The sequence below is a fragment of the Streptomyces sp. NPDC046308 genome, from assembly GCF_055588065.1.
Genome location: NZ_JBVJFB010000002.1, coordinates 920,509 through 1,032,102, shown reverse-complemented (window position 1 = coordinate 1,032,102; position 111,594 = coordinate 920,509). Strand labels below are relative to the sequence as shown.

Sequence of the window (111,594 nt, the reverse complement as noted above, 5' to 3'; positions counted from 1 at the left end):
GAGGTGAGCAGCAGGAAGGCCGCACCGCCGCCCAGCAGGAGCGCGTACAGCGCCGGGTCGCGCAGGTCCCAGGGCGAGTCGATCAGCCGCACCGCGACCTCGACCACCCCGAAGCCCGTCCCCGCGGCCAGACCCAGGACCAGTGCCCGCGGCCCGTCCGGGAGCCGCCCCGCCACCGCGCCGACCACCAGCACCAGCCCCGCCACCGCCAGCAGCCCCAGCTCCAGCGCGAGCGACCCCGTTCCCGAGCCCTCCTCCCCGGCGGCGAGTCCGAGCATCAGCAGCCCCGCGCACACCACCCACACCGCACCCCACTCCGTCCGGGACAGCCGTACCCGCAGCAGCCGCGCCGCGACCACCGCCGTCACCGCCAGGCTGGCGGCCAGCGCGGCCCCCACCGCGTAGATCGGGACGTGGCGCAGCGCGATGATCTGGAGGACGAAGCCGACCGCGTCGAGGCCGAGACCCAGCAGGTACCGCCACTGCCGTACGGCGCGCAGGAACAGCGCCGCGTCCACCCCGGACCCCGACCCCGGCTCCGCCGCCCGCGCCGCGATCGCCTGCAGAACGGACGCCGTACCGAAGCAGACCGCGGCACCGAGTGCGCAAACCATCCCAATGAGCACGAACTGACTCTAGGTCACGGATCTCACGGCGGCCGGATTCCATCGGCCCGGGCCACCGCTCTACTCTGTCGGCAGCACGCCAGGCCCCAGGGGGAGCAGCAGACATGGACAGCAGCAGCACCAACCAGCGCCGTATGCGCTCCGGCGCGGTCGCCCTCGGCGGCATGGGCCTGCTCGCGGCCACCCTCGTGGCCTGCGGCAGCAGCGACGAGCCCGACAAGCGCTGCGCGTCCCGCTCCACGCTGGAGCACCTGAACAACAAGGAGTGCAAGAGCGGCGGCCGCGGCGCGTACTACTACGGCGGCTACGTCAGCAGCGGCAAGGTCTCCGGCGGCAGCTTCGACAAGTCCGCCGTCACCCGCGGCGGCATCGGCGGCCACAGCAGCTCCGGCTCCAGCGGCGGCTGAGGAAACCGGAACCCATGCAGCGGCACACCATCGAGCCCCGCCCCGGCTGGCAGAAGACCGTCGAGGAGCAGGGGCTCATCTATCCCCTCACCCGCTACCCCGACGACACCCTGCGCCCCTACTGGGACGAGAGCGCGTACTACTCCTTCTCCCTCCCCGAGGTCGAGGCCCTGGAGAACGTCGTCGAGGAGCTGCACGCCATGTGCCTGGCGGCCGCCGCGCACATCGTCGAGCACGACCGCTTCGCCGACCTCGGCATCACCGATCCCGGGCTCGCCGCGCTGATCGCCGAGTCCTGGCGCCGGCGCGCCGAACAGCCCTCCCTCTACGGCCGTTTCGACCTGCGCTACGACGGCACCGGCAGCCCGGCCAAGATGCTGGAGTACAACGCCGACACCCCCACCTCCCTCGTGGAGGCGGCCGGCCCGCAGTGGTTCTGGATGGAGGAACGCTTCCCCGGCGCCGACCAGTGGAACAGCCTCCACGAGCGCCTCGTCGATGCCTGGCGCCGCCAGGCCGAGCTGCTGCCGGCCGGCCCGCTGCACTTCGCGCACTCCGAGACCGACGAGCTCGGCGAGGACCTGATGACGGTCGCCTACCTCCAGGAGACCGCCGAGCAGGCCGGCCTCGACACCCACGCGCTCTCCGTCGAGCAGATCGGCTGGGACAGCCTGTCCGGCCGGTTCGTGGACGAGAAGCTCCGCTTCATCCGCAGCTGTTTCAAGCTCTACCCGTGGGAGTGGCTGGCCACGGACGAGTTCGGCCCGCACGTCCTCGGCACGTACGACCACGGCGGCGGCACCGGCACCACCTGCTGGATCGAGCCCCTGTGGAAGATGCTGCTCTCCAACAAGGCGCTGCTGGCGATCCTGTGGGAGCTCTTCCCCGAGCACCCGAACCTGCTGCCCGCCTACCTCGACGGACCGCGCGAGCTGGCCGAGGCCGGATCCGCCGGCTACGTGGCCAAGCCGCTCCTCGGCCGCGAGGGCGCGGGCGTCACCCTGCACGAACCGGGCGGGGGCGGCGAGCCCTTCGTACCGGAGGAGGGCGAGCGGTACTGCTTCCAGGGCCTGGCCCCGCTGCCCGACTTCGACGGCAACCGGGTGGTGCTCGGCGCGTGGGTCGTCGAGGACGAGGCGGCGGGGCTCGGCATCCGCGAATCGGCGGGGCCGGTCACGGACGAGTACGCCCGCTTCCTGCCCCACGTGATCCTCTGATCCCTCTGATCCCTCTGGGTCCCTGCCCGGGCTCAGGCCAGGACCGCCCGGAGCTGGTCCAGCCCCCAGTCCAGGTCCTCCTTGCTGATCACCAGCGGCGGGGCGAGCCGGATCGTCGATCCGTGGGTGTCCTTCACCAGCACCCCCCGCTCCATCAGCTTCTCGGAGACCTCGCGGCCCGTGCCGTGGCCCGGGGCGATGTCCACGCCCGCCCACAGTCCGCGGCCCCGTACGGCGGTCACGGCGCCCGCGCCGACCAGCAGGCCCAGCTCGTGGTGCAGGTGGTCGCCCAGCTCGGTGGCGCGCTGCTGGAACTCGCCGGTCCGCAGCATCGCGATTACCTCCAGGGCGACGGCGCACGCGAGCGGGTTCCCGCCGAAGGTGGACCCGTGCTGCCCGGGCCGGAACACCCCGAGCACGTCCTCGTCGGCGACGACGGCCGACACCGGGACCACGCCGCCGCCGAGCGCTTTGCCGAGGACGTAGACGTCGGGGACGACCCCCTCGTGCTCGCAGGCGAAGGTCCTGCCGGTCCGCCCCAGCCCCGACTGGATCTCGTCCGCCATGAAGAGGACGTTCCGCTCGCGGGTCAGCTCCCGTACGCCGCTCAGGTAGCCGGCCGGCGGCACCAGCACCCCCGCCTCGCCCTGGATCGGCTCCAGCAGCACGGCCACGGTGTTCTCGGTGACGGCGTGGGACAGCGCGGTGAGGTCCCCGTACGGGACGATCTCGAAGCCCGGCGTGTACGGACCGAAGTGGTCGCGGGCGTCGTGGTCCGTCGAGAAGGAGACGACGGTCGTGGTCCGGCCGTGGAAGTTGTCGGCGGCGACCACGATCTTGGCGTGCCCGTCCGGGACGCCCTTGACCTCGTAGCCCCACTTGCGGGCGGTCTTCACCGCCGTCTCCACGGCCTCCGCGCCCGTGTTCATCGGCAGCACCATCTCCTTGCCGCACAGCGCGGCGAGTTCGGTACAGAAGTCGGCGAACCGGTCGTGGTGGAAGGCGCGCGAGGTGAGCGTGACCCGCTCCAGCTGGGCCCGGGCGGCGTCGATCAGACGCCGGTTGCCGTGCCCGAAGTTGAGGGCGGAGTACCCGGCGAGCATGTCGAGGTATCTGCGGCCCTCCACGTCGGTCATCCACGCGCCGTCAGCGGACGCGACGACGACGGGCAGCGGATGGTAGGTGTGCGCGCTGTGCGCGTCGGCGGAGCGGATCACATCAGCAGTTGTCGACACGGGGTCTCCGATCGTCCGTCTTGCCCGGTGCGGGTGGTGACGAGGGTGGCGTCACCCTTCTTATCGTCGTCTCCTTATCGTCGCTCCGATGCCGGATGCAGAAACCTTCCGCGTCGCGCGGCGGCTAAGGTGGGCGGTACGCACGGCGACTGGCGCACGGAGAACGGACTCCGGGGGAGCCGTGCGCGTCCGACCGCATTCAGGGCCGCTCGCCTGGGCCTCGCGGGGTACCGATCACATCGACCCCGGAGGAGCCCGCCATGTCCGCGAGCCGCCATCCCGCCCTTTCCGCCACCGACCCCGAACTGGCGTCGTTCGTCGCAGCGGAGGAAGTCCTCCAGGCGCAGACCCTGCGCCTGATCCCCAGTGAGAACTACGTGTCCGCGGCCGTCCTGGAGGCCTCCGGCACCGTGCTGCAGAACAAGTACAGCGAGGGCTACCCCGGCCGCCGCTACTACGAGGGCCAGCAGAACATCGACCGCGTGGAGGCCCTGGCGGTCGAGCGGGCGAAGGGCCTGTTCGGCGTGGACCACGCGAACGTGCAGCCGTACTCCGGCTCGCCGGCCAACCTGGCCGTGTACCTGGCCTTCGCGAAGCCGGGCGACACCGTGATGGGTATGGCCCTGCCGATGGGCGGCCACCTGACGCACGGCTGGGGCGTCTCGGCGACCGGCTCGTGGTTCCGGGGCGTGCAGTACGGCGTCCGGGCCGACACCGGGCTCATCGACTACGACGCCGTGCGCGACCTGGCGCTCGCCGAGCGGCCCAAGCTGATCTTCTGCGGCGGCACCGCCCTGCCCCGCACCATCGACTTCGCGGCCTTCGCCTCCATCGCCGAGGAGGCGGGCTCGGTCCTGGTCGCGGACGTGGCCCACATCGCGGGCCTGATCGCGGGCGGCGCGCACCCGTCCCCGGCGGGCCACGTGGACGTCATCTCCACCACGACGCACAAGACCCTGCGCGGTCCGCGGGGCGCGATGCTCATGTGCCGCGAGGAGCACGCGAAGGCCATCGACAAGGCGGTCTTCCCGGGCCTTCAGGGCGGCCCGCACAACCAGACGACGGCCGGCATCGCGGTGGCCCTGCACGAGGCCGCCCAGCCGTCCTTCACCGCGTACGCGCACGCGGTCGTCGCCAACGCGAAGGCGCTGGCGGCGGCGCTGCTGGAGCGGGGCTTCGACCTGGTCTCGGGCGGCACCGACAACCACCTGATCCTGATCGACCTGACGGGCAAGGACGTGCCGGGCAAGGTCGCGGCGAAGGCCCTGGACCGGGCGGGGATCGTGGTGAACTACAACACGGTCCCGTTCGACCCGCGCAAGCCGTTCGATCCCTCGGGGGTGCGGATCGGTACGCCGTCGCTGACGTCCCGCGGGCTGTCGGCGGAGCACATGCCGGTCGTCGCCGACTGGATCTCGCGCGCGGTCGGCGCCGCCGCGAAGTCGGACGAGGCCGCGCTCGGGGTGATCCGCGCCGAGGTCGCCGACCTCATGGCGGCTTTCCCGGCCCCGGGCCTCCCTCTGTCCTGACCTGCCGCGCCGTTGCCGGGGCTCCGCCCCGGATCCCGCGCCTCAAACGCCGGCGGGGCTGGGTTTCCGGCGATTGGGGCGCGGGTGGGGGCGGCGCCCGTGGAGCCCCGCGCAGCGGTGTCGGCCCGCGCCGGCAGGGGGCGCAAAGCGGTCGCTCGGCCGGGGCTGGATCCGGACGGGCCGCTACCGCCCGGTACCCCACCACCGCACCGGCACCCGCGGCGCCACCCGGAAGGATCAGGCCGGCGGCGGGCCCGAGCCCGCCCCCGCACCTGAGAGAATGGGGCCATGGCTTCTGATCGTCCTCGCGCGCTCTCCGGCATCCAGCCCACCTCCGGTTCGTTCCACCTCGGGAACTACCTCGGAGCCATTCGCCAGTACGTCGCCCTCCAGGAGACGCACGACGCGTTCTACATGGTCGTCGACCTGCACGCGATCACCATGCCGCAGGATCCGAAGGATCTCCGCGCGAACACCCGCCTCTCCGCCGCGCAGCTGCTCGCCGCCGGTCTGGACCCCGAGCGCTGCACGCTCTTCATCCAGAGCCACGTGCCCGAGCACGCCCAGCTCGGCTGGGTCATGAACTGCATCACCGGTTTCGGCGAGGCCAGCCGGATGACCCAGTTCAAGGACAAGTCCGCGAAGGGCGGCGTCAACAGCGCCAGCGTCGGCCTGTTCACGTACCCGATCCTGCAGGTCGCCGACATCCTGCTGTACCAGGCGAACGCCGTCCCCGTCGGCGAGGACCAGCGCCAGCACATCGAGCTGACCCGCGACCTCGCCGAGCGCTTCAACCAGCGCTACGGCCGGACCTTCACCCTGCCCGCCGCGCACATCGTCAAGGAGGTCGCGAAGATCTACGACCTCCAGGACCCGGCGATCAAGATGTCGAAGTCCGCGTCGTCCCCCAAGGGCCTGATCAACCTCCTCGACGAGCCCAAGGTCACCGAGAAGAAGATCAAGAGCGCGGTCACCGACACCGAGGCCGAGATCCGCTTCGACGCGGAGAAGAAGCCCGGCGTCAGCAACCTGCTCACGATCTACGCCACCCTCACGGGCGAGACGATCGCCGAGCTGGAGGCGAAGTACGAGGGCAAGGGCTACGGCGCGCTGAAGACCGACCTGGCCGGTGTGATGGTCGATTTCGTCACACCGTTCAAGCAGCGCACCCAGGAGTACCTCGACGACCCGGAGACCCTGGACTCCATCCTGGCCAAGGGCGCGGAGAAGGCCCGTGCGGTCGCCGCCGAGACCCTCGCGCAGGCGTACGACCGCCTCGGTCTGGTGCCCGCCAAGCACTGACGAACGCAACTACGGACAGAGGGCCCTGGCAAGAACGGGGGTGCTGCCGCCACACTGGGGCGGCAGCAGTCCACAGCGACAACCGGAGGAGAGATACGTGGGGACCGTAACGCTCGGCGTTTCGATCGCGGTCCCGGAGCCGTACGGCAGCCAGCTCCAGCAGCGGCGCGCCGGCTTCGGGGACGCCGCCGCGCACGGCATCCCCACGCACGTCACCCTCGTGCCGCCGACCGAGGTGGAGGCGGACCGGCTCCCGGCGATCCGGGCCCACCTCGCGAAGGTCGCGGCCGCCTCCTGCGCCTTCCGGATGCGGCTGGCCGGGACGGGAACCTTCCGTCCCCTCTCGCCGGTCGTCTTCGTCCGGGTCGTCGAGGGCGCCGAGGGCTGCACCCGCCTCCAGGGCGAGGTCCGCGACCCCCACGGGCCGCTCAACCGTGAGCTGGCCTTCCCGTACCACCCGCACGTCACCGTCGCCCACGGGATCTCCGAGGAGGCGATGGACCTGGCGTTCTCGGCCCTCTCCGACTACGCCGCCGAGTGGCTGTGCGAGGGCTTCGCGCTCTACGAGCAGGGCTCGGACGGGGTCTGGCGCAAGCTGCGCGAGTACCCCTTCGGGACCGGTGCGATCGGCGTACCGCCGCAGCCGGGCCGCCCCGCGGGCGAGGCGGCGGGAGCCACCGGGGCCACCGCGCTGCCCTCCTGACGGAGCGGGCTCAGGGTCAGCCGGGCGGTGCGCCGGGCGCGGAATCTCAGCCTTCGCAGGACCAGCGTGTGGAACGGGCGCCCGTCGGGGCGCGCATCGGAAAAAGTCACAGTCGACGACCGTAGTACCCAAAACCGACAATCCCGGCTATTGGCGGCGGCTCATTTACGGTGACCCCATGGACTGGCTGAGGAAACTCCCGGTGATCGGGCCGCTCGTGGCCCGGCTCATGCGGACCCACGCGTGGCTCTCGTACGAGCGCCTCGACCGCGTGCACTGGACGCGGCTCGCCGCCGCCATCACCTTCATCAGCTTCCTCGCGCTCTTCCCGCTGATCACGGTGGCCGCCGCGGTGGGCGCGGCGCTGCTCAGCGAGAAGCAGCTGGACCAGCTGGAGAAGAACCTCGCCGAGCAGGTCCCGGGGATCTCCGAGCAGCTGAACATCGAGGGGCTCGTCGCGAACGCGGCCACCGTCGGGCTCGTCGCCGGCGCCCTCCTGCTGTTCACCGGCATCGGGTGGGTGGGCGCGATGCGCGACTGTCTGCGCGCCGTGTGGGACAAGGACGACGAGGACGACGGGAACCCCATCGTCCGCAAGGGCAAGGACGGGCTCGTCCTCCTCGGCCTCGGCGGGGTGGGCCTGGCCTCGGCCGCCGCATCGATCTTCGGCGCCTCGGCGGTCGGGAAGTCCGCCGACTGGCTGGGCATCCCGAAGGAGGGGGCGGGCGGCGTGGGGCTGCGCGTGGCCGCCTTCCTCGTCGGCGTCGTCGCCGCCTTCCTGGTGCTGCTCTACCTCCTGACGCTGCTCCCCGGGGTGGACCCGCCGCGCCGCCGCCTGATCGAGGCGGCGCTGCTCGGCGCGGCGGGCTTCGAGCTGCTGAAGCTGCTGCTCAGCGGCTATATGCGGGAGGTGGCCGCGAAGAGCATGTACGGGGCCTTCGGCGTGCCGATCGCCCTGCTGCTCTGGATCAACTTCACGGCGAAGCTGCTGCTGTTCGTCGCGTCCTGGACGGCCACCGGCGGCGCGGACGAAAGTTCGGAACCCCGGCTGAGGGCCGAGGCGGACTCGTCCGGGTGAATCCCGGTCCGGGCTCGCACGGGCCCGGACCGGAGCCGGTCACACCAGGTCCTCGCCCCGCCCGCGGCGGCCACGGGGCCAGCGGCGGTTGACCACGAAGGCGCCTCCCGCCAGTACGGCCAGCACGCCGCCCGCGATGCCCAGCGCGGTCCCCACGCCGCCCGCGCCCTTCCCGGCCGCCGACGGGTTGTTCTCGTGCGACTGGGCCGGAGATCCGTGCGAGGAGGTGTCCGCACTCTTCGGCGGCACCAGCTCACCCACCGGCCTGACCTTCCCGGCGGCCGCGAAACCCCAGTCGAACAGCGCCGCGGTCTCCTCGTAGACCGAGTTCGCACCGCCGGCGCCCGGGTTCATCACCGTGACCAGCAGCTTCCTGGAGCCCTGCTGGGCGGCGCCGGTGAAGGTGGCGCCGGCCATGGTGGTGTTGCCGTTCTTCACCCCGGCGATGCCCTTGTAGGGGGAGAGCCCGCCCGCGCCCGTCATCAGCCGGTTGGTGTTCTGGATCTCGAAGTACTCGCGCGGCTTCCCAGCCTCCTGCCGGCCGGGGAACTTCGCCTCGGCCGTGCCGCAGTACTCGCGGAAGTCGTGCTTCTGCAGGCCGGAGCGGGCGATGAGCGTCAGGTCGTACGCGCTCGACACCTGGTCGGGGGCGTCGTACCCGTCGGGGGACACGACGTGGGTGTCCAGCGCCTGGAGCTCCTCGGCGTGCGCCTGCATGTCCTTGACGGTCTTGTCGATGCCGCCGTTCATGGCCGAAAGCACGTGCACGGCGTCGTTGCCCGACCGCAGGAACACCCCGAGCCACAGGTCGTGGACCGAGTACTCCAGGTCCTCCTTGACGCCGACCAGGCTGCTGCCCGGGCCCACGCCCTCCATGTCCTCCTCGGTGACCTTGTGGACCTGCTCCTTGGGCAGGCTCGGCAGCACGGTGTCCGCGAAGAGCATCTTCATGGTGGAGGCCGGGGGAAGCCGCCAGTGCGCGTTGTACGCCGCCAGGACCTCGCCCGACTCGGCGTCCGCCACGATCCAGGACCGCCCGGTGAGGTTCGTCGGCAGGGCGGGAGCACCGGGCAGCAGGTTCACCTGGGTCCCCGGCTGACCGAGCAGGGATCCGCCGACCGTGGACATCGAGGCGGGCGGCGCGGGCGCCTGCGGCGCCTTGGCGGGCCCGCCCTTCCCGTCGGCCGGCGGGGTCGGCGCGGCGTGGGCGGGGGCCACCAGGAGGGAAGGCACCAGCAACGCGGCGGAAAGGACCGTCAGCGCGGTCGTCTTGGCGGACACGCAGGTGAAAGTACCTCCCGATGAGCTGTCCGGCGTCGCGGACCGGCCCTTTCGGTGCAACCACCCCCGGGACAGCCCACCCCGGCGCGTCCGTCCTGGGGACGAAACCGATACTGAAGGCATGAAACTCAGCCGTGCCGCCTCCTGGTTCCTGCTCGCCTTCGGAGTGTGGAGCTGGTTCATCTGGGTGTCTTTCGTCCGGAACCTGTGGAAGAACGGCAGTGGCCTGGCCTTCGATGCGGCGGGCGATCCCACGTCCTACTTCTGGGTGCACCTGACGCTCGCGGTGACGTCCTTTCTCTTGGGGACGGCGGTCGGAGTGATCGGGTTGCGCGGGGTCCGGGCCCTGCGGCGTGAAGCACGCACGGGCGCGGGCCCGGGCGCGGGCACGGCCGCCGGAAGAGGTGACCAGGCGTGACGATCCTCGTCTTCGCCCTCGTCGCGCTCGCGGTCTGCGCCCTGCTGGTGCTGGTGCACCGCTGGCTGTGGATCCGGCTGGTCCGCGACACCACGGCGCCCGGCGCCCGCACCCGGCGCATCGGCACGGCTCTGACCATCGCGCTGCCCCTCCTCTCTGTGGCCGCCCTGACCACGGGTCGTGCCGGAGCCCCCTTCTGGCTGCAGCAGACGGTGGCCTGGCCGGGATACCTCTGGCTCGCGGTGCTCCTGTACCTGACCCTGACGATGCTGGTCGCGGAGCCGATCCGCGCGCTGTTGCTCCGCCGTCTGGCCCACCGGGTCCCCTCCGGGGCGGTCGCCGGGCCTCCCGCGCCGCAGACCGTTCCCCGGGCCGCCGCCCCCGCGCCCACCCCCGTGCCCGCCACCGACCCGGCACCGGCGCCGCTCGCGGCCGCCACCGACGAGTCCGCCCCCGAGCCCGCCGTCGTGGGCCTGGAGCTGACCCGTCGCCGGTTCGTCGCGCGGGCGGTCGGCGGGGCGGCCGCGGCCGTGGCCGTCGGCACCGTCGCCACCGGCACCCACGGGGTCCTGCGCGGCCCGAGCGTGCGGCGGGTCCAGGTCCCCCTCGCGAAACTGCCGCGCGCGGCGCACGGTTTCCGCATCGCCGTCGTCAGCGACGTCCACCTCGGCCCGGTGCTCGGCCGCGCCCACACCCAGCGCATCGTCGACACCGTCAACCGCACCCAGCCCGACCTCATCGCGATCGTCGGCGACCTCGTCGACGGCAGCGTCCCCGACCTCGGGCCCGCAGCGGAGCCGCTGCGCCGGCTCAGCGCCCGCCACGGCTCGTACTTCGTGACCGGGAACCACGAGTACTTCTCCGGGGCCCAGCAGTGGATCGAACACGTGCGCGAACTCGGGCTGACCCCGCTGGAGAACGCCCGCCGCGCCCTGCCCCACTTCGACCTCGCCGGCGTCAACGACATCCAGGGGGAGACGGAGGGCAAGGGCCCCGACTTCCAGGCGGCCCTCGGTGACCGCGACCGGTCGCGGGCGGCCGTACTCCTCGCCCACCAGCCCGTGGTCATCCACGACGCCGTCCGCCACGGCGTCGACCTCCAGCTCTCCGGCCACACCCACGGCGGCCAGCTCTGGCCCGGCAACTACCTCGCCGAGCTCGCCAACCCCACCGTCGCCGGGCTGGAGCGCTACGGGGACACCCAGCTCTACGTGTCCCGCGGGGCCGGCGCCTGGGGACCCCCGGTCCGGGTGGGCGCGCCGTCCGACATCACGGTCGTGGAACTCGCCTCTTTTCAGGCCTGACCCGCTCCAACCGCCCCTGAACTCCCGGGAATCGGCCTTCCGGCGGCTGATATTCCGTGATGGGATGACCGTTAATCGGACAGTGCGGCGCTGTCAGCGGGACAAGGGGTGGGGATCACGGGATGCGGTCTGTCCGCTGGAAGATCATCGCGGCGGGGCTGGTCCTCGGCGTGGCCGGCGTGGGCGCCTGGCAGCTGCTGCCCGAGGACGGCAGCGGCCACGGCGCCATCCGGGTCGGGACGACCGACGTGGTCTCCTCCCTCGACCCCGCCGGGGCGTACGACGTCGGCTCCTGGGCCCTGTTCAGCAACGTCTACCAGTCGCTGCTGACCGTCAAGCCCGGCTCCGACGCCCCCGTGCCGGACGCCGCCGCCTCTTGCGGGTTCGTCGGCCAGAAGCTCACCACCTACCAGTGCGAGCTGCGCCCCGACGTGAGGTTCGCCGGCGGCCGCGCGATCACCGCCGAGGACGTCAAGCACTCCTTCGACCGCATCAAGGCGATCAACTCCGACCAGGGCCCGGCCCCGCTGTTCAACACCCTGGAGTCGGTCAAGGCGGAGGGCCGGACGGTCACCTTCAACCTCTCCGCCGGCGACGCGACCTTCCCCTTCAAGATCGCGACGGGTGCCGCCTCGATCGTCGACAAGGACAAGTACCCGGCGAAGTCCCTGCGCGAGGACGGCAAGGTCGACGGCTCCGGCCCGTACACCCTGGGCGCGTACAAGGCCGGTACGAGCGCCGAGCTCAAGCCCAGCACCTCGTACAAGGGGCAGGGCAAGCCCGCCCGCACTCCCGTCACGGTGAAGTACTACAAGGACTCCGCGGACCTCGACCAGGCCTGGAACGCCCGCCGGGTCGAGGTCGCCCACCGGGAGATGCCGCCGGCCGTGCTCGCCGGCCTCAACCCGGGCATGAAGGACGTCCGCTACCAGGCCGCCGGTGGCAGCGAGACCCGCTCGATGGTCTTCAACGTCCGCCCCGGCTCCGCCGCCGCGCCGCTCGCCGTCCGCCAGGCCGTCGCCGCCGTCCTCGATCGTTCCAAGGTGGCGAGCGACGTCTACCTGGGCACCGTCACCCCGCTGTACTCCCTGGTCCCGGCGGGCATCGCCGGTCACAGCACGCCCTTCTTCGACGCCTATCCGACGCCCAACGGGGCCACCGCGAAGAAGCTCCTCAAGGACGCCGGGATCAACGCCACCGTCCCGCTCACCCTGGGGGTGAACGTGCGCGGCGCGAACGTCACCGAGGCCGAGGAACTGAAGCGGCAGCTGGAGGGCACCGGGCTCTTCCAGGTGACGGTCAAGCCGGTCGAGAAGTGGGCCGACTACCAGAAGGGTTACGCGGCCGGCGAGTTCGACGTCTACACGATCGGGTGGGTCGCCGACTTCCCGGACGCGGACAACTTCCTCTCCCCGCTCGTCGGCGCCGACTCGTCCATGAACAACGGCTTCTCCGACAAGCACGTCGACGAGCTGATCACCCGGACCCAGTCCCACTCGGAGCGGGCCGACGCGGCCGCCGAGTTCCGCGACCTCCAGAAGGCGGTCGCCCAGCAGGTCCCGCTGGTGCCGATCTGGCAGAAGAAGGACTACGTGATGTCCCGCGACGCCGTCACCGGCGGCCAGTACCTCTCGGACGGCACCGGGGTCTGGCGCCTGTGGGAGCTCGACTGGCTCTGAGCCCGGCGTCCCGGGCCTACGCGGGGTCCCGCTTCGGGTCCGGCTCCGGCTCCGGGTCCGACGCCTTGCGCCGGGCCCCGGCCGTGGCCGTCTGCGCCATGCCGGGCAGGAAGTCCGCGAAGAGTTCGTGGACTTCCCGCACCAGCGGCCGCAGCACCCGGAACCGGGCCAGGACGATGCCCCGCGTCGTCAGCTGCGCGCCGCGCTCGGCGAGCCGCCGCGTCTTCTCGCTGTTCGGGGAGCGGTCGAAGACCCAGTACAGGACCAGGCCCATCTGCGAGAGCCACATGAGCTCGGGCAGTACGTCGGCCAGCTCGGCCGGCACCTTGGTCTTCGCGCCCGCCAGCACCTCGCGGTGGATGTCGATCGCCGCCTGCCGCGCCGTCTCGGATTCCGGCGAGAACGGGCTGAGCGGACTTTCCGGGTCGGCCGCGTTCTTGAAGAACTGCGAGGCGAACTCGTGGTACGGGGCCGCGATGTCCATCCAGCTGGTCAGTACGCCCGCGAGCCGCTTCTGGAGATCGGTCTCGTTGTCCAGGATGGGCCGGACCGCCGCCTGGTGTGCCGCGCCGATCCGGTCGTAGAACCCCTGGACCAGGTGTTCCTTCGATTCGAAGTAGTAGTAGGCGTTGCCGACCGAGACACCGGCCTCCTTCGCGATACCCCGCATCGTCGTCTTGTCGAAGCCGCGCTCCTGGAAGAGACGGAGCGCGGTTTCGAGGATGAGCGTGCGGGTCTGCTCGCTCTTGGGAGCCTTCTGATCAGTCACGGTGGATGAGCCTATCGGGGGACGGAACAGCGGTCGTCACAGGCCGGTCCCTCCACCCCTTCGGGCGCTCCCCCGGTCCGTACCGCCTGCCGCCAGGCGGAGGCGGTGTACATGGCCGCCCGGGCGAAGGGCCGGCCGGCCGCGGTGGCCAGCCAGTTGGCCTTCGGCCGGTGTTCGGCCAGCGCCCACAGGCACACGATGAAGGCGTCGGTCCCGGTCCACACCTGCCCCGAGTCCCCGATCACGGTGATCTCCCTCAGCGTCGACGCGTGGTCGAGCCGCGGGTACCGGCGGCGCGCCTCCCACGAGGCCGCGGGGACCAGGGCGAGCGGGACCAGCCAGTGCTGCGCGAGCAGCCAGTGCCGGATGTGGACGCAGAGCGGGCAGTTCGCGTCGTACAGGACGGTCAGCTTCCGTACCGCTGGGGTGGGGGCCACGGCTCAGGCCCCGGTCGGCGCGGTCCACCCCTGCGGGGCGACGGGCGGGGTCTGCTGGCGCTCCATGACGCCCCGGCGCCGCATCTTGTTCAGCGCGAACACGTTTCCGAGGTGCATGACCCCGAGGACCAGCAGGACGACGCCGAGCTTGACCGAGAGGGCCTCGAAGAGGCCGCGGGCGGTGTCGATCTCCTCGCTCGACCTCAGGTAGAGCGTCACGAAACCGATGTTCACCAGGTAGAAGCCGACGACGAGGAGTTGGTTGACCGCGTCCGCCAGCTTCTCGTTGCCCTGGAGGACGTCGCCGATGAAGACCCGGCCGTTGCGGCTGAGCGTCCGGGCCACCCAGACGGTGAGACCGATGCTGATCAGCAGGTAGATGACGTACGTGACCACGGTGAGGTCCATGGACCCAGCCCCCTTGAACGTGTTCAAATGCTTACGTCGTTGACTGTAGGGCCTTTTTTGAACAAGTTCAAGCGAACGGTCGGAGGCTCTTGGGGCTGGGCCGGACGGCCCCATCGCCTCACCCGGTCGTGGCGACGCCCGGCGACAGCCGCAACCACGATGCGTTACACATAGCCACCGCGAGTAACCGTCACCTGCATTCGAAAGTGAGGCGGCCATGTCGGTCGAGACAGCCCCCGGCACCCGGACCGGAACGGCGCAGCGGCAGGAACAGGAACAGCTCAGCCTGAGTACGGCGGCGGCGCGGAACCTCGCGACGACGACCAAGTCCGAACCGCAGATGCAGGGCATCAGCTCCCGCTGGCTCCTGAGGAAACTGCCCTGGGTGCACACGCCCGGCGGTGTCTACCGGGTCAACCGGAGGCTCTCGTACACGCTCGGCGACGGCCGCGTGAGCTTCGTCAAGAACGGCTCCAAGGTCCACGTCATCCCGGCGGAGCTGACCGAGCTGCCCCTGCTGCGCGGCTTCGACGACCCGCTCGCGCTCGGCGCGCTGGCCGAGAAGTTCGTGCAGAAGGAATACCAGCCCGGCCAGGTCATCGTGCAGTCGGGGAAGAAGGCCGACCACGTCTTCCTCATCGCCCACGGCAAGGTCGAGAAGATCTGCGCGGGCAAGTACGGGGACGAGAACGTCATCGGCCGCCTCGGCGACGGCGACACCTTCGGCGGCCACACCCTGGCCCGCGCCAAGGGCACCACCTGGGAGTTCACCGCCCGTGCGGCGACCGCCGTCACGATCCTCGCGCTCCCGGAGCCGGCGTACCGGGCGGTCGCCGACCAGTACGCCCACCTGCGCGCGCACGTCGCGGGCCTGAACGGCGGCCGCAACGGCTTCCGGACCAACCGGGCCGGCGAGAAGGCCATCGAACTGAGCGCCGGCCACCGCGGAGAGCACCCGCTGCCCGGCGCCTTCGCCGACTACGAGCTCGAGCCGCGCGAGTACGAGCTGAGCGTGGCCCAGACCGTGCTGAGGGTGCACACCCGCGTCGCCGACCTCTACAACCAGCCGATGAACCAGACCGAGCAGCAGCTGCGGCTCACCGTCCAGGAGCTGCGCGAGCGGCAGGAGCACGAGCTCGTCAACAACCCGGAGTTCGGGCTCCTGCACAACGCCGACTTCGACCAGCGCATCCAGACGCACTGCGGCCCGCCGACCCCGGACGACCTCGACGACCTGCTCTCCATGCGGCGCGGCACCCAATACCTGTTCGCCCACCCGAAGGCCATCGCCGCCTTCGGCAAGGAGTGCAACAAGCGCGGCATCGGTCTCGGCAGCGTGGAGGTCGACGGCCACCACATCCCCGCCTGGCGGGGGGTGCCGATCCTGCCCTGCGGGAAGATCCCGCTCACCGAGCAGCACACCTCCTCGATCATCGCGGTGCGCACCGGCGAGGACAACGAGGGCGTGATCGGCCTCTACCAGACCGGCCTGCCGGACGAGTACGAGCCGGGGCTCAACGTCCGTTTCATGGGCATCGACGAGCGGGCGGTCATCTCGTACCTCGTCACCGCCTACTACTCGGCGGCCGTCCTGGTACCGGACGCCGTCGGCGTCCTGGAGAACGTCGAGGTCCGACCGCGCGCGTGAGGGCGGGGGCGCCCGCCGGCCGGGGGCCCCGCCCCGCTCCGCCCCGTCAGAAGCTCAGAGAGCGGGCGTAGTTCACCTGGGACATCACCCACTGGTAGGAGCCCGCGTTCGTCGCCGGGATCATCGTGGAGTGGTGGCGGCCGCCGCTGGTCACCGTGACCTGGATGTAACCGGTGGTGGTCTTCTCCTTCATCAGGAGGAAGAGCAGGCCGAGCAGGCAGAAGATGAAGAAGACGATCGCGAGCACGACCGCGTGGGCCGGGATCTTCTCCTCGGTGCGCGAGAAGTCGGTCGCGTTCCACATCGCGCCCTTGAGCGGCATCGTGCCCGACGGGGTGATGATCTGGTCCCCGGCGATGGTGATGTCACCGAGGGACAGGCCGGCGCCGCCGGCCGGGGCGGCGGGGTAGCCGGGGGCCGGCAGGCCCGCGCCGCCGATGGTCGGCTGGTAGGCCGGGGCCGCCGGATAGGGCTGCGGGTATCCGTAACTGGCCTCGCCCGGACCCCACTTGTAGTCGCCCTGGCCGGGGGTGCCGGGTTGGCCGCCCTGGCCGGTGGGGTCGTTCGCGTACGGATTCGGCTGCTGCTCACTCATACGGCCGATCTTTCCACAACGAGGTGAGGCCCGTACCCCGAGAAGGGGTACGGGCCTCACGGCGGGCGCCGGACTCAGCCGGCGCTCGAAAGGATCAGAAGCGGCGCGTGATCAGGGCGCGCTTGACTTCCTGGATCGCCTTCGTGACCTCGATGCCGCGCGGGCACGCGTCGGTGCAGTTGAAGGTCGTGCGGCAGCGCCACACGCCGTCCTTGTCGTTCAGGATCTCCAGCCGCTGCTCGCCGGCCTCGTCACGCGAGTCGAAGATGAAGCGGTGCGCGTTGACGATCGCCGCCGGGCCGAAGTACTGGCCGTCGTTCCAGAACACCGGGCACGAGGACGTGCACGCGGCGCACAGGATGCACTTGGTGGTGTCGTCGAAGCGCTCGCGGTCCTCGGCGGACTGCAGGCGCTCGCGCGTCGGCTCGTTGCCCTTGGTGACCAGGAACGGCATGACGTCGCGGTACGCCTGGAAGAAGGGCTCCATGTCGACGACGAGGTCCTTCATCACCGTGAGGCCCTTGATGGCCTCGACGGTGATCGGCTTCTCCGGGTTGATGTCCTTGATCAGCGTCTTGCAGGCGAGCCTGTTCTTGCCGTTGATCCGCATCGCGTCGGAGCCGCAGATGCCGTGCGCGCACGAGCGGCGGAAGGTCAGCGTGCCGTCGAGGTCCCACTTGATCTTGTGGAGACCGTCGAGCACGCGCTCCTTCGGGTCGATCTCGACCTGGAAGTCCTGCCAGGTCGACTCCTCCGAGATCTCCGGGTTGAAGCGGCGGATCCGGAAGGTGACCGTGATGAACGGCGAGGCGGCGGCCGCCGCCTCCATCTTGTCCGTCTCGGACATGGTCGGGGTGGCCATCAGTACTTACGCTCCATCGGCTGGTAGCGGGTGACGACGACGGGCTTGTAGTCCAGCCGGACGGAGTCCTTGCCGTTGTCGCCGACCTCGCGGTACGCCATGGTGTGGCGCATGAAGTTGACGTCGTCGCGGTTCGGGTAGTCCTCGCGGTAGTGACCGCCGCGGGATTCCTTGCGCGCCAGCGCGGACACGGCCATGACCTCGGCCAGGTCGAGCAGGTTGCCCAGCTCGATGGCCTCCAGCAGGTCCGTGTTGAAGCGCTTGCCCTTGTCCTGGACGGACACGTTCTTGTAGCGCTCGCGCAGCTCCGCGATCTTCTCGACCGCGGTCTTGATGGTCTGCTCCGTGCGGAACACCATCACGTTCGCGTCCATCGTCTCCTGGAGCTCCAGACGCAGGTCGGCGACCCGCTCGTTGCCCGTGGAGTTGCGCAGGCGCTCGACGAGGTCGACGACCTGCTGCGCCGGGTTCTCGGGGAGCTCGACGTAGTCGTTCTCCTGCGAGTACCTGGCGGCGGCGATGCCGGAGCGCTTGCCGAAGACGTTGATGTCCAGCAGCGAGTTGGTGCCCAGGCGGTTCGCGCCGTGCACCGACACGCACGCGACCTCGCCGGCCGCGTACAGGCCCGGGACGACGGTGGTGTTGTCCGCCAGGACCTCACCCTCGACGTTGGTCGGGATGCCGCCCATGGCGTAGTGCGCGGTGGGCTGGATCGGGATCGGGTCCGTGTACGGCTCGATGCCCAGGTAGGTGCGCGCGAACTCGGTGATGTCCGGGAGCTTCGCGTCGAGCTGCTCCGGCGGGAGGTGCGTCAGGTCCAGGTACACGTGGTCACCGGCCGGACCGCAGCCGCGGCCCTCACGGATCTCGGTGTAGATGGAGCGCGAGACGACGTCACGGGACGCGAGGTCCTTCATGACCGGCGCGTACTTCTCCATGAAGCGCTCGCCGTCCTTGTTGCGGAGGATGCCGCCCTCACCGCGGGCGCCCTCCGTCAGCAGGATGCCCATGCGCCAGATGCCCGTCGGGTGGAACTGGAAGAACTCCATGTCCTCCAGCGGCAGGCCGCGGCGGTAGCAGGCCGCCTGGCCGTCACCCGTGAGGGTGTGCGCGTTGGAGGTCACCTTGAAGAACTTGCCGGTGCCGCCGGAGGCGTAGATGACGGCCTTGGCCTGGAACACGTGGATCTCGCCGGTGGCGAGCTCGTACGCGACCACACCGGCCGACTTCTTGACGCCGTCCTCCTCGACCAGGAGCTGGTCCAGGACGTAGAACTCGTTGAAGAACTCCACGCCCTCCTTGACGCAGTTCTGGTACAGCGTCTGGAGGATCATGTGACCGGTGCGGTCCGCGGCGTAGCAGGACCGGCGGACCGGGGCCTCGCCGTGGTTGCGCGAGTGGCCGCCGAAGCGGCGCTGGTCGATGGTGCCGTCCGGGGTGCGGTTGAACGGCAGGCCCATCTTCTCCAGGTCGAGGACCGCGTCGATGGCCTCCTTCGCCAGGATCTCGGCGGCGTCCTGGTCGACCAGGTAGTCACCACCCTTGACCGTGTCGAAGGTGTGCCACTCCCAGTTGTCCTCTTCCACGTTGGCCAGCGCGGCGGCCATGCCGCCCTGCGCGGCGCCCGTGTGGGAGCGGGTGGGGTAGAGCTTCGTCAGCACCGCGGTGCGGCTGCGCTTCGTCGACTCGATGGCGGCGCGCATGCCCGCGCCACCTGCGCCGACGATGACGGTGTCGTACTTGTGGATCTTCATTGGTTTCGCCTCAGCCCCGTTGCCTAGCGGATGTTCGGGTCGAAGGTGAAGATCACCAGCGTGCCCAGAAGGATGGTGAACACCGTGGCGGTGTAGAGCAGGCCCTTCAGCCACAGCCGCGTGTTGGCGCGCTCCGCGTAGTCGTTGATGACGGTACGCAGACCATTGGCGCCGTGCAGCATCGCCAGCCACAGCATCAGCAGGTCCCAGACCTGCCAGAACGGGGAAGCCCACCGGCCGGCCACGAAGGCGAAGCCGATCTTGGAGACGCCGCCGTCGAGCACCAGCTGGATCAGCAGGTGGCCGATGACGAGGACGACGAGCACGATGCCCGAGAGGCGCATGAAGAGCCACGCGACCATCTCGAAGTTGCCGCGGGTCGAGCGCGGGGTCTTGCCCGTGCGCTTGCGCGGGGCCTCGATGTACGGCGCCGGGTTGTCGACGTCGTAGAGCGAGACGCCGGTCACGGAGCCGCCGTCGCCGGCGCCCTTGGTCATGTCTACGGAAGAAGTGTCAGAGGACATGCGTGTCACTTCCCGAACAGTTCAAGGTAGGCGTGGCCCAGGACGGGGTACAGGGCCCCGACCATCAGCACGATCCAGATGCCCACGACGGTCCAGAGCATCTGCTTCTGGTAGCGGGGGCCCTTGGACCAGAAGTCCACGGCGATGACGCGGAGACCGTTGAGCGCGTGGAACAGGATGGCGGCGACGAGGCCGTACTCCAGCAGCGCGACGATCGGAGTCTTGTAGGTAGCCACCACGTCGTCGTACGCCTCGGGGGAGACGCGGACGAGTGCGGTGTCGAGGACGTGTACGAACAGGAAGAAGAAAATGAGGACGCCGGTGACTCGATGAGCCACCCAGGACCACATTCCTTCCCGGCCGCGGTACAACGTTCCAGCCGGCACGGAAAACCCTCCGGAAGCGGGGCGGGGGCCAGCCGGCTTCTTTGTCGGTCGGGCCCGGCCGGGTACGGTCCTCCGGCCCCGGACATCGTAGCGACGCTTTGTCGGTTCCCTTGCGCGGGGGCCATCGGTGTGATCAAACAGGCACGTACGGACTATCCCACAGGGGCGAATAGCCCGATTTCCGTGGCAGTCGGCCCATCCGTCGAGGTCAGCCAGCGTGTCAGATCCCAGAGCCGGTCCTGGGCGACACGGCGCAGCTCGTCCGCGGAGATCGAGCGCTCCTCGTCCACCTCGTGCGTCATCCTGCGGCGGATCGCCCCCAGCAGCTGGTCCGCCTGCTCCTCCGGCGGATGCCCGGCGAGGCTGATCACGAAGGCGTGGCCGAACTTCCGTTCGTACTCCGCGTGCGCCGCGTCGAGGGCCAGGAGGGCGGCGTACGGCGCGCCGTGGTCCAGCTCCGCGGAGGACTCCGCGGCCAGCGCCTCGGTCAGGTCCGCCTGCGAGAGGTCGTACGAGGCCTCGTCCGCGGCGGCGAGCAGGGCGTCCGGATTCGGGTAGGGGCGGTGGGTGGCCATCCGGTGCGCCCAGCGCCGGCTCCCGCAGCACTGCAGCAGGACGGCGTGGGCGGCTTCGGGGGACAGGGCGTTGAACCGCGCCAGTCCTGAGCCGTGAGAAGGGTCGGGGCAGCCGCGGGCCTGTGCCGGAAGGTGGCTGGACAGCGAGGGCTCCTCGGGGCGCGGCGCGGGTGTACCGCCACGCTAGCGACGGGAGGCAGGGTGTGTCGTACCCATCTGGGGATTTCACCCGGAAGTGAGCCGAAAGGATGACGTGAGCGCCACAGCCAGGCCCGGGAGGTCGTCCGGGAGGGGGAGGGCGACCGAGGCCGCCACCCCCCACAGGAGAGGCCCCGGCCGCCATCCGTCACGGACTCGTGCGACAAGCCCGTACCCCTGTCAGCGCCCCGGGTGCGTTTTGTGTCACACCTCGCTCCGCACAGGGTTGGTTGCACGTTGTATCACTCGTGGACGGGAGGTGCTTGAAAGCCGTAACGTGCTGATTTGCGCCACACGTACAGGACAGTGAACGGGTTGGGGACTTTGCTGGGGGACGACGCGGAGCTGACCGCCGCGGTGCTCGCGGCACAGGACGGCGACGAGAACGCGTTCCGTGCTGTGTACCGCGCCGTGCACCCACGCCTGCTCGGATACGTACGCACGCTCGTCGGAGACGGCGACGCGGAGGACGTGACCTCCGAGGCCTGGCTGCAGATCGCCCGCGACCTCGACTCCTTCACCGGCGACGCCGACCGCTTCCGCGGCTGGGCCGCCCGCATCGCGCGCAACCGGGCCCTCGACCACATCCGCATGCGCGGGCGCCGTCCCGCCATCGGCGGCGACGACACCGAGCTGACGGCGTGGGCCGCCGACTGCGACACCGCGGGCGCGGCGATGGAGTCCCTCTCCACCGGCCGGACCATGGCGCTCATCGCCCGGCTCCCGCAGGACCAGGCCGAGGCCGTCGTCCTGCGGGTCGTGGTCGGGCTCGACGCCAAGAGCGCGGCCGAGACCCTCGGCAAGCGCCCCGGCGCCGTACGCACCGCAGCGCACCGGGGCCTGAAGAAGCTGGCCGAGCTGCTCGGCGAGGAGGGCTCGGACGGCGGCTTCGGGCCGGACCCGGGCACCGGCGCGGAGCCGGACGCGGCGGTCGGCCATAATGCCGGTGGCCAGCCGTGGGACGGCGGGGGCGGGAGGGATCTCGACGCCGTGCCCGCGCAACGCGGCCGAGGTGGGGGCTTCGTAGAACAAACCGGTGTGACGCATTCACGTTGGCGGACGCAGAAGGACATGTGATGGCCGACGAGCGCAACAGGTGGCTGGACCAGGCCGCGGCGGACAGACTCCTGCGCGGCGAACCGGCGGAACCTGTGGGGCCGGCCGGCGCGGAACCGCGTGCCCGCGTCGAGGCCGCGCGACTGCGCGCCGCGCTGGACGCCCTGGAAGCCCTGGGCGCGGGCGGCGAGCTGCCGCCCGCGGGCACCGAACTGCCCGGCGAGGCCGCGGCCGTGGCCGCCTTCCGCACGGCGCGCGCCGCCGGCCCCTCCGTACAGCGGTCGGACCGCACCGCGACGGCGGGATCCGTCGAGACCGTGGTCGATCTCGGCCGTCTCGTCCCCTCCTTCGCCCCCGCGCCCCGGCGCGCCCGGACCGTGAGCTTCGCTCTGGCGGCCGCTCTGGCGAGCGTCGCCGTCGGCGGCCTCGCCGCCGCGGCGGGCGCCGGGCTGCTGGACCGCGGCCGGCACGACACGGCGGGTCCCGGGCCGGCGATGTCCGTCAGCGCCGGCGAGAACGCGGAGCCGGGCATCGGCAGCGGAGCCCCGACGCTCACCCCGAAGCTGTTGCCCACCCCGCCGCCGAACGGCTCGAATTCGACGCTCACCCCGGGTCCCACCCAGTCCCCGGGCCCGGACGGACGCACGGTGCCGGGCACCGTGGCCGGCGCCGACGCCTCGTCGGGCGCCTCGGGCACCGGCGGCGCGGGCAAGGACACCGGCGGCGACCGGAGCGCCGCGGGCGCCGCGGGCGGCAAGGACCAGGACCGGGACACCTTCGGTGGCGGGGAGACCGTCAAGGACCGCGAGCGGCGCGAGCGGGAGACCCTGCTCAAGGCGCTCGACCTCTGCCAGGACTACCGCTCGGGACGCCTCGACGACGACCGCCGCGAACGGCTCTCCCGCCTGGCCGACGGGCTCACCCGGATCCCGGACTACTGCAAGTCGGTGCTGGACGGGCCCGGCGGCAAGCGCCGCGACACCCCGCTCGGGGACGGGACGCTCAAGGCCCCGACCCTGGCCCCGGCGCTTCCGCAGGGGTCGACGGGCCTGCGCACCGGCCTCTGACACATGTGCTGACCCGCCTGTAACACTTTCCGAACCGGCGGCGCAGTACATATCGAGCCGACTGGTCATCGGCCGCGCATGAGCCGGGGTTCCCCCCGTACCCCTGGGCTCTGCGCAACCGGCGCGGGCGGGGCACGTTCCCCCGGCCCTGCCCGCGCCCTTTACCTCGACCCCGGCGGCTAGGCCGCGAAACGACAAGGCCTTCGACCGGATCCCGGTCGAAGGCCTTCTGCGTGGGCTCGTGGGGCCGCGCGCGTCACCAGTAGACGACGACCTTGTCGCCCACGTTCACCTGGCCGAAGAGCGACGACAGCTTGCCCTTGTCGCGGACGTTCACGCAGCCGTGCGAGGCGCCGGCGTAGCCGCGGGCCGCGAAGTCGGCCGAGTAGTGCACGGCCTGGCCGCCGCTGAAGAACATCGAGTACGGCATGGACGTGTGGTAGAGCGTGGACGTCCACTCCTTCTCCTTGCGGTCCACCTTGAAGACGCCCTCACGGGTCGGGGTGTTCTCCGAACCGAAGCGCACGTCCATGGTGGAGATGACCTTGCCGTCGATCATCCAGGCGAGGGTGCGGCTCTCCTTGCTGATGCACATGACCCGGCCCTCCATGCAGCGCGGGTCCGGCGCGTCGACCTCGTTGACGGTCGGCGGGCGCAGTTCGTCGGCGGTGGGCTTCTTGCTGGCGCTCTGGATCTTCTTCCAGGTGGCCTCGTCGACGGAACCGGTCGCGGTCAGACCGTTCTTCGACTGGAAGGACTTGACGGCGGCCGTGGTCTTCGAGCCGTAGAAACCGGTCGGCGCCACCGACATCAGCTTCAGCTGCCGCAGGCGGGCCTGGAGCTCGCGCACCTGGTCGGTGTCGTCCCCGTTGGCCATGATCTGCTTCACCGTGGGCGAAGGAGAGGCCGACGGGGAGGCCGACGCGGAGGCCGACGGCGACGGCGAGGCCTCGGCGGGCTTGTTGTCGGTGGTCGGGGAGGCTTCGGGAGTGGCGCCCGCCGTGGGCGAGGACGGAGCCGAAGGAGTGGAGCCGGCGGACTCCGACTTCTGCGGCCCGCAGGCGGTCGCGGCGAGCGCGACGGCGGCGGCCACCCCGATCGTGCGGATTATGAATCTCTGGCGCTGCATTGCAGTCCCCCGGTTTCTACGTCGTGTATCTAGGTGATGCCTGGCGCGCGCGGAGAGTTGCACCGGGCCACGGGATGTTGCGCCATTGTGACCAGCAGCCGTCCGCGGCCTTACGAAGCGATGTGCGGGCAAGGTTGTACCAGCCCCGGGCCCGGTAGCTCTACGGAGGTCTTCGTCACATGGCACGCACCGAGAGCGGACTCCCGATCGAACCCGTCTACGGACCCGGCGACCTGACGGGGTGGGACCCCGCGGCCGCCCTGGGCGAACCGGGTGAATTCCCCTACACCAGGGGGATTTATCCGAACATGTACACCGGACGCCCGTGGACGATGCGGCAGTACGCCGGCTTCGGCACGGCCGCCGAGTCCAACGCCCGCTACCGGCAGCTCATCGCGGGCGGCGGCACCGGACTGTCCGTGGCCTTCGACCTGCCGACCCAGATGGGGCACGACTCCGACGCCCCGCTCGCGCACGGCGAGGTCGGCAAGGTCGGGGTCGCCGTCGACTCGCTCGACGACATGCGGACCCTGTTCGACGGGATCCCGCTCGACCGGGTCTCCACCTCCATGACCATCAACGCACCCGCCGCGCTGCTCCTGCTGCTCTACCAACTGGTCGCGGAGGAACAGGGCATTCCGGGCGGGCAGCTGACGGGCACGGTCCAGAACGACGTCCTGAAGGAGTACATCGCGCGGGGCACCTACATCTTCCCGCCCGAGCCCTCGCTGCGGCTGACGGCCGACACCTTCCGCTACTGCCGGGCCGAGATCCCCAAGTGGAACACCATCTCCATCTCCGGCTACCACATGGCCGAAGCCGGGGCCTCGCCCGCGCAGGAGGTGGCCTTCACCCTCGCCGACGGCATCGCCTACGTCCGTACGGCCCTGGCCGCCGGCATGGCGGTCGACGAGTTCGCGCCCCGGCTCTCCTTCTTCTTCGTCTCCCGCACCACCCTCCTGGAGGAGGTCGCGAAGTTCCGCGCCGCCCGGCGGATCTGGGCCCGCGTCATGCGCGAGGAGTTCGGGGCGCGCGATCCGAAGTCGCTGATGCTGCGCTTCCACACCCAGACGGCCGGGGTCCAGCTGACCGCGCAGCAGCCCGAACTGAACCTCGTACGGGTGGCCGTGCAGGCGCTCGCCGCCGTCATGGGCGGCACCCAGTCCCTGCACACCAACTCCTTCGACGAGGCCATCGCGCTGCCGACCGAGAAGTCCGCCCGCCTCGCGCTGCGCACCCAGCAGGTCCTGGCGTACGAGACGGACGTGCCGCACACCGTGGACCCCTTCGCCGGGTCGTACGCGGTGGAGCGGATGACCGACGAGCTGGAGGCGGCCGCGCTCGCGCTGATGCGGCGGGTCGAGGAGCAGGGCGGGGCGGTGGCCGCGATCGAGAACGGCTTCCAGAAGGGCGAGATCGAGCGCAACGCCTACCGCATCGCGCAGGAGACCGAGAGCGGGGAGCGGGTGGTGGTCGGCGTCAACCGGTTCGCGCTGGACCGGGAGGAGCCGTACGAGCCGCTGCGCGTGGACCCGGCCATCGAGGCGCGGCAGTGCGCGGCGCTGGTGCGGCTGCGGGCGGAGCGGGACGCGGCGGCGGTGACGGCGGCGCTCGGAGCGCTGCGGGAGGCGGCCGCGGGAACGGCGAACGTGCTGTACCCGATGAAGGAGGCGCTGCGGGCGCGGGCCACGGTGGGGGAGGTGTGCGGGGCGCTGAGGGAGGTGTGGGGGACGTACGAGCCGACGGATTCCACATGGTGACCCTGCGCATGTGGAGAGGGCTCTGGACTGTCAGGGGTGTCCCCATGGGACACTCCTGCACATGCTGGGTGTCACCGATCTGCCGACGTACCTCGCCGGCCTCGTACTGATCATTCTCCTGCCGGGTCCGAACTCGCTGTACGTGCTCTCCGTCGCCGCCCGGCGCGGGGTGCGCACCGGATACAAGGCCGCCGCCGGCGTGTTCACCGGCGACGCCGTGCTGATGCTGCTGACCGCCGTGGGCGCCGGAGCGCTGCTGCGGGCCAGCCCCGTCGTGTTCACCGTGGTGAAGTTCCTCGGCGCCGGGTACCTGGCCTGGCTGGCCGTGGGGATGATGCGCGGTGCCTGGGCGCTGTGGCGCACGCGCCGGGAGCGGGACGAGGCGCGGGCCGCCGCGCCCGCCGAGGCGGGCGAGAACGAGCGGCCCTACCGGCGGGCGCTGCTGATCAGCCTCCTCAACCCGAAGGCCATCCTCTTCCTGATGTCCTTCTTCGTGCAGTTCGTAGACCCGTCCTACGCCTACCCGGCCCTGTCGTTCCTGGTCCTCGGCGGCCTGCTGCAGACCGGCAGCTTCGTCTACCTGACGCTGCTGATCTTCGGCGGCACCCGGCTCTCGGAGGCCTTCCGCCGGCGCAAGCGGCTGTCGGCCGGGGCCACCTCGGCGGCGGGCGTGCTCTTCCTCGGCTTCGCGGCCAAGCTCGCGGTCAGCTGAGGGCGCGGCGCACCCGGCCGAGCCGCCGGACGGCCCGGCGCACCGCGCGGCTGCGCGGCAGGAACGAGAGCTGCGCCGGGATGCCGCCCGGCAGGCCCAGCGAGGTCAGCCGGCGCCGGGTGAAGTACCGCCGGGTGCGCGCGTCCAGGTGCTGGGCCAGGTAGGCCTCGGCCGCCGGCCGGCGCGCGGCCAGGATCTGCGGCTGCATGGTGAACCCGACGGCCGTCAGCAGCGCGGCCGGCTCCGCCCGGACCTGCTCCGGCGTCGGGGGCGTCCAGGCGCGCACGGCCTCCGCGTCGGCGAGGTCCGGGAGCAGGGCGTCCACCAGGGCCAGCGGCACCCGGTTGCTGTTCGGGTACGGGGTCAGGCGGGCCAGGACCGCATCCGTGCCGGTCCGCGCCACCGGGAGCCCGTACAGGGTCGCGGCGGTGAGCAGGCCGGTGGAGAAGCAGCCGACGACCAGCGCCGGACGCAGCCGCTGGTACACGGTCTCGGCCAGCACCGGCGCGGCGATCACGGTCAGCCGCGCGCCCAGCCGCTCGGCCTCCTCCTCGGCCCGGCGGGAGTACGCGGCCGGGGCGCCGGGGTGCGGTTTGAAGACCAGTTCGCGGTGGCCCAGGGCGTGCGCGCCCCGGACCATCGACACGTGGAGCTCCTCCTCCTCGGCCGGGGTCATCAGGTCGAGCGCCGACAGGTACTGGCCCAGGAGCAGCGCGGGGGGCTGCGCCCCGGGGGCCTCGGTGGACCCGGGCGCCTCGGGGGTCTCGGTCGCATCGGGGGTCTCGGTCGCATCGGCGAGCTCGGCGAGGACCTTGCGGAAGGACTCGGTGGCCACCAGCTCCTCCCGCGCCCCGAACTCCGTCAGCAGCAGCGGCTTCAGCCCCGGGACCAGGTCCAGGTGCAGGACCCGACGCACCCGCATCCCGAGCTGCGGGTCGAGCCGGAAGCGGGTGGGCCCGTAGCTCATCAGCCCGTCGGCGTAGACGTCGACCGCCGCGCCCGGGAAGAGCCGGCACAGGGTCTGGGCCGGCGGCACCTGCAGGGACTCCACGACCAGCTCGACGCGGTCCTCGCCGAGGCCCCACAGGGAGCGCAGCTGCCGTTCCCAGATGGGGACGTCCTCCGCGCGCGGGGCCCAGGTGCTCGGGTGCTGCGGCTCGATGACCCGGTTCCAGTCGAGCACCTCGTCGAAGCGGGGGCGCAGGGCGGTGAAGCCGGGCATGTCCGCGACCCCGGGGGTGACCTCGGCGGTGACGGCGTGGTTGCTGGTCAGCAGGATCCGGCGGCCGGCGGGCGGGAAGGCGCCCGCGTCGATGCCCGCCGCGAGCGTGGCCGCGCCGTAGAGGGTGGAGGCCAGAAAGATCTGGGTGGGCATCAGGCGGCCGCTCCCGACGGGGTGCGGCGGCTGCCGCGCACGCGCCGCAGCAGGGTGGAGCGTTCGATGTCCATCGAGTCCAGGACCCGGTCCAATACGTCCTGGGGCATGCGGCCGAGCGCGGCCGCGCTCATCCAACGGAGTTTCTTGGCCACGGCCGGTTCGAACCTTTCGATGGATCCGAAATGGTGCGCGATAACAGCGCAATACGTTCGGACGGCTTTCGGGAGCAGTAGCCCGGATTCCCGGTCCGCGATGACATCCGCCAGTACTTGATCAAATGCGCGGATGAAATCGAGCTGCCGTTCGTCCCCGATCTGCGTCAGGGACGTGGAAACCCCGCGCCGGTAGAAGATCCCGGGCAGGCCCACCACGGCGAAGGACTCCGCCTCCCGGTGCAGCCGCCAGATCCACGGCCGGTCCTCGGCCGTCCGCAGCCCGTCGGTGAAGTGCAGCACCCCGCGCTCCAGGAGCCGCCGGTGGTACATGCCGGCCCAGGCGTACGGATAGTCCACCGAGGTGGCCCGGTCGGCGGGCAGGATGGCGGTCCGCGGATCGGCGACGACCGACTGCGGGCCGTGGGGGACGCGCTGCACGCTCCGCGTCCTGCCCGTGCACCGCACATGGTCGGTGCGGACGAAATCGCAGCTCAGGGCCTCTATGGCGGCCAGCGTCCGGGCCAGGTGGCCGGGGGCCAGCCAGTCGTCCCCGTCCAGGAAGGTGACGTACTCGCCGCGGGCCGCGTCCAGGCCGGTGTTCCGTGCGGTGGCCAGACCGCCGTTCCGCTCGTGTCCGAGGTGCACCGCCCCGGGCAGCTCGCGCGCCGCCCGCTCCAGCAGGCCGGGCGTCCCGTCCGTCGAGCAGTCGTCGACGAGCAGGAACTCGAAATCCTCCCGGGCGTTGAGTTCGAGACTCTTCAGGGCATCCGGTGCGTACGTCTGCACGTTGTAGAACGGCACGACAACAGAGAGCTTGGGCACCCGCGAGACATTAGGGCGCCCCCCGGCATTCACCGTGGCCCGGATGCGGATTCCATGTGAACGGCGCGGGGCGGGCGAGTTAACCCGTGCGCTTTCGCATTTCGTCGACGCGTTGTTAACCCGCTGTTGTGCGTTCGTTGGGCCGATCACCGAAATTGCGCAATAGCTTCTGCCGCGTGCCAGAACGCAAACGCGTCGCCGTACTCGCCGATTCCGATACGCGATGGAAATGGGGCGCACTCACCGCCCGCCGTCTCGTCCCCGACCACCAGCTCACCGGATACCTGCTGCGCGGCCGCGCCACCCCCACCGCGCGCCAGCTCGGTGAGGTGGGGGTGCGGGCCGACCGGCTGTCCGAGGTGACCTGCGCGCAGTTCCTCGCCGAGATCGAGCGGGAGCACTACGACGTGGTCGTCCTCGCCCTCGTCGGCGGAGCCGTCCAGGCCGTCCTGCACGGGGCCCGCGCCCTGTGGCCGAAGGCCGCGAAGCGGCCCGTCCTCGTCACCGGATACGTGGGCGTCGTGTACGAGAAGCTGGCCGACGGGCTGCTGCTGCGGCACGGGGCCGACCTCGTCCTCGCCAACTCCCGCCACGACGCGGAGCGTTTCCGCGCCGTATACGAGGGGGTCGGCGCGGATGCAGGAGCCGTCACCGAGACCGCGCTGCCCTTCCTGGGCGGGGCGCCGTACGAGCCGGCCGGGAGCAGGGCCCACACGGTGGTCTTCGCCGTCCAGCCCTCCGTGCCCGACAGCCGCGCCGACCGCACCTACCTGCTGGAACGGGCCGCCGCGCACGCCCGGCTGCACCCCGACCGGGAGGTGCTGATCAAGCTGCGCAGCAAGCCCGGGGAGCACACCACGCACCTGGAGGAGCAGCCGTACCAGCGGCTCGCGGAAAAGGTCCCGGGCGGACTGCCCGCCAACTGCCGCCTCGTGTACGGGAACATGGGCGAGGTGCTGGACGGCGCCGACCTGCTGGTCACCGTCTCCTCCACCGCCGCCCTGGAGTCCCTGCACCGGTCCATCCCGACGGCGATCCTCACCGACCTCGGCATCCGCGAGGCCCTAGGCAACCACCACTTCCTGGGCTCCGGCTGCCTGGCCTCCTGGGACCAGCTCGACTCCGGGCTCCTCCCGGAGGCCGACCCGCTCTGGCTCGCGGCCCAGGGCGTACTCCCGGACCCGGCCGAACCGGCCGCCGCCGCGGGCCCGTCGGCCGATCCGGCCGGGGCCGCGCGCCCGTCGGCCGAGTCGGTCGGGGCCGCGCGTTCGCCCGCCGAGCCCGCCGCAGGCGGCCCGCACGACGCCTACGCCGTCGCCCGGGCGAAGGTCGCCGGGCTGGTGGCCGCGACCCGGCTGCCCGCCCCCGCCCCGTACTACACGCTCACCACCGCCCCCCGGTACCTGCCCGGGATCCTCGCCCGGCACCACCTCGCCCCCGACGGCACCCCGCTGCCCGGCGCGGCGAGCCCGGCGGCGGGGGAGTCCCGGCTGCGCCGCCGGCTCCGCGCCCACCTGCGCGAGGCCGCCCGCGGCGCGTACCGGCACGGCGTGCAGCGCGTCGCCCCCGTGATCCGCAGGCTGGGGGAGCTGTGAGCCCCCGCGTCCTCGCCGTGATCCCCGCCCGCGGCGGCTCCAAGGGAGTCCCGGGCAAGAACCTCGCCGAGGTGGCCGGCATCCCGCTCGTCGCGCGCGCCGTCCGGGCCTGCCGCTCCGCGCCGACCGTCACCGACGTGGTGGTCTCCACGGACTCCGACGCCATCGCCGCGGCCGCCCGCGCCGCCGGGGCCGCCGTGATCGCCCGCCCCACCGCGATCTCCGGCGACACCGCGAGCAGCGAGGCCGCCCTCATGCACGCGCTCGCCGCCTTCGAGGAACTCCACTCCGTCAGCGTGGACGTGGTCCTCCTCGTCCAGTGCACGAGCCCGTTCCTCACCACCTCCGACGTCGAGTCGGTCGCCGTCGCCGTCGCCTCCGGCGCGGCCGACTCGGCCCTGACCGTGGCCCCCTTCCACGGCTTCCTCTGGCGCTGCCGGGCCGACGGCTCCGGCGCCGGGGTCAACCACGACCAGGCGTACCGCCCCCGGCGCCAGGACCGGCCGCAGGACCTGCTGGAGACCGGCGCCGCCTACGCGATGCACGCCGACGGCTTCCGCGCCGCCCGCCACCGCTTCTTCGGCCGCACCCTCCCCGTCGCCACCGACCCCTCCCGGGTCCTGGAGATCGACGACCCGCACGACCTGGAACGCGCCCGCCTGCTCGCGCCCCTGCTCGACCCGCACCCCGCACCGCATCCACCCCCCGAGCCACACCCCGACCCGCAGCCCCCACCCCGTACGCCCCCGCACCGAAGGACTTCCCCTGCCATGACCTCCACCCCGGACCCCCGCCTGCGCACCCTCGGAGCGCGCACCGCGGGCCCCGGCCGCCCCGTCTACGTCGTCGGCGAGATCGGCATCAACCACAACGGCGACCTCGGCAACGCCTTCGCCCTCATCGACGCCGCCGCCGAAGCCGGCTGCGACGCCGTGAAGTTCCAGAAGCGCACCCCGGAGATCTGCACCCCGCGCGACCAGTGGGACATCGAACGCGACACCCCCTGGGGCCGGATGACCTACATCGACTACCGCCACAAGGTCGAGTTCGGCGAGGACGAGTACCGCGCCATCGACGAGCACTGCGCCAAGCGCGGCATCGACTGGTTCGCCTCCCCGTGGGACACCGAGGCCGTCGCCTTCCTGGAGAAGTTCGACGTCCCCGCCCACAAGGTGGCCTCCGCCTCCCTCACCGACGACGAGCTGCTGCGCTCCCTGCGCGCCACCGGCCGCACCGTCGTGCTGTCCACCGGCATGTCCACCCCGCACCAGATCCGCCACGCGGTGGAGGTGCTCGGCAGCGCCAACATCCTGCTCTGCCATGCCACTTCCACCTACCCGGCCAAGCCCGAGGAGCTCAACCTGCGGGTCATCAACACCCTGCGGGACGAGTACCCCAACGTCCCGATCGGCTACTCCGGCCACGAGACGGGCCTGCAGACCACCCTCGCCGCCGTCGCCCTCGGCGCCACCTTCGTCGAGCGCCACATCACCCTCGACCGCGCGATGTGGGGCTCCGACCAGGCCGCCTCCGTCGAGCCCGGCGGCCTGGCCCGCCTGATCCGCGACATCCGCACCATCGAGACCGCCCTCGGCGACGGCGTCAAGCGGGTCTACCAGTCCGAGCTCGGCCCCATGAAGAAGCTCCGCCGCGTACGGGGCGAGCTGGCAGCCGTCTGACCTCCGGTCCTCCGGCGCGTACGCGTTCCGCCCCCCGACAAGGAGCACGTGGTGACCCCCTCCGCCTCCACCCTGGCGTTCGTCGAGAGCCCGGTCCAACTCCTCAACGTCCTGGAGTGGGCGTACGCGCGCAGCGCCCCGGCGGGCCCCGGCCCGCAGCAACCGCAGCCGGACGGCGTCCCGCGCCAGCGCGGGCCCCGCTCCGGCGGGGCGGAACCCGGCCCGGACCGGGCCCGGGCGCAGGGGGACGGCGGGGCCGGGCCGGCCGCCGCACCCGCTCCGGCGGGCGCGGGGTCCCCCCTGAGGATCGTCGTCCTGCCGCCCACCGACCCCATGTCCCGGGGCCAGCTGCGCCGGATGGCCGCGCTGGCGCGGGACGAGGGGTACGAGGTGTGCTGGCAGGAGGCGCGCGGCAGCCGGTTCGCGCCGCTGAAGGCGCTCGCCGCGCTGGCGCGCGACGTCCGCGCGGCACGCACGGTCGTCATCGGCGACCCCTTCTCGCGCTACGTGCAGCTGCTGCTCACCCTCGTGCGCGGCGAAGAGCTCGTCGTGGTCGACGACGGCACCGCCACCATGGAGTTCGTCGCCCAGACCGCCCGCGGCGAACGCCTCGTACGCTGGCACCGGGTCGGCGGCGGCGGACTGCCCGGCCGGGTCCGCGAGCTGGCGTACGCACCGGTCTCGGCCACCGCGCGCCGCCGCTTCACCCCCGTCCGGGGGCGCGGGCACCGCGTCGAGGTGTTCAGCTCGATGCCCGTCACCGCCCACGGCGCCATGACCCTGCGGGTCAACGACTTCGCCTGGACCCGCGCCCGCTTCGGCCCGCCCCGCCTGACCAAGGGCACCGATCTGGTCGGCACCTCGCTGGTGGAGACGGGTGTGGTGGACCCGGCCCGCTACCTGGAGGCGGTGCGCGCCCTCACCCTGGAGCACGGAGCCACCCGCTACTTCGCGCACCGCCGCGAGTCCCCCGAGAAGCTGCGCGCGCTGAGCCGGGCGACCGGGCTGGAGATCGTGCGCCCGGACCTGCCGCTGGAGCTGATCGCGCGGCGCGGTCCCGTCGGCCGGACGATCGTCAGCTTTCCGTCCACCGTCGTCCACACGCTGCCGTACGCCCTGACCGGTACCGGTGTGACCGTCGCCGTATGCGATGTGGACCCGGCCTGGCTCACCGGCTCCGCGTCCCCGCGCGCCCGCAGCTTCCTCGCCGGGGTCACCGACACCGCCCGTGATGTGCGCAGACTCCCTGCCCAGGCGGCTCCTACGGCCGGATGAGCGCGCGAGTTTACCCCCAGGGGCACCCGGTCATGCGCCAGAGGCCGTGTTTCTTTCCCCTAACGGCATGAACTTTTGTGGATCCCCGGCCAGTTGACCCGTCCGTGCGCCTACCCTTCAACGGGTGAACCAGTTGATGTCCCGCGAGTCCCAGACCGCCCAGCCCGCCGCGTCCGACCGGCCCGAGCTGCCCGGCACACTTCCGGACCACCTGCGTACCGAACTGATTGCCTTCCGCCGGGACTTGCACATGCACCCGGAGCTCGGACACCAGGAATTCCGTACCACCGCGGCGATCAAGGCCCGGCTGGAGAAAGCCGGCCTGCGACCACGGGTGCTGAAGTCCGGCACGGGCCTGATCTGTGACGTCGGCACCTGGGACGGCGGCCGGCCGATGCTGGCCCTGCGCGCGGACATCGACGCCCTGCCCATCCCGGACGCCAAGACGCACGTCTCGTACCGCTCGACCGTCCCGGACCGCGCCCACGCCTGCGGCCACGACGTGCACACCGCCGTGGTCCTCGGCGCCGGCCTGGTGCTCGCCGAGCTCGACCGGCAGGGGCTGCTGCCCCGCCCCGTACGGCTGCTCTTCCAGCCGGCCGAGGAGGTGCTGCCGGGCGGGGCCACCGACGCCATCGACTCCGGGGTGCTGGACGGTGTGGGCCGGATCGTCGCCGTGCACTGCGACCCCCGGGTCGACGCGGGGCGGATCGGGCTGCGGGCCGGGCCCATCACGTCGGCCTGCGACCGGCTGGAAGTCACCCTGTCCGGCTCCGGCGGGCACACCGCGCGGCCGCACCTGACCACCGACCTGGTCACGGCCGCCGCCCGGGTGGCCGTGGACGCCCCGGCCCTGCTGGCCCGCCGGATGGACGCCCGCTCGGGGATGTCGGTCACCTGGGGCCGGATCGAGGCGGGGCACGCCTGCAACGTCATCCCGATGCACGCCGAGCTGTCCGGAACCGTCCGGTGCCTGGACCTGAACGCCTGGCACGAGGCGCCGGACATGCTCTACGCGGCGATCGACGAGATCGCGACCATGCACGGGGCCAAGTTCGAGATCAACCACGTGCGCGGGGTGCCGCCGGTGGTCAACGATCCGGTGATCACCGAGTTGCTGCGCGAGGCGATGGCGGCCCGCTGCGGCGCCGAGTCGGTCGAGGACACCGAGCAGAGTCTGGGCGGGGAGGACTTCTCCTGGTACCTGGAGCACGTCCCGGGCGCCATGGCCCGCCTGGGGGTCCGTGCTCCCGGGGACACCGCCAAGCACGATCTGCACCGCGGTGACTTCGACGTGGACGAGGACGCGATCGCGGTCGGCGTGGAGTTCTTCACGGCCGCCGCCCTGCTCGACGGGCGTCGCGCGGTCTCCGCCCGGTAGCGGCGGGTACCGGCCGGAGCGAAGTTCCTTACAACATCGGCGATTCTCCTGCCGGGCGTGTCCAGCCCTTGGTACACAAGGGCTGGACAGGTAAGGAGTCACCAATCGGTCACTGTCCGGTTCACGACGATCCGATAACGACTCATGAACGGGCCTTTAACTGACATCTACGCGCGTTACGATCGCCGCGAAACCAGCGCCGGTCGTGGCGCTTCGGTCAGGTTTTGAAGGAGCCTCCCCTTGCGCCGGATCACCAGGATCGCCACCGTGGGCATCGCGTCCGCGGCGCTGGCCCTCTCGGCCACCGCCTGTGGCGGTAAGAAGTCCTCTGACGCCTCCTCCTCCCCCTCGGAGTCGGGTCAGAAGTCCGCTGCCATCGCGTACGACATCGGCGGCCGCGGCGACCAGTCGTTCAACGACGCCGCCTACGCCGGCCTGAAGAAGGCCGAAACCGATCTCAAGATCAAGGGCGCCGAGGCGGAGCCCACCGACGGCGAGGGCGAGGCCGACAAGGTCCAGCGCCTCACCGAGCTCGCCCGCAAGGGCAACAACCCGGTCATCGGTGTCGGTTTCGCCTACGCCCCGGCCATCAAGAAGGTCGCGGCGAAGTTCCCGGACACCACGTTCGCGATCATCGACGACACCTCGGTGACCGGCCCGAACATCGCCAACCTCGTCTTCAACGAGGAGCAGGGCTCCTACCTGGCCGGCGTCGCCGCCGCCAAGGTGTCGAAGACCGGCACGGTCGGCTTCATCGGCGGTGTCGAGGTTCCGCTGATCAAGAAGTTCGAGGCGGGCTTCACCCAGGGCGTCAAGGACACCAACCCGAACGCCAAGGTGCTCTCCCAGTACCTGACCCAGCCGCCGAACTTCGACGGTTTCGCCAAGCCCGACCTCGGCAAGGCCGCCGCGCAGGGTCAGATCGACGCGGGCGCGGACGTCGTCTACGCCGCCGCCGGTCTCGCGGGTTCCGGTGCCATCGAGGCCGCTTCGGCCAAGGGCAAGTGGGCCATCGGCGTCGACTCCGACCAGTACAACCAGGCCGGTCTGGCGAAGTACAAGGACTCGATCCTGACCTCGGTCACCAAGGACGTCGAGGACTCCGTCTTCAACGTGATCAAGTCGGTCCAGGACGGCAAGCCGACCACCGGTGAGATCCGCTACGGCCTGGACAAGGACGGCGTCGGCCTGGCCGACTCCAACCCGAAGTACAAGGCGATGGCCGACGTCATCGCCGCGGTGGAGAAGGCCAAGGCCGACATCATCGCCAAGAAGATCGAAGTCAAGACCCAGCCGTAAGGCCGTCGCTGACATCCAGTCCTGGTCTCCGGGGTCCGGGAAGCGGTCTCGATCGCTCCCGGGCCCCGAGCCACGTTCTGTGATCACTAGTCTGTGACCAAGTGGCCCCATGGCCGCGAGTTTTCACTTCCGACAGTGCTACGCGCGTAGAAGCATCGTGGACGCGATACTTTCACTCCCCGCCCTGTCCCCCCTGCCTTCCGCTCCTTCCGCGCCAAGGAGAGTGCGTCATCAACGCGTCCAGCCCGCCCCCCGCCGTAGAACTGCACGGCATCACCAAGCGCTTCCCCGGCGTCGTCGCCAACAAGGACATCGCGATCACCGTCCGCAAGGGCACGGTCCATGCCTTGATCGGCGAGAACGGCGCCGGCAAGTCGACCCTGATGAAGATCCTCTACGGCATGCAGAAGCCGGACGAGGGCACCATCGCCATCGACGGGGAGCAGGTCTCCTTCAGCACCCCCGGCGACGCCATCGCCCGCGGCATCGGCATGGTGCACCAGCACTTCATGCTCGCCGACAACCTCACCGTCCTGGAGAACGTGGTTCTCGGCGGCGAGAAGCTCCACGGCATCGGCGCCAAGGCCCGCAAGAAGATCAAGGAGATCTCGGACGCGTACGGCCTCGGCGTACGCCCCGACGCCCTGGTCGAGGACCTCGGTGTCGCCGACCGTCAGCGCGTGGAGATCCTCAAGGTCCTCTACCGCGGCGCGCAGATCCTCATCCTCGACGAGCCGACCGCAGTGCTCGTGCCGCAGGAGGTGGACGCCCTCTTCGACAACCTGCGCGAGCTCAAGGCCGAAGGCCTGACCGTCATCTTCATCTCGCACAAGCTGGGCGAGGTGCTGAAGGTCGCCGACGACATCACCGTCATCCGGCGCGGCACCACGGTCGGCACCGCCGACCCGAAGACCGCCACCACCAAGCAGCTCGCCGAGCTGATGGTCGGTGCCGAGCTGCCCTCGCCGGAGACCCGCGAGTCGACGGTGACCGACATCCCGATGCTCCAGGTGGAGAACCTGACCCTGGCCGCGTCCGACGCCGTCGTCGCCGAGCCCGAGGTCCTGATGCCCGCGGCCCCCGCGGACTCCGCGACCGTGGAGAAGGCCGAGGCCGGCCGCCTCCTGCTGGACGACGTCAGCTTCACCATCCACAAGGGCGAGATCCTCGGCATCGCCGGTGTCGAGGGCAACGGCCAGACCGAGCTGATCGAAGCCCTCATGGGCATGGCCTCCGCCGACGCGGGCGTGATCACGCTGGACGGCAAGGACATCACCAAGGCCCCGGTGCGCAAGCGCCGCGAGGGCGGCATCGGTTACATCCCCGAGGACCGGCACCGGCACGGCCTGCTGCTGGAGTCCCCGCTGTGGGAGAACCGCATCCTCGGTCACGTCACCGAGGCGCCCAACTCCAAGCGCGGCATCCTCGACCCGAAGGCGGTCCGCAAGGACACCGAGCGGATCGTGCGCGAGTACGACGTCCGCACGCCCGGCATCGAGGTCACCGCGGCGTCGCTCTCCGGCGGCAACCAGCAGAAGCTGATCGTCGGCCGCGAGATGAGCCACAACCCGAAGTTCCTCATCGCCGCCCACCCCACCCGCGGCGTGGACGTCGGCGCGCAGGCGCAGATCTGGGACGCGATCCGCGACGCCCGCCGCGAGGGCCTGGCCGTCCTGCTCATCTCCGCGGACCTGGACGAGCTCATCGGCCTGTCCGACACCCTGCGGGTGATCTACCGCGGCCGCCTGGTCGCGGACGCCGACCCCGCGACCGTCACCCCGGAGGAGCTCGGCACCGCCATGACGGGCGCCGCCTCCGGGCACCTGGAAGCCACCGACAACCACTCCGCCGCTGCCGACGGTGACACGACGGAGGATGAGGCCCGATGAAGAAATTCGACAAGGACCGGCTGCTCCTCGGCTTCGCCGGGCCCGTGCTGGCCCTGGTCAGCGCCTTCCTGCTGACCATGATCGTGCTGGCGGCGACGGGCATCGACCCGATCGAGCCGCTGCGCCTCATGGTGGAGAACGCCGGCTACGAGGACGTCCAGGTCCTCATCGTCAACCAGGCCGGTACGTACTACCTGGCGGCCCTGGCCGTGGCCATCGGCTTCCGGATGAACCTCTTCAACATCGGCGTCGACGGCCAGTACCGCCTCGCGGCGATGCTCTCCGCCGTGGTCGGTGCGGCCGTGGCCCTGCCGGGCCCGCTGCACCTGCTGCTGATCGTCCTCGTGGCGATGTTCGTCGGTGCCTTCTGGTCCGGCATCGCCGGTGTCCTCAAGGCCAAGCGCGGGGTGAGCGAGGTCGTCTCCACGATCATGCTGAACGCCATCGCGACCAGCCTGATCGCCTGGCTGATGCTGACGAAGAACCTCGGTGTCCAGATCGCGGGCTCCAACGACCTGACGACAGGCGACATCGCCGAGTCGGGCTGGTTCCCGGCCGTGTCCCTCGGCGACGGGCTGGAGCTGTACGGCTTCACCTTCGTGGCCTTCGCCCTCGGCATCGTCTACTGGTTCGCGCTCAACCGGACCCGCTTCGGCTTCGACCTGCGCGCCACCGGCGCCAGCGAGTCGGCCGCCCAGGCCTCCGGCGTCGACGCCAAGAAGATGATCATCACCTCGATGCTCATCTCCGGAGCGGTCGCGGGTCTCGCCGGCATGCCGCAGCTGCTGGGCGAGACGCACACCTACAACCTGGCCTTCCCGGTCGGTGTCGGCTTCACCGGCATCACCATCGCGCTGCTCGGCCGCAACAGCCCCGTCGGCATGCTCTTCGCCGCGTTCCTGATGGCCTTCATCGACAAGGCCTCGGCCTCGCTCGACCAGGCCGGGTACGCGAAGGAGATCGGCACGATCATGAAGGGCCTGATCGTGATCGCGGTCGTCGTCTCGTACGAACTCGTCGGCCGCTACGGCGTCCGGCGCCAGCAGCAGAAGGTCGGCGAGGAGCTCGCCGCCGGGCACGCCATCAAGACCGACAAGGAGGTCGCGGCGTGAGCACCAGCACTGTCTCCGCGACGGCTGCCGCCCCCAAGAAGTCCGGCGGTCGCAAGAAGCTCACCCTGCCCTGGATCATGCTGATCACCGCGGGCGGCCTCGCGCTGGTCTCGCTGGTCCGCCTGATCAGCGGCGCGAACGACCTGACCTCCGTCGGCCAGGTCTCCGGCGCGCTCTCGCTCGCCGTGCCGATCGGTCTCGCCGGCCTCGGCGGCCTGTGGGCCGAGCGCGCGGGCGTCGTCAACATCGGCCTCGAGGGCATGATGATCCTCGGCACCTGGTTCGGTGCCTGGGCCGGCTACCAGTGGGGCCCGTGGACCGGCGTCATGGCCGGCATCATCGGCGGCGCGATCGGCGGCCTGCTGCACGCGATCATCACGATCACCTTCAACGTCAACCACATCGTCTCCGGTGTGGCCGTCAACATCCTGGCGCTGGGCTTCACCCAGTACCTGTCGAACTTCACCTTCGCGGACGCGCCCGGCGGCTCCTCCAAGCAGTCGCCGCAGGTCGAACCGATCTACAAGATCACCGTGCCAGGGCTGTCCGACTGGATGTCCGACCTCCAGGCCAAGCACTGGTTCTTCGTCTCGGACCTCGCCGGCGTCATCGGCGGCCTGGTCACCGAGCTGTCGCTGCTGACCATCGTCGCCCTGCTGCTGATCCCGGCCACCTGGTGGGTGCTGTGGCGGACCACCTTCGGCCTGCGGCTGCGCTCCTGCGGTGAGAACCCGATCGCCGCCGAGTCGCTGGGCGTCAACGTCTACAAGTACAAGTACATCGCCGTGATCGTCTCGGGCGGCCTGGCCGGCCTCGGCGGCGCGTTCCTGTCGATCGTCGCCAGCCCCATCTACCAGGAGGGCCAGACCGGCGGCCGCGGTTACATCGGTCTCGCCGCGATGATCTTCGGCAACTGGATGCCGGGCGGCATGGCGCTGGGTGCGGGCCTGTTCGGCTTCATCGACAGCCTCAAGCTGCGCGGTGGCGCCACGAACGTCCACGCGATGCTGCTGCTGATCGCCATCGTCCTGGTGCTCGTCTGCGCCTGGCAGCTGTACAAGAAGAAGTACCTCCAGGCCGGCATCTCGGCGGCCTGCGCAGCACTGCTGTTCGTCTGGTACGCGATGACCGACTCGGTGCCGAGCCAGTTCGTGGACGCGGCCCCGTACGTGACCACGCTGCTGGTGCTCGCGCTGTCCGCGCAGCGCCTGCGGATGCCGAAGGCGGACGGCATGCCGTACCGCAAGGGCCAGGGCAAGTGACCCCGGCCCACGCCGTGGACTGGGAAGCCCTGCGGACGGCCGCCCGGGAGGCGATGACCCGGGCGTACGCCCCGTACTCGGGCTTCCCGGTCGGGGTCGCCGCACTCGTCGACGACGGCCGCACCGTCGTCGGCTGCAACGTGGAGAACGCGAGCTACGGACTCGGCCTGTGCGCCGAGTGCGGCCTGGTGTCCTCCCTCCAGGCCACCGGCGGTGGCCGACTCACGCACTTCACGTGCGTCGACGGCCGGGGCGAGATCCTCGTGCCGTGCGGCCGCTGCCGGCAGCTGCTCTTCGAGTTCGGCGGACCGGACCTGCTGGTGGAGACCCCGAAGGGGATCCTCCCGCTGGCGGAGATGCTGCCCCAGGCCTTCGGGCCCGACCACCTGAGATAGCCGTGCCGACGGCCCTCCGCCCCTGCCGGGCGGAGGGCCGTCGTACTTCCGCAAACCCCTCTCTCTATGCGCGTAGAAGGAAGCACCACATGGACGTCATCTCCGTCATCCGGACCAAGCGGGACCGCGGTGAGCTGAGCCCCGAGCAGATCGACTGGGTCATCGACGCGTACACGCGCGGTGTCGTCGCCGACGAGCAGATGTCGGCGCTGGCGATGGCCATCCTGCTGAACGGCATGAACCGCACGGAGATCGCCCGCTGGACCGCGGCGATGATCGCTTCCGGCGAGCGCATGAACTTCGACTCCCTCTCCCGCCCCACCGCCGACAAGCACTCCACCGGTGGCGTGGGCGACAAGATCACCCTGCCCCTGGCCCCGCTCGTGGCCGCCTGCGGCGCCGCCGTCCCGCAGCTCTCCGGGCGCGGCCTCGGCCACACCGGCGGCACCCTCGACAAGCTGGAGTCGATCCCCGGCTGGCGCGCGCTGCTGTCCAACGAGGAGATGCTGCACGTCCTCGACACCACGGGCGCCGTCATCTGCGCGGCCGGCGACGGCCTGGCCCCGGCGGACAAGAAGCTCTACGCGCTGCGCGACGTCACCGGCACGGTCGAGGCCATCCCGCTGATCGCCTCCTCGATCATGTCCAAGAAGATCGCCGAGGGCACCGGCTCGCTCGTCCTGGACGTGAAGGTCGGCACCGGTGCCTTCATGAAGAACATCGAGGACGCCCGCGAGCTGGCCCGCACCATGGTCGGCCTCGGCACGGACAGCGGCGTCAAGACCGTCGCCCTGCTCACCGACATGTCCACCCCGCTCGGCCTGACCGCCGGCAACGCCCTCGAAGTCCGCGAATCGGTCGAGGTCCTGGCCGGCGGCGGCCCCGCCGACGTGGTCGAGCTGACCATCGCCCTGGCCAAGGAGATGCTGGACGCCGCGGGCATCAAGGACGCCGACCCGGCGAAGGCCCTCGCCGACGGCTCCGCGATGGACCACTGGCGCCGGATGATCGCAGCCCAGGGCGGCGACCCGGACGCGACCCTGCCGGTGGCCCGCGAGCAGCACGTGGTCACCGCCCCGGCCTCGGGCGTCCTGACCCGCCTCGACGCGTACGGGGTCGGCGTCGCCGCCTGGCGCCTCGGCGCCGGCCGCGCCCGCAAGGAGGACCCGGTGCAGGCCGGCGCGGGCGTCGAGCTGCACGCGAAGCCGGGCGACACCGTCACCGCCGGCCAGCCGCTGATGACCCTGCACACGGACACCCCGGAGAAGTTCGAGTACGCCCTGTCCGCGCTGGAGGGCGCGTACGACGTCTCCCCGGCCGGCACGGCCTTCTCCGCCATGCCGATCATCCTGGACCGCATCGCCTGACCTGCGGCTTCCCTTTCGGGTGAACGGGACCGGTGGACCCCCGCCGGTCCCGTTCGGCATGCTGGGATCGGTGACGAACCGATTGAGGAGCACACCATGAGCGCACTCGCAGTCGAGCACCAGCCTCCGAGCGGTGACGACTGGGATTCGGTCGTCCGTCTCTGGGAGGAGATGGACTGGCCGGAGGGCTGCAAGGTGGAGATCATCGAGGGGATCATCACCGTGGCACCACCGCCCGTCAACGACCACAACCTGATCGCGGAGTCAGTGCAGCGCCGCCTGTATACGGTCATCCCCGATGACTGGGGCGTCCACCAGACCCTCAACGTGGCCGTCCCGAGCCGGAGCGGTCTCTACGTTCCGGACCTCGCGGTCGTGCCGAGGGAGAAGGTCCCGGAAGGGGAGAGCTTTGTTCCGGCGGCCGCCGCCGAACTCGTCGTCGAGGTGACCTCGAAGTCGAACGCCGTCAGCGACCGCGTCGCCAAGCTCAACGGCTACGCCGCGGCGGGCGTACCGCTCTACCTGCTCATCGATCCCCACGCGACGGGCAGCCCCACCATCCACCTGTACGGCGAGCCCGGCGACGGCAAGTACCGCCTTCTGCACGCGGGCAAGTTCGGCGAGGCCGTCCATCTCCCCAAGCCGTTCGACCTCGTCCTCGACACCTTCGGCTTCCCCCGCCCCTGACCGCGGAGCCGGGGGGGCTTCACCGGGCCGTGGGGCGGGACCGCCGATGAGTTCCGGCGGGTGGGGGAGTCATCCCCTCGTGGAGACCAGACGACTCGTGCTGCCCGGACCCGGACCGACCCGGCGTGACACCGCGCGGCTGTGCGCGCGGCTGGCCCGGCTGTACGAGGGCGGGGCGACGACGGTGGAGTGCGATGTGGGGGCCGTCACCGCGCCGGACCTGGCCGCGGTCGAGGTGCTGGCGCGGCTGCGGCTGACCGCCCGCGGGCGCGGGGGTTTCACCGTGACCGGCGCCGGCCCGGCCCTACGCGCCCTGCTGGGCCTCGTGGGACTCGTCGAGCTGCTCGGGGAGCCCGAAGAGGGGGAACCAGCGGGCGGTGTCCAGGAAGGCGTTGAGCCCGACGATCCTGCCGCCTGAGATCTCCAGGACCTGGAGCGCCCACGGGGTGTGGCCCTTCCCGTCCGCGGCCGGCCGGTACTGCCCGAAGGCGGGCAGGCCGTTCGCCGTCGTCGGGACCAGCCGCGAGCCCTTGCAGCCGATGCCCTGGTTCAGGTGCCAGGCCGCGATGTCCTCGTGGCCGCGCAGCCACAGGTCGAACGGCGGCATCGACAGCACCGCGTCCTCGTGCAGCAGCGTGGTGAGCCGCGTGATGTCGTACGCCTCGAAGGCGGACACGTACCGCTCCAGCAGCTTCGCCTGGTCCGGGTCGAGCGGGTCCGCCGGATCGCTGTCGCGGATGCCCTGCGAGGCCAGGGTGGCCCGGGCCCGCTGCAGGGCGCTGTTCACCGAGGCCACCGTGGTCTCCAGCAGCCGGGCGACCTCGTCGGCCTTCCAGGCCAGCACCTCGCGCAGGATCAGCACCGCCCGCTGCTTCGCCGGCAGGTGCTGCAGCGCCGCGACGAAGGCGAGCCGGACGGACTCCTTCGCCAGCGCCATCTCGGCCGGATCGGCGCTCTGCGGCAGCACCCGGCCGTCCGGGACCGGCTCCAGCCAGGTCACCTCGGGCCGCTCGTTGAGCACGGCGGAGGCCTGGTGCTGCGGGGCGGTCAGGTCCATGGGGCGGGCCCGCTTGTTCCCCGCGTTCAGCAGGTCCAGGCAGACGTTGGTGGCGATCCGGTACAGCCACGACCGCAGGGAGGAGCGACCCTCGAACTTCTCGTAGGACCGCCAGGCACGGACGTACGTGTCCTGCACGGCGTCCTCCGCGTCGAAGGACGAGCCGAGCATCCGGTAGCAGTAGCCGGTGAGCTCGACGCGGTACCGGTCCATCGCCGCGTCGAGGTCCGTGCTGGTGGCGAGGTCGCTCATGTCCGTTCATCCCCCTGCTGGTTCGGCTACTCCCGAAACTATCGGAGGCCTCTGACAACGGCAGCCGGAAGCGCTCGACCGTCCCCGAGGACACCCAGTCTGTTGATGTCAAGTATCTTGACGTCAAGATTGAATTGGGGCAGGCTTCCCCAGGTATCTCGACATCGAGATACCTGGACGGTGGATGCGGGGGCCTGGATGAGGCGCGGCGGGGAGATCCGGAAGGCACGGCAGCGGGAGGCCGGGCTGTTGGCGCAGTTGCGCCGGCCGCCGGGCGGCCGGGACGCGCGGATCATGCTGCTCGCCCAGTTCCTGGACCGGGCGGGCACGGGCCTGTGGGCCGCGTCCTGCGTCCTGTACCTCACCTTCGTCATCGGCCTCGACGCCGGGCGGCTCGGCCTGCTGCTGGGCGCGGCCGGAGCGGCGGGCATCGCCGGGTCGCCGCTGGCCGGCCACCTCGCCGACCGCTTCCCCCTCCGTGCCCTGCTGATCGGCTGCCACCTGGTCCGCCTCGGGACGCTCTGCGCGCTGCTGGCCGTCACCGACTTCGCGGTGCTGCTGCCCGTCTTCGCCGTCACCCACCTGGGAGACCGCGCGGCCAAGACGCTGGAGATGCTCTTCGCCACCCGCGTCGCGGGCGAACGGCGCGCCACCTACCAGGCGCTGTCGCGCAGTTCGGCCAACGCCGGCTACGCCCTCGGCGCCGGCCTCGCCGCCATCGGCCTCGCCGTCGGCACCCGGGGCGCCTACCACGCGCTGATGCTGGCCAACGCGCTGTCGTTCCTCGTGGCCGCGCTCCTCGTGTGGCGCACCCGGGAGCCGGGCGGCCGCGGGCTGGTGGCCGCGACCGGGGCAGGGCCTGCGACCGCGACCCAGGCAGGGCCCACGACCGCGACCGAGGCGGGCCCCGCGCGGAGCGCCTGGCGGGACCGCGGCTACCTCCGGTTCGTCCTGCTCGACATCCCGATGAACCTGGACGACTCGATCCTCGGCGTAGGCCTGCCCCTGTGGCTGGTGAGCCAGACGGCGGCGCCGCACGCCCTGATCCCCGCCTTCCTGGTCCTCAACACCGTGCTCGTCGTCGTCCTGCAGCTGCGCGTCTCGGCCCGATTCCGGGGCGCCCGCGCCGCGACGCGCGCGGTCGTCCTGTACGGGGTGACCACGCTCGCCTGCTGCGTCCTGCTGGCCGCGGCGGCCGGCGGCGGGACGTGGACCGCCTCGGCGGCCCTGCTCGCCGCGGCGGTGCTGGCCACCGGGGCGGAGCTGATGCGCTCGGTGAGCTCCTGGGAACTGGCGGTCTCCCTCGCGCCCCCGCAGGCGCGGGCCTCGTACCTCGGTGTGGCCGGCATGGCCCAGTCCGTGCAGAAGTCTGCCGGACCGCTGCTGCTCACCGGCGCGGTCATGACGGCCGGCCCCGCGGGATGGCTGGTCCTCGGGGCGGCGGTGGCGGGCCTGTCCCTCGTCCAACGGCGGTACGGCCTGCGGCGGCTGGACGAGCTGCGGGCGGTGGCCGAGCGCGCCCCGGCGGAGCCCGCCCCGGCCCGGTGAGGGCTCACGTGCCGGGCTTGCGGCCGTACACGTAGACGTCCTCGCCCTTCCCCAGCAGGTTCCAGTACGCCTTGGCGTCGGCGAGCCGCATGTTCACGCAGCCGCCCGAACCGGGCGGGTTCCACATGCTCTTGGTGGTCGAGTGGAAGGCGATGCCGCCGTCGAAGAACTGCGCGTACGGCATGGAGACGTCGTAGAGCGTCGACCAGTGGTCGATGCTGCGGTAGTAGATCTTCTTCAGGCCGGTCCGGGTCTCCGTGCCGTCCTTGCCGGTACGGACCGGGACGGGCCCGTACTTCAGCGCCGCGCCGTCCTGGATCCAGCTGAGCTGCCGCGTCAGGTCGACGCAGGCGATCCGGCCGCGGTTCACCGGGCACTCGCCCGCCCTGTTCGGGGTGCTGCCCGCCGCCCGCTGCGCCAGCATGGTGCTCATCGTCTGCCAGGTCAGCGGTCCGGCGTACCCCTGGGCCGGGGTGATCCCGTGCGTCGCCTGGAACGACCTGATCGCCGTGCAGTCCGCCGCGGACTGCCTCCCGTCGACGGGCCGTGCCAGGAACTGCTCCACCTGCCGCTGGTACGGCCCTGCCGTGAGGTTGCAGGAGGCGGCCGCCCGCGCCGTCCCGCCTCCCGCGACCACCAGCGGCAGCGCCAGCGCGACCACCCCGCCCAGCACCGTCGCCCGCCGCTTCACGCGCCCGCGTGTCGTCAGCGTCCCCATCCGGTCCTCCCCTGTTCGCACAGCTTCCGTCCACCGTGTTGAATGCCCGGAAAACGTACGGGGGTTGCCTCGTGCGGGAGCGTAGATTTCGTCAGCGCGCGACCATGGCCGACGCCGGCATCCGGCGCTCCGCGCGGGCCGCGTGCGACCCGTACAGGGTGATGGACACGACGCCGAGCACCGCCAGCAGCGCGATCCCGACCGTGGCCGCCCACCCCGCACCGTGGTACGCGAGGGCGCCCAGGGTGCCGCCGGCGCTGGAGCCGAGGTAGTACGCCGACTGGTAGAGCGCGGAGGCCTGCGCCCGGCCCGTCTTCGCCGTCCGGCTCACCGCGGCGGAGGCCACCGCGTGCCCGGCGAAGAAGCCCGCCGTGATCAGGACCAGCCCGATCAGGACCGCCACCAGCGAGTCGGCCAGCGACAGCAGCAGGCCCAGCGCCGTGGTCGTCACGGCCAGGTACAGCGCGCCGCGCCGCCCCGTACGGGCCACCAGCTTGCCGGCGGCGGCCGAGGAGACCGTACCCACGAGGTAGATCAGGAAGATCGACCCGATCACGCCCTGCCCGAGCGAGAACGGCTCGTCCACCAGGCGGTAGCCGATGACCGTGTAGACCGCGCCGAAGACCGTCATGAACAGCGCGCCGATCCCGTACAGCCGCAGCAGCAGCGGATCCCGCAGGTGACCGACGACGGTACGGCCCACCGCACGCGGGTTCAGCGACGCCGGGCGGAAGAACCGCGCCCGGGGCAGCAGCACCAGGAACGCCACCGCGCAGACCAGCGACATCAGGGCGACCGCTCCCAGCCCCGCCCGCCAGCCCCACAGCTGCGCCGCCCAGCCGGTGACGAGACGGCCGCTCATGCCACCGATGGAGTTGCCCGCCACGAACAGGCCGATCGCGCCCACCAGGGCCTTCGGCTGAACCTCCTCCGCCAGGTACGCCATCGCGGAGGCCGGGATCCCGGCGATCGCCGCGCCCTGGACGGCGCGCAGCACCACCAGCCACTCCAGGCTCGGCGCGAACGGCACCAGCAGGCCCACGCCCACGGCCACGACCATCGACCAGGTCATCATCCGCGTGCGGCCGAACCGCTCCGACAGCGCGCTCAGCGGCAGGACGAACAGCGCGAGCGCGCCGGTGGCCGCCGACACCGTCCAGCTGGCCCGGCCCGCCGTCACCCCGAAGCCGACGGAGATCGCGGGCAACAGCGCCTGGGTGGAGTAGAGGAGGGCGAAGGTCGCCAGACCGGCGGCGAAGAGCGCGAGGCTCATCCGGCGGTAGCCGGGGCGGCCGGGAGCGCGGGGCTCGGGGGCTTCGGACTGCGGAAACGACGGAGTGGAGGCACCCGGGATCACGGGTGCCCCGGTATGAACGGGAGGCATACGTCGAAGGTAGGCCGGTGTTTTTGATGCGTCCAATGCACAGAATCGCGATAATCGATCCACTCGTGCATCACCACAGCTCAGGGCGGCGCCTGTCTATGAACCGTTACGAAGAAGACATGGCAGTGACACGTCTGCTGGCCCCGCGGCTGGCCTATTTCGCCGCCGTCGCCCGGCACGAGCACGTCACCCGCGCCGCGCACGAGCTGGGCGTACCGCAGTCCACCCTGTCGCGGGCCATGGTCCGCCTCGAACAGGACCTGGGCGTCACGCTGTTCGCCCGCAAGGGCCGCAACGTCGCCCTCACCACGGCGGGCCGCACCTTCCTGGCCTCCGCCGAACAGGCCCTGGACGGCATCGCCCGCGCCGCCGAATCCGTCCAGCAGGACGCCGACCCGGCCCTGGGCAAGGTCGCGTTCGGCTTCCTCCACACCCTCGGCTCCGAGACCGTACCCGGCCTGATCCGCGCCTTCCGCGCCGACCACCCGCGCGTGCGCTTCTCCCTCGTCCAGAACTACGGCGAGGCCATGCTGGAGAAGCTCCGGGCCGGCGAACTCGACCTCTGCCTCACCTCGCCCCTCCCCGACGCCCCCGACCTCGTCGCCCGCCGCCTCGACGAACAGCGGCTGCGCCTGGTCGTCCCCGAGGACCACCGCCTCGCCGTCCGCAAGCGCATCCGCCTCGCCGAGGCCGCGGAGGAAACCTTCGTCACCCTCGAGGCCGGCTACGGGCTGCGCCGGATCACCGACGACCTGTGCGCGGAGGCCGGCTTCACCCCGCGCGTCGCCTTCGAGGGCGAGGAGGCCGAGACCCTGCGCGGCCTGGTCGCCGCCGGCCTCGGCGTCGCCCTCCTGCCCCCGCCCGCCGTGGCCCGCCCCGGAGTGGTGGAACTGACCGTCACCGCCCCGCGCGCCGTCCGTGAGATCGGCCTCGCCTGGCTCGACGGCCACCCCGACACCCCGCCCGTGGCGGAGTTCAAACGCTTCCTGCTCTCCCGCCGCGGCCGCCTGATCCCCGAACTGGAGCCGCCCGCCGCGTAACGCCCCCGCGGCCGCGGCCGCGAAAACCGATCGCCCCACTGCACATGGGGACGGCACAATCGCCAGGTACGGGGGACGAGGGGGATGCCGGTTGGACGTGTTCGTGTGTGCCGGGTGCGGTGCGGAACTGACGGCCCCGGTCTCCCGGGTCGCCCTTCCCGTCCACACCCACTTCGGAGCCTGGGAGCAGCTGCACCCGCCCCTGATGGAGCCGGCGACGTACGCCGTCGAACCCCTGCCCTCCGGAGCGCCCCGGCGGCCGTGGGACGACGAGGTGGGGTTCGCGGCGCCGGAGAGGATCGTCATCGCGCCCGGAGACTCCCGGGACATGGTGCTGATCCCCGAGAAGTGCGCGGGCTACTGCATGGGCATCGACGGCCGCGACGGGCCCAACCTGGCGTGCGGGGGCTGCGGGAGCGCGGTGGCGACCCGGCTGGACGACTGCGGGCTGTGGCAGGCGGTGTGGCTGGAGCCCGACGCGGTCCGCCGCCTCCCCTGCGATCTGCCCGCCCTCCCGACGCCCGACTGGGACGAGCTGGACCTGGAGTCGTACGTGGTCCCGCCCGTCGGACCCGACGGGTCCTGGAGCTTCCGCTGGGAGGCCGCGGTCCCGGTGGCCCTCGCGCACCTGGTGGCGGCCTGCGGGGCCCGCCCGGTGGCGCTGCCCGTTCCCCTCACCGACCTGCTCGGCGAGGCCCTCGCCCGCTGTCTCCCCGCCGGGCCCCCGGAACGCACCGCGCGCCTCGCCGGGCCGGGGATGCCCGCGCCCCGGCCCGGCGACGACGTGCTCCTCGTCCCCCGCCATCCGGTCACCGGCGAGCCGTGGCGGCCCCCGCACGAGGCGGTCGTCGTCCCGCTGGACATCGGGGTCTGGGCACACTTCGCCCTCCCCGGGGAGACCTCGCCCCTGCCGGCGTCCGGCCGGGTGCCGGAGGGCGTCCTGCGCGACGACTACCCCCTGCCGCCGCGCCCGTGGCGGTCCTTCACGCCCCACCACACCGCCTTCGCGCGCACCCTCGCCCGGCTGCCCGCCCTCGGCCGGCTGCCGGAGCTGCGCGCGTACTACGAGCGCTTCGCGAACCGGGCCTAGGCCGGTTCCGGCGGGCCCCCAGGGGACGGTGTCGGCGTCGCGGAGAGCAAGTACCCGGCCTGGAAGCGGGACTTCGCGCCGACCGCGCGCATGATCTCGGCGATGTGCCGCTGGCACGTCCGCTCCGACATCCCCAGCCTGCGCGCGATCACCTTGTCCTCCAGCCCCTCCGACAGCAGCCGCACGATCGTCTGCCGCAGCTCGTCCGAGATCGACCGCGCCGCGTCCGGGCTCACCGACGTCGGGAACGGCTCCGCCCCCAGCCAGGACCGCTCGAAGGCCGACGTCATGAAGTGCACGACGCTCGGCTCCCGGACCACCAGCGCCGCCCCGGTCCGGTCCGGCACCGCCATCAGTCCCGTCCGCCCGTCGAAGACCAGCATCCGCATCAGCCCGTCGCCCAGCGTCCGCACCTGCGCGCCCAGTGCCGTCACCCGCTCGACGTACGCCGCCGTCGGCCGGGAGTACCGCGCCGTGTGCTGGTAGATCGTCCGCATCCGGACCCCGCGCGTCAGCAGCGACTCGTCCCGCCCGATCGACTCCTCCAGGGTCTCCAGCGGCCGGCCCCCGCCCGGCTGCGAGGTCAGCAGCTCCCGCTCGCACGAGGCGGCCAGCTCCGCGATCAGCCCCCGCACCGCGCCGAGGTCCGTGACCAGCTCCAGGCGGCCCGACCCGCTCAGGTCCCGGTGCGCGGTCCCCGCCTCGTACGCCGGCACCAGCGCCTCCAACCGCCCCCGCAGCCGGTCCATCTCGTCGTGGGTCTCCCGTACGAGCAGGGCCAGCGGGGCCAGCGCGCGGGCCGCCGCCGCCCGCGGCGCCACCGCGCTCCACCGCTCCGGCCCGCCGCCCGGCGCCCGCTGGAGCAGGTGGGCGGCGGCCAGCTCGGTGATCGCGGCGGCCGCGCGCACGCCCAGGGCCCCGGTGGCCTCGGTCGCGTCGAAGGCGTGCCGCTCGACGGCGTACGCGTAGAGGCGCCGGGCCGCAGGGCTGAGTTCCCCGGCGGCGCCGGCCGTTCCGGTTGCTCCGGTCTCCTCTGCGGGCATATTCCAATTCGTCCCGTTCTGTGTCTGTCTGTAAACCCCTCGTGTTCCCGCAAGGCGACAAGACGACGCCTGACCTGGCGCGACCGGCATATGCCGAACCGGCACAGTGGACGCACGGCGTGAGGGGGGAGCGCGGGATGCGGCAGCGGAGGCGGGAGGGGCGGGGGCCCGTGGCCGTCCTGCTGAGCCCGCGGCCGGCCGTGGTGGCAGCCGCCCGCCGTGCGGGCGCGCACACCGTGGTGGTCGCGCCGGGTCCGTCGGTGCCATCCGACCGTGAGGGGGCGGAGCGGCGGGTACGGACGGACTGGCGCGACCACCGTCACCTCGTCGGCGCCCTCGGCCGCATGGAGGCCGTCCGGCACGGCCGCGCCGCCGTCTTCGGCTTCGACGCCGCCGGAGCCCTCGCGGCCGCCCGCGCCAACGAGGAGCTCGGACTGCCCGGCACGCCCACCGCCGCCGTCACCGCGCTCATGGACAAGGCCGCCCTGCGCGCCCGCTCCAACGTCCTGCACCCCACCCGGCCGGTCTCCTTCGCCCGCTGCGGCCGCGCCGACGCGCTCCCCTTCGTCACCACCCTCATCGGCTACCCGTGCGTCATCAAGCCCCGGGCGGGCGCCGACGGGGAAGGGGTGCGGCTGGTCCGCGACGAGTCCGAGGCGCGCGCCGCCGCCCACGGCTACCCCGAGGTCACCGACCTCCTCGTCGAGGAGTACCTGGAGGGACCGGAGCTCAGCGTCGAAGCACACTCGAGGGCGGGCCACCACCGCATCCTCGGCTGGGCCCGCCGGCTGGACGCCCCGGGCCCCGCCGCCCCCGCCCCCTGCCTCACCGCCTTCGGCCACGCGCTGCCGGTGGCCCTGCCCCCGCGGAGCGCCGAGGCCGTACGGACCCTCGTACGCGCCGTCCTCGACCTCGCCCGCCACCGCGACGGCCCCTCCCACACCGGCGTCGTCCTCACCCCGTCCGGCCCCCGCCTCCTCGGGGCCCGCGCCCGCCCGGGCCCCGAGGAGTTCGCGGGGCTGCTGCGGCTCGCCCACGGGATCGACGTGCTCGGCCTCGCGCTCGCCACCGGGCTCGGCCTGCCCGAGCCGGTGCGCGTGCCGCGCCCGCGCACCGCCCACACCGGGCTGCGGTACGTCGACTTCCCGCCGGGCCGCCTCGACGGCGTGCGCGCGGCGCTCGCGGCCGCCCGCGCCGTGCCGGGGGTGGCCCGGGTGCAGCTGGAGATACCGCCGGGCGCCCTGGTCCGCCGCGCCCCGACGGGCGCGCACCACCACGCGTACGTCCTCGCCACCGCCCCGACGGCGGACTCGCTGGCCCGTACCCTCGATCGGGCCGCCGCCCTGCTCCGCGCCGCGGACCGGCGGGTCCCTCAGCCGGACGGCTTCGCGTAGTCGGCGAAGCCGGTCCAGTCCAGGGTCACGCAGGGCTCGTCGCCCAGGACCCAGGCGTCGTGCCCGGGGGGCACCCGCATGTAGTCCCCGGGGCCGAGCTCGGTGCTCTCCCCGTCGTTCATGACGACCTTCATGCGACCGCTCACCACGTACCCGGTGTGATCGGCCTGGCAGCTGTCCGTCCCGGCCAGCGGCTTCACGTGCTCCGACCACTTCCAGCCGGGTTCGAAGACGGAGCGCCCGACACCCCGGCCGCCCGTCTCCAGCAGGTCCAGCCTGCCCTTGTCGTCGGCGAACGGCCGCGTCTCGTCCGGCTCGTCGAAGCTCCTGGACACCAGGCCGGCCATCGTCATCGCCTCCCTCGGAGATGCACCCGAGTCCTCGTTCCCACCTTACGCGCGGACGCCCGCACGGGCCCGGCGCCCGCCGTCCCCCGCCACGGCGGACGCGCGGGCGCCGCGTCGTCACCTGCGCAGCGACCTGCCGAAGCCGGAGGCGAGCGGCATCCGCAGGCCCAGCGGTGGCGGCGCCGCCAGGGCGTCGGTCACCGGCCGCGAGTAGCGTCCCGAGAACACCGCGCCCAGGACGAAGTCAACGGCCAGCGCCACCACTTCGGCCTGGTGCTCGCGCAGGCCGTGCCCGTCCGAATGCACTTCGAAGCGGCAGGTAGAACGATTCGCCTTCTTCGCCCGCGCGGCCAGCCGGAAGGAGGTCTCGGGGTCGCTGCGCGCGTCGTTGGTGCCGTGCACGATCAGCACCTGCCGCCCCGACAGCTGTTTCACCGGTTCAGGGGAGTCCGCAGCCGCCGCCTCGCCTAAACAAGGGGCCATCGCCAGAACGGAGTTGACGGCCCCGTGCCCCGCGGCGCGCAGCGCGGCCGCGCCCCCCGCGTCGTAGCCGGCCAGGCACACCGGCACGTCCCCGTACCGCCGCACCGCCTCGTCCGCCGCCCACCGCGCCTGCTCCTCCCGCGAGGACTCCCCGCCGTGGATGACGGTGTGCGTGACCAGCCCCTCCGCCCCGCCCGCCCGGGCCAGCGCCCGCGCGAGCGGACGCAGCGGACCGGGGGAGAATCTGGACGCTCCGGGAAGCAGGAGCACCACCCCGTTGACCGGGCTTTCCGTCGAACCCGAGCCGGTTCTCGCGCCGGCCGCCCGCCCCAGACGGGCCCCGCGCGCCGGCGGCGCATGCTGTGCCATGGCGGAACAGTCTCAGACCTTCAGGTGTACGCCATCCGTCCGCGCGGTCTCTGTTACATATCGACGCCCGCCGTCGGCACCCCGCTCTACGCGCGTAGGAGTTAGAGTGCGCAGATGACGAGCGAGACCCCCAACCTGCCGACCCCGGATCAGATCCGCCGCTCCCCGAAGGTGCTCCTGCACGATCACCTCGACGGTGGGCTGCGCCCCGGGACCATCATCGAGCTGGCCCGCGAGGTCGGCTACGAGAACCTCCCCGAGACCGACGCCGACAAGCTCGGCGTCTGGTTCCGCGAAGCCGCCGACTCCGGATCCCTCCCGCGCTACCTGGAGACCTTCGCCCACACGTGCGCGGTCATGCAGACGAAGGCGGCCCTCTTCCGGGTCGCCGCCGAGTGCGCCGAGGACCTGGCCGAGGACGGCGTCGTGTACGCCGAGATCCGCTACGCCCCCGAGCAGCACCTGGAAGCCGGCCTGACCCTCGAAGAGGTCGTCGAGGCCGTGAACGACGGCTTCCGCGAGGGCGAGCGCCGTGCGAAGGCCAACGGCCACCGCATCCGCGTCGGCGCCCTGCTGACCGCGATGCGCCACGCCGCCCGTGCGCTGGAGATCGCCGAGCTGGCCAACCGCTACCGCGACAACGGCGTCGTCGGCTTCGACATCGCCGGCGCCGAGGCCGGGTTCCCTCCCACCCGCCACCTCGACGCCTTCGAGTACCTCAAGCGCGAGAACAACCACTTCACGATCCACGCGGGTGAGGCCTTCGGCCTGCCGTCGATCTGGCAGGCCCTGCAGTGGTGCGGCGCCGACCGCCTCGGTCACGGCGTGAAGATCATCGATGACATCGAGGTCGCCGCCGACGGTTCCGTGACCCTGGGCCGCCTGGCCTCGTACGTCCGGGACAAGCGCATCCCCCTGGAGATGTGCCCGACCTCGAACCTGCAGACGGCCGCGGCCGCCTCGTACGCCGAGCACCCGATCGGCCTGCTGCGGAAGCTGCACTTCAGACTCACGGTCAACACCGACAACCGGCTGATGAGCGGCACCAGCATGAGCCGCGAGTTCGAGCACCTGGTGGACACCTTCGGCTACACGCTGGACGACATGCAGTGGTTCACCGTCAATGCGATGAAGTCCGCGTTCATTCCTTTCGATGAACGACTGGCCATGATCAACGAGGTGATCAAGCCCGGTTACGCGGAGCTGAAGTCGGAGTGGCTGTTCCAGCAGACCGCTTCCACCAGCGGTTCCGTATCGGCCTAGGCCACGGCATGACGTACTGAAAGCGCCTGGGAGAGGCAATTCCCGGGCGCTTTCTCGTATTTAATGATGTTTGCGGGCGAGGGTTTGAAGTGACTAGTTTGCGGAGCCGCTCAATTCCCCGTCGCAAGGAATACCTTTCATGAAGCAGTCAGCTGCCAAGACCCTCGGTGTCGCCGCTCTCGGTGCCGCCTTCGCCGCCGTCGCCGCCGGTACCGCTTCCGCCGCCGTTCCCGCCGTCGGCCTCACCGACGCCCTGGGCACCGTCACCAGCGCCGCTCAGGGCCTCACGAGCCAGCAGCAGGTGAGCCCCGAGGGAGGCCAGCAGTCGAGCGACCCGGCCTCCGCGCTCGCCCCGGTGACCGGCCTGCTCGGCGGTCTGCCGACCAGCAACCTCGGCGGCTGATTCCGTACGGAATTCGCACGCGGGCACGCGTGGCGCACACCCCTTCGAACGGGTGGGCGCCGCGTCGTGCCGTGTGCCACGATCGCCACCAACTGCCCGCCGACGCACGCGGTATGAGGTCTTTGGTCATGCGCAAGAAGGCACGAGCGACGATGGTCGCCCTGGTCCCCGCCCTCCTCGTCGCGGCGGTGGGGTGCAGCAGCGGGACCCCCGCCACGGACAAGGACCGGGACCCCAAGGGCTCCGCCGAACAGGCCTCCGGCGCGCCCGGCGCCCCGGCGGCGTCCGCCGGTTCGACGGGATCGTCGGGATCCGCCAAGCCGAAGACCGGCGGCACCAAGCTGGACCGCTCGGCGCTGGAGCAGGGCGACCTGCCCGGCTACCAGATCTCCGCCCAGGGCAAGAACCCCAACGCCCCGGACGGTCAGCCGCAGGCGGACCGCAAGGCCTGCCAGCCGCTGGCCGACATCATGGGGGACAAGCCGGACCCGGCCGCGCGCCAGACCCTCAACCGCGGCATCGGCTCCCAGAGGCAGGTCGGACTCGCCGTGTCCGCCTCCGTCAGCTCCTACGCCGAGAGCGACGCCAAGGCGCTGATCGCCCGGCTCAAGGCCGCCGTGGCCGCCTGCGGCAAGGGCTTCACCGCCACCGTCGAGAAGCAGACCGGCAGCTACCGCGAGGTGCGCGCCGTCGACTACCGCACGAGCGCCGACGAGAGCGTCAGCTGGACCACGACCGCCGCCGGTCAGGGCGTCTCGGCGCCGGTCCACCTGGTCGTCGCACGCGAGGGCGACACCGTCGTGCGGCTGATGGCCCTCAACGTGGCGGGGGCCGACAAGAAGGGCCAGGTCCCGCAGGAAGTGACCGACAAGCAGCTGGAAAAGGTCCGGAAGGCCGGCTGACCCGGCAGGCGCCCCCGACCCTTGCGCCGGTCACCAGGCGGTGGAGGCGGACTTCTCGTTCGGCAGCAGGACCCACAGGGCGATGTAGACCAGGAACTGCGGACCGGGCAGCAGGCACGAGACGGCGAATATGGCACGCATCGTGTTCGCGGAAATTCCGAAACGCCTGGCCAGTCCGGCGCACACTCCACCGATCCAGCGGCCGTCACGGGGGCGGACAAGGGCGCTCATGGGGTTCTCCTTCGTCGGGATCGCGGTGGTTGAGGACCGGTACGGCCCCGCGATGACTCAATACTCCCGCTGGACCGCCGACAGAACGTCGGTCCAGGGGCCGAGCCCGACCCTGGAAATCTTCGGGGTGGTCCCCTGATAAACGGGGTGTGAACGGGCGTGGGAACGCCGCAGCCGGGCCCGCAGCGCCGGTACGACGGCCACGTGCGCGAGCAGCACACCGGCGGTGTTCAGCAGCACCGAGTCCACATCGACGACCTGACCCGGCACGGCGGTCTGGAGCATCTCGATGCTCAGCGCGACCAGCGCCCCCGCGGCCGCGGTCCGGGCCAGTGAGGACCACGCGGACAGCGTCGACAGCGTGAGCCTTCCGCCCACCAGGGGCAGCAGCACCCCGAGCGGGGCCAGCAGGGCCAGGCCCTCACCGATCCGCCGGGCGGCCTCCAGCGGCCCGTAGGCCAGGTCCGCCCGGATCCCCTCCAGGGGGGTCAGATTGGCGGCCGCGGCCCACGGCACGTCCAGGGGCCGCAGGGTCAGCCAGCCGACGACCAGGAGATGGGCGACGAGCAGGACCCCGGCGAGGAGTCGGAGACGGAGATGGATCGCGGTGGCGGTGGCGGCGCTGCCGCCGGCCTCAAGACGCTGCACACCTGCGAGGACGCACCACCCGGTAGGCCCGGTTCCGCCCTGACGGGGGGTGTGGCCGCGAGCACCCGGCACCCCTCCGGGCAGGTCAGCGGACGGCGATGAGGACGATCAGCGCCAGCGCGCCCACCACGGCGGGCGCGATGATCTCGTACGACCAGCGCACGCGCACGCTGCCCTGGGCACCGGCCCGCTCGGCGCCGCGCTCGGCCATCCGCTGCAGCTCGTCCACGATCCGGTCCGCGCCGGCCCGCATCGGCTCGGCGGGCATCCGCGGCTTCTCGCCCTGGCCGCGCTGCTCCCGGTCCCGGAGCCCCTCGTAGCGCAGCCGCTGCCGGTTCGCCTTCTTCCGCTCGCGCAGCGAGACGGGCACGGACCACAGCTGGTACTTCGACCCCTCGGCCAGCACCTCCGCCGAGTACCCGGCGCGCACCGCGTCCACGGCCGCCCAGGGCAGCTCGATGATCCGGAAGGGGTTGCGCACGCGCATCCGGTCGTCGTTGGCGAAGACGGCCGGGCGGATCGTGAACGCCACGATCAGCGGTACGGCGCACAGGGCCACCGCCAGCGCGATCCACGGGGTGTTCGCCGTGCCGCGCAGCAGGGCGTCCCCGCAGAGCCACGCCGTCAGCGCGAGCAGCAGGACCCCCGAGACGACGCCCATGGTGGAGCGGTAGACGCGGTCCTTGTAGACCGGCTCGTCGGTCGGCTGCTGCTGGCTGCTCATGGGGTCGATTCTGCCCCACGCCGTCTCAGCCCACGAGATCGGCGTACAGGATGATGTTGTCGGGCCGGTGGCCGTCTTCGATCTCCCCGCCGCAGGTGATGACGCGCAGCTCGGGGTGGGTGGTGTCCCCGTACACCTTGGCGGTCGGGAACGCCTTCTTGTCCACCTGCTCCAGCTCGCGGACACGGAAGACGGCGGTGCTGCCGTCCGCCCGCGAGACCGTGATCTCCTCGCCGGCGCGCACGCGCGCGACGTCCTTCAGCACGGCCGGGCCGCGCGCGGTGTCGAAGTGGCCGATCAGCACGGCAGGTCCGGTCTCGCCCGGGGTGACGCCCTTCGTGTACCAGCCGATCTTGTCGCCGTCGGCCACGGAGGGCACCTCCACGCTGCCGTCGGCGGCCAGACCCAGCCCCAGCAGCGGTGAGGCGTCCACACCGGCCGCGGGGATTCGTACGCGTACGGGCTTGGAGGCGGGCAGCGGAGCAGCCGCCACCGGGGCCGGGGGAGCGGTGGTGGGCGAGACCGAGGGCGGGGCGGCGGCCGGGGCGGCCGACCCGGGCGCGGGTGCGGTGGAGGCGGCCGTGCCGCAGCCGGTCAGGGCGGCGGCGAGGAGGACGGCGGCGAGCAGCGGGCGCGCGCGGTGGGCCATGGAGTGCTCCGGAGACGGCAGTCGGCGGGCCACCGGGTCGGTGGCCCGCCGGGGGAGGGCAGGAGGGGAGGTGGCGAGGGGGTGTCAGCCCCGGGTGGTGCGGCGCCGCAGGACCACGCCGGCGGCCAGGGCTCCGAAGGCGGCGATCAGGGCGCCGCCGGCCACCATGGTGGCGGTGTTGTCCGTGTCCGCGACGGTCTCCACCGGGAGCTCGGCGCCGGCGGCCACCGGGCCCTTCGGGACCACCGACGTCTGGCCCGCGGTCTGCGGCTTCACCGGAGCGGGGGTGGAGGTGGGCGCGGGTGTGCTGGGCTTCGTCACCGGCTTGTCGTCGGTGAACTTGTAGCTCGGCTTGCAGCCCTTGGGGAACGCGGGGAACGCGACCCGGCCGACCGTGTCGTTGCCGCCCTGCGTCTTCCACTCGAAGACGGGCTTGGCGCCGCTCGGGTTCACGATCCGGGCGATGATGCCCGCGGACTGGGGCAGCGAGGGGTGGGTGCGGTCCAGCCGGCCGAAGGGCTTGCCGTCGCCGGCCTCCAGCAGGACCACCTTGGGGCCCAGCTCGGAGAGGTACAGCTCGGCCGTCATGCCCGCGCCGATCTCCTGCCCGATCGGACCGACCCGGCAGTCCGTGCTCGCCTCGCCCGCGGGCAGCGGGTAGGACTTGACGCTCCCGTCCGCGGCGGTGACGACGAGCACGGGGTTGGCGCTCGCGGCCTTGGTGAGTTCGAGGTCGAGGCCCTTGGCCTTGTCGTGGGGCTGGGTCCGGTCCAGCTTCGTCACGACGTGGACCAGGTAGGTGTCGCCGGGCTTCCAGTCGGGGCCGACCTCGCGGATCCAGGCCTCGGGGCCCTCCTCCTTGTTGCGCAGCACCGCGACCAGGCCCTCGCCGATGTAGACGGGCTTGCCCTCGTAGCGGCTGTTGTCCGACGCCGCGGCCGACTGCGGGGCCGTGGCGGGCGCGGCGAACGCGGCGCCGGCGGTCGGGACGAGCATCGCGCCGGCGAGGGCGACGGTGGCTATCGAGGTGCGGAGGGCGGTACGCATAACGACTCCTTGAAGCGTGGGTGAGGAAAGTGGAGGAGAGTCGCATGCCGCGTCGAGTCTGTTCGGTCGGGTTCACCGGGCCAGGTGTGGCGGGCTGCTGAAGAGAAATCTATGGATCTTGTGCGGGCGGAGGATGCGGGTCCTGTCATGGCCGTGTAACGAGGAAAGCGCGTCGGAGCGGAGGTGTCGATTCCATAGCGGATCGGTCAGAACCGGTGGAGGGGGGGTGACAGGTCGCTACGCGCGTAGATATGCTCATGTGGTGACCATGCCCACCACCCTCACCGCATTCGCTGACGTGACGACGTCCGACAGTGCGCTGCGCCGCTTCCTGCACGGGCTGCCCGGCGTCGACACTGTCGGCCTGGAGGCCCGCGCGGCCTCCCTCGGCACCCGTTCGATCAAGACGACGGCCAAGGCGTACGCCATCGACCTGGCCATCTCGATGATCGACCTGACGACGCTCGAAGGCGCGGACACCCCGGGCAAGGTCCGGGCGCTCTCCGCCAAGGCCGTCAACCCCGATCCGACCGACCGCACCACGCCCATGACCGCCGCGGTCTGCGTCTACCCCGACATGGTGGCCACCGCGAAGGCCGCGCTGAACGGCGCCGACGTCAAGGTCGCCTCGGTCGCCACCGCCTTCCCGGCCGGCCGTGCCGCGCTGCCCGTCAAGCTCGCCGACACTCGTGACGCCGTCGCCGCGGGCGCCGACGAGATCGACATGGTCATCGACCGTGGCGCCTTCCTCGCCGGCCGCTACCTGGAGACGTACGAGCTGATCAAGGCCGTCAAGGAGGCCTGCGTCCGGCCCGGGGGGCAGACGGAGTCCGGGGGAGGCACCGCGGCCCGCCTGAAGGTCATCTTCGAGACCGGCGAGCTGTCGACCTACGACAACATCCGCCGGGCCTCCTGGATCGGCATGCTCGCGGGCGCCGACTTCATCAAGACGTCGACGGGCAAGGTGGGCGTCAACGCCACCCCCGCGAACACCCTGCTCATGCTCGAAGCCGTCCGCGACTTCCGGGAGCAGACTGGAATCCAGATCGGCGTGAAGCCGGCCGGCGGCATCCGCACCACCAAGGACGCGATCAAGTTCCTGGTCCTGGTCAACGAGACCGTGGGCGAGGACTGGCTGAGCAACCACTGGTTCCGCTTCGGCGCCTCCAGCCTGCTCAACGACCTGTTGATGCAGCGCCAGAAGCTGAGCACCGGGCGTTACTCCGGTCCCGACTACGTGACGGTGGACTGATCACCATGGCATCTGTATTCGAGTACGCACCGGCTCCCGAGTCCCGCTCGGTCGTCGACATCGCCCCCTCCTACGGACTCTTCATCGACGGCGAGTTCACCGACGCCGCCGACGGCAGGGTCTTCAAGACCGTCTCGCCGTCGTCCGAGGAGGTCCTGGCCGAGGTCGCCCAGGCCGGCGCCGCCGACGTGGACCGCGCCGTGAAGGCCGCCCGCAAGGCGTTCGAGAAGTGGTCCGCGCTGCCCGGCTCCGAGCGCGCCAAGTACCTCTTCCGCATCGCCCGGATCATCCAGGAGCGCAGCCGCGAGCTGGCCGTCCTGGAGACCCTGGACAACGGCAAGCCGATCAAGGAGACCCGCGACGCGGACCTCCCGCTCGTCGCCGCGCACTTCTTCTACTACGCGGGCTGGGCCGACAAGCTCGACCACGCGGGCTACGGGGCCAACCCGCGCCCGCTGGGCGTGGCCGGCCAGGTCATCCCCTGGAACTTCCCGCTCCTGATGCTCGCGTGGAAGATCGCCCCGGCGCTCGCCACCGGCAACACGGTCGTGCTGAAGCCGGCGGAGACCACCCCGCTCTCGGCACTGTTCTTCGCGGACATCTGCCGCCAGGCGGGCCTGCCCAAGGGCGTCGTCAACATCCTCACGGGGTACGGGGACGCCGGCGCGGCCCTCGTCGAGCACCCGGACGTCAACAAGGTCGCCTTCACCGGCTCGACGGCCGTGGGCAAGAAGATCGCCCGCCACGTGGCCGGCACCGACAAGAAGGTCACGCTGGAGCTGGGCGGCAAGGGCGCCAACATCGTCTTCGACGACGCCCCCATCGACCAGGCCGTCGAGGGCATCGTCACCGGCATCTTCTTCAACCAGGGCCAGGTCTGCTGCGCGGGCTCGCGCCTGCTGGTCCAGGAGTCGATCCACGACGAGCTGCTGGACTCCCTCAAGCGCCGCCTGTCCACCCTGCGCCTGGGCGACCCGCTCGACAAGAACACCGACATCGGCGCGATCAACTCCGCCGAGCAGCTCGCCCGGATCACCGCGCTCGCCGAGACCGGCGAGGCCGAGGGCGCCGAGCGCTGGTCCCCGGCGTGCGAGCTGCCGTCCGCCGGCTACTGGTTCGCCCCGACGCTCTTCACGAACGTCACCCAGGCGCACACCGTCGCCCGCGACGAGATCTTCGGCCCGGTGCTGTCCGTGCTGACCTTCCGCACGCCCGACGAGGCCGTCGCGAAGGCCAACAACAGCCAGTACGGCCTCTCCGCCGGCATCTGGACGGAGAAGGGCAGCCGCATCCTCGCGGTCGCGAACAAGCTCCGCGCGGGCGTCGTCTGGGCCAACACGTTCAACAAGTTCGACCCGACCTCGCCCTTCGGCGGCTACAAGGAGTCGGGCTTCGGCCGCGAGGGCGGCCGCCACGGCCTGGAGGGCTACCTCGATGTCTGAGTCGTCGTCGGCGCGTCTGAGCGTCTTCAAGACCTACAAGCTGTACGTCGGGGGCAAGTTCCCCCGCTCCGAGAGCGGCCGGGTGTACGAGGTGAGCGACTCGAAGGGCAACTGGGTGGCCAACGCGCCGCTGTCCTCCCGCAAGGACGCCCGTGACGCGGTCGTCGCGGCCCGCAAGGCCTTCGGCGGCTGGTCGGGCGCGACCGCGTACAACCGCGGCCAGATCCTCTACCGCGTCGCCGAGATGCTGGAGGGCCGCCGCGAGCAGTTCGTCCGCGAGGTCGGCGAGGCCGAGGGCCTGTCCAAGTCGAAGGCGGGCGCCGTCGTCGACGCGGCCATCGACCGCTGGGTCTGGTACGCGGGCTGGACCGACAAGATCGGCCAGATCGTGGGCGGGGCCAACCCGGTCGCGGGCCCGTTCTTCAACCTCTCCACCCCGGAGCCGACCGGTGTCGTGACCGTGATCGCCCCCCAGGACTCGTCCTTCCTGGGCCTGGTCTCGGTGATCGCCCCGGTCATCGCGACCGGCAACACGGCGGTCGTGATCACCTCCGAGAAGTCCCCGCTGCCGGCCCTCTCCCTGGGCGAGGTGCTCGCCACTTCCGACCTGCCCGGCGGCGTCGTCAACATCCTGTCCGGCAAGGCCGCCGAGATGGGCCCCCACCTGGCGTCCCACCAGGACGTCAACGCGATCGACCTGGCGGGCGCCGACTCCGCGCTGGCCAAGGAGCTGGAGATCGCGGCGGCCGACAACCTCAAGCGCGTCCTGCGTCCACAGCCTGTGGACGACTGGAGCGCCGACCCGGGCACCTCGCGCATGACGGCGTTCCTGGAGACCAAGACGGTCTGGCACCCGACGGGTTCGCTGGGCTCGGGCGGATCCTCGTACTAGGAGATCCCCATGAACCGGCCCCGGCAGCAACCCCCGTGCTGCCGGGGCCTTCCCGTACCCGCTTGCCTACTTCTTCGGGAGCACCGGCCCGAGCAGCGAGGAGACCGCCGCGCCGGGCAGCTCGCCGACGGACGGCCCCTGGGTCAGTACCCCGGTGACCATGCCGGTGCCGACGGCGGGGAAGTCCGCTACCTGCGTGGCCACGCCGTTGTCCAGCGGATCCACGCCGGTGTGGGCGAGCGGGTTCACCTTGAGGTTCGCGACCGGCTCGGTGACCCCGGCCAGAGCCGCCGGTACGTCGAGTTCACCGGCCTGGGCGCCCCCCGCGGCCATCGCGAGCGCGGCGCCCGCCATCGAGACCGTCAGGCCCGCCGAACGGAGCCGGCTGCTTGTGGAGGGGGCTGCTGCGTGGCGTGCCATGGGATTCCCACCCTGTACTCGTCTGTGGTGCGCCGTAGTCGTACGCGCACGCAGCGTAGTGGAGGTGTGATCCTCGATACCAACCGGTCACCGGAGGCATCCCCTGAGCGGGGGAATGGTTCACACTTGTGTTCCGTGAGCTCCTCCTCTCCTTTGCCTACGCGTGTCGTGCTGCTGACCGGACCCTCGGGGTCCGGCAAGTCCTCGCTGGCGGCCCGTTCGGGTCTGCCCGTGCTGCGTCTGGACGACTTCTACAAGGAGGCGGACGACCCGACGCTCCCGCTGGTCGAGGGCAGTTCGGACATCGACTGGGACTCCCCGCTGTCCTGGGACGCGGACACCGCCGTCGCGGCGATCGAGGAGCTGTGCGCGGTGGGCCGCACCGACGTCCCGGTGTACGACATCGCGACGTCCTCGCGGACGGGGGTGGAGTCGCTGGACATCTCGCGGACGCCGCTGTTCATCGCGGAGGGCATCTTCGCCGCGGACATCGCCGTCCGGTGCCAGGAACTGGGGCTGCTCGCGGACGCCATCTGCCTGCGCGGGCGGCCGTCCACCACCTTCCGCCGCCGGCTGGCGCGCGACCTGCGCGAGGGCCGCAAGTCGGCCCTGTTCCTGCTGCGGCGCGGCCTGCGGCTGATGCGGGCGGAGCGGGGCATCGTGGCGCGTCACATCGCGCTGGGCGCGCACGCGTGCGGCCGTGACGAGGCCCTCGGCCGGCTCGCCGCAGCCGCCGCCGGCCGCCACCGCCCCGCACCCACCCCCGCCTAGCCCTGGCCGGGAGCCGAGCAGGTCGGACCGGGGCCGGCACCGCACATGCGAAAAGGCGGGATCAGGCGGACCCCCGGCCGCTTGATCCCGCCTCTTCCCCCCGCGGCCCCCGCCCCACCCCCGTAGGACGGGCCCCCTGGCCCGATGGTCTGTGTGCCCGCGTTACGCGACGAGCTCCTCGAAGGACTCCGCCTCGTCACGGCCGAAGCTCAGCGCCTCGTCCTCCCGCAGGCGGCGCAGCGAGCGCCAGATGCTCGACTTCACCGTGCCGACGCTGATCCCGAGGATCTCCGCGATCTCCGGGTCCGTACGGCCCTCGTAGTAGCGCAGCACCAGCATCGTGCGCTGCGGCTCCGGGATCCGGGTCAGCGCCTGCCACAGGACCGCGCGCAGCTCCGTACCGCGCATCGCGTCCGTGTCGGAGGCCGTCTCCGGCAGCTCCTCCGTCGGGTACTCGTTCAGCTTCCGCCGACGCCACGCGCTGATGTGCAGGTTGGTCATCGTGCGGCGCAGGTACCCGCCGACGGCCGCCTTGTCGCTGATCCGGTCCCAGGCGCGGTACGTGGAGAACAGCGCGCTCTGCAGCAGGTCCTCGGCCTCGTAACGGTCGCCGGTGAGGTGGAAGGCCGTCGCGTACAGGGCGGCCCGCCGCTCCTGGACGTAGGCCGTGAACTCCGCCTCCGAGGTGGAGGACGGCGCGGGCCGGGCGGGAACCGCCTGGTACTGGTTTGCGTCAATGGCTACGACGTGGGCCGGCCGGGGACGGGCGACCGCCACCGTACGGACACCCGCCCGGCGGTTCACATCGTGCAGCCGCGTGACAACCGCGCTGGTGTTGGTGCTGTGCAGCGTGTTCATCTCGCGCCCCCCGTCGTGGAGTGTCTCTGCTTCGGTCCGTTGTGCGTTGGTAGAAGACTGCCCCGCCGACTTAACCGGGGTGTCCGTCGACTGTCACAGCCCTGTCACAGCGACTTGCGCACGATCGCCTCTCCCCGACGGTCGAACTCCCGACTGTCGATGGGACAGAATGAGCCCGTGCCCTTCCTGTTGCTGATCGAGGACGACGACGCCATCCGCACGGCCCTCGAGCTCTCCCTGTCTCGCCAGGGCCACCGTGTGGCCACCGCGGCGACGGGCGAGGACGGCCTGAAACTGCTGCGCGAGCAGCGGCCGGATCTGATCGTGCTGGACGTGATGCTGCCCGGGATCGACGGTTTCGAGGTGTGCCGGCGCATCCGGCGCACCGACCAGCTGCCGATCATCCTGCTCACCGCGCGCAGCGATGACATCGACGTGGTCGTGGGCCTGGAGTCCGGGGCCGACGACTACGTGGTCAAGCCCGTCCAGGGCCGGGTCCTCGACGCCCGCATCCGGGCGGTCCTGCGCCGCGGCGAGCGCGAGTCGAGCGACTCGGCGAGCTTCGGCTCCCTGGTCATCGACCGCGCGGCCATGACGGTCACCAAGAACGGCGAGGACCTCCAGCTCACCCCGACCGAGCTGCGGCTGCTGCTCGAACTGAGCCGCAGGCCCGGCCAGGCGCTGTCGCGCCAGCAGCTGCTGCGGCTGGTCTGGGAGCACGACTACCTCGGCGACTCGCGGCTCGTCGACGCCTGCGTCCAGCGGCTGCGCGCCAAGGTCGAGGACGTGCCGTCCTCGCCCACCCTGATCCGTACCGTCCGGGGTGTCGGCTACCGCCTGGACTCCCCGCAGTGATCCGCGCGTTGCTCGCGGGCCGGCGCTGGACCAGCCTGCGGCTGCGGCTCCTCGTCGTCTTCGCCCTGGTCGCCCTGACGGCCGCCGTCTCCGCGTCCGGGATCGCGTACTGGCTCAACCGCGAGGCCGTCCTCACCCGCGTCCAGGACGCGGCGCTCGGCGACTTCCGGCAGGAGATGCAGAACCGTGCCGCCGCGCTGCCCGCCGACCCGACGCCGGAGGAGATGCAGCGCACCGCCGAGCTGATGGCGGGCAGCAGTCCCGGCTACAGCGTGCTGCTGGTGCACGAACGCAAGGACCACCGCGAGGTGTTCGGCGCGGCCGGTCCCGACTCCTTCGGGCTGCAGGACGTGCCGAAGTCCCTCCGGAACGCCGTGAACGACGAGCAGAAGACGACCGCGGCGAACGACGCCGAGTACCACATGTACTGGCAGCGGACGAAGCCGAACGGCAACCCGTACCTGGTCGGCGGCACCCGGATCGTGGGCGGCGGGCCGACCGGCTACATGTACAAGTCGCTCGCCCAGGAGCGGGACGACCTGAACGCGCTCGCCTGGTCGCTGACGATCGCCACCGGTCTGGCGCTGCTCGGCTCCGCCCTGCTCGCGCAGGCCGCGGCCCGTACGGTGCTCAAGCCCGTGCAGCGGTTGGGCGACGCGGCCCGGCGGCTCGGCGAGGGCGAGCTGGACCACCGGCTGGAGGTGTCCGGCACGGACGAACTCGCCGACCTGTCGCACACCTTCAACAAGACGGCCGAGGCGCTGGAGAAGAAGGTCGCCGACATGAGCGCGCGGGAGGAGTCCAGCCGGCGCTTCGTCGCGGACATGTCCCACGAACTGCGCACCCCGCTGACCGCGCTGACGGCGGTGGCCGAGGTGCTGGAGGAAGAGGTCGACGACCTCGACCCGATGATCGCGCCGGCGGTGGCGCTGGTCGTCAGCGAGACGCGGCGGCTGAACGACCTGGTGGAGAACCTGATGGAGGTCACCCGCTTCGACGCGGGTACGGCCAAGCTGGTGCTGGACGACGTCAACGTCGCCGACCAGGTCACGGCCTGCATCGACGCGCGGGCCTGGCTGGACGCGGTGGAACTCGACGCCGAACGGGACATCGTGGCCCGCCTCGACCCGCGCCGCCTCGACGTCATCCTGGCCAACCTGATCGGCAACGCCCTCAAGCACGGCGGCTCGCCGGTGCGGGTGTCGGTGACGGTCGACGCGCAGTGGCTGGTCATCGCGGTCCGGGACAACGGCCCGGGCATCCCCGAGGAGGTCCTGCCGCACGTCTTCGACCGGTTCTACAAGGCGAGCGCGTCGCGGCCGAAGTCGGACGGGAGCGGGCTGGGCCTGTCGATCGCCGTGGAGAACGCGCACATCCACGGCGGCGACATCACCGCCGCCAACGCGGCGGGGGGCGGGGCCCTGTTCACGCTGCGGCTGCCGGTGGACGTGGGAAAGGTGATCTCGGGTGACCTGGATGCGTAGGGCCCTGCCGGTGGTGCCGGCCGTGGTGGTCCCGCTCGTGGCGGTCTCCCTGCTCGCGACGTCGGGCTGTGGGATCAGGGCCACGACCGTGCCGGTGGACGTGGGGCCGGCGCCGTCGCGCGTGTCGTGCGACACCCCGCCGGCGCCCGCCGGACAGAGCGGGGTGCAGGGCTTCCGGGCCACCGTGGAACTGGTCTGCGGATCGCAGCTGGTGGGCGTGGAGCGGGTGATTCCGGTGCCCGAGAAGATGCCCGTACGGGAACCCGTGAGCCTGGTCGCGCAGGCACTGCTGGAAGCGCTGGAGCAGCCGCCGAGCGCGGACGAGCGGGACGCCGGTTTCACGACCGGGGTCCCGGACGGGCTCGCGGTGTCCGCGCCGCGCGCCGGCGACCCGGCGGGCACGGTGCGGCTGAGCCGCAAGCCGGAGGACCTGCCGCCGGTGGCGCTGTCGCAGGTGGTGTGCACGCTGGCGGGCAACGAGGCGGTGTCGGCCGGGCCGGGCCCGGTGGTCCTGGGCGGGCCGGACGCGGATCCGCCGCGGGCGTGGGAGTGCACGGAGGCGGTGCGGTCGCGCCCGGAATCGGTGCCGACGCTGGGCGAGATCGTCCGGCCCTCGGCTTCCACCGCAGCCACGCCCCGCTGACCCGCGGGGCCGCGGAAACGGCGAAGGCCCGGTCCCGCCGGACGGGGCGGGACCGGGCCGGGGCCGAAGCCCCGGCCCCGCGTCCGACGGACGGATCAGATGCCCGCCGCGGCGGCCAGGTCCTTCTTGATCGCGTCCAGGATCTCCTGGCCGCGGGTGCGGGCCGCGGAGAGGTCGGCGGCCTCGGCGACCGGGACGACCACCTCCAGGTAGCACTTCAGCTTCGGCTCCGTGCCCGAAGGACGGACGATCACCCGGGCCTTGTAGTCGCCCTCCAGGTAGTAGCGCAGGCCGTCCGTGGGCGGGAGCGTCTCCGTGCCCTGCGTCAGGTCCTCCGCCGAGACGACCCGCAGCCCCGCCAGGGACACCGGCGGCTCCGCCCGCAGCGCGGCCATCGCCGAGGCGATCACCGACAGGTCCGAGACGCGGACCGACAGCTGGTCGGTGGCGTGCAGCCCGTGGGCCATCGCCAGGTCGTCCAGCAGGTCGGTCAGGGTGCGGCCCTGCTCCTTGAGCTCCGAGGCCAGCTCCGCCACCAGCAGGGCGGCGGTGACGCCGTCCTTGTCGCGGACGCCCTCGGGGTCCACGCAGTAGCCGAGCGCCTCCTCGTAGCCGTAGCGCAGGCCCTCGACGCGCGCGATCCACTTGAAGCCCGTCAGGGTCTCCTCGTAGCCGACGCCCGCGGCCTCCGCGATCCGGCCCAGGAGGGAGGACGAGACGATGGACTCCGCGAAGACGCCCTGCGCCCCCTTGTGGACCAGGTGGGCCGCCAGCAGCGCGCCGACCTCGTCGCCGCGCAGCATCCGCCAGCCGTCCGCGGTGGGGACGGCCACGGCGCAGCGGTCCGCGTCCGGGTCGTTGGCGATCACGATGTCCGGGTTGACCTCGGCCGCCTTGGCGAAGGCCAGGTCCATCGCGCCCGGCTCCTCCGGGTTGGGGAAGGCCACCGTCGGGAAGGCCGGGTCCGGCTCGGCCTGCTCGGCCACCAGCACCGGGGTCGGGAAGCCGGCCCGGGCGAAGGCCGCCAGGACGACGTCCTTGCCGACGCCGTGCATGGCCGTGTAGACGGTCCGTACGCCCCGGGCGGACCCAGGGGTCAGGACGGCGTCCGTACGGGCCAGGTAGGCCTCCAGGACCTCGTCGCCGAGCTCCTGCCAGCCGGACTCCGGCCGGGGGACCGAGGCGAGCGTGTCGACGCGGGCGATCTCCGCCGCGATCTCCGCGTCCGCCGGGGAGACGATCTGCGAGCCGTCGCCGAGGTAGACCTTGTAGCCGTTGTCCCGGGGAGGGTTGTGGCTCGCGGTCACCTCGACGCCGGCGACGGCGCCCAGGTGCCTTATGGCGTACGCCAGGACGGGCGTCGGCAGCGGGCGGGGCAGGACGGCGGCGCGCAGCCCGGCGCCCGTCATGACGGCCGCGGTGTCACGGGCGAAGTCCGCCGACTTGTAGCGGGCGTCGTAGCCGACCACGACCAGTCCGCCGGCGTGGCCCTGAGCCAACAGGTAGGCCGCGAGGCCCGCCGCGGCCCGGATGACCACGCCGCGGTTCATCCGCATCGGGCCCGCGCCGATCTCACCGCGCAGTCCGGCGGTGCCGAACTGGAGGGTGCCGGCGAAACGGTCCGCGAGCTCCGCGGTGTCGCCCGCGTCGAGGAGCGCCGCCAGTTCGGCCGCCGTCTCCGGGTCCGGGTCCTCCGCCAGCCAGGCCTGGGCCCGGGTGATCAGGTCGTCCTGTTCCTGCACTACTTCCGCCTTACCTCTCGTACGTCGATCAGATGCGGGCGAGGACCTGCGTCAGCAGCGTGCCCATGCGGGCGGCCGAGTCGCGGCCGGCCTGGAGGACCTCTTCGTGGTTCAGCGGCTCTCCGGACAGGCCCGCCGCCAGGTTGGTGACAAGGGAGATGCCCAGCACGTCGGCACCGGCCTCGCGGGCCGCGATGGCCTCCAGCACGGTGGACATGCCGACCAGGTCGGCGCCCATGACGCGGATCATGTTGATCTCGGCCGGGGTCTCGTAGTGCGGGCCGGGGAACTGGACGTAGACGCCCTCTTCCAGGCTCGGGTCGATCTCCTTGCACATCGCGCGCAGCTTCGGCGAGTACAGGTTCGTCAGGTCGACGAAGTTCGCGCCGACGATGGGCGAGGTGGCCGTCAGGTTGAGGTGGTCACTGATCAGCACGGGCTGGCCGGGCTTCATGCCCTCGCGCAGACCGCCACAGCCGTTGGTGAGGACCACGGTCTTGCAGCCGGCGGCGACGGCGGTGCGCACGCCGTGGGCGACGGCGGCGACGCCGCGGCCCTCGTAGTAGTGGGTCCGGCCGAGGAAGAGCAGCGCGCGCTTGTCGCCGATCTTGTACGAGCGGATCTTGCCGCCGTGGCCCTCGACGGCGGGCGGCGGGAATCCGGGCAGCTCGGTGACGGGGAACTCGAACTCGGGGGCGCCGAGCGCCTCGGCGGCGGGGGCCCAGCCGGAGCCCATCACGAGCGCGACATCGTGGGATTCGACGCCGGTCAGCTCGCGCAGGCGGGCGGCTGCGGCGTCGGCGGCGGCGAAGGGGTCGGTAACAGATGCGTTCACGCAGACGAGCGTAGCCGCTCCTGGCCTACGCGCGTAGATGGCACAGCTCACGGTGTTCGGATCGTTGCCTTGTCGTTTCCGCCGAATCGTCCCCGAGGGGTGGCGGGGGCGGTGGCGGGGGCCTTGGGGGACGCCGGCCGCGGGCCTCAGCAGGGGCGCTTGCGCAGTTCCATCACGTAGTCGTGCGGGGCGCCCGCGGACTCGGCGGCGTCGGCCAGCTCGCCGAGGTAGCGCGCCGAGGGCAGGCCGCCCTCGTAGCCGTTGAGCACGTAGCACCAGGCGGCCTCTTCGCCGTCCAGGGTGTGCACCCGGATCCGCATGCGGCGGTAGATGTCGAGCCCGACGCCCTCCCAGCGGTCCATCGAGTCCTCGTCGAGCGGCGCGATGTCGTACAGGGCGACGAAGACCTGGTGGCGCGGGGCCTCCACGATCGTGGCGAGAGCGCCCTCCCAGCCCATCTGCTCGCCGCCGAAGGTCAGCCGCCAGTCGTTGATCCAGCCCGTTCCGCGCAGCGGCGAATGGGGAGCGCGGCGCGTCATCAGCCGCGGGTCGAGGTTGCCGGCGTACGCGGCGTAGAGCGACATGAGGTCGAGGGTACGGGAGGGGTGGCCGGTACCGCGTGCCCGGATGGCGCACGGATGACGGGACCGGGCGCGAAGCACCTTGAACCGTGCGGGACAATGGGGCACGGAATGCATCCCCCGGGGAGACCCCCCGGAACACCGGCCGGGGCGGCAGCCGGCCGGGTAGACGTGAGGCGGACTTTTCGTGACCCGGATCGTGATCATCGGCGGCGGACCCGGCGGGTATGAGGCTGCGCTGGTAGGGGCCCAGCTCGGCGCGGAGGTGACCGTCGTGGACTGCGACGGCCTCGGCGGGGCCTCGGTCCTGACCGACTGCGTGCCCTCCAAGACTCTGATCGCGACCGCCGAGGTGATGACCACCTTCGATTCGTCGTACGAAGAGCTCGGCATCGTCGTCGCGGACGACACCCCGCCCATCGAGCAGGCCGCGCGCGTCGTCGGCGTGGACCTCGGCAAGGTGAACCGGCGCGTCAAGCGCCTCGCGCTCGCCCAGTCGCACGACATCACCGCCTCCGTCACCCGGGCCGGGGCCCGCGTCGTGCGCGGCCGCGGCAAGCTCGGCGGTCCGCAGGGCATCGACGGCACGCGCGACGTCATCGTCACCGCCGCCGACGGCACCGAGACGATCCTGACGGCCGACGCCGTGCTGATCGCGACCGGCGGCCACCCCCGCGAGATCCCGGACGCCATGCCCGACGGCGAGCGGATCCTGAACTGGACCCAGGTCTACGACCTCGACGAGCTCCCGGAGGAGCTCATCGTGGTCGGCTCCGGTGTGACCGGCGCCGAGTTCGCCGGCGCGTACCAGGCGCTCGGTTCCCGGGTGACCCTCGTCTCCTCCCGCGACCGCGTGCTGCCCGGCGAGGACCCGGACGCCGCCGCCGTCCTGGAGGACGTCTTCCGGCGCCGCGGCATGAACGTCGTCGGCCGTTCCCGGGCCGAGTCCGCCAAGCGGGTGGGCGACCGGGTCGAGGTGACCCTCTCCGACGGCCGCGTCCTGACCGGTACGCACTGCCTGATGGCGGTCGGCGCGATCCCCAACACCGGGAACATGAACCTGGAGGAGTCCGGCGTCCGGCTCAAGGACTCCGGGCACATCTGGACCGACAAGGTGTCGCGCACCTCCGCGCCGGGCGTGTACGCGGCCGGCGACGTCACCGGGATCTTCGCGCTCGCGTCGGTCGCGGCGATGCAGGGCCGCATCGCGATGTACCACTTCCTCGGTGACGCGGTGGCCCCGCTGAACCTCAAGACGGTCTCCTCGAACGTCTTCACCGACCCCGAGATCGCCACCGTCGGCTACACCCAGGCGGACGTGGACGCCGGCAAGATCGACGCCCGCGTGGTGAAGCTCCCGCTGCTGCGCAACCCGCGCGCGAAGATGCAGGGCATCCGGGACGGCTTCGTGAAGCTGTTCTGCCGTCCGGGCACCGGCATCGTCGTCGGCGGTGTGGTCGTCTCCCCGCGCGCGAGCGAACTCATCCACCCCATCTCGATCGCCGTGGACAACAACCTGACGGTCGAGCAGATCGCAAACGCGTTCACCGTGTACCCCTCGCTGTCGGGCTCGATCGCCGAGGTGGCGCGCCAGCTGCACACGCGGAAGGCCGCCGGGGAGGCGTGATCCGCCCCAACCGCCCCATACCGTAAGGGTGTTGGGGCGGTGCGCCGCCGCGTGGCCGGACGTTCACCCAGACATGGGGCCGCGTATACCACTAGTCGCCCCGGCATACGGACAACTTCGGTATTTCGGCGCAAGGAGCTGAAAGCAGACGGTCGTTGGGGTTACTGTCAGTTTCGTGTTCGCTGCAGAACGTCGCCAATTGATCCTCGAAATGGTGCGGGCCAACGGAGCGGTATCGCTCCGGGAGCTCGCCCGCGTCGTCCAGACCTCCGAAGTGACCGTACGGCGGGACGTGCGGGCACTGGAGGCAGAAGGACTCCTCGACCGCCGGCACGGCGGTGCGGTCTTGCCGGGCGGTTTCACGCGGGAGTCCGGCTTTCCGCAAAAGTCCCATCTCGCGACGGCGGAGAAGACCGCCATCGCCGATGTCGCGGCCTCCCTCGTGGAAGAGGGCGAGGCCGTCGTCGTCGGCGCGGGCACCACGACCCAGGAGCTGGCCCGCCGGCTCGCCCGGGTGCCCGGGCTGACCGTCGTCACCAACTCGCTGCTCGTCGCCCAGGCCCTGGCCCACGCGAACCGGGTGGAAGTGGTGATGACCGGCGGCACCCTGCGCGGGTCCAACTACGCCCTCGTCGGCAGCGGGGCCGAGCAGTCCCTCCAAGGGCTCCGGGTCTCCCGCGCGTTCCTCTCGGGCAGCGGCCTGACGGCCGAGCGCGGCCTGTCGACGTCCAACATGCTCAGCGCGAGCGTGGACCGGGCGCTGGTGCAGGCGGCGGCCGAGGTGGTCGTCCTCGCGGACCACACGAAGCTCGGCACCGACACCATGTTCCAGACCGTGCCGACGGACGTGATGACCCGCCTGGTCACGGACGAGCCCCCGCCGCACGACGACCGGGCCGCGACGGAACTCCAGGCACTCGCCGACCAGGGCGTCCAGATCACCGTGGCGGGCGCGGCTGCCTCCGGCGGCGGCGGGGACGGGATGATGGGGCGTCGGCCGCGGCGCGACTCACCGCTGCCGGTGCAGCGGCGAGGCGGGCCGACCGCGCAGCTGCGGGCCGCGGGCATGCTGCCGGAGCCGCAGGCGGAGCGGGCCCGCGTGGCCGACATGCGCCGTCGCTAGGACGAGCAGCACGTCGACGGGGCCGGGATGTCCGGCCCCGTCGGCGTTCGAGGCGCGGGGGCGCCGGGGCAGCGCCCCCGGAACGGCGCCGCACATGCGAAACGGGGCCCCCGGGGCGGGCGCCCCGGGAACCCTGTCGTAGGAGGTCAGTCCTTGATCTCGCAGATCGTCGCGCCCGAGGTGACGGACGCGCCGACCTCGGCCGTGAGGCCGACGACGGTGCCGGAGCGGTGCGCGTTGAGCGGCTGCTCCATCTTCATGGCTTCGAGTACGACGACCAGGTCGCCCTCGTTGACCTGCTGGCCCTCCTCGACCGCGACCTTGACGATCGTGCCCTGCATCGGGGAGGCCAGGGTGTCGCCCGAGGCGGCCGGGCCGGACTTCTTCGCCGCGCGGCGCTTCGGCTTGGCACCGCCCGCGGCGGCCGTGCGGGCCAGGGTCATGCCCAGCGAGGAGGGCAGGGAGACCTCCAGGCGCTTGCCGCCGACCTCGACGACGACCGTCTCGCGGCCCGGCTCGTCCTCGGTGTCCTCCGCGGCCGGGGCCGTGAACGCCGGGATCTCGTTGACGAACTCGGTCTCGATCCAGCGGGTGAAGACCGTGAAGGGGCTGCCGTCGGTCGGGGCGAACGCCGGGTCGACGACGACCGCACGGTGGAAGGGGATGGCCGTGGCCATGCCCTCGACCTCGAACTCGGCCAGGGCGCGGGCCGCGCGCTGCAGGGCCTGCTCGCGGGTGGCGCCGGTGACGATGAGCTTGGCCAGGAGGGAGTCCCAGGCCGGGCCGATCACGGAGCCGGACTCGACGCCCGCGTCCAGGCGGACGCCCGGGCCGGTGGGGGCGTTGAACTTGGTGACCGTGCCGGGGGCCGGGAGGAAGCCGCGGCCCGGGTCCTCGCCGTTGATGCGGAACTCGATGGAGTGACCGCGCAGGACCGGGTCGCCGTAGCCGAGCTCCTCGCCGTCGGCGATGCGGAACATCTCGCGGACCAGGTCGATGCCGGAGACCTCTTCGGTGACCGGGTGCTCGACCTGGAGGCGGGTGTTGACCTCCAGGAAGGAGATCAGGCCGTCGGCGGAGACGAGGAACTCGACGGTGCCGGCGCCGACGTAGCCGGCTTCCTTCAGGATGGCCTTGGAGGCGGCGTACAGCTCCGCGTTCTGAGCGTCGGTCAGGAACGGCGCCGGGGCCTCCTCCACCAGCTTCTGGTGGCGGCGCTGCAGGGAGCAGTCACGGGTCGAGACGACGACCACGTTGCCGTGGGAGTCGGCCAGGCACTGGGTCTCGACGTGGCGCGGCTTGTCGAGGTAGCGCTCGACGAAGCACTCGCCGCGGCCGAAGGCGGCGACGGCCTCACGGACGGCGGAGTCGTAGAGCTCCGGCACCTCTTCGAGGGTGCGGGCGACCTTCAGACCGCGACCGCCACCGCCGAAGGCGGCCTTGATGGCGATCGGCAGGCCGTGCTCCTTGGCGAAGGCGACGACCTCGTCGGCCCCGGAGACCGGGTCCGGCGTGCCGGCGACCAGCGGCGCGCCGGCGCGCTGGGCGATGTGACGGGCGGCCACCTTGTCGCCGAGGTCACGGATGGCCTGCGGCGGCGGACCGATCCAGGTCAGGCCGGCGTCGATCACGGCCTGGGCGAAGTCGGCGTTCTCGGAGAGGAAGCCGTATCCGGGATGGATGGCGTCCGCACCGGAGTCGGCTGCGGCCTGGAGGACCTTGGAGATGTCCAGGTAGCTGGCGGCCGGGGTGTCACCGCCCAACGCGAAAGCTTCGTCGGCCGCGCGGACGTGCAGAGCGTCCCGGTCCGGATCGGCGTAGACGGCTACGCTCGCGATCCCGGCGTCCCGGCAGGCCCGAGCAACGCGGACAGCGATTTCGCCACGGTTGGCGATGAGCACCTTGCGCACGATGGCTCCCTCCTTGAAACAAGCTGAGTTTAGGGACAGCCCACACGGCCTTTCGACCCTTCCCCGATGGTGACCTTGCCCACACAGAGTGTGATGCGAGGTCCGAACCACCCGAGAACCCTTGTGGCGCCCCAGGTCAGGGGGATCCCCGACTGCACAGTAACCCCGTCATGTATCCAAGGTCTCTGTCCCCCCGGTCAGCGGCCCCGGGTGATTCTTTGTCGAGTCCCTACGAACGGCCCACATTTTCTTTGCCGGCCGGCGCGGAGTTGTCCACTTGTTCGCCGATTGGTTGCCCGATCGGCGGTCCCGGCGTCCGACGGGGCGAACCGGGACAACACCGTACCCACAGGCAGCCCGGAGAAGACGCGTTGACGGCCCGTCGAACACCGGGTGTGCGGATGTCTTGCCCGCCGCTCTACCCGTTAGTAGCCTCCAGGGCGTCGAACAGGCTTGTGACGTGTGGGGGGTGGGGACGTCGTGCTGCGCAGACTCGTGGCCGGACTGGCCGCGATCGTGCTTGTCGCGGAAGCGGCCGTGCTCGTGCTCGTCCACATCGTGCTGGGCCGGACCACGGCGAACCAGTCGATGTCCATCGCCGGCAGCGATCCGGACGTCATGTCCAAGGCGACCTACGCCATGGGGGCGGGCATGGGCGCCTTCCTCGTGCTGTGCGCCGTCCTCGCCGCCGTCGCCGCACTCGGCGACCGCTCCCCGGGCCGCTTCGCCCGCGTCGTCCTCATCACGGCCGCCGTCACCCACGGGCTGCTCGGCGTCCTCGCCGTCGTCCTCGTCGGCTGGGCCGCCTTCGCGGCGACGACGCTGATCCTGTGCCTGCTGGTGCTGACCCTGACGCTCTACGCCGCCCCGCGGGACGGCGCCGGCGAGGGCGGCGGGCAGACCCCGCCCCCGCCCGCCTACGGGGAGCTCAAGCCCACAGGTCCGTGATGGACACGCCCAGTTCGCCCAGCAGGGAGCGCAGCAGCGGCAGCGACAGGCCGATCACGTTGCCGTGATCCCCGTCGATGCCGTCGATGAACGGCGCCGACAGCCCGTCCAGGGTGAACGCCCCCGCCACGTGCAGCGGCTCGCCGCTGGCCACGTACGCCGCGACCTCCGCGTCCGTCGGCTCGCCGAACCGGACCGTCGTGGACGCCGTCGCCGAGACCTGGCGGCCGTCCGCCGTGTCGATCACGCAGTGCCCGGTGCGCAGCACGCCCGCCCGGCCGCGCATCGACTTCCAGCGCGCGGTGGCCTCCTCGGCGTCGGCGGGCTTGCCGAGCGCCTCGCCGTCCAGCTCCAGCACGGAGTCGCAGCCGATCACCAGGGCGCCCGCGGCCTCGTCCAGGGCCGCCACGACCGCGGCCTTCGCCTCGGCCAGCGCCAGGGCCAGCGCGGCGGGCTCGTCGTGGTTCAGGGTGTCCTCGTCGAAGCCGCTGACGATCACGTGCGGGGCGAGACCGGCCTGGCGCAGCAGGTTCAGCCGGGCGGGGGAGGCGGAGGCGAGGACGAGCTTGCGCGGGTTCGCGGGCTGGGGCGTGGCAGTCATGCCGGTCATCGTAGGCGCGCCGGCGACGTCCCGGAACACGCCCGGTACGCCCCTGGAGCGGGCCCGTACGCGCCGCGGACAGGGCCGGAGCGGGCTCGGCGGGGGCGGCCCCTAGAAGTGGCCCGTGCCCACGCCCAGGACGTAGACCACGACCAGCATGGCGAGGGCGAGCACCACGCTCAGCCGCCGGATCATCGCCTGCGCGTCGCGCATGTCCTTCGGCGGCTCGTTCTTCGGGTCGGACCAGAGCATGCTCCGATCCTGGCCCCGGGAACCGGTGCGGCGCCTGAGTACGGGTACTCAGGCGCCGCCCCGCGTTCACGTCATCTTCGGCTAGCCGGGCCAGTACGTACGGCCCCAGGCGCGCGGACCGGGACGCGGCAGCCGGCGCCGTGCCACTCGCGACGGCGTCGACCACTCGTCCGCGACCGGCGGGGCGCCCGACGGTGCCGAAGCGAGCACCGCCGCGCGCGCTTGGACCACCGCCAGTGCGGCGGCCAGCTCCTCCGCGGTCGGATTGCCCTTGACGACCTTGATCACCACAGAGACCTCCTGGAGGGGCTAGAGGGGGATGTTGCCGTGCTTCTTCGGCGGCAGGGACTCCCGCTTGGTGCGCAGCTGCCGAAGCCCCTTGACCACGTGCGCCCGGGTCTCGGACGGCATGGTCACCGCGTCGATGTAACCGCGCTCGGCGGCCGTGTACGGGTTGAGCAGCGCGTCCTCGTACTCGGCGATGAGCCGTGCCCGGGTCTCCTCCACATTGTCCGCCTCCGCGATGGTCCGGCGGTGGAGGATGTTCACCGCGCCCTGCGCGCCCATGACGGCGATCTGCGCGGTCGGCCAGGCCAGGTTCAGGTCCGCGCCGAGGTGCTTGGAGCCCATGACGTCGTAGGCGCCGCCGAAGGCCTTGCGGGTGATGACGGTGATCAGGGGGACGGTGGCCTCGGCGTACGCGTAGATCAGCTTCGCGCCGCGCCGGATGATTCCGTTGTACTCCTGGTCCGTGCCCGGCAGGAAGCCCGGCACGTCCACGAAGGTCAGCACCGGGACGTTGAAGGCGTCGCAGGTCCGGACGAACCGTGCCGCCTTCTCGGAGGCGTCGATGTCCAGGCAGCCGGCGAACTGCATCGGCTGGTTGGCGACGATGCCCACCGGGTGCCCCTCGACCCGGCCGAAACCGGTCAGGATGTTCGGCGCGAAGAGCGCCTGCGTCTCCAGGAACTCGCCGTCGTCCAGCACGTGCTCGATCACGGTGTGCATGTCGTACGGCTGGTTCGCGCTGTCCGGGATCAGCACGTCGAGCTCGCGGTCGAGGTCGGAGACCTCGGTGTCCGCCTCCTCCGGGAAGGCGGGCGGCTCGGAGAGGTTGTTCGAGGGCAGGTACGCGAGGAGCGACTTCACGTACTCGATGGCGTCCTTCTCGTCGCCCGCCATGTGGTGGGCGACGCCGGACGTGCTGTTGTGGGTGCGCGCCCCGCCCAGCTCCTCGAAGCCGACGTCCTCGCCGGTGACCGTCTTGATGACGTCCGGGCCGGTGATGAACATGTGCGAGGTCTGGTCGACCATGACCGTGAAGTCGGTGATGGCCGGGGAGTACACGGCGCCGCCGGCGCAGGGCCCGACGATCAGGCTGATCTGCGGGATCACGCCGGACGCGTGGACGTTGCGGCGGAAGATCTCCCCGTACATGCCCAGCGCGCTGACGCCCTCCTGGATGCGGGCGCCACCGGAGTCGTTGATGCCGACGAGGGGGCAGCCCGTCTTCAGCGCGAAGTCCATGACCTTCATGATCTTCTGGCCGTAGACCTCGCCGAGGGCACCGCCGAAGACGGTGAAGTCCTGCGAGAACACGGCCACCGGACGGCCGTCCACCGTGCCGTAGCCGGTGACGACGCCGTCCCCGTAGGGGCGGGTCTTCTCCAGCCCGAAGCTGGTGGAGCGGTGCCGGGCGAACTCGTCCAGCTCGACGAAGGAACCCTCGTCCAGCAGCAGGGCAACCCGCTCACGCGCCGTCAGCTTGCCCTTGGCGTGCTGCTTCTCCACAGCACGCGCGGATCCGGCGTGGGTGGCTTCGTCGATGCGGCGCTGCAGATCCGCGATCTTGCCCGCGGTGGTGTGCATGTCGATCGGCTCTGACGGATGTGACATCGGGGTCGCGGCTCCCTGCGTGGTGTCAACTGCCTGGTCAATTGATTGACTACTGCTGGCTACTGGTGCGTAGCGTATCGGCGGGCATGGCGCTCGGCAGTGCGGCGTTTGACACACCTACTGTGGGTTGCATGACGCCATCAGATGCATCAGCAGGAGCTTCCGCCGGTCGTTGGTCGAACCTGGAGCGGCCGCCGCTGAACGCCGAGGGGTTGCGGCGGGCCCTCGTGACCGGGGGAGGGCTGTGGACCTCCCTGGAGGTGGTCGCCACCACCGGTTCCACCAACACCGACCTCGCCGCCCGGGCGCCGGAGCTGCCCGAGGGGGCCGTGCTCGTCGCCGAGGAGCAGAGCGCCGGGCGCGGGCGGCTGGACCGGAGCTGGGTCGCGCCGGCCCGGTCCGGGCTGTTCTTGTCCGTGCTGTTCAAGCCGGGCGACGCGGTGCCGCAGGAGCGGTGGGGGTGGCTGACCCTGCTGGCCGGGGTGGCCACCGCGACCGGGCTGTCCCGCGCGGCGGGCGTGGACACCGCCCTCAAATGGCCCAACGACCTGCTGGTCACCGTGGACGGCGAGGAGCGCAAGACCGGCGGGATCCTCGCCGAGCGCGTCGCCGGGGGTCCCTCCCAGGCCGAAGGCTCCGGGGGAGGGGTGGTCGTGGGGATCGGGCTCAACGTCAGCCTCACCGAGGACGAGCTGCCCGTACCGGCCGCGGGCTCGCTCGCGCTGGCCAAGGCCGCCGTGACCGACCGGGACCCGCTGCTGAGGGCCGTACTGCGGTCCCTGGAGGAGTGGTACGGGAACTGGCGCGAGGCGGGCGGCGACCCCGCCGCCAGCGGCCTCCAGGAGACCTACGCGGCGGGCTGCGCCACCCTCGGCCGCCACGTCCGCGCGGAGCTCCCCGGCGGGCGCACCCTCACCGGAACGGCCGAAGCGGTGGACACCCATGGCCGGCTGGTGATCCGTACGGCCGAGGGACAGCACGAGGCGGTGGGGGCGGGGGACGTCGTCCACCTGCGCTCCGTGCACTGACGGGGCACGGTGGGAAGGGGGCCGGACGCGCGGAGAAATGTGCGGAAGCAGCATTTCGGGCGGGTACGGCCTCAGGCCCGGCCCGGGCGCCCCGGAGGTGGACCGAGTCGCAAAGAGGGCAGGGGGAGTGAGCTACGGCACACCTGCCGTATGGTTTAGGCGATCCCGGTGCTCGTGGTGATCAACCGGTTCGCAGGGCAGTGCGCACGGAATGGACAGGAGGCGGCCCTTGACCGTCGACGACCCTACGTCCAGCGCGTCCCACGGCGCCGGCGGCTCCTCGTCCGGCCCGGTCACCCCGATCGGCCGGGACCAGCACACCCCGCACCACGAGGTCGACCACACGGCCCAGCCGACGGCGGATCCCCTCGCCATCCGGCTGGAGCAGCTGATCCTCGGGGCCGAGCGCCGCTACACGCCGTTCCAGGCCGCCCGGAGCGCCGGTGTGTCCATGGAGCTCGCCTCCCGGTTCTGGCGGGCCATGGGCTTCGCCGACATCGGGCAGGCCAAGGCGCTGACCGAGGCCGACGTACTGGCCCTGCGCCGGCTCGCCGGTCTGGTGGAGGCCGGGCTGCTGTCCGAGCCGATGGCGGTGCAGGTGGCCCGGTCCACCGGGCAGACCACGGCGCGGTTGGCCGAGTGGCAGATCGACTCGTTCCTGGAAGGGCTGACGGAGCCGCCGGAGCCGGGGATGACCCGCACGGAGGTCACGTACCCCCTGGTGGAGCTGCTGCTGCCCGAGCTGGAGGAATTCCTGGTCTACGTGTGGCGGCGGCAGCTGGCGGCCGCCACCGGGCGCGTGGTGCAGGTGGCGGACGACGACGAGATGGTCGACCGCCGGCTCGCGGTGGGCTTCGCCGACCTGGTGGGCTTCACCCGCCTCACGCGGAGGCTGGAGGAGGAGGAGCTCGGCGAGCTGGTCGAGTCCTTCGAGACGACCGCGGCGGACCTGGTCGCCGCGCACGGCGGCCGCCTGATCAAGACGCTCGGCGACGAGGTGCTGTACTGCGCCGACGACGCGGGGACGGCGGCGGAGATCGCGCTGCGGCTGATCGAGACCATGGAGCTCGACCCGCAGATGCCCGAGCTGCGGGTCGGGATCGCCTTCGGCACGGTGACGACCCGGATGGGCGACGTCTTCGGGACCACGGTGAATCTGGCGAGCCGGCTGACGTCCATAGCCCCGAAGGACGCGGTGCTGGTGGACGGGGCGATGGCCGAGGAGCTTTCCCGGACCGGAGCCGCCCCGGTGTCGGAGAAGGAGGCCGAGGCCTCGCTCGACGAGGTGTCCTACCGGTTCGCGCTCCAGCCGATGTGGCAGCGCCCGGTGCGCGGACTCGGCGTGGTGGAGCCCTGGTCGCTGACCCGCAGGAAGCCCAGGCACCCCGCCTGACGCGCCCGCGCATTCCGTACGGACGGACGGCCCCGGGCCCGCCGCCTGCGGGCCGGTGCGCGGCCGTGCCCCGGAACCGGGCAGCCTTGACCCGGTGGCCTCCCCGCGCACTAGAGTGCGGCGATAACGCTCGTTAACCGGGAGGGTCGCAGGCATGTCTGAGCAGCGCTTCGGAGAGTTCGTCGCGGTACGTCGGGAGGGCGACGGGCACGTCGCGGAGCTGGCGATGGACCGCCCCAAGGCGATGAACGCGGTGTCGACGGAGATGGCCCGCTCGATCGGCGCCGCCTGCGCGGCGCTCGCGGCCGACCCGTCGGTGCGGGTGGTGGTGCTGTCCTCCACCGCGGAGCGGGCCTTCTGCGTCGGGGCGGACCTCAAGGAGCGGAACTCGCTGTCGGACGCCGAGCTGGTGCGGCAGCGGCCGACCACGCGGGGGGCGTACGGGGGCGTGCTGGAGCTTCCGGTGCCGACGGTCGCGGCCGTGCACGGTTTCGCGCTGGGCGGCGGCTTCGAGCTGGCCCTGGCCTGCGACGTGATCGTGGCCGACGAGACCGCGGTGGTCGGGCTGCCCGAGGTGTCGGTGGGTGTGATCCCGGGCGGCGGCGGTACGCAGCTGCTGCCGCGCCGGGTGGGTGCGGCGCGGGCGGCCGAGCTGATCTTCACGGCGCGCCGGGTGGAGGCGGCCGAGGCGCTGTCCCTGGGGTTGGTGGACTCGCTGGTCCCGGCGGGGCAGGACCGGGCCGAGGCGCTGGCCCTGGCGTCGCGGATGGCGGCGAACTCCCCGGTGGGTCTGCGGGCGGCCAAGCGGGCGCTGCGGCTGGGGCACGGGATGGACCTGGCGGCCGGTCTGGAGATCGAGGACGCGGCCTGGCGGACGGTGGCCTTCTCCGGGGACCGGGCGGAGGGCGTGGCGGCGTTCAACGAGAAGCGCAAGCCGAACTGGCCGGGGGAGTAGCCCGGCCGTCGCTCCTGCCCAGCGGCGTCACGCGTACCAAATCGGACAAAACTCCCTAACCTGGGGTGATGGGAGTCGACGGGCGGCTGCGGGCCGTGGTGAGCCTCGCTCAGGCGATGGCCGCGGCCTGCGCGCCGCGGGACAGTGTGCGGGCGGCGGCGCGGGGGGCGCGCACGGCGCTGGACGGCTCGTTCGCCGCGATCTCGGCCTGGGAGCGGGAGCGGGGGCGGCTGCGCGTGCTCGTGAACGAGGGCGAGCGGCGGGCCGGGGAGGAGGAGTTCCCCGAGGACGAGTCCTACCCCGTGCACGACTTCCCCGAGATCACCGAGTTCCTCCACGAACGGTGGGTCGGCGGTGGCGGCCCGCACGCCTGGGTCGAGAGCGCCGTCGGCGACCGGCCGGGGCGGCGCGGGGAGGCCCTGCGCCACCGCGGCCGCGGTACCTGCGTGGTCGCGCCGGTCGTGCTCAGCGGCCGGGCCTGGGGCGAGCTGTACGTGGCCCGGGACGAGGGGCTGCCCGACTTCGACGAGGACGACGCCGAGTTCGCCACCGTGCTCGCCGCCGTCATCGCGGCCGGCCTCGCGCAGAACGAGCGGCTGGAGGAGGCTCGGCGGCTGGCCTTCACCGATCCGCTGACCGGGCTCGCGAACCGGCGTGCGGTCGACATGCGGCTGGACGAGGCCCTGGAGGAGCACCGGCGGACCGGGGTGGTGGTCAGCCTCGTCGTGTGCGACCTGAACGGGCTGAAGAAGGTCAACGACACCCAGGGCCACGCCATGGGGGACCGGCTGCTGGAGCGGTTCGGATCGGTGCTCAGCCTGTGCGGGGCCATGCTGCCCGGTGCGCTGGTGGCGCGCCTGGGGGGTGACGAGTTCTGCCTGGTCGGGGTGGGCCCGAGCGCCGACGAGGTGGTCCGGGTCACCGAGGAGGTGTGCACCCGGGCGGCCGAACTGGAGCTGGGCGAGGGCGTGGCCTGCGGGGTGGCCTCCACCGGGGACCCGATCGGGGCGGTCAAGTCCTCCCGGCGGCTGTTCCGGCTGGCCGACGCGGCCCAGTACAAGGCAAAGGCGGCCCGCTCGGCGGGGCCGGTGGTGGCGGGGCGGGACACCGCGGTGGTCCGGCTCGCGGACGCCGCCGCCCAGGAGGCCCCGGGGGAGCGGCGCCGCTTCCGCGGGCGGCAGTGAGCACCCGGCCCGTAGTGGCCGGGGCCGACTCGGGCTTGGTGACAATTTCCCCTATTGAAACCTCGCCTCCCGGAAGGGGAGGGGATTCCTGGCTCACGCAGCCTGGCGGACCGGCGATCCGTCTGGTCTTCCGCGATCAACGCCAGCCGGGGTGAGACCAGCCCGGACGAGCATCACGCGTGCGGAGTTTTTGTCCCTCGGGGAGACGGCTCCGCAAGCGGTGCAGCTGTACGTGCGTTCCGACAGCGGAAGTGTGTGCTTGGCTCTCGCTCCGCACTGTCCGCAGTCCATGGTGGTGTGAGCCGGGTGCACGAGATGGAGGACCCGCCCGTGCTTCCGTGCCATGTTGATCAGCTCGGCCTTGGTCGCCGAGATTGCCGCGTCCGCGGCTTTCCGCGCCAAGGTGGACTTGGCCAGGAACTTCGGCCTGAAGTCCTCCACGGCGAGGCGGTCGAACGCTGTCACGACACTCTTGGCCCACTTGCGGGCGGTGTCCTGGCGCTGCCGGGCGATCTTCTTGTGCACCTTCGCTGCCTGGCGCTTGGCCTTGCGGTAGCCCTTCGAGGCGGCCCGCCCCCGCTTCGGCTTACGCCGGCACATCATCCGCTGGTACCCGGCCAGCGTCCGCGCTGCCTTCTCCCCGTGCTGCGCGTGAGGGAGGTCATGATCGTCGCTGGTGGTTGTCGCGGTCTCCTTCACGCCCCAGTCGATGCCGATCACCGCACCGGCAGCGGGTAGTGCCTGTACCTCTGTGGCTACCACAAAGGATGCGTACCAGTGCCCGAGGCCGTCCCGGTACACCCGCACACTCGATGGGTAGGTGGGCAACTCACGTGACCACGCCACCGTCAGCGAAATGCCGCCCGCCAAGTGCAATCGGCCGCCCTTCAGTCGGAAACCGCTACGGGTGTAGTTGAGAGTCGGGCCGGACATTTCCTTCTTCTTGAGCCTCGGCATCCCCGCCCGCTGCTGAACGGGTAGTCGGGCCTGGATGTCCTTCAGAGCCCTGGCGCGGGACGTGGCGAAGTCCCGGACGGTCTGTTGCTGTGGAACGCTGCAGCCTGCGCGCAGCCACTCGTGATCACCCCGCCAGCTGGTCAACATCTTGTCCAACACGGCGGAGCCGCATTTCTCCCCGGTCGTGTGCATCGCGCGCGATACGGCGACGCACTGGTTCCACACCCAGCGACACCGGCCCCACTCCGACGACAGAGCTGACAAGGCCGTCGCCGACAGGCGGAGCCGGAAGGTGTACCGGGCGCGCTGGGGCTCTCCGACTTTCGCCAAGACCGTCATGGCGCCAACCTAGATTCCTCAACCGCTTCGCCCCCGGGAACGGAGACGGCCCACTCGAACGGGTGACCGTCGGTGCGCGCCGATGGGTTCTTCCTCCTAGTGACAGGTAGCGATTCAATCCGTAGGGTGCTGAATATGGATATGCACACTGTTGTGGTCGGGACCTCCGGGACCACCGCCGAGGACGTCATCGCCGTCGCCCGCGGCAACGCACGGGTCGAGCTGTCCGGCGAGGCGCTCGACGCACTCGCCCGCGCACGCGAGATCGTCGACGCCCTCGCCGCCAAGCCCGAGCCCGTCTACGGGGTGTCCACCGGCTTCGGTGCCCTCGCCTCCCGGCACATCAGTCCCGAGCTGCGTGCCCAGCTCCAGCGCAACATCGTCCGCTCGCACGCCGCCGGCATGGGCCCGCGAGTCGAGCGCGAGGTGGTCCGCGCGCTGATGTTCCTCCGGCTGAAGACCGTCGCCTCCGGACACACCGGCGTACGGCCCTCCGTCGCCCAGACCATGGCCGACGTGCTCAACGCGGGGATCACCCCCGTCGTCCACGAGTACGGCTCCCTCGGCTGCTCCGGCGACCTCGCGCCGCTGTCCCACTGCGCGCTCGCGCTGATGGGCGAGGGCGACGCCGAGGGCCCGGACGGAACCGTCCGCCCCGCCGGCGAACTGCTCGCCGAAGCCGGGATCACCCCCGTCGAGCTCCGCGAGAAGGAGGGCCTCGCCCTCCTCAACGGCACCGACGGCATGCTCGGCATGCTCGTCATGGCCCTCGCCGACCTCGGCAGGCTCTACACCTCCGCCGACATCACCGCCGCCCTCACCCTGGAAGCGCTCCTCGGCACCGAGAAGGTCCTCCAGCCCGAGCTGCACGCCATCCGCCCGCACCCCGGCCAGAGCGCCTCCGCCGCCAACATGGCCGCCGTGCTGAAGGGCTCCGGACTCGTCCGCCACTACCAGGAGGAGACCGCGCCGCGCGTGCAGGACGCGTACTCGGTGCGCTGCGCCCCGCAGGTCGCCGGCGCGGGCCGCGACACCATGGCGCACGCCGCCCTGGTGGCCTCCCGCGAGCTGGCCGCCGCCGTCGACAACCCGGTGGTGCTGCCCGACGGGCGCGTGGAGTCCAACGGCAACTTCCACGGGGCCCCGGTCGCCTACGTCCTGGACTTCCTGGCCATCGCGGCCGCCGACCTCGGTTCCATCGCCGAGCGCCGCACCGACCGGCTGCTCGACAAGAACCGCTCGCACGGCCTGCCGCCGTTCCTCGCGGACGACGCCGGCGTGGACTCCGGTCTGATGATCGCCCAGTACACGCAGGCCGCCCTGGTCAGCGAGATGAAGCGGCTCGCCGTGCCGGCCTCGGCCGACTCGATCCCCTCCTCCGCCATGCAGGAGGACCACGTCTCGATGGGCTGGTCGGCCGCGCGCAAGCTGCGTACCGCCGTCGACAACCTGACGCGGATCATCGCCATCGAGCTGTACGCCGCCACCCGGGCCATCGAGCTGCGCCACGGGCTCACCGCGGCGCCGGCCAGCCTGGCCGCGATCGAGGCCGTCCGCGCGGCGGGTGTGCAGGGTCCCGGGCCGGATCGTTTCCTCGCGCCTGACCTGGCCGCCGCCGACGCGTTCGTCCGCTCGGGCGGCCTCGTCGCCGCGGTGGAGCCGGTGACGGGCCCGCTCGCCTGACGACGGGCTCTGGTGTGCGGCGAAGGGCCGCTCCGGGATCTCTCTCGGGGCGGCCCTTCCCGTCGGTCAGGGGCGCGATCCGCTCACAGGGGGCGGGAGGCGGCGTGGGAGCGGCGTACGGAGAAGGCCACGAACCCGGCCCCGACGCCGAGGCAGAGCGTGCCGCCCAGCAGGTAGGGGGTGGTGTCGACGGAGCCGGTGTCGGCGAGCAGGACGGACGGGCCCTGCGGTCCCGCGGCGTCGGCGCTCTCCGTGCCGGTGGCGCTCTCCGCGGTGTTCGCGCCCGCGGGCACACCGGACGGGCTCTCCGCGGTTCCCGGTGAGGCAGCGCCCGCGGAGGGCACGAACCACAGGGCGGCGAGGAGGGTGGTCGCTCCGAGAGCGGTGAGCAGCGGTCGGCGTGCGGACACGGTTGCGATCCCCCTTGTGGCAGCAGCGAATTGGCCGTGTGCGGTGATGCTACGGAAAGGGGCGGGTCGTGGGAAAGTCAGGGCTGCCGCGGGCTTACTCTCCGTCGTATGAACCCTTCTGAGACATCACGTTACGTCCGCCTTCGGGTGGATTTGGTCCTTGAGGTGCCGGACGCTCAGGCACTCACAGGAGCCGCCCTCGCGCACATCAAGGCCGACGAGTTCATGCCGGACGAGGAGCGCGGCCACGCCGAGTCCGCCGTCCGCGAGGACGAATCGGAGGCCCTGGCCTACCTGGTGGACCCCACCGACCTGGTCGTGGGCATCCCGGGCGTGGAACTCGCGCAGGCCTCCTGGAGCAGCGAGCCCGTGGAATACGACCCCGAGTCGATGGAGTGGGACCTCGACGAGGAAGATGGGGACTTCGACGAGGAACCCGACAACGCCTGACCGTGTGGTTGCCCACATCCCAACGGAATGTGGAACCGGCCGGTGCCGTTAACGCGTTGTCAGGACGAGGCAGGGGGTGATTCCCCCTGCCCGGCCCACCCCGGGACGGCAGCCCCGGGGTATCCGGCAACGATGGAGTGACGTGTGAGGACGGACAGCAAGCGGCGGAGAAGGTCCCTGGCGGCCATATCCGTCGTGCTCGGCGGTGTACTGATGCTCTCGGCGTGCAACGACGGGGGCGACGACAAGCCGAAGGGCAACGGCGAGGCCAGCAAGTCCCAGGCGGAGGTCGACGCGGCGGCGGCCAAGGACGCCTCGAAGGCGAAGATAACCATCACGCCGAAGGACGGCGCCACCAACGTCGGCCTCAACGACGCCGCCAACGTCGCCGTCAGTGACGGCACGCTCACGCTGGTGGAGCTGAAGACCAGCGAAGGCACGGCCGTGCCCGGCAAGATCGCCGCCGACGGCAAGAGTTGGAAGCCCGACGGGGCCCTGAAGCGCTCCACGAAGTACGCCCTGGCCGCGACGGCGAAGGACGCGGACGGCCGCGAGGCCCACGAGAACGCCTCCTTCACCACCGTCTCCCCCGAGAACAGCTTCGTGGCCTCCTTCGTCCCGGAGGAAGGCCAGACCGTCGGCGTGGGCATGCCGGTCTCGATCACCTTCAACAAGGCGATCAAGGACAAGAAGGCCGTCCAGGCGGGGATCTCGGTCTCCTCCAGCAGCGGCCAGGAGGTCGTCGGCCACTGGTTCAGCCCGCAGCGCCTGGACTTCCGCCCCGAGCAGTACTGGCAGGCGAACTCCACCGTCACCCTGAAGCTGGCCCTGGAGGGCGTCCAGGGCGCTCCCGGCGTCCAGGGCGTCCAGAGCAAGACCGTCACCTTCAAGATCGGCCGCAGCCAGGTCTCCACGGTCGACACGAAGACGAAGAAGATGACGGTCACCCGGGACGGCGCGGTCCTCAAGACCATCCCGATCTCGGCGGGCTCCCCGGAGAACCCGACGTACAACGGCCAGATGGTGATCTCCGAGAAGTTCAAGGAGACCCGGATGGACGGCTCGACCGTCGGCTTCAAGAACGAAGAGGGCAAGGGCGAGTACGACATCAAGGACGTGCCGCACGCCATGCGGCTGTCCACGTCCGGCACCTTCATCCACGGCAACTACTGGGGAGCCGACTCGGTCTTCGGCAGCGCCAACACCAGCCACGGCTGTGTCGGCCTGAACGACGCCAAGGGTGCGGGCGACCCGAACCAGCCCGCGGCCTGGTTCTTCGACAACTCGCTCATCGGCGACGTGGTCACCGTGGTCAACTCCCCGGACAAGACCATCAAGCCGGACAACGGCCTCAACGGCTGGAACATGAGCTGGGCGGACTGGAAGGCCGGCTCGGCCGTCTGACGCCGCGACAGCGGACGCGGCCGACCCGGCGAACGGACGGCGGGGAACCCTCGGGTTCCCCGCCGTCCGTCTTTTCCCGGGCCCTTCCCGGAGGCATGACCGGAGGCCTCTCGGGGAGACCTCGCACGGAGGCCGAAAACCGCTCAACGCCCCGTCCGGAGCCCGTCTAGGGTCTGATCATGATGATCCGCTCCCTCGACCTGCCCCCCACCGACGCCGAGGTGGACGCCTGGCTGGCGCTCCTCACCGCCGCCGGGGCGGCCGACCAGCCGCAGCTGCCCGCGCCCACCCGCGGGGAGGTCGCCGGGCGGCTGTGCGTGCCGCCGGCGCGCGGCCGGCCCGTGCTCTGGGCGGCGGGCGAGGGCGCGGGTGCGGCGGCCCTGCTCCTGTTCACGGACGAGGGGAACACGCACACCGCGTTCCTGGACGTACTGACCGTACGGCCGCAGGAGCGGCGGCGCGGCGTGGGCACCGCCCTGTGGGAGCGGGTCCGCGAGGAACTGCTCGCGCAGGGCCGGACCTCGGTCGCCGCCCTCGTGGACCTGGGCGGTCCGGGGCAGGCGTTCGCCGAGTCCCTCGGCTTCGAGAACGTCCTGCCGATGGCCTGGTACGAACAGGAGCTCCCCGCCGACGGGCCCGCACCGGTCCCCGCCACACCCGGCTACGAACTCCACACCTGGCACGGTCTGGTCCCCGACGCCTGGGCGCCGGCCCTCGCCACGGCCCACGGCGCGATGGAGGACGCCCCGAGCGGGGACATGGACGAACGGATCCAGGTCTGGACGGCGCGGCGGCTGCACGCCCTGCAACAGCTGATCATCGACCGCGGCGGCGAGCTGACCACGGTCGCGGCGCTCACCCCGGCCGGTGAGGTGGCCGCGTACACGGAACTCGTCCTCCCGGACCCCGCCGGCTCCCGCGCCCTCCAGCACGACACGGTCGTCACCCCCGGCCACCGCGGCCACGGCCTCGGCCGCGCCGTGAAGCTCCGCATGGCCGCCGACGCCGCCGCCCGCCACCCGGCCCTGCGCCACATCGCCACGACCGTGGCCGACGCCAACACCCCGATGCGCACGGTGAACGAGTCCCTCGGCTACCGCCGCGCACGCGACGCGGGCATCTTCCAGCTCAAGCTGTAGCCGGCCCGTGACCGCGTACGCCGGACCGGCGCGGCCCCCCGAGAGGGACGCGCCGGGTGGGGTCATTCGGCCGCGGCCACGCCGATCGGGCAGGAGACGCCCGTGCCGCCGATGCCGCAGTAGCCGCCCGGGTTCTTGTCCAGGTACTGCTGGTGGTGGGCCTCCGCCGGCCAGAAGGGGCGGTCCGCCGCCGGGAGGACGGCCGTGGTGATCTCGCCGTAGCCCGACGAGGCCAGGACCTGCTGGTAGGCCGTGCGGGAGGCCTCCGCCGTCGCCTGCTGGGCGGGGGAGTGGGTGTAGACGGCCGAGCGGTACTGGGTGCCGACGTCGTTGCCCTGGCGGAAGCCCTGGGTCGGGTCGTGGGACTCCCAGAACAGCTTGAGCAGGGCCGCGTACGAGACCTGGGACGGGTCGAAGACCACGCGGACGACCTCGGTGTGGCCGGTCAGGCCCGAGCAGACCTCCTCGTAGGTCGGATTCTCGGTGAAGCCGCCCTGGTAGCCGGCCAGCGTGGTCCACACCCCGGGGGTCTGCCAGAACTTGCGCTCCGCGCCCCAGAAACAGCCCAGGCCGAAGTCGGCCACTTCGAGGTGCGCGGGGTAGGGACCGGACAGCGGGTTGCCGAGCACGGTGTGCTTCTCGGGCAGGGCGAAGAGCGGCTCCGCGCGGCCCGTCAGGGCCTCCTCGCGGGTGGGCAGCTCAGGGGTACGGCGGTACGAGAACATGGATTCCCTCCTTGTGGCAGTGACAACGGAAAGGGGCGGGCGGGGATTCCCCGGCCCGCCCCTTTCCCCGTGTCGGAGCCCCGGCAGGGCCGCCTCGTGCCCGGGGTGCGCGCCCTACTGGGGCAGCGTCGCCGGCGACCCGCCGTTCGCCTCGTACCCCGCCACCGCCAGCGCCCGGAACACCGCGTACGCCGCCGCCGGGTCCTCCGACTCCGACCACGGCAGCGCGCCCACGTACCCGTCCACGTGCCGCACCTGCTCCATCGCCTCCGCCCAGCGCTCCATGCGGACCAGGAACATCAGCAGCAGGTGCCGCACGTGCGCCTGCATCGGGTCGTCCTGACGCGCCGTGTTCACCGCGTACAGGGCGCCCTCCACCGCCCGCGTCACGACCGCGCTCTCGTAGTAGGCGGTCACGACGAGATCGGGCGTGTTCTCGTACACCGAGAACAACGGCAGCGCCGCCAGGAGCGAACCGCGCGGGGCGCGCGCCGCCGCCGCGTGCGCGAACGCGTCCGCCTGCTCCCGCGAACCGTGCCACTTCGCGCACCAGTAGTGCAGCGCCGCGATGTGCGCCCCCATGTGCTCGGGCGCCCGGTCGATGACCTTCGCCCACAGGGCGTCGAACTCCGCCTCCGAGTACGCCAGACCCCGTGCGATCGCCAGCTCCGTGATGTACGGGACCGGGTCCTCCGGAGTCGCCGCGGCGGCCCTGCGGCACGCCTCCCGGGCCTCCTCCAGGATGATCCGGTGATCGGTGGACCCGACCCCGCCCGAGTGCCGCCACGCCTGCTGCACCAGCAGCTCCGCGTGCACCTGCGCGCCGCCCGCGTCCTGCTCCGCCTCCAGTCGCCACGCCTTCAGCCACTGCGCACCCACACCCGGCTGGGCCACCAGTTCCAGCGCCGCCGCCCCGCCGAAGGCCTGCACGCGCTGCCAGCGCCGCTCGCCCTCCCGCGGGGTCCCGGCGAGCAGCTGCGAGGCCGCCTGCCACCGGCCGGTGCGCCGCACGTTGTCGAGGGCGTCCATCAGGTCCTGGTCGGGACCGGGGACACGGATGTCGAGCTCCTCCTGCCGGTCGAATCCGTAGTTCGCCGGGTCCGCCGCGTCCGGGCTGCCCGGCGCGACCAGACGGACGCCGCCCCGCCTGCGCCGGACGTACGGACCCACGATGAACACGATCATGAGCATCGCGAACAGCAACCACAGAATCTCCATGCCTCCAGCGAACCAGACCGAGGGGGCCGCAGGCCAATAGGGGGCCCCGACCCGGGCTGGGCATAGCATCTGACCATGAGCGACGACAGCCACGAGCACCAGAGCTTCGAGACCCGCGCGATCCACGCGGGCAACACGGCGGACCCGCAGACCGGCGCGGTCGTACCCCCGATCTACCAGGTCTCCACGTACAAGCAGGACGGCGTCGGCGGCCTGCGCGGCGGATACGAGTACAGCCGCAGCGCCAACCCGACCCGCACCGCGCTGGAGGAGAACCTCGCGGCGCTGGAGGGCGGCCGGCGCGGGCTCGCCTTCGCGTCCGGACTGGCCGCGGAGGACTGCCTGCTGCGTACGCTGCTCTCCCCGGGCGACCACGTGGTCATCCCCAACGACGCGTACGGCGGCACCTTCCGCCTCTTCGCGAAGGTCGTCTCCCGCTGGGGCGTGGAGTGGTCGGTGGCCGATACCTCCGACGCCGAGTCCGTACGGGCCGCCCTCACCCCGAAGACGAAGGTCATCTGGGTCGAGACCCCCTCCAACCCGCTGCTCGGCATCACCGACATCGCCGTGGTCGCCGACATCGCGCGGACGGCCGGCGCCAAGCTGGTCGTGGACAACACCTTCGCCTCGCCCTACCTGCAGCAGCCGCTCGCGCTGGGCGCGGACGTGGTCGTGCACTCGCTGACCAAGTACATGGGCGGGCACTCCGACGTGGTCGGCGGCGCGCTGGTCACCGCGGACGCGGCGCTGGGCGAGGAACTGGCCTACCACCAGAACGCGATGGGCGCGGTGGCCGGCCCGTTCGACTCCTGGGTCGTGCTGCGGGGCATCAAGACCCTGGCCGTGCGCATGGACCGGCACGCGGAGAACGCAGGCAAGATCGTCGAGGTGCTGAAGCGGCACCCGAAGGTCACCAAGGTCCTCTACCCGGGCCTGCCCGAGCACCCGGGCCACGAGGTCGCCGCCAAGCAGATGCGCAACTTCGGCGGCATGGTCTCCTTCCAGGTCGCCGGCGGCGAGGAAGAGGCCGTCGCGGTCTGTGCCCGCACGAAGATCTTCACCCTGGCCGAGTCCCTGGGCGGCGTCGAGTCCCTCATCGAGCACCCGGGCCGCATGACGCACGCGTCGGTGGCCGGCTCGGCGCTGGAGGTTCCGGCGGACCTGATCCGCGTCTCGGTGGGCATCGAGAACGCGGACGACCTCATCGCGGACCTCACCCAGGCCCTCGGCTGACCCCACCGGGCCCCGCCCCAGCCCGGCGGGGCCCGGCCAGCCCGGCCGGGCACATTCCGGCGAGGCTGATTTGGCTGGGCGAAGCCCGGAAGGCGGCGGAGCCGGGCAGGGCTACCAGCCCTCCAGGGGTGGGGAGATGCCGCTCGGCGGGGCGACCCAGGGCCGGGTCAGCGAGGCCCAGACGACGAAGGCCACCGCGGCAGCGAAGAGCACGGCCCACCCCAACCGCCGCCACGCCCGCCGCCGCCGCATCAGCCGGTCACCCCGGGCCGCCGCCCCCGCCGCGAGACCGGCCGGCACCGCCGGGTACGGCCCTTCCAGCAGCTGCCTGACCTGTGCTTCCTTCCGGTCCGGGATTCCGCTCACGCCGCCTCCCGGGACCTCAGCGCGGCCACGGCCCGATTGCACAGCACCCGTATGCGCTCGACCGTCAGCCCCAGCTGCGCCGCCGCGACCTCCTCCGCGACGCCTTCGTAGAGCCGCAGGACGAGGACGAGCCGTTCCGGCGGGCTCAGCCGCGCCAGCACGCCGGTGCCGCCCTGGTGGCGCCAGCCGGTCCGGGCGAAGGCCGAGCACAGCTCCTGGCGGGTGAAGTCGTACGGGTCGTCACCGCGCAGCCGCTGCCAGTTCGCGTACGTACGGGCCAGCGCGCCCGCCAGCAGCCGGCGGGCGGCCTCCGGTTCACCGGTCAGCAGCAACCCGACATGCAGGAGCCGCCCCGCCGCGCCCGCGACGAAGGACTCGAACTCCGCGTAGGAGCCAGCGTGTTGATCAACGACCCGCATAGTCCACATAGTGCGGGCAGCGGGACCGTCCAGGTCAAGAGGACGGACGGACTCCGCTCAGGAGGCCGGGCCGGCTTCGGCCACGGCGGCCGCCATCAGTTCCGACAGCGACAGGTTGAAGCGCGTCAGCAGTCCGGTGAAGGACTCCCGCTCGTCCTCGCTCCAGCCCTCCGTCACCCGGGCCATCAGCTCGCGCCGCGAGGAGCGGACCTCCTCCAGCCGCGCCAGCCCCCGGGGGGACAGCGCGAGCACCACGGCCCGCCCGTCCTCGGGGTGCGAGGTCCGCTTGACCAGGCCGCTGTCGACCAGCGGCGCGACCTGCCGGGTCACCGTGGAGGAGTCGATCCCCATGCCGCCGGCGAGCGCCTTGACGCCCATCGGGCCCTCCAGGTCGAGCCGGTTCAGCAGCAGGTAGGCGGCGCGGTCCATCGAGTTGCGGGCCTGGCCCACACCGCCCAGGCGGGTCTGCTCGGCGCGGCGGGCGAAGACCGCCACCTGGTGCTGGAGCGAGTCGAGGAGACCGCCTCCGGCGGGCGCGTCGGCCGCCGCGGGCAGGTCGGAATTGGCCGGGGTGGAAGGCATGGCCGTGGGCTCTCTTCGCGTGGGTCCGACAAGGATGGGGGACAGAGTACGCGGCCGTGCGGCGGCCCGTACGCCTCGTACGAGAACTGATACGGCCCGTCCGCGCGACCGTCCCGCCCACGTCCCAGATGGCGAGATTTCGCCCCTCCCGAAGCGTCTCCGGCGGCCCCCGCGGATGCGGTGCTCGCCGCACCCCGGCCCGGGGCGCTTGCGGCGACCCCGTCCCCGAGGACTTCCGGAGCCGGCCCCTGCGCCCCGAGCCGCCCCGGCCGCGGGCTGCGAGACTGGCGCCATGAACTACCGCGTGCCCCAGCCCGTCCCGCAGGTCATCCTCGACGACGTCCGGGGGGCTCAGAAGATGCTCTCCGGCGTCTCCCGGGTCACCGCGATGGAAGGCAGCCGGCACCTGTCCTCACTCACCGGGTCCCCGGTCCACCTCAAGTGCGAGAACCTCCAGCGCACCGGCTCCTTCAAACTGCGCGGTGCCTACGTCCGCATCGCAGGCCTGCGTCCGGAGCAGCGGGCCGCCGGTGTCGTCGCGGCCAGCGCGGGCAACCACGCGCAGGGCGTGGCGCTCGCCTCCTCCCTCCTCGGGGTCCGCTCCACCGTGTTCATGCCGGTCGGGGCGCCGCTGCCGAAGGTGGCCGCGACCCAGGAGTACGGCGCCGAGGTGCGCATGCACGGACAGGTCGTCGACGAGACCCTCGCCGCCGCCCAGGACTACGCGGACCGTACCGGCGCGGTGTTCATCCACCCCTTCGACCACCGCGACATCATCGCGGGCCAGGGCACGGTGGGCCTGGAGATCCTGGAGCAGTGCCCCGAGGTGCGGACCATCCTCGTCGGGATCGGCGGCGGCGGTCTCGCGGCCGGGGTCGCCGTCGCCGTGAAGGCGCTGCGGCCCGACGTGCGGATCATCGGGGTGCAGGCCGCGGGCGCGGCCGCGTACCCGCCCTCGCTCAGGATGGGGCACCCCGTCTCGATCGACGAACCCGTCACGATGGCGGACGGCATCAAGGTCGGCCGCCCCGGCGACATCCCCTTCGCCATCATCGGCGAGCTCCTCGACGACGTGCGTACGGTCTCCGAGGACGCCCTCTCCAGCGCTCTGCTGCTGTGCCTGGAACGGGCGAAGCTGGTGGTCGAACCGGCCGGCTGCAGCACGGTCGCGGCCCTGCTGAGCGAGCCCGAACTGTACGGCGGCGGACCGGTGGTGGCCGTTCTGTCCGGTGGCAACGTCGACCCGCTGCTGCTCCAGCGGATCCTGCGCCACGGCATGGCGGCGGCCGGCCGTTACCTGTCCCTGCGGCTGCGCGTGGCCGACCGCCCCGGGGCCCTGGCCGGGCTCCTGGCGGTGTTGTCAGTGGTGGATGCGAACGTGTTGGACGTGAGCCACGTACGGACCGACCCGCGGCTGGGGCTCACGGAGGTGGAGGTGGAGCTGCACCTGGAGACGAAGGGCCCGGAGCACTGCGCGGAGGTCGCGCGGAAACTGCACGCCGCGGGATACAAGGTGATGAGCTAGACGGCGGACGCCGTCGGGGTGCCGGCACCACCCGTTCGGCCGGGCGAGACCCACCCGGCGCCCATAGGATTTGCGTAGAAAAGCCCTGAAATCCTTGATTCTACTGGCCCGATTCACACTGGGAGAATCCATATGCCAGGCGCTATCTACGCCGAAGGTCTGGTCAAGACCTTCGGCGATGTACGGGCTCTGGACGGCGTGGACCTCGATGTCCCCGAAGGCACCGTCCTGGGTCTGCTCGGCCCCAACGGCGCCGGGAAGACCACGACCGTACGCGTCCTGACCACCCTGCTCCGGCCCGACAGCGGCAAGGCCGTCGTCGCCGGCATAGACGTCCTCAAGCACCCCAACGAGGTCCGCCGGGCCATCGGCCTCTCCGGCCAGTTCGCCGCCGTCGACGAGTACCTGACCGGCCGCGAGAACCTCCAAATGGTCGGCCAACTCTACCAGATGAAGTCCAAGGCCGCCAAGGCGCGGGCCGACGAACTGCTCGAACGCTTCAACCTCGCCGACGCCGCCGACCGCACCGCCAAGACCTACTCCGGCGGCATGCGCAGGCGACTCGACCTCGCGGCCGCCCTCGTCGTCAGCCCGCCCGTCATGTTCATGGACGAGCCCACCACCGGCCTCGACCCCCGCAACCGCCAGCAGCTGTGGGGGATCATCCAGGAACTGGTCGCGGGCGGCACCACCCTGCTGCTCACCACCCAGTACCTCGAGGAGGCCGACCACCTCGCCCACGACATCTGCGTGGTCGACCACGGCAAGGTCATCGCCCGCGGCACCTCCGACCAGCTCAAGGCCCGTACGGGTGGCGAGCGCGTCGAGGTCGTCGTCCACGAGCGGGACCACATGGCCACCGCGCGCGAGGTGCTGGCCGGCTTCGGCAAGGGCGAGACCACCGTCGAGGAGCACACCCGCAAGCTGACCGTGCCGGTGTCGGGCGGTGCCAAGCTGCTCGCCGAGGTCATCCGGGAACTGGACGGCCGCGGCATCGAGATCGACGACATAGGCCTGCGCCGCCCCACCCTGGACGACGTGTTCATCTCCCTCACCGGCCACGCGGCCGAGCGGATCGCCGAGGAGAACGGCGAGCGCGCTGCCGCCGCCGACGCCAAGGGCCGCAAGGCCGCACGCAAGGAGGCGGCGAAGTGACCCTCACCTCCCCGGCCACGGACCTGACCGCCCCCCGGCCGCGCGGCGGCATCGTCCAGGGCGTCAACGACTCCCTGGTGATCGCCAAGCGGAACCTCATCCGCATGTCGCGGATCCCCGAGATGATCATCTTCGGCGTGATCCAGCCGGTGATGTTCGTCGTGCTCTTCAGCTACGTCTTCGGCGGCTCGATCATGGTCGGCGACACCACCTCGCCCGCCGCCTACCGCGAGTTCCTGATGGCGGGCATCTTCGCGCAGACCGTCACCTTCGCCACGGCCGGCGCGGGCGCGGGCATCGCCGACGACATGCACAAGGGCCTGATCGACCGCTTCCGCTCGCTGCCCATGGCCCGCGGCGCGGTCCTCACCGGCCGCACCCTCGCCGACCTCGTCCAGACCACGCTCACCCTGTTCGTCCTGGCGATCGTGGCCCTGCTCGTCGGCTGGCGCACCCACACCAGCATGGGCGAGGTCCTCGCCGGCTTCGCACTGCTGCTCCTGCTCGGCTACGCCTTCTCCTGGATCGGCGCCCTGATCGGCCTGTCGGTCCGCACCCCGGAGGCGGCCACCTCGGGCGGGCTGATCTGGCTCTTCCCGCTGACGTTCATCTCGAACGCCTTCGTCCCCTCCGAGAACATGCCGCCGTTCCTGCGGACCATTGCGGAGTGGAACCCGTTCAGCGCGACCGTCCAGGCGGCCCGCGAGCTCTTCGGCAACCTTCCGGAGGGCTACCCGGTCCCGGACGCCTGGCCCATGCAGCACCCGGTCCTGGCGTCCGTGCTCTGGTCGCTGCTGATCATCGTGGTCTTCCGGTCCCTCGCGGTGCGCAAGTACCGCTCGGCGACGGCGTAGGACCGCGCGCGTACACCTGCGTACGAGGGTGCGCGGGTACGACGATGCCCGGCCGGGAGAACCGAACCCGGCCGGGCATCGTCGCGTGAAGCGGAAAACGTGAAGCGGGAAATCAGAAGGTGACCAAGGGTGATCAGCCGGTGAAGGGCTTGACGTCCAGGATCTTGACCGAGGCCTTCTTGCCGTTCGGCAGCTCGTACTCGGCGTCCTCGCCGATCGCCTTGCCCAGCACGCCGCTGCCCAGCGGGGACTGGGGGGAGTACGTCTCGAAGTCCGAGGACGCGTACTCGCGGGAGGCCAGCAGGAACTCCATCGTGTCGTCCTCGTCGCCGTCGAAGGCGATCTTCACGAGCGTGCCGGGGGCGACGACGCCGTCGGACGCGGGCGCGGTGCCGACCTTGGCGTTCTCCAGGAGCTGCGTGAGCTGGCGGACCCGGAGCTCCTGCTTGCCCTGCTCCTCCTTGGCCGCGTGGTAGCCACCGTTCTCGCGCAGGTCGCCCTCCTCACGGGCGGCTGCGATCTTCGTGGCGATCTCCGTGCGGGCAGGACCAGAGAGGTAGTCCAGCTCCGCCTTCAGCTGGTCGTACGCCGCCTGGGTCAGCCAGGTGACGCTTTCGCTCGTCTGGGTCACGGGTGCTCCTCGTCGGTACAGGGGACTTCAAGCCGCCAGCGGCGGACGAAACCACGAGCCTAACAATTCGGGAAGAAAAGAGGGAGGACCCCAGAGGCTCATTGCCCCGTCGGCCGCGTCGTCAAGCCTCAGCGGGCGGAACCCGCCGGCTGGCAGCCGACCAGCTCGATCATCGTGGCACGGCTCGTCGTCTTCAGGGACACGACCTCGTCCACGCGGCTCTCGGGCTGGGCGAAGGTGAAGTCGGCGCGGCCCACCTCGCCGTGCTCCTTGTCCTGCGAGCTCAGGGAGCAGACCCCGGTGACCGAGGCCTCCTTGCGGACCTCCAGGTGCACCTTGACCTCGGTGTCCGAAATCACCTGGAACTTGATCACTTCGGCGCTCACGCTCTGTCCCGCGATGTAGTCCCAGCCGATCCAGCCGATCACACCCAGCAGCAGGGCGCCCAGCGCCGCCCCGATGATCTTGAGCTTCCGGTCCGCACGCTCGTCCGCCGACCGGCCGTAGCGGCCCTCAGGCAGTCCCTCGCGCACCGCGCTCATGATCGTTTCCTCTCTGCGGGGAGGGTGGGCACCCCTGGAATTTTCCGTCCCCCAGTTCGGTCACTATAGAAGCCGACCGTCGCGCCGAATCGCAGAGGATCCTGTCTTGACCGAGCAGCTTCGACTGATGGCCGTCCACGCCCACCCCGACGACGAGTCGAGCAAGGGCGCGGCCACCATGGCCAAGTACGTGTCCGAGGGGGTTCCGGTGCTGGTCGTCACCTGCACCGGTGGCGAGCGCGGCTCCGTGCTGAACCCCAAGCTCCAGGGCGACAAGTACATCGAGGAGAACATCCACGAGGTACGCGCCAAGGAGATGGACGAGGCCCGCGAGATCCTCGGCATCGAGCAGGAGTGGCTCGGCTACGTGGACTCCGGCCTTCCGGAGGGTGACCCGCTGCCGCCGCTGCCCGAGGGGTGCTTCGCGCTCGCGGACGTCGACGAGGCCGCCGGGGAGCTGGTGAAGAAGATCCGCGCCTTCAAGCCGCAGGTCATCACCACGTACGACGAGAACGGCGGCTACCCGCACCCCGACCACATCATGACCCACAAGATCACGATGGTGGCCTTCGACGGCGCGGCCGACACCGAGAAGTACCCCGAGGGCGAGTTCGGCCCCGCCTACCAGCCGCAGAAGCTCTACTACAACCAGGGCTTCAACAAGCCGCGCACCATCGCCCTGCACGAGGCGCTGCTCGCCCGCGGCATGGAGTCCCCCTACGGCGAGTGGCTGGAGCGGTGGAAGGAGTTCGAGCGCAAGGAGCGGACCCTCACCACCCACGTGCCGTGCGCCGACTTCTTCGAGATCCGTGACAAGGCGCTCATCGCGCACGCCACGCAGATCGACCCGGACGGCGGCTGGTTCCGCGTCCCGATGGACGTCCAGAAGGAGGTCTGGCCCACCGAGGAGTACGAGCTCGCGAAGTCGCTCGTCGACACTTCCCTCCCCGAGTCCGACCTCTTCGCGGGCATCCGGGAGAATGCGTAGCCATGAGCGCTACGCAGGCAGCACTGACCCAGCTCCTCCCCCTGGCGGGTGACACCTTCGACAAGAACAAGGTGACGCCCGGCATCCTGGGGTTCATCGTGTTCGCGGCCCTCGCCCTGGGGGTGTGGGCCCTGATGAAGTCGATGAACCGGCACATGGGCCGGGTGAACTTCCAGGAGGCCCCCGACCCGGCGGCCCCCTCGGCCACCGCCCCGGGCGAGGACCCCTCCCGGGCGTAGCCCGTCTCCAGCCGTGCCCTTGGCCTGGCCGGCCGGTTCGCAGCGGTCCCGACGCGCGGCGCCGCTGCTGGGACTCCGCCCCAGGTCCTCCCCCGGACTCCGTCCGGGGACCCCTGCTCACACGCCGGAGGGGCCGGATCGTGCTGCGGGGCTGAACGTGCCGGTTGGGCCGGGGTGAGGTGTGTACCGGGGCTGAACGTGCCGGTGGGGACGGGGTCGGGTGTGTGCCGGGGTGACCCCCGCAGGGCGTCGAACCCAAGGTGCCCGGTCCCTCCGACCCCCCGACACGTTCGGCGCCCGAGGAGACGCCCCGGCGCGCGCCCGGCCCCGGCCCGACCGGCCCCCCGGTGCTCGGCCCGAGCGGCGCAGCCAACCGGCCCCGCCCCCGCCGACCCGCCGGAGGCAACCGGCGGTCACGCCGCCGGCGGGACGCCCATGATCTCGCGCGAGTGGAGGTTCGGGACCAGGCCGAGGCGCCAGGCCTGCCAGCCCTCCGACGGGTCCACGCCACGGCCCAGGACCACCCCGTACGTCTCCAGGCAGTCCTCCAGCCGGCCGTCCCGCGCCGGATGCGCCGACTGCGCCAGCCGGGCCAGCTCCGCCCGCGCCTCCTCCGGGGCGCCCGGCACCGCGTACGGCAGCATCGTGCACCGCAGGAAACGGCCCCAGTCCTCCCCGCGCCGGTCCCCGTACGAGATGAACAGCCGCACCGCCTCCTCGCACAGGCCCAGCGCCTGCGACAGCCGCCCGTTGCCCGCGTCGATCACCGCCAGCTCCAGGCACGTCCACGCCTCGCCGTGGGCCAGCCCGATCCGCCGGAAGTCCGCCCGCGCGTCCACCAGCAGCTGACGGGCGAAGCCGGAGTTGCGCAGGTTGCCCGTCTGCGCCGCGCGCTGGTCGCGGGTCACCCGGCCCGAGTGGTGGCGGGCGTGCGCCAGCCCGTACACGTCCCGCATCCGCGAGAACATGGTCCGCGCCCGCTCCAGCTCCCGTACCGCCTCGTCGCGCCCGCCGCCCTCCTCCAGCGCCTGCCCGAGGTAGTACTGGGTCCACGCCTCGCCGCGCGCGTCCTCCGCCTCCCGGTGCCGGGCCAGCGCCTCCCGCAGCCGTTCCACCGCAGGCCCCGGATCCCCGTCCACCACCCGGGCCCGCCCCAGCTGGGTCAGCGCCCACGCCTCGCCGCGGTCGTCGCGCGTACGCCCGTACAGGTCGAGGGCGAGCCGCAGCTCCTCCTCCGCCCGCCCCACGTCCCCGTACCGCAGGTGCACCTGCCCCAGCTGGAAGTGCGCCCACGCCTCGCCGTGCACGCTCTCGCTCTCCCGGTGCAGGGCCAGCGAGACCTCCAGCAGCCGCGTCGCCTCCGCCAGGTGCGCCAGGTCCCGCTCCACCGCCGCGAGCGCGTGCAGGCCCCAGGCCCGGTCGCCCGCCAGCTCCGGCGGCTCCTGGAGCACGAGCGCCTCACGGATGCGGGCCGCGGCCTCGGGAAGATTTCCCTGGTGGTGCAGGGTGATGCCCAGCGAGACCAGCGCCATCGCCGCCCCCGCCTCCTGATGGGCCTCCATGTACTGGTCCACCACCGACGCCAGCGTCGTGCGCGCCTTGTCCAGCTCGCCCAGCTGCCGCGCCGCGATACCCGTACGCCACTGCACCGACCGCACCAGCCTCCCCTGCTGCCCCGCCTGCCCCTCCAGCCCCTCCAGCTCCTTCCGACCCGCCTCCACGGCCTGGGTGAGCTCGTCGATCTCACCGAGCCGGTACAGGTCGCCGCGCAGCAGGCAGAAGTCGCACAGCGCGCCGAGCAGGTCGAGCACCGCCTGCTGGTCCACGCCCTCCGAATGCCGCAGCGCCGCCGTGATGAAGCTCGACTCGTCGTCCAGCCAGCGCAGCGCCGCGTCCAGCGACACGAAGCCGTGGCCGCCGAACTGGTTCGCCCGCGTCGACATCTTCCCGTCGACCATCCGGATCACCGAGTCCGCGAGCTGCGCGTAGTTGCGGATCAACCGCTCGTGCGCCGCCGCGGCCCCCGCCCGGTCCCCGTCCGCCGCCGAGCGCCGCGCCGCGTACGCGCGCACCGCGTCGTGCATCCGGAACCGCTGGCCGCGCACCCGCTCGATCAGCCCGGCCTCCCACAGCTCCTCCAGCGTCCGCAGCGCCGCCTGCTCCGGTACGTCGGCCAGCGCGGCCGCCGCCGCACCGCCCAGGGAGGCCCGCCCGGCCAGGGGCAGGCGCCGCAGCAGCTCCCGCGCGGGCTCGGCGAGACGGGCGTCGGCGGCGCGCAGGGCGGCCTCCACCGGGTGCGCGGCGCCGTCCGCCGCGGGGACCGTGCCGTCGCGGACCAGCGGGGCCAGCATGCGCAGGGCGAGCGGGAGCCCGCCGCTGAGCTCCACCACGGCAGCGGCGGCACGGGCCGCGGCTCCGGCGCCGGCGTCAGCCCCGGCTCCGGCGTCGGACCCGGCCGTGCCGTCGGCCCCCGCGCCGACCGCGCCGACCGCGCCCGCCGTCCCGACCGCGCCGACCGCGCCCGCCGTCCCGGCAGCCCCGCCCGCCCCCACCAGCTCCGCCGCCTCGTCCGCCGCCAGCCGCTCCACCGGCAGCTGGTACACCCACGCCGCCAGGTCCGCCGGCAGCTCCAGCGGCTCCCGCGCCGTCACCAGCACCAGGCTCTCCGAGCGCTCCGGAACCAGCACCCGCACCTGCGCCGCGTCCACCGCGTCGTCCAGCAGCACCGTCACCGGCAGCCCCTGGAGGTGCTGGTGGTACAGCTCGCCCAGACGCCGTACCTGCTGCTCCGCCGAGGCACCCTCCCGGAACAGCAACTGCTCGCGCGGCGCCCCCAGCCGGTTCATCAGGTGCAGCAGCGCCTCCCGCGTCGACAGCGGCGCCTCCCCGGGATCCCCGACGGCGGACCCGCCCCGCAGGTCCACCACGCACGCGCCCCGGAACTGGTCCCGCACCGCGTGCGCCGCCCGCAGCGCCAGCGCCGTACGGCCCACTCCCGGCTCGCCGTGCAGCACCACGACCACCGGGCGGGTCTCCGTACTGGCCCGCGCCGCCCGCACCCACTGCGCGATCCGCGTCAGCTCGGCGCGCCGGCCCACGAACACGCCCGACGGGTCCGGGAGTTGCCCGAACGACTGCTCCAGCACACTGCGCCGCCGGGCCTCCGCGCTGCGGTCCGTACCGCGCAGCGGAGCGGTCAGGGCCGCGGGCCGGGCCACCGGCCGCGTCGCCCGCGCCGCCGCGGCCACCGCGCGCTGCTGCTCCAGGAAGGGGCGTATCCCGCGTACCTCCAGCGCCGACAGCCACTGCAGCCTCAGCTGCTCCGGCCCGCCGGGCCGCCCCAGTTCGCCGGCCCGACGGTTCGCGGCGGGCAGGTGAAGCGCCGTCACCTTCGCGACCGTCGCCACCGCCCCCGCGATGCCCACGACGGCGCCGACCGTCAGGGCCGTGCCGGCCGCGACGCCGAACGACAGGTCCGCCCCGACGGCGGCGGCCGCGGCGACCGCCGTCACGAGCGCCGCCGTCGAGGTGTTGCCGCGCCGGAAGGCCTCACCGAGCGACTCATCCCCGGCCGCCGCCTCGTCCAGGGCCCGTACGTACGCCTCGTACTCGGGGGCGGCACTCGCGGCGAGCGCGTCCAGGGCCTCCCTGCCCCGCGCCAGCAGCGCCGCTCTGTCCACCGCCGAACCCCCCGCCTGCCGAGCCGCCTCGTCCACGGCCCGCGCCAGCAACTGCTCGGCCTCACCTCGATGACTGTCCCGCATCGGCATCCCCCTCAGAGAGCTCCGGTCGAGTCGAGTCCCAAGTGTCGTGCGCGAGGGACGTGAACGCGAGGGAATCTGAGCGAGATCAGAGCTAACTGGATTGCAAGAGACCACAATTGACGATCGCCGGGACCCTCGAGAGGGCTCGCGCACTCGTAGGCTGCCCCGATGACCAGACGGTGGGGAACCCTGACGCTGTGCGCTGCCGCGCTGCTCCCGGCGACGACCGGATGCCTGTCGCCACAGCCGGCACCAAAACCAGCGGACGGCTTCGCGCTCCGCTACGAACCACCGGCCGCCCCGGACCGCACCGCACACCGCTTCCTCCGGGACCGGGCCGTCGCCGCCCCCGTACTCGCGGACCTCAACGCCTACCTCACCCTTCCCCACGGCGTCACCGTCGTCGCCCGCTCCTGCTCCGGCGAGGGCACCGGCTACGACCCGGCCGCACACCGCATCGAGCTCTGCTACGACGACCTGGCCGAGGAACGCGCCCTGTTCGAGCAGACCGGCTCCCCCGCAGCGGACGACCAACTCGCCGAGGTCGTCCGCGAGACGCTCTACCACGAGGCCGGCCACGCGCTCGTGCACGCGCTGGACCTCCCGGACAACGGGGCCCGCGCCGAGGAGGACGCCGCCGACGACTTCGCCCGGCTCATGCTGCTGCGCGCCGGCCCCGAGGGCGAGAAGACCCTCCTCACCGCCGCCCGCGCCTACGACCTCGCGGCAGCCGCCGACCCCGAACCGGACCCCGAGGACGAACACGCCCCGAACGCCACCCGCGCCGAAGCCCACCGCTGCGCCGTCCACGCCGAGGCCCCCACCCGCCACCCCACCCTCGCCGCCCCGTCCCGCGCCCCCTGCTCCACCACCTGGCCCCGCACCCGCGACGCCTGGATGCGCGACCTGGCGCCGGTCCTGCGGCGGTGACCGGATCCCGTGCGGCAGGATGGGATCATGCCGAATCGCCTCGCGAACGAGACCTCGCCGTACCTGCTCCAGCATGCCGACAATCCCGTCGACTGGTGGCCGTGGTCGCCCGAGGCCTTTGCGGAGGCACGCGAACGCGGGGTGCCCGTCCTCCTGAGCGTCGGCTACAGCAGTTGCCACTGGTGCCACGTGATGGCGCACGAGTCCTTTGAGGACGAACTGGCCGCCGCCTACATGAACGAGCACTTCGTCAACATCAAGGTGGACCGCGAGGAGCGGCCCGATGTCGACGCCGTCTACATGGAGGCCGTGCAGGCCGCCACCGGGCAGGGTGGGTGGCCGATGACCGTCTTCCTCACCGCCGACGCCGAGCCGTTCTACTTCGGGACCTACTTCCCGCCCGAGCCCCGGCACGGGATGCCCTCCTTCATGCAGGTGCTCGAAGGCGTGCGGACCGCCTGGGTGGGGCGGCGCGAGGAGGTTGCCGAGGTCGCGCAGCGGATCGTACGGGACCTGGCCGGGCGGGAGCTGGACTACGGGAAGGCCGGCACCCCCGGGCCCGAGGAGCTCGCGCAGGCGCTGCTCGGGCTGACGCGGGAGTACGACGCCGTGCGCGGCGGGTTCGGCGGGGCGCCGAAGTTCCCGGCGTCCATGGTGCTGGAGTTCCTGCTGCGCCACCACGCCCGTACCGGGGCCGAGGGTGCGCTGCAGATGGCCGCCGACACGTGCGAGGCCATGGCCCGGGGTGGGATCTACGACCAGCTCGGCGGCGGGTTCGCGCGGTACTCGGTGGACCGGGAGTGGGTCGTCCCGCACTTCGAGAAGATGCTGTACGACAACGCGCTGCTCTGCCGGGTCTACGCGCACCTGTGGCGGGCCACCGGGTCGGACCTGGCGCGCCGGGTCGCCCTGGAGACCGCCGACTTCATGGTCCGCGAGCTGCGCACCGACCAGGGCGGCTTCGCCTCGGCGCTCGACGCCGACAGCGAGGACCCGGTCAGCGGCGCGCACGTGGAGGGCGCGTACTACGCCTGGACGCCCGCGCAGCTGCGGGAGGTGCTGGGGGAGGACGACGGGGACCTGGCCGCCGCCTGTTTCGGGGTGACGCAGGAGGGCACCTTCGAGCACGGGAAGTCCGTGCTGCAGCTGCCGAAGGACGGGCCCGAGGTGGAGGCGGGCCGGCTCGCCGGCATCAAGGAGCGGCTGCTGGCGGAGCGCGGCGGGCGGCCGGCGCCCGGCCGTGACGACAAGATCGTCGCCGCGTGGAACGGGCTGGCGATCGCCGCGCTCGCCGAGTGCGGGGCGTACTTCGAGCGGCCGGACCTGGTGGAGCGGGCGACCGAGGCCGCCGATCTGCTGGTGCGCCTGCACATGGACGGCAAGGCCCGGCTCGCCCGGACCAGCAAGGACGGTCGGGTCGGGCCGAACGCGGGGGTGCTGGAGGACTACGGCGACGTCGCGGAGGGTTTCCTCGCGCTGGCGTCCGTGACGGGCGAGGGCGTCTGGCTGGAGTTCGCCGGGTTCCTCCTCGACCTGGTGCTGGACCAGTTCACCGCCGAGGACGGGTCGTTGTACGACACGGCGCACGACGCGGAGCCGCTCATCCGGCGGCCGCAGGATCCGACGGACACGGCCGCCCCGTCCGGCTGGACGGCCGCCGCGGGCGCGCTGCTCTCGTACGCCGCGCACACCGGGTCGCAGGCGCACCGGACGGCGGCCGAGCGGGCGCTCGGGGTGGTGCACGCGCTCGGTCCGCGCGTGCCGCGTTTCATCGGGCACGGGCTGTCGGTCGCCGAGGCGCTGCTGGACGGGCCGCGCGAGGTGGCGGTCGTCGGCCATCCGGATGATCCCTCGCTGGCGGTGCTGCACCGGACGGCGTTGCTGGGGACGGCTCCTGGTGCGGTGGTGGCGGTGGGTCTGCCGCGTGCGGCGGACGGCAGCGGGGGTGAGTTCCCCCTTCTTGCCGAGCGCACACTCGTACGCGACCTTCCGACGGCGTATGTGTGTCGACATTTCGTCTGCGCGCGGCCTACGACGGAAGCGGTCGAGCTGGCCGAGCAGTTGGGCACGGTTCGTCCCTGAAGCGGCCGGAGTACCGTCAATTCCGGTTGTCATACATCAGTTCAGAAACGTGCTATTTATCTGCGCTGCTCCTGACTGTCATGTTCACTGCCTAGTCTCGTGTCGTTCGTGAGTCGCTCCGTTCGGGAGTCACCGGATGGCGCACTGGGGGGTGCGCGCAAGGGGGAAGCGGGAGCGGCGGGCCGGGGGGCCCGTCGTGTGCTCCCGGGGGGTTCGCTGATCGCCGCCGGGGGGCGGCGGGTCTGTGGGGGGCATTTTGTACACGTCTGTGTTCATTGTTGTCATTTCGCTGGCGCTCTTCTGGATGGCCGCGTTCACGCTCTGGTGGCAGATGCACGCGTGGCGGACCCCGGAGGTGCTCGCCTCCACCCGCTTCGACCGTCCCGACGGGGAGGGCCGTCTGGCCTTCTCGCTGCTGCTGCCGGCCCGCCACGAGCATGCGGTGCTGGAGCACACCATCGCCCGGCTCCTGGAGTCGAGCCACACCGACTACGAGATCATCGTGATCGTCGGGCACGACGACCCCGAGACCGCCGCCGTCGCCGAACGGGCCGCCGCCCGCGAGCCGGCCCGCGTACGGGTCGTCGTGGACCACCACGAGACGAAGAACAAGCCGAAGGCCCTCAACACCGCCCTGCCGTCCTGCCGCGGCGACATCGTCGGGGTCTTCGACGCCGAGGACCAGGTCCATCCCGAACTCCTCGCCCACGTCGACCACGCCTTCCGCTCCACCGGCGCCGACGTGGTCCAGGGCGGGGTCCAACTCATCAACTTCCATTCCAGCTGGTACAGCCTGCGCAACTGCCTGGAGTACTTCTTCTGGTTCCGCTCCCGGCTGCACCTGCACGCCGAGAAGGGCTTCATCCCGCTCGGCGGCAACACCGTCTTCGTCCGCACCGAGGTGCTGCGCGAGGCCGGCGGCTGGGACCAGGACTGCCTCGCCGAGGACTGCGACCTCGGGGTGCGGCTGTCGTCGGTCGGGAAGAAGGTGGTCGTCGCGTACGACTCCGACATGGTGACCCGCGAGGAGACGCCCGGCTCGCTGGTGAGCCTGCTCAAGCAGCGCACCCGCTGGAACCAGGGGTTTCTCCAGGTCTACCGGAAGAAGGACTGGCAGCAGCTGCCGGGGCGCGGTCAGCGCTGGCTGGCCCGCTACACGCTGATGACGCCGTTCATGCAGGCCGCGTCGGGTGTGATCATCCCGCTGAACTTCGCCGTCGCGGTCTTCCTCGACGTGCCGGTCGGGATCGCGATCATCACCTTCCTCCCCATGATCACGGCGCTGGTGACCTTCGTCTTCGAGATCGTCGGCCTGCACGACTTCGGCCGGCAGTACGGCCTGCGCGTCCGCTTCGTGCACTACGTCAAGCTCGTCGTCGGCGGCCCGTTCTACCAGGTGATGCTGGCGGGCGCCGCGATCCGCGCGGTCTGGCGCGAGCAGCGCGGCCGCAACGAGTGGGAGCTGACGAGCCACACCGGGGCCCACCTGACGGGCGCGACCACGACCGCCGCAGGCCCCGCGACCGCCACCGCCGCGGGCCCCGCCACCGCCGCCGGCCCCGCGACCGCCGCTACCGCCACCGCCGCGGTCCCCGCCTCCGCCTCCGCCGCGATCCGAGAGGACAGCCGCCAGTGACCGCCACCCTGCCCACGGCCACTGATCCCCAGCCCGAGACCGCCACCGTCCCCGCCCAGCGCGGCCCCGCCGGAGGGCTCGGCGTCCGCCCCGCCGCCCCCGTCCGGCCGCTCGTGCGGTTCCGTTCCTCCCGCCCCGACCTGCTGCTGTGCGGGGCGCTGCTCCTGGTGATCCTGCTCGTCCAGGGGTGGAACATCACCCACTTCCCGACGCTGAGCGACGACGAGGGCACCTACCTCGCCCAGGCGTGGGCCGTCCAGCAGGGCGACGGCCTCGCCCACTACACGTACTGGTACGACCATCCGCCGCTCGGCTGGATCCAGGTCGCGGGCCTGACGTACCTGCCGTCCCTCTTCGTGCCCGACTGGATGACCGTCGCGCCGATGCGGTTCTCGATGCTCGCCGTCTCCGCCGCCGGTTCCGTGCTGATGTACGTCCTCGCGCGCCGGCTGTGGCTGCCGCGCTGGGCGGCCGGGCTGGCGATGGCGCTCTTCGGTCTGTCGCCGCTCTCCGTCGTCCTCCAGCGTGAGATCTTCCTCGACAACCTGGCCGTGATGTGGATGCTGCTGGCCTTCTGCCTCGCCGCGTCCCCGAGCCGGCACCTGTGGCACCACTTCGGTTCCGGGCTGGCGGCCGCCACCGCCGTCCTGACCAAGGAGACGATGCTGGTGGTGCTGCCGGCGCTGCTGGTGACGATGTGGCGCCACAGTCACCGCGACACCCGCAAGTTCGCCGTCACCGGAGCCGTCACCGCCTGCGCGCTCATCGGGCTCTCGTACCCGTTGTACGCCCTCCTCAACAGCGAGCTGCTGCCCGGCTCCGGGCACGTCTCGCTGATCGACGGCATCACCTACCAGATGTCCCGCCCCGGTTCCGGCTTCATCCTCGACGCCGGAACCGGCTCGAACGGCGTGCTGCGGTCCTGGCTCTACTACGACACCGTCCTGCCCCTCGGCGGCCTGGCCGGCGCCCTCCTGTTGCTGGCCACCTTCCGCTGGTCCGTCACCGCCCGGGCGCTGGCCGGCCCGGCGCTGGCCGCCGTCATCCTCGCCGTCGTCGCGATGCGGCCCTCCGGCTACCTCCCGGCGATGTACGTGATCCAGGCGCTGCCGTTCCTCGCGCTCGTCCTCGCCGGGGGCGCGGCGAGCGTCACGCACGCCGTGCTGCGCCGCCGGCGCGGCCCGGGGGAGGGCAGGGCGCAGGTGTGGGCGCGCCGGGCGGTGCTCGGCGTACTGGCCGTGTCCGCCGCGGTGTACGTGCTGCCGCGCTGGTACGACGGCAACCGCACGGCGCTCACGGTCGACGCGAACGCCCCGTACCGGCAGGCCGCGGCCTGGCTCGGCCGTGAGGTCGAGGATCCGGCGCGGACCCGGGTCCTGCTCGACGACGCGCTGTGGCTGGACGCCGTGCACCACGGCTTCGAGCCGGGCCCGGGCGCCATCTGGTTCTACAAGGCCGACCTCGACCCCGCCGTCACGAAGACCCTGCCGCGCGGCTGGCAGGACATCGACTACGTGGTCTCCTCGCCCACCGTGCGCCGCGACGCGGTGGACCTGCCCACGGTGAAGGCCGCGCTGGAGCATTCGAGCGTGGTGGCCGTCTTCGGGTCGGGCGAGGACCGCATCGAGATCCGCCGGACCGACCGCGCCGACCGCGCCGACCGCACCGACCGCGCCGACCGCACGAGTGGGAGCTGAGTCACCATGAGCGAGGACCTGTGGTCCCTCCATGCCCCGATCGATGCGGAGCTTGCCGCTCCGCAGGCTTTGACCGGCAGCGTCACCCTCATCGTCCCCACCTTCAACGAGTCGGGGAACGTGGCCGAGTTGCTGCGCCGCCTCGGTGACGCGCTCCCCGACCACCTGCCCTGCGCCGTGCTGTTCGTGGACGACTCCACGGACGACACCCCCGCCGTCATCGAGAAGGCCGCCGCCGACCATCCGTTCCCGGTCTCCGTCCTGCACCGGGAGGTGGCCGAGGGCGGCCTCGGCGGCGCCGTCGTCGAGGGGGTGAAGCGGGCGGACACCGACTGGATCGTCGTCATGGACGCCGATCTCCAGCACCCGCCCCACCTGGTGCCCGAG

Annotated in this window: 109 protein-coding genes, 1 pseudogene and 1 riboswitch (2 of these 111 cut by a window edge); of the genes and pseudogenes, 64 read left to right on the top strand and 46 right to left on the bottom strand. The window is 72.0% G+C overall.

Annotation, left to right across the window (positions count from 1 at the left end; genetic code table 11):
- Positions 1-626, bottom strand: partial view of a DMT family protein gene (locus ACZ6JT_RS12115; RefSeq protein ID WP_469209307.1) — the 5' portion only. 211 nt of this gene lie to the left of the window's left edge; the window shows 626 of its 837 coding nt (coding positions 1-626); its start codon is at positions 624-626; the stop codon falls past the left edge of the window.
- Positions 627-730: 104 nt separating this feature from the next.
- Between ACZ6JT_RS12115 and ACZ6JT_RS12110 the strand changes: the two genes are divergently transcribed.
- Both ACZ6JT_RS12110 and ACZ6JT_RS12105 read left to right on the top strand, forming a co-directional pair.
- Positions 731-1,033 carry a hypothetical protein gene (locus tag ACZ6JT_RS12110; protein WP_030710521.1) on the top strand — a complete coding sequence of 101 codons (303 nt, stop codon included), beginning with the start codon at positions 731-733 and terminating at the stop codon, positions 1,031-1,033.
- A 14-nt stretch (positions 1,034-1,047) separates the two neighbouring features.
- Positions 1,048-2,250: a glutathionylspermidine synthase family protein gene (locus ACZ6JT_RS12105; protein ID WP_469209306.1), complete on the top strand. Its 1,203-nt coding sequence runs from the start codon at positions 1,048-1,050 to the stop codon at positions 2,248-2,250.
- Positions 2,251-2,282: 32 nt separating this feature from the next.
- Here the strand turns inward: ACZ6JT_RS12105 and rocD are convergent, their stop codons facing one another.
- The gene (gene rocD / locus ACZ6JT_RS12100) at positions 2,283-3,485 is read right to left on the bottom strand and encodes an ornithine--oxo-acid transaminase (RefSeq protein WP_469209305.1); all 1,203 of its coding nucleotides are present in this window, start codon (positions 3,483-3,485) and stop codon (positions 2,283-2,285) included.
- Between the two features lie 135 nt (positions 3,486-3,620).
- Positions 3,621-3,711: riboswitch (ZMP/ZTP riboswitch) on the top strand.
- 34 nt (positions 3,712-3,745) lie between these two features.
- Here rocD and ACZ6JT_RS12095 point away from each other — a divergent pair.
- The 4 genes from ACZ6JT_RS12095 (at position 3,746) to ACZ6JT_RS12080 (ending at position 8,097) form a co-directional block, all read left to right on the top strand.
- Positions 3,746-5,014 (top strand): serine hydroxymethyltransferase, encoded by a 1,269-nt coding sequence (locus tag ACZ6JT_RS12095; protein ID WP_469209304.1) that lies wholly within the window; start codon positions 3,746-3,748, stop codon positions 5,012-5,014.
- A 288-nt stretch (positions 5,015-5,302) separates the two neighbouring features.
- On the top strand, positions 5,303-6,316 hold the full coding sequence (trpS, locus tag ACZ6JT_RS12090) for a tryptophan--tRNA ligase (RefSeq protein WP_469209303.1): 1,014 nt from the start codon (positions 5,303-5,305) through the stop codon (positions 6,314-6,316).
- Positions 6,317-6,413: 97 nt separating this feature from the next.
- Positions 6,414-7,019 carry a 2'-5' RNA ligase family protein gene (locus ACZ6JT_RS12085; protein ID WP_469209302.1) on the top strand — a complete coding sequence of 202 codons (606 nt, stop codon included), beginning with the start codon at positions 6,414-6,416 and terminating at the stop codon, positions 7,017-7,019.
- Positions 7,020-7,197: 178 nt separating this feature from the next.
- Positions 7,198-8,097 (top strand): YihY/virulence factor BrkB family protein, encoded by a 900-nt coding sequence (locus tag ACZ6JT_RS12080; protein WP_469209301.1) that lies wholly within the window; start codon positions 7,198-7,200, stop codon positions 8,095-8,097.
- A 39-nt stretch (positions 8,098-8,136) separates the two neighbouring features.
- Here the strand turns inward: ACZ6JT_RS12080 and ACZ6JT_RS12075 are convergent, their stop codons facing one another.
- On the bottom strand, positions 8,137-9,378 hold the full coding sequence (locus ACZ6JT_RS12075) for a D-alanyl-D-alanine carboxypeptidase family protein (protein WP_469209300.1): 1,242 nt from the start codon (positions 9,376-9,378) through the stop codon (positions 8,137-8,139).
- A 121-nt stretch (positions 9,379-9,499) separates the two neighbouring features.
- On the opposite strand from ACZ6JT_RS12075, the gene ACZ6JT_RS12070 reads away from it, so the two are divergent.
- The 3 genes from ACZ6JT_RS12070 to ACZ6JT_RS12060 all read left to right on the top strand — a co-directional run bounded on the left by ACZ6JT_RS12070 (position 9,500) and on the right by ACZ6JT_RS12060 (position 12,779).
- Positions 9,500-9,796, top strand: a complete 297-nt coding sequence (locus tag ACZ6JT_RS12070; RefSeq protein WP_469209299.1) for an SCO4848 family membrane protein — start codon at positions 9,500-9,502, stop codon at positions 9,794-9,796.
- Entirely contained in the window at positions 9,793-11,100 is a 1,308-nt protein-coding gene (locus tag ACZ6JT_RS12065) for a metallophosphoesterase (RefSeq protein ID WP_469209298.1), read from the top strand. Before ACZ6JT_RS12070 ends, ACZ6JT_RS12065 begins: the two co-directional genes overlap by 4 nt.
- A 122-nt stretch (positions 11,101-11,222) precedes the next feature.
- The gene (locus ACZ6JT_RS12060) at positions 11,223-12,779 is read left to right on the top strand and encodes an ABC transporter substrate-binding protein (RefSeq protein WP_469209297.1); all 1,557 of its coding nucleotides are present in this window, start codon (positions 11,223-11,225) and stop codon (positions 12,777-12,779) included.
- A gap of 16 nt (positions 12,780-12,795) precedes the next feature.
- Here the strand turns inward: ACZ6JT_RS12060 and ACZ6JT_RS12055 are convergent, their stop codons facing one another.
- Genes ACZ6JT_RS12055 through ACZ6JT_RS12045 form a run of 3 tightly spaced genes read right to left on the bottom strand, consistent with a single transcriptional unit; the run spans position 12,796 to position 14,393 of the window.
- Positions 12,796-13,548: a TetR family transcriptional regulator gene (locus tag ACZ6JT_RS12055; protein WP_469209296.1), complete on the bottom strand. Its 753-nt coding sequence runs from the start codon at positions 13,546-13,548 to the stop codon at positions 12,796-12,798.
- 11 nt (positions 13,549-13,559) lie between these two features.
- A complete protein-coding gene (locus ACZ6JT_RS12050; protein WP_469209295.1) occupies positions 13,560-13,985 on the bottom strand; it encodes a thiol-disulfide oxidoreductase DCC family protein in 426 nt (141 codons plus the stop codon).
- Between the two features lie 3 nt (positions 13,986-13,988).
- Positions 13,989-14,393, bottom strand: a complete 405-nt coding sequence (locus ACZ6JT_RS12045) for a hypothetical protein (RefSeq protein WP_365478342.1) — start codon at positions 14,391-14,393, stop codon at positions 13,989-13,991.
- 217 nt (positions 14,394-14,610) lie between these two features.
- On the opposite strand from ACZ6JT_RS12045, the gene ACZ6JT_RS12040 reads away from it, so the two are divergent.
- Positions 14,611-16,041 carry a family 2B encapsulin nanocompartment shell protein gene (locus ACZ6JT_RS12040; RefSeq protein WP_469209294.1) on the top strand — a complete coding sequence of 477 codons (1,431 nt, stop codon included), beginning with the start codon at positions 14,611-14,613 and terminating at the stop codon, positions 16,039-16,041.
- Positions 16,042-16,087: 46 nt separating this feature from the next.
- On the opposite strand, the gene ACZ6JT_RS12035 is transcribed toward ACZ6JT_RS12040, so the two are convergent.
- From ACZ6JT_RS12035 to ACZ6JT_RS12010, 6 genes are all read right to left on the bottom strand, one after another.
- A complete protein-coding gene (locus ACZ6JT_RS12035; protein WP_469209293.1) occupies positions 16,088-16,636 on the bottom strand; it encodes a hypothetical protein in 549 nt (182 codons plus the stop codon).
- 94 nt (positions 16,637-16,730) lie between these two features.
- Complete coding sequence (locus tag ACZ6JT_RS12030) at positions 16,731-17,498, bottom strand: succinate dehydrogenase iron-sulfur subunit (protein ID WP_362852056.1); 768 nt, start codon at positions 17,496-17,498, stop codon at positions 16,731-16,733.
- Positions 17,498-19,252, bottom strand: coding sequence for a succinate dehydrogenase flavoprotein subunit (gene sdhA, locus ACZ6JT_RS12025; RefSeq protein WP_469209292.1), 1,755 nt, complete (start codon positions 19,250-19,252; stop codon positions 17,498-17,500). The genes ACZ6JT_RS12030 and sdhA overlap by 1 nt, the downstream gene beginning before the upstream one ends.
- Positions 19,253-19,275: 23 nt before the next feature.
- Entirely contained in the window at positions 19,276-19,776 is a 501-nt protein-coding gene (locus ACZ6JT_RS12020) for a succinate dehydrogenase hydrophobic membrane anchor subunit (protein WP_362800489.1), read from the bottom strand.
- 5 nt (positions 19,777-19,781) lie between these two features.
- Complete coding sequence (sdhC, locus tag ACZ6JT_RS12015) at positions 19,782-20,162, bottom strand: succinate dehydrogenase, cytochrome b556 subunit (protein ID WP_078892868.1); 381 nt, start codon at positions 20,160-20,162, stop codon at positions 19,782-19,784.
- 152 nt (positions 20,163-20,314) lie between these two features.
- Complete coding sequence (locus tag ACZ6JT_RS12010) at positions 20,315-20,776, bottom strand: 2-oxo-4-hydroxy-4-carboxy-5-ureidoimidazoline decarboxylase (RefSeq protein ID WP_469209652.1); 462 nt, start codon at positions 20,774-20,776, stop codon at positions 20,315-20,317.
- Between the two features lie 483 nt (positions 20,777-21,259).
- On the opposite strand from ACZ6JT_RS12010, the gene ACZ6JT_RS12005 reads away from it, so the two are divergent.
- Both ACZ6JT_RS12005 and ACZ6JT_RS12000 read left to right on the top strand, forming a co-directional pair.
- Complete coding sequence (locus tag ACZ6JT_RS12005; protein WP_469209650.1) at positions 21,260-22,012, top strand: RNA polymerase sigma factor; 753 nt, start codon at positions 21,260-21,262, stop codon at positions 22,010-22,012.
- The gene (locus tag ACZ6JT_RS12000) at positions 22,012-23,058 is read left to right on the top strand and encodes a hypothetical protein (RefSeq protein WP_469209291.1); all 1,047 of its coding nucleotides are present in this window, start codon (positions 22,012-22,014) and stop codon (positions 23,056-23,058) included. The genes ACZ6JT_RS12005 and ACZ6JT_RS12000 overlap by 1 nt, the downstream gene beginning before the upstream one ends.
- A gap of 256 nt (positions 23,059-23,314) precedes the next feature.
- Here ACZ6JT_RS12000 and ACZ6JT_RS11995 read toward each other — a convergent pair whose 3' ends face one another.
- Positions 23,315-24,187, bottom strand: a complete 873-nt coding sequence (locus tag ACZ6JT_RS11995; protein ID WP_376619527.1) for a L,D-transpeptidase family protein — start codon at positions 24,185-24,187, stop codon at positions 23,315-23,317.
- A 179-nt stretch (positions 24,188-24,366) separates the two neighbouring features.
- On the opposite strand from ACZ6JT_RS11995, the gene ACZ6JT_RS11990 reads away from it, so the two are divergent.
- Both ACZ6JT_RS11990 and leuE read left to right on the top strand, forming a co-directional pair.
- Complete coding sequence (locus ACZ6JT_RS11990; protein WP_469209290.1) at positions 24,367-25,947, top strand: acyl-CoA mutase large subunit family protein; 1,581 nt, start codon at positions 24,367-24,369, stop codon at positions 25,945-25,947.
- 61 nt (positions 25,948-26,008) lie between these two features.
- The gene (gene leuE, locus ACZ6JT_RS11985; RefSeq protein ID WP_469209289.1) at positions 26,009-26,659 is read left to right on the top strand and encodes a leucine efflux protein LeuE; all 651 of its coding nucleotides are present in this window, start codon (positions 26,009-26,011) and stop codon (positions 26,657-26,659) included.
- Here the strand turns inward: leuE and ACZ6JT_RS11980 are convergent.
- Together ACZ6JT_RS11980 and ACZ6JT_RS11975 are read right to left on the bottom strand one after the other, a co-directional pair.
- Positions 26,652-28,034 (bottom strand): polysialyltransferase family glycosyltransferase, encoded by a 1,383-nt coding sequence (locus ACZ6JT_RS11980; protein ID WP_469209288.1) that lies wholly within the window; start codon positions 28,032-28,034, stop codon positions 26,652-26,654. The genes leuE and ACZ6JT_RS11980 overlap by 8 nt on opposite strands.
- Positions 28,034-29,014: a glycosyltransferase family 2 protein gene (locus ACZ6JT_RS11975; protein ID WP_469209287.1), complete on the bottom strand. Its 981-nt coding sequence runs from the start codon at positions 29,012-29,014 to the stop codon at positions 28,034-28,036. The genes ACZ6JT_RS11980 and ACZ6JT_RS11975 overlap by 1 nt, the downstream gene beginning before the upstream one ends.
- Before the next feature lie 176 nt (positions 29,015-29,190).
- On the opposite strand from ACZ6JT_RS11975, the gene ACZ6JT_RS11970 reads away from it, so the two are divergent.
- The 13 genes and pseudogenes from ACZ6JT_RS11970 (at position 29,191) to ACZ6JT_RS11910 (ending at position 43,373) form a co-directional block, all read left to right on the top strand.
- Positions 29,191-30,609 carry a DUF6716 putative glycosyltransferase gene (locus tag ACZ6JT_RS11970; RefSeq protein ID WP_469209286.1) on the top strand — a complete coding sequence of 473 codons (1,419 nt, stop codon included), beginning with the start codon at positions 29,191-29,193 and terminating at the stop codon, positions 30,607-30,609.
- Positions 30,606-30,977 (top strand): annotated as a pseudogene (locus ACZ6JT_RS11965) (cytidylyltransferase domain-containing protein); the annotation flags it as partial. The gene ACZ6JT_RS11970 and the pseudogene ACZ6JT_RS11965, both read left to right, overlap by 4 nt.
- A 402-nt stretch (positions 30,978-31,379) precedes the next feature.
- A complete protein-coding gene (locus ACZ6JT_RS11960; RefSeq protein ID WP_469209649.1) occupies positions 31,380-32,288 on the top strand; it encodes an N-acetylneuraminate synthase family protein in 909 nt (302 codons plus the stop codon).
- A gap of 51 nt (positions 32,289-32,339) precedes the next feature.
- Complete coding sequence (locus ACZ6JT_RS11955; protein WP_469209285.1) at positions 32,340-33,563, top strand: hypothetical protein; 1,224 nt, start codon at positions 32,340-32,342, stop codon at positions 33,561-33,563.
- A gap of 136 nt (positions 33,564-33,699) precedes the next feature.
- Entirely contained in the window at positions 33,700-34,944 is a 1,245-nt protein-coding gene (locus ACZ6JT_RS11950) for an amidohydrolase (RefSeq protein WP_469209647.1), read from the top strand.
- 240 nt (positions 34,945-35,184) lie between these two features.
- Positions 35,185-36,243 carry a BMP family lipoprotein gene (locus ACZ6JT_RS11945; RefSeq protein ID WP_376619534.1) on the top strand — a complete coding sequence of 353 codons (1,059 nt, stop codon included), beginning with the start codon at positions 35,185-35,187 and terminating at the stop codon, positions 36,241-36,243.
- 230 nt (positions 36,244-36,473) lie between these two features.
- Positions 36,474-38,132: an ABC transporter ATP-binding protein gene (locus ACZ6JT_RS11940; protein ID WP_469209645.1), complete on the top strand. Its 1,659-nt coding sequence runs from the start codon at positions 36,474-36,476 to the stop codon at positions 38,130-38,132.
- Positions 38,129-39,244 (top strand): ABC transporter permease, encoded by a 1,116-nt coding sequence (locus tag ACZ6JT_RS11935; RefSeq protein WP_385813788.1) that lies wholly within the window; start codon positions 38,129-38,131, stop codon positions 39,242-39,244. Before ACZ6JT_RS11940 ends, ACZ6JT_RS11935 begins: the two co-directional genes overlap by 4 nt.
- Complete coding sequence (locus ACZ6JT_RS11930) at positions 39,241-40,506, top strand: ABC transporter permease (RefSeq protein ID WP_469209284.1); 1,266 nt, start codon at positions 39,241-39,243, stop codon at positions 40,504-40,506. The genes ACZ6JT_RS11935 and ACZ6JT_RS11930 overlap by 4 nt, the downstream gene beginning before the upstream one ends.
- Positions 40,503-40,901 carry a cytidine deaminase gene (locus ACZ6JT_RS11925; RefSeq protein WP_469209283.1) on the top strand — a complete coding sequence of 133 codons (399 nt, stop codon included), beginning with the start codon at positions 40,503-40,505 and terminating at the stop codon, positions 40,899-40,901. Before ACZ6JT_RS11930 ends, ACZ6JT_RS11925 begins: the two co-directional genes overlap by 4 nt.
- 89 nt (positions 40,902-40,990) lie before the next feature.
- Positions 40,991-42,268, top strand: coding sequence for a thymidine phosphorylase (locus tag ACZ6JT_RS11920; RefSeq protein ID WP_469209282.1), 1,278 nt, complete (start codon positions 40,991-40,993; stop codon positions 42,266-42,268).
- A gap of 96 nt (positions 42,269-42,364) precedes the next feature.
- A complete protein-coding gene (locus ACZ6JT_RS11915; protein ID WP_469209281.1) occupies positions 42,365-42,955 on the top strand; it encodes a Uma2 family endonuclease in 591 nt (196 codons plus the stop codon).
- 79 nt (positions 42,956-43,034) lie between these two features.
- A complete protein-coding gene (locus ACZ6JT_RS11910; RefSeq protein ID WP_469209280.1) occupies positions 43,035-43,373 on the top strand; it encodes an STAS domain-containing protein in 339 nt (112 codons plus the stop codon).
- On the opposite strand, the gene ACZ6JT_RS11905 is transcribed toward ACZ6JT_RS11910, so the two are convergent.
- Complete coding sequence (locus ACZ6JT_RS11905) at positions 43,260-44,264, bottom strand: sigma-70 family RNA polymerase sigma factor (RefSeq protein WP_469209279.1); 1,005 nt, start codon at positions 44,262-44,264, stop codon at positions 43,260-43,262. The two genes, ACZ6JT_RS11910 and ACZ6JT_RS11905, sit on opposite strands and share 114 nt — an antisense overlap.
- Before the next feature lie 198 nt (positions 44,265-44,462).
- Between ACZ6JT_RS11905 and ACZ6JT_RS11900 the strand changes: the two genes are divergently transcribed.
- Positions 44,463-45,812, top strand: coding sequence for an MFS transporter (locus ACZ6JT_RS11900; protein WP_469209278.1), 1,350 nt, complete (start codon positions 44,463-44,465; stop codon positions 45,810-45,812).
- A 4-nt stretch (positions 45,813-45,816) separates the two neighbouring features.
- Here the strand turns inward: ACZ6JT_RS11900 and ACZ6JT_RS11895 are convergent, their stop codons facing one another.
- Both ACZ6JT_RS11895 and ACZ6JT_RS11890 read right to left on the bottom strand, forming a co-directional pair.
- The gene (locus ACZ6JT_RS11895; RefSeq protein ID WP_469209277.1) at positions 45,817-46,530 is read right to left on the bottom strand and encodes a L,D-transpeptidase family protein; all 714 of its coding nucleotides are present in this window, start codon (positions 46,528-46,530) and stop codon (positions 45,817-45,819) included.
- Between the two features lie 91 nt (positions 46,531-46,621).
- Entirely contained in the window at positions 46,622-47,914 is a 1,293-nt protein-coding gene (locus ACZ6JT_RS11890) for an MFS transporter (RefSeq protein ID WP_469209276.1), read from the bottom strand.
- Positions 47,915-48,012: 98 nt separating this feature from the next.
- On the opposite strand from ACZ6JT_RS11890, the gene ACZ6JT_RS11885 reads away from it, so the two are divergent.
- Positions 48,013-48,954 (top strand): LysR family transcriptional regulator, encoded by a 942-nt coding sequence (locus ACZ6JT_RS11885; protein WP_365478294.1) that lies wholly within the window; start codon positions 48,013-48,015, stop codon positions 48,952-48,954.
- A 97-nt stretch (positions 48,955-49,051) separates the two neighbouring features.
- On the top strand, positions 49,052-50,044 hold the full coding sequence (locus ACZ6JT_RS11880; RefSeq protein ID WP_469209643.1) for a hypothetical protein: 993 nt from the start codon (positions 49,052-49,054) through the stop codon (positions 50,042-50,044).
- On the opposite strand, the gene ACZ6JT_RS11875 is transcribed toward ACZ6JT_RS11880, so the two are convergent.
- Positions 50,041-51,087: a helix-turn-helix transcriptional regulator gene (locus ACZ6JT_RS11875; protein ID WP_469209275.1), complete on the bottom strand. Its 1,047-nt coding sequence runs from the start codon at positions 51,085-51,087 to the stop codon at positions 50,041-50,043. The genes ACZ6JT_RS11880 and ACZ6JT_RS11875 overlap by 4 nt on opposite strands.
- 170 nt (positions 51,088-51,257) lie before the next feature.
- On the opposite strand from ACZ6JT_RS11875, the gene ACZ6JT_RS11870 reads away from it, so the two are divergent.
- On the top strand, positions 51,258-52,481 hold the full coding sequence (locus tag ACZ6JT_RS11870; RefSeq protein ID WP_469209274.1) for an ATP-grasp domain-containing protein: 1,224 nt from the start codon (positions 51,258-51,260) through the stop codon (positions 52,479-52,481).
- Here the strand turns inward: ACZ6JT_RS11870 and ACZ6JT_RS11865 are convergent.
- On the bottom strand, positions 52,460-52,828 hold the full coding sequence (locus tag ACZ6JT_RS11865; RefSeq protein ID WP_469209641.1) for a cupin domain-containing protein: 369 nt from the start codon (positions 52,826-52,828) through the stop codon (positions 52,460-52,462). The two genes, ACZ6JT_RS11870 and ACZ6JT_RS11865, sit on opposite strands and share 22 nt — an antisense overlap.
- Positions 52,829-52,945: 117 nt before the next feature.
- Positions 52,946-53,680, bottom strand: coding sequence for an alpha/beta hydrolase (locus ACZ6JT_RS11860; protein WP_469209273.1), 735 nt, complete (start codon positions 53,678-53,680; stop codon positions 52,946-52,948).
- Between the two features lie 114 nt (positions 53,681-53,794).
- On the opposite strand from ACZ6JT_RS11860, the gene ACZ6JT_RS11855 reads away from it, so the two are divergent.
- From ACZ6JT_RS11855 to ACZ6JT_RS11845, 3 genes are all read left to right on the top strand, one after another.
- Positions 53,795-54,943 carry an adenosine deaminase gene (locus tag ACZ6JT_RS11855; RefSeq protein WP_469209272.1) on the top strand — a complete coding sequence of 383 codons (1,149 nt, stop codon included), beginning with the start codon at positions 53,795-53,797 and terminating at the stop codon, positions 54,941-54,943.
- Positions 54,944-55,082: 139 nt separating this feature from the next.
- The gene (locus tag ACZ6JT_RS11850) at positions 55,083-55,346 is read left to right on the top strand and encodes a hypothetical protein (RefSeq protein WP_469209271.1); all 264 of its coding nucleotides are present in this window, start codon (positions 55,083-55,085) and stop codon (positions 55,344-55,346) included.
- 128 nt (positions 55,347-55,474) lie between these two features.
- Complete coding sequence (locus ACZ6JT_RS11845) at positions 55,475-56,248, top strand: hypothetical protein (RefSeq protein WP_469209270.1); 774 nt, start codon at positions 55,475-55,477, stop codon at positions 56,246-56,248.
- 30 nt (positions 56,249-56,278) lie between these two features.
- Here ACZ6JT_RS11845 and ACZ6JT_RS11840 read toward each other — a convergent pair whose 3' ends face one another.
- The 5 genes from ACZ6JT_RS11840 to ACZ6JT_RS11820 all read right to left on the bottom strand — a co-directional run bounded on the left by ACZ6JT_RS11840 (position 56,279) and on the right by ACZ6JT_RS11820 (position 59,547).
- Complete coding sequence (locus ACZ6JT_RS11840; RefSeq protein WP_030027611.1) at positions 56,279-56,479, bottom strand: PspC domain-containing protein; 201 nt, start codon at positions 56,477-56,479, stop codon at positions 56,279-56,281.
- A gap of 57 nt (positions 56,480-56,536) precedes the next feature.
- A complete protein-coding gene (locus ACZ6JT_RS11835) occupies positions 56,537-57,127 on the bottom strand; it encodes a VanZ family protein (protein ID WP_469209269.1) in 591 nt (196 codons plus the stop codon).
- A gap of 85 nt (positions 57,128-57,212) precedes the next feature.
- Positions 57,213-57,851, bottom strand: coding sequence for a PH domain-containing protein (locus tag ACZ6JT_RS11830; RefSeq protein ID WP_469209268.1), 639 nt, complete (start codon positions 57,849-57,851; stop codon positions 57,213-57,215).
- 25 nt (positions 57,852-57,876) lie between these two features.
- Positions 57,877-58,500 carry a class F sortase gene (locus tag ACZ6JT_RS11825; RefSeq protein WP_469209267.1) on the bottom strand — a complete coding sequence of 208 codons (624 nt, stop codon included), beginning with the start codon at positions 58,498-58,500 and terminating at the stop codon, positions 57,877-57,879.
- 84 nt (positions 58,501-58,584) lie between these two features.
- Positions 58,585-59,547: a hypothetical protein gene (locus ACZ6JT_RS11820; RefSeq protein WP_469209266.1), complete on the bottom strand. Its 963-nt coding sequence runs from the start codon at positions 59,545-59,547 to the stop codon at positions 58,585-58,587.
- A 107-nt stretch (positions 59,548-59,654) separates the two neighbouring features.
- Here ACZ6JT_RS11820 and ACZ6JT_RS11815 point away from each other — a divergent pair, with 107 nt between their 5' ends.
- From ACZ6JT_RS11815 to ACZ6JT_RS11800, 4 genes are read left to right on the top strand one after another with little or no spacing between them, the layout of a single operon-like run.
- On the top strand, positions 59,655-59,777 hold the full coding sequence (locus tag ACZ6JT_RS11815; RefSeq protein WP_469209639.1) for a 2Fe-2S iron-sulfur cluster-binding protein: 123 nt from the start codon (positions 59,655-59,657) through the stop codon (positions 59,775-59,777).
- A 38-nt stretch (positions 59,778-59,815) separates the two neighbouring features.
- Positions 59,816-60,799 carry a deoxyribose-phosphate aldolase gene (gene deoC / locus ACZ6JT_RS11810; RefSeq protein WP_469209637.1) on the top strand — a complete coding sequence of 328 codons (984 nt, stop codon included), beginning with the start codon at positions 59,816-59,818 and terminating at the stop codon, positions 60,797-60,799.
- A 5-nt stretch (positions 60,800-60,804) separates the two neighbouring features.
- Positions 60,805-62,241: an aldehyde dehydrogenase family protein gene (locus ACZ6JT_RS11805; protein ID WP_469209265.1), complete on the top strand. Its 1,437-nt coding sequence runs from the start codon at positions 60,805-60,807 to the stop codon at positions 62,239-62,241.
- Positions 62,234-63,133 carry an aldehyde dehydrogenase family protein gene (locus ACZ6JT_RS11800; RefSeq protein ID WP_469209264.1) on the top strand — a complete coding sequence of 300 codons (900 nt, stop codon included), beginning with the start codon at positions 62,234-62,236 and terminating at the stop codon, positions 63,131-63,133. The genes ACZ6JT_RS11805 and ACZ6JT_RS11800 overlap by 8 nt, the downstream gene beginning before the upstream one ends.
- Before the next feature lie 66 nt (positions 63,134-63,199).
- On the opposite strand, the gene ACZ6JT_RS11795 is transcribed toward ACZ6JT_RS11800, so the two are convergent.
- Positions 63,200-63,553: a hypothetical protein gene (locus ACZ6JT_RS11795; protein WP_469209263.1), complete on the bottom strand. Its 354-nt coding sequence runs from the start codon at positions 63,551-63,553 to the stop codon at positions 63,200-63,202.
- A 69-nt stretch (positions 63,554-63,622) separates the two neighbouring features.
- Here ACZ6JT_RS11795 and ACZ6JT_RS11790 point away from each other — a divergent pair, with 69 nt between their 5' ends.
- Positions 63,623-64,324 carry a uridine kinase family protein gene (locus tag ACZ6JT_RS11790; RefSeq protein WP_469209635.1) on the top strand — a complete coding sequence of 234 codons (702 nt, stop codon included), beginning with the start codon at positions 63,623-63,625 and terminating at the stop codon, positions 64,322-64,324.
- 162 nt (positions 64,325-64,486) lie between these two features.
- Here ACZ6JT_RS11790 and ACZ6JT_RS11785 read toward each other — a convergent pair whose 3' ends face one another.
- Positions 64,487-65,182 carry a SigE family RNA polymerase sigma factor gene (locus ACZ6JT_RS11785; protein WP_469209262.1) on the bottom strand — a complete coding sequence of 232 codons (696 nt, stop codon included), beginning with the start codon at positions 65,180-65,182 and terminating at the stop codon, positions 64,487-64,489.
- Positions 65,183-65,359: 177 nt separating this feature from the next.
- On the opposite strand from ACZ6JT_RS11785, the gene afsQ1 reads away from it, so the two are divergent.
- From afsQ1 to ACZ6JT_RS11770, 3 genes are read left to right on the top strand one after another with little or no spacing between them, the layout of a single operon-like run.
- The gene (gene afsQ1 / locus ACZ6JT_RS11780; RefSeq protein ID WP_063754818.1) at positions 65,360-66,037 is read left to right on the top strand and encodes a two-component system response regulator AfsQ1; all 678 of its coding nucleotides are present in this window, start codon (positions 65,360-65,362) and stop codon (positions 66,035-66,037) included.
- Positions 66,034-67,521: an ATP-binding protein gene (locus tag ACZ6JT_RS11775; RefSeq protein WP_469209261.1), complete on the top strand. Its 1,488-nt coding sequence runs from the start codon at positions 66,034-66,036 to the stop codon at positions 67,519-67,521. Before afsQ1 ends, ACZ6JT_RS11775 begins: the two co-directional genes overlap by 4 nt.
- On the top strand, positions 67,514-68,164 hold the full coding sequence (locus ACZ6JT_RS11770) for a hypothetical protein (RefSeq protein ID WP_469209634.1): 651 nt from the start codon (positions 67,514-67,516) through the stop codon (positions 68,162-68,164). Before ACZ6JT_RS11775 ends, ACZ6JT_RS11770 begins: the two co-directional genes overlap by 8 nt.
- 95 nt (positions 68,165-68,259) lie before the next feature.
- Here the strand turns inward: ACZ6JT_RS11770 and ACZ6JT_RS11765 are convergent, their stop codons facing one another.
- From ACZ6JT_RS11765 to ACZ6JT_RS11755, 3 genes are all read right to left on the bottom strand, one after another.
- Positions 68,260-69,906 carry a phospho-sugar mutase gene (locus ACZ6JT_RS11765; protein WP_469209260.1) on the bottom strand — a complete coding sequence of 549 codons (1,647 nt, stop codon included), beginning with the start codon at positions 69,904-69,906 and terminating at the stop codon, positions 68,260-68,262.
- Positions 69,907-69,934: 28 nt separating this feature from the next.
- Entirely contained in the window at positions 69,935-70,741 is an 807-nt protein-coding gene (locus ACZ6JT_RS11760; protein ID WP_030714268.1) for a purine-nucleoside phosphorylase, read from the bottom strand.
- Between the two features lie 146 nt (positions 70,742-70,887).
- Positions 70,888-71,325: a gamma-glutamylcyclotransferase family protein gene (locus tag ACZ6JT_RS11755; protein ID WP_030290800.1), complete on the bottom strand. Its 438-nt coding sequence runs from the start codon at positions 71,323-71,325 to the stop codon at positions 70,888-70,890.
- 184 nt (positions 71,326-71,509) lie between these two features.
- Here ACZ6JT_RS11755 and ACZ6JT_RS11750 point away from each other — a divergent pair, with 184 nt between their 5' ends.
- Both ACZ6JT_RS11750 and ACZ6JT_RS11745 read left to right on the top strand, forming a co-directional pair.
- Positions 71,510-72,949, top strand: a complete 1,440-nt coding sequence (locus tag ACZ6JT_RS11750; RefSeq protein ID WP_469209259.1) for an NAD(P)H-quinone dehydrogenase — start codon at positions 71,510-71,512, stop codon at positions 72,947-72,949.
- Positions 72,950-73,124: 175 nt separating this feature from the next.
- On the top strand, positions 73,125-74,072 hold the full coding sequence (locus ACZ6JT_RS11745; RefSeq protein WP_469209258.1) for a DeoR/GlpR family DNA-binding transcription regulator: 948 nt from the start codon (positions 73,125-73,127) through the stop codon (positions 74,070-74,072).
- Positions 74,073-74,218: 146 nt separating this feature from the next.
- On the opposite strand, the gene ACZ6JT_RS11740 is transcribed toward ACZ6JT_RS11745, so the two are convergent.
- On the bottom strand, positions 74,219-75,982 hold the full coding sequence (locus tag ACZ6JT_RS11740; protein ID WP_469209257.1) for an acetyl/propionyl/methylcrotonyl-CoA carboxylase subunit alpha: 1,764 nt from the start codon (positions 75,980-75,982) through the stop codon (positions 74,219-74,221).
- Positions 75,983-76,462: 480 nt separating this feature from the next.
- Between ACZ6JT_RS11740 and ACZ6JT_RS11735 the strand changes: the two genes are divergently transcribed.
- Positions 76,463-76,930, top strand: a complete 468-nt coding sequence (locus tag ACZ6JT_RS11735; RefSeq protein ID WP_469209256.1) for a hypothetical protein — start codon at positions 76,463-76,465, stop codon at positions 76,928-76,930.
- Here ACZ6JT_RS11735 and ACZ6JT_RS11730 read toward each other — a convergent pair.
- The 4 genes from ACZ6JT_RS11730 to ACZ6JT_RS11715 all read right to left on the bottom strand — a co-directional run bounded on the left by ACZ6JT_RS11730 (position 76,911) and on the right by ACZ6JT_RS11715 (position 79,679).
- Positions 76,911-77,531 (bottom strand): nucleoside triphosphate pyrophosphatase, encoded by a 621-nt coding sequence (locus tag ACZ6JT_RS11730; protein ID WP_469209255.1) that lies wholly within the window; start codon positions 77,529-77,531, stop codon positions 76,911-76,913. The two genes, ACZ6JT_RS11735 and ACZ6JT_RS11730, sit on opposite strands and share 20 nt — an antisense overlap.
- Before the next feature lie 111 nt (positions 77,532-77,642).
- Complete coding sequence (gene mmpB, locus ACZ6JT_RS11725) at positions 77,643-77,783, bottom strand: morphogenic membrane protein MmpB (protein ID WP_365483579.1); 141 nt, start codon at positions 77,781-77,783, stop codon at positions 77,643-77,645.
- Between the two features lie 81 nt (positions 77,784-77,864).
- Positions 77,865-78,074 (bottom strand): acyl-CoA carboxylase epsilon subunit, encoded by a 210-nt coding sequence (locus ACZ6JT_RS11720; RefSeq protein ID WP_469209254.1) that lies wholly within the window; start codon positions 78,072-78,074, stop codon positions 77,865-77,867.
- A gap of 18 nt (positions 78,075-78,092) precedes the next feature.
- The gene (locus ACZ6JT_RS11715) at positions 78,093-79,679 is read right to left on the bottom strand and encodes an acyl-CoA carboxylase subunit beta (protein ID WP_469209253.1); all 1,587 of its coding nucleotides are present in this window, start codon (positions 79,677-79,679) and stop codon (positions 78,093-78,095) included.
- 131 nt (positions 79,680-79,810) lie between these two features.
- Here ACZ6JT_RS11715 and ACZ6JT_RS11710 point away from each other — a divergent pair, with 131 nt between their 5' ends.
- The 4 genes from ACZ6JT_RS11710 (at position 79,811) to ACZ6JT_RS11695 (ending at position 84,239) form a co-directional block, all read left to right on the top strand.
- Positions 79,811-80,707 (top strand): biotin--[acetyl-CoA-carboxylase] ligase, encoded by an 897-nt coding sequence (locus ACZ6JT_RS11710; RefSeq protein WP_469209252.1) that lies wholly within the window; start codon positions 79,811-79,813, stop codon positions 80,705-80,707.
- 229 nt (positions 80,708-80,936) lie between these two features.
- Positions 80,937-82,100 carry an adenylate/guanylate cyclase domain-containing protein gene (locus tag ACZ6JT_RS11705; RefSeq protein WP_469209251.1) on the top strand — a complete coding sequence of 388 codons (1,164 nt, stop codon included), beginning with the start codon at positions 80,937-80,939 and terminating at the stop codon, positions 82,098-82,100.
- Positions 82,101-82,254: 154 nt separating this feature from the next.
- Positions 82,255-83,055, top strand: a complete 801-nt coding sequence (locus tag ACZ6JT_RS11700; RefSeq protein WP_365483589.1) for an enoyl-CoA hydratase/isomerase family protein — start codon at positions 82,255-82,257, stop codon at positions 83,053-83,055.
- Between the two features lie 68 nt (positions 83,056-83,123).
- Positions 83,124-84,239: a GGDEF domain-containing protein gene (locus tag ACZ6JT_RS11695; protein ID WP_469209250.1), complete on the top strand. Its 1,116-nt coding sequence runs from the start codon at positions 83,124-83,126 to the stop codon at positions 84,237-84,239.
- 93 nt (positions 84,240-84,332) lie between these two features.
- Here ACZ6JT_RS11695 and ACZ6JT_RS11690 read toward each other — a convergent pair whose 3' ends face one another.
- Positions 84,333-85,535: an RNA-guided endonuclease InsQ/TnpB family protein gene (locus tag ACZ6JT_RS11690; protein WP_469209249.1), complete on the bottom strand. Its 1,203-nt coding sequence runs from the start codon at positions 85,533-85,535 to the stop codon at positions 84,333-84,335.
- Positions 85,536-85,676: 141 nt separating this feature from the next.
- Between ACZ6JT_RS11690 and hutH the strand changes: the two genes are divergently transcribed.
- The gene (gene hutH / locus ACZ6JT_RS11685) at positions 85,677-87,218 is read left to right on the top strand and encodes a histidine ammonia-lyase (RefSeq protein WP_469209248.1); all 1,542 of its coding nucleotides are present in this window, start codon (positions 85,677-85,679) and stop codon (positions 87,216-87,218) included.
- A gap of 83 nt (positions 87,219-87,301) precedes the next feature.
- Here hutH and ACZ6JT_RS11680 read toward each other — a convergent pair whose 3' ends face one another.
- Positions 87,302-87,628: a hypothetical protein gene (locus ACZ6JT_RS11680; RefSeq protein WP_469209247.1), complete on the bottom strand. Its 327-nt coding sequence runs from the start codon at positions 87,626-87,628 to the stop codon at positions 87,302-87,304.
- A 165-nt stretch (positions 87,629-87,793) separates the two neighbouring features.
- Between ACZ6JT_RS11680 and ACZ6JT_RS11675 the strand changes: the two genes are divergently transcribed.
- The 3 genes from ACZ6JT_RS11675 to ACZ6JT_RS11665 all read left to right on the top strand — a co-directional run bounded on the left by ACZ6JT_RS11675 (position 87,794) and on the right by ACZ6JT_RS11665 (position 90,621).
- Positions 87,794-88,078, top strand: a complete 285-nt coding sequence (locus tag ACZ6JT_RS11675; RefSeq protein WP_365483601.1) for a hypothetical protein — start codon at positions 87,794-87,796, stop codon at positions 88,076-88,078.
- 144 nt (positions 88,079-88,222) lie between these two features.
- Entirely contained in the window at positions 88,223-89,482 is a 1,260-nt protein-coding gene (locus ACZ6JT_RS11670; protein WP_469209246.1) for a L,D-transpeptidase, read from the top strand.
- Positions 89,483-89,661: 179 nt separating this feature from the next.
- Positions 89,662-90,621 carry a GNAT family N-acetyltransferase gene (locus ACZ6JT_RS11665; protein ID WP_469209245.1) on the top strand — a complete coding sequence of 320 codons (960 nt, stop codon included), beginning with the start codon at positions 89,662-89,664 and terminating at the stop codon, positions 90,619-90,621.
- A 62-nt stretch (positions 90,622-90,683) separates the two neighbouring features.
- Here ACZ6JT_RS11665 and msrA read toward each other — a convergent pair whose 3' ends face one another.
- Together msrA and ACZ6JT_RS11655 are read right to left on the bottom strand one after the other, a co-directional pair.
- The gene (gene msrA, locus ACZ6JT_RS11660) at positions 90,684-91,346 is read right to left on the bottom strand and encodes a peptide-methionine (S)-S-oxide reductase MsrA (protein WP_365483610.1); all 663 of its coding nucleotides are present in this window, start codon (positions 91,344-91,346) and stop codon (positions 90,684-90,686) included.
- A 114-nt stretch (positions 91,347-91,460) separates the two neighbouring features.
- The gene (locus tag ACZ6JT_RS11655; RefSeq protein WP_469209244.1) at positions 91,461-92,564 is read right to left on the bottom strand and encodes a hypothetical protein; all 1,104 of its coding nucleotides are present in this window, start codon (positions 92,562-92,564) and stop codon (positions 91,461-91,463) included.
- Positions 92,565-92,639: 75 nt separating this feature from the next.
- Here ACZ6JT_RS11655 and ACZ6JT_RS11650 point away from each other — a divergent pair, with 75 nt between their 5' ends.
- The gene (locus ACZ6JT_RS11650; protein ID WP_469209243.1) at positions 92,640-93,797 is read left to right on the top strand and encodes a cystathionine gamma-synthase; all 1,158 of its coding nucleotides are present in this window, start codon (positions 92,640-92,642) and stop codon (positions 93,795-93,797) included.
- A 111-nt stretch (positions 93,798-93,908) separates the two neighbouring features.
- On the opposite strand, the gene ACZ6JT_RS11645 is transcribed toward ACZ6JT_RS11650, so the two are convergent.
- The 3 genes from ACZ6JT_RS11645 to ACZ6JT_RS11635 are packed head-to-tail and all read right to left on the bottom strand — an operon-like array spanning position 93,909 to position 95,164.
- Positions 93,909-94,163, bottom strand: a complete 255-nt coding sequence (locus ACZ6JT_RS11645) for a hypothetical protein (protein WP_365483625.1) — start codon at positions 94,161-94,163, stop codon at positions 93,909-93,911.
- On the bottom strand, positions 94,160-94,582 hold the full coding sequence (locus ACZ6JT_RS11640) for a sigma factor-like helix-turn-helix DNA-binding protein (protein WP_469209242.1): 423 nt from the start codon (positions 94,580-94,582) through the stop codon (positions 94,160-94,162). The genes ACZ6JT_RS11645 and ACZ6JT_RS11640 overlap by 4 nt, the downstream gene beginning before the upstream one ends.
- A gap of 57 nt (positions 94,583-94,639) precedes the next feature.
- Positions 94,640-95,164, bottom strand: a complete 525-nt coding sequence (locus tag ACZ6JT_RS11635; protein ID WP_365483632.1) for a MarR family winged helix-turn-helix transcriptional regulator — start codon at positions 95,162-95,164, stop codon at positions 94,640-94,642.
- A gap of 292 nt (positions 95,165-95,456) precedes the next feature.
- Between ACZ6JT_RS11635 and ilvA the strand changes: the two genes are divergently transcribed.
- The 3 genes from ilvA to ACZ6JT_RS11620 all read left to right on the top strand — a co-directional run bounded on the left by ilvA (position 95,457) and on the right by ACZ6JT_RS11620 (position 98,698).
- The gene (gene ilvA / locus ACZ6JT_RS11630; RefSeq protein ID WP_469209241.1) at positions 95,457-96,689 is read left to right on the top strand and encodes a threonine ammonia-lyase; all 1,233 of its coding nucleotides are present in this window, start codon (positions 95,457-95,459) and stop codon (positions 96,687-96,689) included.
- A 132-nt stretch (positions 96,690-96,821) separates the two neighbouring features.
- Positions 96,822-97,844 (top strand): ATP-binding cassette domain-containing protein, encoded by a 1,023-nt coding sequence (locus tag ACZ6JT_RS11625; protein ID WP_469209240.1) that lies wholly within the window; start codon positions 96,822-96,824, stop codon positions 97,842-97,844.
- Complete coding sequence (locus ACZ6JT_RS11620) at positions 97,841-98,698, top strand: ABC transporter permease (protein WP_469209239.1); 858 nt, start codon at positions 97,841-97,843, stop codon at positions 98,696-98,698. Before ACZ6JT_RS11625 ends, ACZ6JT_RS11620 begins: the two co-directional genes overlap by 4 nt.
- 133 nt (positions 98,699-98,831) lie before the next feature.
- Here ACZ6JT_RS11620 and greA read toward each other — a convergent pair whose 3' ends face one another.
- On the bottom strand, positions 98,832-99,329 hold the full coding sequence (gene greA, locus ACZ6JT_RS11615; RefSeq protein ID WP_030009952.1) for a transcription elongation factor GreA: 498 nt from the start codon (positions 99,327-99,329) through the stop codon (positions 98,832-98,834).
- A gap of 128 nt (positions 99,330-99,457) precedes the next feature.
- Positions 99,458-99,871 (bottom strand): DUF4307 domain-containing protein, encoded by a 414-nt coding sequence (locus tag ACZ6JT_RS11610; protein ID WP_365483644.1) that lies wholly within the window; start codon positions 99,869-99,871, stop codon positions 99,458-99,460.
- 106 nt (positions 99,872-99,977) lie between these two features.
- Here ACZ6JT_RS11610 and mca point away from each other — a divergent pair, with 106 nt between their 5' ends.
- Both mca and ACZ6JT_RS11600 read left to right on the top strand, forming a co-directional pair.
- On the top strand, positions 99,978-100,859 hold the full coding sequence (gene mca, locus ACZ6JT_RS11605; protein ID WP_469209238.1) for a mycothiol conjugate amidase Mca: 882 nt from the start codon (positions 99,978-99,980) through the stop codon (positions 100,857-100,859).
- A gap of 2 nt (positions 100,860-100,861) precedes the next feature.
- On the top strand, positions 100,862-101,098 hold the full coding sequence (locus tag ACZ6JT_RS11600) for a hypothetical protein (protein WP_469209237.1): 237 nt from the start codon (positions 100,862-100,864) through the stop codon (positions 101,096-101,098).
- 413 nt (positions 101,099-101,511) lie between these two features.
- Here the strand turns inward: ACZ6JT_RS11600 and ACZ6JT_RS11595 are convergent, their stop codons facing one another.
- Positions 101,512-104,862: a tetratricopeptide repeat protein gene (locus tag ACZ6JT_RS11595; protein WP_469209236.1), complete on the bottom strand. Its 3,351-nt coding sequence runs from the start codon at positions 104,860-104,862 to the stop codon at positions 101,512-101,514.
- A 168-nt stretch (positions 104,863-105,030) separates the two neighbouring features.
- Here ACZ6JT_RS11595 and ACZ6JT_RS11590 point away from each other — a divergent pair, with 168 nt between their 5' ends.
- The 5 genes from ACZ6JT_RS11590 to ACZ6JT_RS11570 form a co-directional block, all read left to right on the top strand.
- On the top strand, positions 105,031-105,792 hold the full coding sequence (locus ACZ6JT_RS11590) for a DUF4344 domain-containing metallopeptidase (RefSeq protein ID WP_469209235.1): 762 nt from the start codon (positions 105,031-105,033) through the stop codon (positions 105,790-105,792).
- Positions 105,793-105,819: 27 nt separating this feature from the next.
- Positions 105,820-107,874, top strand: coding sequence for a thioredoxin domain-containing protein (locus ACZ6JT_RS11585; protein WP_469209234.1), 2,055 nt, complete (start codon positions 105,820-105,822; stop codon positions 107,872-107,874).
- 256 nt (positions 107,875-108,130) lie between these two features.
- Positions 108,131-109,510 (top strand): glycosyltransferase, encoded by a 1,380-nt coding sequence (locus ACZ6JT_RS11580; RefSeq protein ID WP_469209233.1) that lies wholly within the window; start codon positions 108,131-108,133, stop codon positions 109,508-109,510.
- Positions 109,507-111,207, top strand: coding sequence for an ArnT family glycosyltransferase (locus ACZ6JT_RS11575; protein WP_469209232.1), 1,701 nt, complete (start codon positions 109,507-109,509; stop codon positions 111,205-111,207). Before ACZ6JT_RS11580 ends, ACZ6JT_RS11575 begins: the two co-directional genes overlap by 4 nt.
- A gap of 6 nt (positions 111,208-111,213) precedes the next feature.
- Positions 111,214-111,594 carry the 5' end (the start) of a glycosyltransferase gene (locus tag ACZ6JT_RS11570; RefSeq protein ID WP_469209231.1) on the top strand. The gene runs 840 nt beyond the window's last position, so only the first 381 of its 1,221 coding nucleotides appear in the window; it begins with the start codon at positions 111,214-111,216; the stop codon falls past the right edge of the window.

Coding starts and splice junctions, on each gene's coding strand:
- ACZ6JT_RS12095 (WP_469209304.1), top strand. CDS start 3,746: ATGTCCGCGAGCCGCCATCCCGCCCTTTCCGCCACCGACCCCGAACTG.
- ACZ6JT_RS11755 (WP_030290800.1), bottom strand. CDS start 71,325: ATGTCGCTCTACGCCGCGTACGCCGGCAACCTCGACCCGCGGCTGATG.
- ACZ6JT_RS11920 (WP_469209282.1), top strand. CDS start 40,991: ATGGACGTCATCTCCGTCATCCGGACCAAGCGGGACCGCGGTGAGCTG.
- ACZ6JT_RS11695 (WP_469209250.1), top strand. CDS start 83,124: ATGGGAGTCGACGGGCGGCTGCGGGCCGTGGTGAGCCTCGCTCAGGCG.
- ACZ6JT_RS11650 (WP_469209243.1), top strand. CDS start 92,640: ATGAGCGACGACAGCCACGAGCACCAGAGCTTCGAGACCCGCGCGATC.
- ACZ6JT_RS11730 (WP_469209255.1), bottom strand. CDS start 77,531: ATGACTGCCACGCCCCAGCCCGCGAACCCGCGCAAGCTCGTCCTCGCC.
- ACZ6JT_RS11825 (WP_469209267.1), bottom strand. CDS start 58,500: ATGGCCCACCGCGCGCGCCCGCTGCTCGCCGCCGTCCTCCTCGCCGCC.
- ACZ6JT_RS11845 (WP_469209270.1), top strand. CDS start 55,475: ATGCGCAAGAAGGCACGAGCGACGATGGTCGCCCTGGTCCCCGCCCTC.
- leuE (WP_469209289.1), top strand. CDS start 26,009: ATGCTGGGTGTCACCGATCTGCCGACGTACCTCGCCGGCCTCGTACTG.
- ACZ6JT_RS11655 (WP_469209244.1), bottom strand. CDS start 92,564: ATGGAGATTCTGTGGTTGCTGTTCGCGATGCTCATGATCGTGTTCATC.
- ACZ6JT_RS12080 (WP_469209301.1), top strand. CDS start 7,198: ATGGACTGGCTGAGGAAACTCCCGGTGATCGGGCCGCTCGTGGCCCGG.
- hutH (WP_469209248.1), top strand. CDS start 85,677: ATGCACACTGTTGTGGTCGGGACCTCCGGGACCACCGCCGAGGACGTC.
- ACZ6JT_RS11595 (WP_469209236.1), bottom strand. CDS start 104,862: ATGCGGGACAGTCATCGAGGTGAGGCCGAGCAGTTGCTGGCGCGGGCC.
- ACZ6JT_RS11895 (WP_469209277.1), bottom strand. CDS start 46,530: ATGGGGACGCTGACGACACGCGGGCGCGTGAAGCGGCGGGCGACGGTG.
- deoC (WP_469209637.1), top strand. CDS start 59,816: ATGCCCACCACCCTCACCGCATTCGCTGACGTGACGACGTCCGACAGT.
- ACZ6JT_RS12105 (WP_469209306.1), top strand. CDS start 1,048: ATGCAGCGGCACACCATCGAGCCCCGCCCCGGCTGGCAGAAGACCGTC.
- ACZ6JT_RS11710 (WP_469209252.1), top strand. CDS start 79,811: ATGACGCCATCAGATGCATCAGCAGGAGCTTCCGCCGGTCGTTGGTCG.
- ACZ6JT_RS12040 (WP_469209294.1), top strand. CDS start 14,611: ATGTCGGTCGAGACAGCCCCCGGCACCCGGACCGGAACGGCGCAGCGG.
- mmpB (WP_365483579.1), bottom strand. CDS start 77,783: ATGCTCTGGTCCGACCCGAAGAACGAGCCGCCGAAGGACATGCGCGAC.
- ACZ6JT_RS11795 (WP_469209263.1), bottom strand. CDS start 63,553: ATGGCACGCCACGCAGCAGCCCCCTCCACAAGCAGCCGGCTCCGTTCG.
- ACZ6JT_RS11715 (WP_469209253.1), bottom strand. CDS start 79,679: ATGTCACATCCGTCAGAGCCGATCGACATGCACACCACCGCGGGCAAG.
- ACZ6JT_RS11600 (WP_469209237.1), top strand. CDS start 100,862: ATGAGCGCTACGCAGGCAGCACTGACCCAGCTCCTCCCCCTGGCGGGT.
- ACZ6JT_RS11840 (WP_030027611.1), bottom strand. CDS start 56,479: ATGAGCGCCCTTGTCCGCCCCCGTGACGGCCGCTGGATCGGTGGAGTG.
- ACZ6JT_RS11805 (WP_469209265.1), top strand. CDS start 60,805: ATGGCATCTGTATTCGAGTACGCACCGGCTCCCGAGTCCCGCTCGGTC.
- ACZ6JT_RS11915 (WP_469209281.1), top strand. CDS start 42,365: ATGAGCGCACTCGCAGTCGAGCACCAGCCTCCGAGCGGTGACGACTGG.
- sdhA (WP_469209292.1), bottom strand. CDS start 19,252: ATGAAGATCCACAAGTACGACACCGTCATCGTCGGCGCAGGTGGCGCG.
- ACZ6JT_RS11820 (WP_469209266.1), bottom strand. CDS start 59,547: ATGCGTACCGCCCTCCGCACCTCGATAGCCACCGTCGCCCTCGCCGGC.
- ACZ6JT_RS12035 (WP_469209293.1), bottom strand. CDS start 16,636: ATGAGTGAGCAGCAGCCGAATCCGTACGCGAACGACCCCACCGGCCAG.
- ACZ6JT_RS11890 (WP_469209276.1), bottom strand. CDS start 47,914: ATGCCTCCCGTTCATACCGGGGCACCCGTGATCCCGGGTGCCTCCACT.
- ACZ6JT_RS12045 (WP_365478342.1), bottom strand. CDS start 14,393: ATGGACCTCACCGTGGTCACGTACGTCATCTACCTGCTGATCAGCATC.
- ACZ6JT_RS12000 (WP_469209291.1), top strand. CDS start 22,012: ATGGCCGACGAGCGCAACAGGTGGCTGGACCAGGCCGCGGCGGACAGA.
- ACZ6JT_RS11905 (WP_469209279.1), bottom strand. CDS start 44,264: ATGAGCGACCTCGCCACCAGCACGGACCTCGACGCGGCGATGGACCGG.
- ACZ6JT_RS11850 (WP_469209271.1), top strand. CDS start 55,083: ATGAAGCAGTCAGCTGCCAAGACCCTCGGTGTCGCCGCTCTCGGTGCC.
- ACZ6JT_RS11960 (WP_469209649.1), top strand. CDS start 31,380: ATGACCTCCACCCCGGACCCCCGCCTGCGCACCCTCGGAGCGCGCACC.
- ACZ6JT_RS11990 (WP_469209290.1), top strand. CDS start 24,367: ATGGCACGCACCGAGAGCGGACTCCCGATCGAACCCGTCTACGGACCC.
- ACZ6JT_RS11885 (WP_365478294.1), top strand. CDS start 48,013: ATGAACCGTTACGAAGAAGACATGGCAGTGACACGTCTGCTGGCCCCG.
- ACZ6JT_RS11700 (WP_365483589.1), top strand. CDS start 82,255: ATGTCTGAGCAGCGCTTCGGAGAGTTCGTCGCGGTACGTCGGGAGGGC.
- ACZ6JT_RS12060 (WP_469209297.1), top strand. CDS start 11,223: ATGCGGTCTGTCCGCTGGAAGATCATCGCGGCGGGGCTGGTCCTCGGC.
- ACZ6JT_RS11585 (WP_469209234.1), top strand. CDS start 105,820: ATGCCGAATCGCCTCGCGAACGAGACCTCGCCGTACCTGCTCCAGCAT.
- ilvA (WP_469209241.1), top strand. CDS start 95,457: ATGAACTACCGCGTGCCCCAGCCCGTCCCGCAGGTCATCCTCGACGAC.
- msrA (WP_365483610.1), bottom strand. CDS start 91,346: ATGTTCTCGTACCGCCGTACCCCTGAGCTGCCCACCCGCGAGGAGGCC.
- ACZ6JT_RS12110 (WP_030710521.1), top strand. CDS start 731: ATGGACAGCAGCAGCACCAACCAGCGCCGTATGCGCTCCGGCGCGGTC.
- trpS (WP_469209303.1), top strand. CDS start 5,303: ATGGCTTCTGATCGTCCTCGCGCGCTCTCCGGCATCCAGCCCACCTCC.
- ACZ6JT_RS11865 (WP_469209641.1), bottom strand. CDS start 52,828: ATGGCCGGCCTGGTGTCCAGGAGCTTCGACGAGCCGGACGAGACGCGG.
- ACZ6JT_RS11860 (WP_469209273.1), bottom strand. CDS start 53,680: ATGGCACAGCATGCGCCGCCGGCGCGCGGGGCCCGTCTGGGGCGGGCG.
- ACZ6JT_RS11800 (WP_469209264.1), top strand. CDS start 62,234: ATGTCTGAGTCGTCGTCGGCGCGTCTGAGCGTCTTCAAGACCTACAAG.
- ACZ6JT_RS11690 (WP_469209249.1), bottom strand. CDS start 85,535: ATGACGGTCTTGGCGAAAGTCGGAGAGCCCCAGCGCGCCCGGTACACC.
- ACZ6JT_RS11950 (WP_469209647.1), top strand. CDS start 33,700: ATGTCCCGCGAGTCCCAGACCGCCCAGCCCGCCGCGTCCGACCGGCCC.
- ACZ6JT_RS11665 (WP_469209245.1), top strand. CDS start 89,662: ATGATGATCCGCTCCCTCGACCTGCCCCCCACCGACGCCGAGGTGGAC.
- ACZ6JT_RS12020 (WP_362800489.1), bottom strand. CDS start 19,776: ATGTCCTCTGACACTTCTTCCGTAGACATGACCAAGGGCGCCGGCGAC.
- ACZ6JT_RS11635 (WP_365483632.1), bottom strand. CDS start 95,164: ATGCCTTCCACCCCGGCCAATTCCGACCTGCCCGCGGCGGCCGACGCG.
- ACZ6JT_RS11590 (WP_469209235.1), top strand. CDS start 105,031: ATGACCAGACGGTGGGGAACCCTGACGCTGTGCGCTGCCGCGCTGCTC.
- ACZ6JT_RS12030 (WP_362852056.1), bottom strand. CDS start 17,498: ATGGCCACCCCGACCATGTCCGAGACGGACAAGATGGAGGCGGCGGCC.
- ACZ6JT_RS11785 (WP_469209262.1), bottom strand. CDS start 65,182: ATGAACACGCTGCACAGCACCAACACCAGCGCGGTTGTCACGCGGCTG.
- ACZ6JT_RS11830 (WP_469209268.1), bottom strand. CDS start 57,851: ATGAGCAGCCAGCAGCAGCCGACCGACGAGCCGGTCTACAAGGACCGC.
- ACZ6JT_RS11900 (WP_469209278.1), top strand. CDS start 44,463: ATGAGGCGCGGCGGGGAGATCCGGAAGGCACGGCAGCGGGAGGCCGGG.
- ACZ6JT_RS11980 (WP_469209288.1), bottom strand. CDS start 28,034: ATGCCCACCCAGATCTTTCTGGCCTCCACCCTCTACGGCGCGGCCACG.
- ACZ6JT_RS11610 (WP_365483644.1), bottom strand. CDS start 99,871: ATGAGCGCGGTGCGCGAGGGACTGCCTGAGGGCCGCTACGGCCGGTCG.
- ACZ6JT_RS11935 (WP_385813788.1), top strand. CDS start 38,129: ATGAAGAAATTCGACAAGGACCGGCTGCTCCTCGGCTTCGCCGGGCCC.
- ACZ6JT_RS11875 (WP_469209275.1), bottom strand. CDS start 51,087: ATGCCCGCAGAGGAGACCGGAGCAACCGGAACGGCCGGCGCCGCCGGG.
- ACZ6JT_RS11855 (WP_469209272.1), top strand. CDS start 53,795: ATGACGAGCGAGACCCCCAACCTGCCGACCCCGGATCAGATCCGCCGC.
- ACZ6JT_RS11640 (WP_469209242.1), bottom strand. CDS start 94,582: ATGCGGGTCGTTGATCAACACGCTGGCTCCTACGCGGAGTTCGAGTCC.
- ACZ6JT_RS11770 (WP_469209634.1), top strand. CDS start 67,514: ATGCGTAGGGCCCTGCCGGTGGTGCCGGCCGTGGTGGTCCCGCTCGTG.
- ACZ6JT_RS11625 (WP_469209240.1), top strand. CDS start 96,822: ATGCCAGGCGCTATCTACGCCGAAGGTCTGGTCAAGACCTTCGGCGAT.
- ACZ6JT_RS12070 (WP_469209299.1), top strand. CDS start 9,500: ATGAAACTCAGCCGTGCCGCCTCCTGGTTCCTGCTCGCCTTCGGAGTG.
- ACZ6JT_RS11995 (WP_376619527.1), bottom strand. CDS start 24,187: ATGCAGCGCCAGAGATTCATAATCCGCACGATCGGGGTGGCCGCCGCC.